Raw genomic sequence first — 82576 nt, 5'->3', positions numbered from 1 at the left:
TGTGTTGTCCTCCGGGTGTTTGGGGGGAACTTTTCGTATTGTGCATATGGACTTGTGCACAGCTCGTGAACCCGGAGCCAAAGTCCCTGAGCCAGCTTGGATGGGCAGCGATGGCCTGGAAACGTTCTTCGGCAGTCTATCGATAGACGCATGAACATCAGGTTCAAAACCAGCGGTTTCGACGCCAAGGGCTCATTGCTCGGGTTGGGGCTCTCTTAGGTTGAGCTCTGCGCGGATGCTGGAGAACAACTCATCGGGAGTGAGCGTCTCCTCCATTTTCAGGTAGTAGCGCGTCAGGATCGTCAGAGGATGGACGAGGTCCGCCTGAGTTTGATATGCGGACGCCTTGCGCAAGATCTTGTTGGCTTGGTGCTGTTCACGCACCTCACGTTCTAGAGCCTGGATCCCCCCCGGTCGCGTTCGCTGCTGGCCTGAGCGCTGTGCTGGCCACTATCTCGCTCAGACTGCCGCATCCAGCGGCGCAGTGTTTCGGTCGTGCAGCCGATCTTGGCAGTGATTGAGAGGTTTGCTGCCCACTCCGATTCGTGATCGCTCTGACACTCAAGCACCATAAGAACCGTTCTCTGGCTGCCGGGAAATACTTGGTAGCTGCCTGCATGACTCCATCCTCGCTGGGTGGAGGCTCTGTGTAGGAAAGCGGTGGCGGTTCACTTTGCGTCGGTGAAGGTGTAACGAAATCAATCGGGAGGCTTCATGACCAAACTTTTATTATTAGAGGCTGTATCAGAGAAGAACGATAGGACATGGTTTATAGCTGCGAGCAAAATCTAAGCGTGATTTTTTATAGCCATGTACAAGCTATATGAGTGACTTTGCAGCTACGTGCAAAATGCATGATTAATGTTTTGTAGCTACCTGCAAAGTTCATGCGTTCGCATTTCGCAATAGCTTGACAGCTATGCTGCGGGGTGTGTAAAAAAATCTAGGATTCGAGATCGCCAGAGATGATCATAATAACTTGTAATCCGTTGGTTGGTTATTAATCTTTCTGGTGGTAAGTTGCAAAATTAATTTTATTGGGTGCCTCCTGGGTGAATCGAGGCGTAGTGTTCTTGCGCGCATATATGTGTGCAAACAATAATTGGCTACGTATCGTCAGGTGCAGATGAAACTGGTAATTGTTCCTCCATGCAAAAAGTATGGCATTAGATGTTTGCTTTTGGACGATCAGGAGATGGTTGTCGAGTTGGTAAGCCATTATTTAAATACGCTGGCTTTAAGCGGGCAAGGCTACTCGCCAAAGACAATAGTTTTGTACGGGAATAATTTGCGATATCTGTGCGAGTGGCTGGCCAGTGATTCTTTATATGGCAAGCTGCCGATGGATCATGTTTTGTCAATTATACCTCGCGGAGTTATAAGTCAATATTTGTCTAGATTGCGGCAAGCTGGTAAGGAGGAGACAACGCTTAAGAATCGTGATTTGACGTATAAAGGTTTTTTCGAATGGCTGACGACTAGTGAGGCAGAGGCGGTACGAAGCTCAAGCGGCTATGAAAATGGCTTGATCATTAAAAAAGCAAGCTCAAGGAATGTTCCGAGATTCGTAACAAAAGAGCAGATGATTATATTGCTCGGCGCTGTATATCATGAATCCCAGCGCTGTGCTCTGCACTTCATCTATGATGCTGGACTACGTGTTTCAGAGATCGGACGAGTTCTTAAGGAAGATATAGATGCATTGGATCAATGGCCGACAGAGTTGGCATATTTGCCACTTTTGATCAGAGGAAGCAAAGGGCGCGGCGGGAGGAATATAAAAGAAAGATATGTTCTGGTGACGAGGGCGATTTATGATCGAATAAAGAGATATCACAGCAGTGCCGCCTATCGATTTGCGCACTTTAGCGGACCAAAGCCGGCATTTCTGAATACAAATAGATCGCGCATCTCTGCCAAGTCAATACAAAAAACTGTTGAGGCCGCGGCAAAGCGCGCTGGATTCTTGCCTGGTACTGTCAGCCCTCACAAATTGCGTCATGGCACTGCGCTAACTATTTTGCAAGGGGCTGATGGGCATGACTATCTCGAAAAGCTCGTGCTGATTCAAGTCCAATTTGGTCACGCTAGCGTTAAAAGCACAGAGGCATATTCAAGAATTCCTCCTTCATTATTCATAAGGTTGGACGGGAATAAAGAGGTTAGAGAACGATTTCAAGAGGCGCAAGATATATACGACCGGACATTCTTGGCAAACAAGTTTCACTGTGAGAGAAGGGGGCGCAAGAGAAAGTCATGAGGATTATTCATAAAAATGAGATGCCTGAGCCAACGCTGGATTCCCCTTTGGTTCAAGTTGCGTGGATTTTTGATATGCGCGCCTCACTTGCCAAGAGTAATAGTGCCGCCAATAACTTCACTAATGCAAAGAAGTATTTTTTAGAATTTATCAAGGCGTATTTTTCTGAGGGTAAGGCTCTAGATCCTTACTACGTTGATTGCGAATTTGATGAATATACATTGCTTCGCTTTAAGCATTATTTTGATGATTTGGGGATGTCATCATATCACTCTGCGGGTGTTTTATCTGCTGTGCGCCAGACCTTCCAAACGGCAATAGAAAATCAATGGATAAAATTGAAAAGCTTCATTGATTACGTACTGCCAGCAGGTAGCCGAGAAACGGATGCTCGGAGGCCATATTCAGAAAAAGATATGGCCGCAATCGTTAAAGCGCTGAACGATGATATTCGCTTTGCGCGAAAAATATTAAGTCCGTATGTCAGAACTGGTAGAGGGCATGCCCCTGACCTCAGTGCTCATCAGACTCTTGGGATGAAACGTGAGAATGGGTGGTGGGATGATGAAGATAATATGTGTTGGTATTTTGAGAATGAGCTTAACTGCCAGGCTATTACACATCTGCACCCTGACGCCCAAAAAAAGCATAAATATTTTTTGATTGTTGCGACAACGAGGCACGGTGGGATACATAATCTTTATCGTCGCTTGGGGGTGACTGCATGGATTGGGCATGAATTAATAATGCCATATATATATAAGCTTTTGGCTGAGACTGGGCTTAATCCTTCTGTAGCGTTGGCTCTGAAGATTGATGATTATCAGGACGGCCATCCGCTTACAAATCGTCCATATTTGAGATATTGGAAGGAACGCGGTAGTGGCGAAGGCGAGCTGCATCTAGAGTTGTTTGAAAGCGGGGTGTTGACTCTTGATGATCAGCAGGCAAAAAACATTAAGCGCATATGGGCTGACGTAGTGGCGTTGACTGCCAGCTTTCGCCATGAACTCCCACCTGAGAGCCGCGATAGATTGTTTGTATATCAATCTAGAGCTAGTTCATGCGCTGGGCAGGCTCGAGATTTTCTGAAGTGGACTGGTTTGCATACGTCGTGGACAAAAGATTTTGTCAGGCGACATCAGTTATTTGATGCTCAAGGTGAGTATTTAAGTGTCACCATGTCTCGCTTTCGTCCATCCCTTGTTTCAAGAATGCTGAAACGTGGTGTGGATATCTATATCGTGAAATCAATTCTGGGACATCGCAGTATCTTGACCACGCTGCGATATATTGATAGTCATGATTTTAATCCGTTGGCGCGCAAGGAAGTAAAGAATACATTAGAAATTATTAGGGATAACCGGCGCGAATACGAGTGCGCACCAAAGCCCTTGGCCGTTGAGTCATACACAGAAAATGACGTTATTTTTTCCACTGGGCTGGCCTTCTGTAAAAACGTTTTTAGTCCGCCTGAAAGCATTCGTAAAGCTGGAGGGATAAACTTGGGAAGTCCTTGCACATATTTTAATATGTGCTTGAAATGTCCCAATGTTCTTATTGTTCAGGAAAACTTGCCGCAATTGTTTGCCTTGCGCCGTCAGTACATGGTCGCAATGGATCAAGGTCTATCTGCCACTACGCACAGGTCAGCTATCATGCAAAATATTCATGTGTTGAATGGTTTGCTTGATGCTAAAACCAGTGACTGGCCGGATCACGTGCTTGCGGAGGCTGAGCGGAGATCAGAGTTTATTGATGTTCTGGTCGATCCAGTGGCCATCAGGGGTATGTGCTCATGAGTTTTTCAGAGTCTGACAAAATAAGATTTGTTGAACTGCTATCTACCCCGGCTGCGAACATTGATGATGTTAAGGTTTCTAAGGTCTCAAGCGTATACTCCCCTGTTTGGGACTTTACGAAAGACTTAAAGCACCGGCCGCGCTCGATAGATAATGCTGCTCTAGTTGTTAATTGGTGTAGGTGGCCATTCTCGGTTGCTCTTCGCAAAGAGTTACAGCATGTTTTTTGCTTATATCGTTTGGCGCCTAAGTACTTTTCCGCCAGAGAGTCAAAGCCGAATTCCTTCTGCTCTTTGGTCAGCCGATCCATGGATTTTCTGGCAAATGTTGTTAGGACGTTTCCTTCGGCTGAATTGGCTGAAAGCCTAGATCAATTTACTTGGCTTGATATTGACAAGGCTGCGCGTTGTTATAGTTATTCATCTGATACTCGCGTAAAGCAGGGGCTCAAGATAATATTTAACCCTGGTTCTGCTAAGGTATTGGAGAAAACTTTTTGCTTTGGGCCTCAGCAGATCCGAAGGCTGATCATTAATTCCGCTAATTCGCTGAGTCCAGAGGAGGCTTTAAATAAGAGCTTGAAGGGCCCAGAGTGGATGTCTGATGAGTTTTTTTCATTCCTCAGTGATGAGTCATCTGCTCGGGTTAAAGATTTTCTTTTGCGTATGGGGGCTAAAATCGAGGATGCATGTTCATGTAAGTACACTGCTCCTGAAGGTGTTCAAGGGATTAAATGTTTCCCACAGGTATTTTGGCTTTACGAACAGCTGCGTAGGGCAAATAAAAAATGTCCTATTTCAAATGAAACCCCAGCTCAAGTCCAGTATCAGTTAGATCGTCTTGAGGTCAGGGTTGGCACGCTTGCCGCGTATCTTGCCGAGGTCAACATGGCTGCGCAAAGTGTCTTGGCTATGTATATGGGGGCAAGATTTTCAGAGCTGGCCGAGGTGGAGGTCGGGTGTCTTAAAGAGATTGATGGCATGCCGTGTGTCGTTAGTCGTAATTTCAAGGGGCGTCCGGACTCAAGTAATGAGAGCGATAGTTGGGTTGCAATTCCTGTTATGCGCGATTCGGTTCGGGTCTTGGAACTTCTCGCGCGCTTGAAAAATAATGGGAAATTGTTTTCTTCACTTTCAACCGCTGGTGGAACGTCGATCAGGGGGAGGTCTGTGAAGAATGAAGGTGTCGGGTATTCTTCCGGCGGTTTTTCTAGCGCAATGAGAAAGTATATTGAGTCAGTAGATAAGTATGGTAGGTTCAAGGGTTTGCACTTCAGTAGTCATCAGTTTAAGCACTCGCTTGCTCGGCAAATGATCAAGGCTAAGTTGGGGCTCCCTTATGTAAGCTTTCATTTGAAACACCTTCATTCGCGTGTTTCTACTTTGCCTAGCGATGTAACTTTGGGTTATGGGAATGCAGGAAAGGTTCTTCAGAGTGAGTCTGCTGGTTTGCGGATGCATGAGGCTAGGCGCGAGCTTGCAAAAAAAATATTCGATCCGGACAGTGTAGTGTGCGGCGGTGCAGCTGCAGAGTTTGATGAGCGCAGGAAATCATTTTTCAAAGGCATGACTGACGCGGGAATGACTAAAGAGCAGATTATTAATGAGTTGGCTGCGGTCGCCAGTTCAAGTTTTGTAAATGTTGGTCTTGGCTATTGCACTGGGCGAGTGGGTGACTCTGAAGTTAAGGTTCGCCCTCCGTGCATCGGTAGTTTGCGTTGTAATCCTAGTCAGTGTGCCAATGCAATTATATCAAAGGATGCCCATGGGGCGGCCTGGAGGAAAATGTACGAAGAAAATAAGAGGATGGCCGAAGATGCAAGGTTTTCATACGGCCGAACTCAGTTCGAAGCTGCCGCAGATGAGGCGCGTAAGGTTCTTTATCTGCTAGGGGAAGATGAAGGTTTGAATGTTGAGTGACTGTGGTGGAATGTAAATGGGGGAGAATCTCACGTTTGACGAAAAGAATGAAAAAGATTATATTGAATACACTGAAAGGATCAATTTTGCGCTAAGCATTATAGCTAAAGAGCATAAGCAGCCGGCAACAAAGTCTAATTTGGCGAGGTTGTCGGGAGTTCACCGAAATACACTTAGAAATCGAGCTATTATGGATTGCCCTGCTGAACTTAGAGGTAGGCAGGATGCAGCCAATTTCGGTTGGCCATACTCGGTTCTGGCGGAAATTATCGCTGCACGTAAATCAGCTGTGTTGGATAAGGGTGAGACAATCTCTGAGATATCTATCTTGGAGCTCAAAGTGAAAAAATTAGAGCAACAGTTGGGGATGAGTCGTCATCAAGTCGCTGCATGGTTCACTCGAGCGATCCAACTCAAGCGAGAGCGGGACGAGGCAAGGCGTAGTGTTGAATTGCTGGCCAGTAACCAAAGGATGCTCAAGGATGAGGTCAGTGATCTGCGTAAGAAACTTGTGCAAAGCATAAAGGTGTTGAAATGAGACAGTATTTAGATTTGATGCAAGAAATTTTGCATGGTGGTGAGCCAAAAGGTGATCGAACCGGTACGGGGACTCTCAGCGTTTTCGGGAGACAAATGCGTTTTGACTTGAGCAAAGGGTTTCCTCTGCTGACAACTAAAAAGTTGCATGTTAAATCAATAATTCATGAGTTGCTGTGGTTTCTTAACGGGGATACGAATGTTCGATATCTCAATGAGAATGGAGTAACCATATGGGACGAGTGGGCGACTGAGAGCGGAGATTTGGGGCCACTTTATGGCAAGCAGTGGAGAAGTTGGCCGACGAAAGATGGTGGGGCGATCGACCAGATTAGTTGGGTGATAGATTCGATCAAGAAAAACCCGAATTCTAGGCGGCATATTGTTAGTGCTTGGAATGTTGAGTATCTTCCGGATGAGTCAATGAGTCCGCAGGAAAACGTCAAGCAAGGTCGTATGGCTCTTGCTGCGTGCCACACTCTATTCCAGTTTTATGTAGCTAACAATAAATTATCTTGCATGCTTATGGCGCGCAGCCAGGATTATTTGTTGGGCACTCCATTCAATATTGCTAGCTATGCTCTGCTGACTCATATGATTGCACAACAGTGTGACTTGGAAGTGGGTGATTTCGTATGGACTGGTGGAGATGTACATCTTTATCTGAATCACATAGATCAGGCTAAGCTGCAATTGTCTCGTGAGCCGCGCGATCTGCCAAAGCTCATCATAAAGAATAAGCCTGGGTCGATTTTTGATTATAAGTTTGATGATTTCGAGATTTGCAATTATGATCCTCATCCAGCTATTAAGGCGCCTATTGCGATATAGAAAATTTTACTAGAAGGATGAGTTTTTCTGATTTTTTGTATGCATCGATAAAAGCTGGGCGGCGCAATCGATCTTTACGGTGTAATTTTGCTTGATCTAGGTATGCAGTCCCGGGGTGAGGTGGTGGGGGTCAAGCTTGAAACGGTCCGGCGTTCGAGTCCAGGCATCACAGATCGTTTTGAGCGGAGTACGTCACCGTAGAGCCTTCAGGTGCTTGGCAAAGTTGTATGCCGTGACGAAGGCCCGCACATGGGCTTTCAGGGCATCGAAGTCCGGGTAGTGGAACGACTTGATGGTGGCCTCCTTCACGGTGCGGTTCATGCGCTCGGCCTGTCCGTTGGTCCACGGGTGATACGGCTTGGTGAGCTTGTGCTTGATGCCATGCTCTTGGCAGACACGGTCGAAAATGTGCCCACCAAACCGATTGGTCAGGCCGTTTCGATACCGTGGCTGCTCGGTGAACGCCACGCCGTTGTTCGTGAGGACGGTGTGGATGGTGTACGGGTATGCCGTCACCACCTCTTCGAGCAACGCCGCGCCGTTCTGCTTTGTCGCAGCACCGAAGAACGCCACGTGGGTGAACTTGGTGACGCGATCGATCGCTAGGAACATGTGCTGTTTTCCCTGCTCCAGACGGAGCTCACAGCTGTCGATGTGCAGGTGGCCGATTTCGGTTGGAGCAAACTTTCCATGCTTGGCTCCGCCAGGCTCGCTGCTGGGCAATCTGCTGATGCCATGGCGTACCAGACAGCGATGCAATGCACTGCGAGTCAGTTGGGGGAGGGTTTCACGCAGATGCCCCTGCAGGTCGTCCAAGGGAAGCAGAGTGCGGCGCCTGAGCTCGACCACCATCGCCCTTCAGCATCCGAGAGCCGGACGCTACATGGCTTGGTAGGGCCCATAGGTTTGTCAGTTGTCGTCGAGCGCGAACGCCACTTGGCTACGGTCTTGACGTTCAGTCCGTAGAGGGCGGCAAGGGCGCGCGTCGACTCTTGCGACGCTTGGAGCTCGGCTCGAACTCGCGGCGTTGTGCGGGCTGAACCATGAAGACCTGTTGCCATAGCGCATCCTCCTGATGAGAGCTCAAGAATGCACCATGACTTCCTGGGACTGCACACCTAGGAAATCCGTGGTGCCATCATTAGGAGCCACCACCCAGCAATGACTAGCCCCAGTCAGCGTGTTGCCCGTTTCCTCTCCCCAGAAGTCTCCCTGCTGCAGTCGCAGCCCACGCGCAGGTGGGTCAAAAAATCGAATGCTTTTCCGCCATAGGTCGCGGCTTCCTGAGCCGTCCCATCGTCAATCTGCTGTCGATTCGGCATCACAAACCGCTATCCTTCGTCTTTTCGGCTCTATGGGAAGCGGAAGGTTGAATCCCAAGCACGTGCCGAAGACGGTTGGAATGCATCGTGTAACAAGCACGTCGCTCAACCGAACGACAAGACCAAGGAGCGCAGGTTTCTATTTATGTCGAACCCGTTTTTCGATCACCCGATCCTGAATTCCCCATACCAGCGGCCCGCCCGCCACTGGGAGCTAGACGAAACCGGCCAACCGACTCAGAAGGTCGTTGAAGAACGGCGCAAGGCCCAGTTCATTACCCCCATTCCCAAGCCCAAGAAGCAGAAATCGGCCCCTAAGCAGGAAGGCTTTCTCTTTGACGAAGGAAAGGGGCTTTCCACCGGCAAGCAGCAATACGACCCCACCTCGATCATTAACAAGGTTCGTGGTCATGTAGACACATGGCGTGCGTTGCCAGCCAGCCAATGGCAGGTCACCCCCGAAACGGCGCGCTTGCTCCAGCATTGGCGGCATCACGACTTTCATGGCGTGCGCCCGTTCTTTTGCCAGGTCGAAGCGGTTGAAACGGCGATTTGGCTTACCGAGGTCGCTCCCTTATCCAAACCTGGCAAAGAACTGCTGGAGCACCTCGCGGCTGCCAACAAGGACGCCAATCCCGAACTGATGCGTTTGGCGCTCAAGCTTGCTACGGGTGCCGGCAAGACGACAGTCATGGCGATGATCATTGCCTGGCAGACCGTCAACGCGGTGCGTAGCCCTGCCAGCAAGAGCTTCACGCGCGGTTTCCTACTCTGTGCGCCGGGCCTCACCATCAAGGATCGTCTGCGCGTGCTGCAGCCCAACGATCCGAACAGCTATTACAAGGACCGTGAGCTGGTGCCGAGCGACATGCTGGATGACATCTCGCGAGCCAAGATCGTCATCACCAACTACCACGGCTTCAAGCTCCGTGAACGCATCGAGATCTCCAAGGGTGGCAAGCAACTGCTCAAGGGGCGAACCGGCAATGATCCTCAAACGCTTGAAACCGAAGGACAGATGATTCAGCGCGTGATGTCGGATCTGATGGGCATGAAAAACATCATGGTCATCAACGACGAAGCGCACCACTGCTACCGCGAAAAGCCTGCATCGGATGATGACTTCATCGATGACAAGGGCAATATGCTTACGGGGGAAGCCCTGAAAGAGGCGAAGGCTCACGCCAAGAATGAGAACGAAGCAGCCCGCCTCTGGATTTCCGGGCTGGAAGCGGTCAATCGCAAGCTGGGAGTCAATCGCGTCATCGACCTCTCGGCCACGCCGTTTTTCCTGGCTGGTTCTGGCTATGTCGAAGGCACCCTGTTCCCTTGGACGATGAGCGACTTCTCTCTGATGGACGCCATCGAGTGCGGCATCGTCAAGCTGCCGCGCGTCCCTGTTGCAGAAAACATTACTGGCAACGAGATGCCGATGTTCCGCAACCTGTGGGAAAACATTCGCAAGGACATGCCCAAAAAAGGGCGCGGCTCTAACCAGGATCTCGATCCGCTCAAGCTTCCGACAAGGCTGCAGACAGCCCTGCAAGCCCTCTATGGGCACTACGAGAAAACCTTCGCAAAATGGCAGGAGGCTGGGATCAGCGTTCCCCCCTGCTTCATCGTGGTTTGCCAGAACACCGCCATCTCCAAGCTGGTTTACGACTACATCTCCGGTTTCCAACGCAAGAATGATGACGGCACGACCACCCTCGAAAACGGCCGTCTCGCCCTGTTCCGCAACTTCGACGAAACCACCGGCAATCCGCTGCCACGCCCGAACACCCTGCTCATCGACAGCGAACAGCTCGAAGCCGGTGATGCGTTGGACGACAACTTCCGCAGCATGGCGGCGGACGAAATCGAGCGTTTCCGCCGTGAGATCGTCGAACGCAGTGGGGATGTACGCGCAGCTGATAATGTCACGGATCAGGAGCTCCTACGCGAGGTCATGAACACTGTCGGCAAGGCAGGACAGCTCGGTGGCTCGATCCGCTGCGTGGTGTCGGTATCGATGCTCACCGAAGGTTGGGATGCCAATACTGTCACCCACGTGCTCGGCATCCGCGCCTTCGGCACCCAGCTCCTGTGCGAGCAGGTCATCGGCCGCGCACTACGCCGCCAATCTTATGACTTGAACGAGGAGGGCCTGTTCAACGTCGAGTACGCTGACGTGTTCGGCATCCCGTTCGATTTCACAGCCAAACCCGTCATCGCACCGCCCTCCACACCGCGCGAAACCGTACAGGTGAAAGCGATGCGCCCAGAGCGCGATACGCTGGAGATCGTCTTTCCACGTGTCGAAGGCTATCGGGTCGAGTTGCCCGAAGAACGTCTGGCCGCCACCTTCAACGACGAGTCCAAGCTCGTGCTCACGCCCGACTTGGTGGGCCCGTCGCAAACGCAGAATGCCGGCATCATCGGCGAGTCGGCAGACATGACGCTCCAGCATCTTGGAGACATGCGCCCCTCCAGCCTGGTTTTCAACCTCACGCAACACCTGCTCTACACCAAGTGGCGAGACCCCGGCGAAGAACCCAAACTGCACCTCTTCGGCCAGCTCAAACGCATAACCAAGGAGTGGCTGGACACTTGCCTCATCTGCAAGGGTGACACTTACCCGGCCCTTCTGATGTATCAGGAACTGGCTGACATGGCCTGCAACAAGATCACCGCGGCCATTACCCGGCACTTTCTTGGTGAGCGCCCAATCAAGGCGCTGCTTGATCCTTACAACCCCAATGGATCAACCCGAAATGTGCGCTTCAACACCTCCAAGGTCAGCCGCTGGGAAACCAGCTCGCAGCACAGCCACATCAACTGGGTTGTCCTCGATAGCGACTGGGAGGCCGAGTTCTGCCGCGTCGCCGAGCGTCACCCGCTGGTGCGAGCCTACGTGAAGAACCACGGTCTCGGCTTCGAAGTGCCTTACCGCTTCGGCTCGGAAATGCGCAAATATCTGCCGGACTTTATCGTACGTGTCGACGACGGCCACGGCCCGGACGACCTGCTCAATCTCATTGTCGAGATCAAGGGCTATCGCGGCGAAGACGCGGTGGAAAAGAAGTCCACCATGGATACCTACTGGGTACCCGGTGTTAATCACCTCGGCAGCTACGGCCGCTGGGCCTTTGCTGAATTTACTGACGTATTCCAGATGCAGCACGACTTTGCTGAAAAAATCGAAAAAGAATTCAACGAGATGATCGAGTCCGCCACCGCGCAGGCCGACAGCGAGAAAGCATGACCATGGCCAAGCAACCCGACCTCAAGACCGTAGAAACCCTCAAGCACGACGACGCAAAGCGCAAGAATATCCCATCGGCCGAGCAGCAATCCTTTGTGCAGGAACCGGCAAAGCCAAAGCAGATCCGCTACCCGCGTAACACGGATCTAGATCCGCAGCTCGTTTGGCGCGGCAAAGACGAGCAGGACTGGAGTGATCTCGTCGTCAACGCCCCGCCGCTCTACATCCAAGAAAAGGTTCATCCCAAGGCTCTAATCGACGAACTGCTGCGCGAGACACGGGAGCGCGAGCACAATGCCGGGCAGATGACGCCCGACCTGTTTGCCGACTTCAACGGCATCCCCAAGGGAGCGGACAAGACCGAGTTCTACCAGCACGACCAGAACTGGACCAACCGCATGATCCTCGGTGACAGCCTGCAGGTCATGGCTAGCCTCGCCGAGCGCGAGGGCCTGCGCGGCAAGGTTCAGTGCATCTACTTCGATCCGCCCTACGGCATCAAATTCAACAGCAACTTCCAGTGGTCTACGACTAGTCGCGACGTCAAGGACGGCAAGGCCGACCACATCACCCGCGAGCCGGAACAAGTCAAGGCCTTCCGCGACACTTGGCGCGACGGGATTCATTCTTATCTGACCTATCTGCGCGACCGGCTGACTGTGGCTCGCGATCTGCTGACGGACTCGGGGTCGATCTTTGTGCAGATCGGCGATGAGAATGTGCATCGGGTGCGGACCTTGATGGATGAGGTGTTCGGCACAGAAAATTTCGTGAGCTGCATCGTCTTTGCAAAGACATCTAGCTCAACTGGTGATTTCCTCGGGCCTACATTTGACTACTTGCTCTGGTACGCCAAGCGTAAGGAAATGATTAAGTACCGTAAGGTTCTCTTGAAGAAAGCCCCTGGACAACGTGGCGGCACAGGCTACAAAAGCGTGCAAATGCATGACCTTAGTCGCAGGCGGCTTACAAAAGCCGAGATTGACGCTCCAGAAACTCTACCAAGCGATGCTCGAATTTACTTTCGCGACAACCTTACCAGCCAAAGTGTTGGCCGCGACAAAGGTGAAGGTGCGGCGTCTTGGTTTGGAGTGAACTATGAGGGCCGAGTAATCAAACCGTCGCTGAGTGTCCGCTGGAAAACAAACGAACAAGGATTTGACAGGCTTTTAAAGTCATATCGTGTAGAGGCTAGTTCGGGCAACAATCTCGGATATATCCGCTTCCTCGATGATTACCCAGTTTTTGAGTTGACTGACATATGGACCGATACGCTTGGTCAAAATCAGTTCGGTGGCGCAAAGACGTATGTCGTGCAAACTGCACTGTCAGCTATTGAACGCTGTGTTCTCATGACTACCGATCCTGGCGATTTGATTCTCGACCCCACCTGCGGGTCTGGATCAACAGCCACCGTCGCCGAACAATGGGGGCGCCGCTGGATCACCATTGACACCTCGCGCGTCGCACTGGCCTTGGCCCGCGCCCGCATCATGGGCACACGCTATCCTTACTACCTGCTTGCCGATTCACGTGAAGGGCAGGTGAAGGAAGCCGAGGTCACGCGCACAGCACCTAGTTCTCAGCCGACCCATGGCAACATCCGGTACGGCTTCGTCTATGAGCGTGTACCGCACATCACGCTGAAATCCATCGCCAACAACTCCGAAATTGATGTGATCTGGGAGCTGTGGCAGGCAAAGCTGGAGCCGCTGCGCGAGCAACTGAATGTGGCCTTGAAGAAATGCTGGCAGGAGTGGGAGATTCCGCGCGAAGCGGGCAAGGAATGGCCGGAGGCGACAAAGAAGCTCCACACCGAGTGGTGGCAAGCACGTATCGCGCGGCAGCAGGATATCGATGCGTCCATCGCGGCCAAGGCCGAGTTCGAGTTCCTCTACGACAAGCCTTACGAGAACAAGAAGGCCGTGCGCGTAGCCGGCCCCTTCACGGTGGAAAGTCTCAGCCCGCATCGCACGCTGGGCGTGGATGAGAATGACGAGCTGATAGACCCGCTGCCAGTGTCCGAACCGGGTGCCGACTATGCAGCGAAGCAATCCTTCCCGCAGCTGATTCTGACGAATCTGAAAACGGCTGGCGTGCAGCAGGCGCACAAGGAGGACCGCATCAGCTTCACCATGCTCACGCCCTGGCCGGGCGATCTGGTCTGTGCAGAGGGGCGCTACCTCGAAGGCGAGTCAGAGAAACGCGCCGCCATCTTCATCGGCCCCGAATTCGGCACCGTGCAGCGTGCAGATCTGGTGGCTGCTGCGCGTGAGGCTGCAGACGCAGGCTTCGATGTGCTGATTGCCTGCGCCTTCAACTTCGAGGCGCACACCACCGAATTCGCCAAGCTCGGCAAGCTGCCCGTGCTCAAGGCACGCATGAACGCTGACCTGCACATGGCCGAAGACCTCAAGAACACCGGCAAGGGTAACCTTTTCGTGATATTCGGCGAGCCGGACATCGAGCTTATCCCCCAGGGCGACGGCCAAATACGCGTGAAGGTGCTCGGCGTGGATGTGTTTAAGCCGCAGACTGGCGAAGTCATTAGCGACGGTGCCGACGGCATCGCCTGCTGGTTCATCGACACCGATTACAACGAAGAAAGCTTCTTCGTGCGTCATGCCTACTTCCTCGGCGCGAATGACCCCTACAACTCGCTGAAGACCACGCTGAAAGCCGAGATCGACGCCGAAGCCTGGGCCTCGCTCAACAGCGACACCTCCCGATCTTTCCCCAAGCCGAAGTCCGGTCGAATTGCCGTGAAGGTAATCAACCACTTGGGGGATGAGGTGATGAAGGTGTTCAAGGTTTGATGAGTATCTCATGGTCCCGGGTTGACCTGTAGGAGACTAGCAAAATGGGTATGGATTTCCGGATCGCGGACACTTTCACCGATAGCCTGACTCGCTTGACGGGTGAAGAGCAGAAGGCCGTAAAAACGACGGCCTTTGATCTGCAACTCAATCCAGCCAACCCGAGCATGAGCTTCCACAAGCTCGACAAGGCGAAGGACAAGAGTTTCTGGTCGGTGCGAGTCAGTAGTGACATCCGCATCATTGTTCATCGCAGCGATTCGAGTTTGCTGCTGTGCTACGTCGATCATCACGACAAGGCTTACGCCTGGGCCGAACGGAGAAAACTTGAAACGCACCCGAAAACAGGCGCTGCGCAACTGGTCGAAATCCGTGAGACGGTTCAGGAAATTTTGGTGCCGGTGTATGTGCAGCAGAAGTCGGCTGCAGCGCTTCTGTTCTCAGGGGTAACTGACGATGAGCTCCTGAGCTACGGTGTGCCACCAGAGTGGTTGGCGGACGTCAAACTGGCGACCGAAAGCTCTCTGCTGGCCTTGGCGGATCACCTGCCCGCCGAGGCAGCTGAGGCATTGTTGGAACTGGCGACCGGCGGCAAGCCGCGTATCCCGGAAGTCCTCGTAGAACAAAGGAGCCCCTTCGACCACCCGGACGCGCAGCGCCGCTTCCGCGTGATGACAAACGTCGAGGAACTGCAGCGTGCGCTCGACTGCCCTTGGGAAAAATGGGCGGTGTTCCTTCACCCGGAGCAGCGGCAATGGGTCGAGCGCGACTATTCCGGCCCGGCACGTGTTTCCGGTTCTGCCGGTACAGGCAAGACAGTGGTGGCCTTACACCGGGCAGCGGTTTTGGTGCGTGCGCATCCTGAAGCACGCGTATTACTTACAACCTTCTCCAACACCCTGGCGAACGCGCTGCACGCGAAACTGAAATGGTTGCTAAGCAATGAGCCACGTTTGGCCGAGCGCATCGACGTTTACTCGCTTGAGGCGATAGGCCTGCGGCTTTACAGGTCTCGCATCGGACCGGTTTCCGTTGCGAGTCGTGAACAGATCCGTGCTTTGATCGATGTGAGCAGCCAGGCTGTTGGTGGCCATAAATTCAGCGTGCATTTCTTGCTGACCGAATGGGAGCAGGTGGTCGATGCTTGGCAGCTGAAGGGGTGGGAGGCGTATCGCGATGTAGCACGCCTTGGCCGAAAGACCCGCCTCCCGGAGGCGCAACGCAAGGTACTGTGGGGCATCTTTGAGCGCGTGCAGATCGAGTTGAAGGCACTCAACCTGGTCACAATGGCGGAGGTATTTACGACTTTGGCCGCGAAGGTTGCCGAGAGCGACAAGGTGATCTTCGATCACGCCATTGTTGATGAAGCACAGGATATTGGCGTGGCACACCTCAGGTTTCTCGCAGCAATTGGTGGCGGCCGCCCGAATGCGTTGTTCTTCGCTGGCGACCTGGGGCAACGCATCTTCCAGCAGCCATTCTCGTGGAAGTCGTTGGGCGTCGATGTGAGGGGGCGCTCGCGAACCCTGCGTATCAATTACCGTACCTCGCACCAGATTCGATTACAGGCTGACCGTTTGCTTGGTCCGACGGTGACCGATGTGGACGGAATCACTGAAGACCGGAGTGACACGGTTTCGGTTTTCAATGGCCCGCAGCCAACCGTTCAGGTGCTGAAAACCGTCCGCGATGAGATCGAGAGCGTTGCCAACTGGATGAGAGCACGGACTCAGGCTGGTTTTTTGCCCCATGAGTTCGGCGTCTTCGTTCGTTCGACTGCACAGGTGGACCGAGCATCGCAGGCCGTAGCAGCAGCTGGCTTGCCATTCAAGGTATTGGATGAGCATGTTGATATGGAGAGCGGGTACGTATCAATCGGCACTATGCACTTGGCAAAAGGCCTGGAGTTCCGCGCTGTGGTCGTCATGGGCTGTGATGACGAGGTGATCCCGCTACAGGAGCGGATAGAAACAGTGGGCGATGATGCTGACCTGCAAGAGGTGTACGACACTGAGCGCCATCTCTTGTATGTCGCTTGTACGCGCGCACGAGATGAGCTCGTGGTGACAAGCGTGAATCCGGCTTCGGAGTTCCTGGATGATCTACTGATGCCCCGGCAATCATGACCAGACCTAAAGGCAAACTCATCCTCAGCGGCACCTCCAGGACACCTCTAAAAACTACCTGCGTTGTCATCGCTGCGTTGAAAACAGGCTCAAAATGCTCATTTACAACACGTAAACTGCGCTTTTTCGCCTGTTTTCGCCTTGCGCTGACTGCCTCGCCTACGTTTCTAGAGGTCCCCTCCAAGGGCTTGAGCTTCAGAAGCCAACCGGCGAGCAGAGCATTGAGGCGTGTCTTGAGGATGAAAACTGGCAGCGAAGACCTAAATGGATCGGTAACAGCCTCTCGTGGCTGGTAGGAGTCGACCCGAAGCTGCCGTTCGGGGCCGGTAGGAACCGACCTAGAGCGGCCACTTACATCGTTCAACTGATGGGCTGCTTCAGGACCAAAAGCCAAATTCGATCAACCTTGATCGAACCGTCGGAAAACGGCTGATCAGTTGATCGTGATAAGTCGCAGGACGAGATCGGCGGGTTGGTACTCCAAGGCCACAACCACCCGCTCAGGATGACCGCCGGCTCGGGGGAACTCTAGCAGGATGTTGAATTTGCTGATCCGGTGAGTCGACTTTTCCACCCACTCCAAGTTGTACAGATAGTTCATCCGCAGCTTGCTGCGGATTGCCGCCTCAAGCTCAGCCTTAGTCAGCTCGGACAAACCGGCCTTCTGTAATTTCCCCAGCTTGATTGCCTGCAAGTATTGGTGGAACTTGGCGTCCTCGATGACGACGGCGAACTCCGCCAGTGGTGCGACGACGGATGACATCGCCCTCACCGCTATCTCTAGGTCATCGTCGGACTCATTGAGCAGCATATGCTCGGGTTTGTAAGCGAGAAAAGTGTTGAAGTACATCGACTGGATGCTTTTGAGCCGGAATCCCTGCGCAACGTAGTCGTGCAGGTGCAGGTTATGATCCTCCGTGTTCGGCCGATCGTCTTCGTGCCCCATGATGACAGTGTTACCTTGCTTGATCACAAAGTTCATCAAGTACATCGAGGCGAAGGTCTTGGCCAAACTCGCGTAAGTGCACGGCAGGTAGCCTATGTAGGCCTTGTGGCTTCGCAACTTGGCGTCGATGTTCGCAATAGCCCCTTCGGAAAGGTTGTTCACATAGAGGACGAAGCAGAAGCTGGGGTGGCTGAAGTTAAGGCCTTTCGCGCTCACCACGGCGGGGCCTAGCAGCTTGCGCGCGATCTCGTCACACGAGTCGATGAGTTCCCCGCCCAGGATGCTGTGGGTCGTCTTGGCATCCAGCACGTCAAAGAGCACCTCGGTGCATTCCAATCCCGGTATGCCCCCGCTGACGCAGCGCTCCTCGTCAAAGAGAAAAGCCGCCTCGTGTTTCGTTGGCTGCGGGGTCAGCGCGGTCCTGAGCGACGCGTAGTCGATGCCCTTGGCTCGAAGGATGTCTAAGAAATCTCGATGAAATCGCTGGATTTCGACAAAGGTGCGTCTATCGCTGAAGGCAAAGTGCTTGCGCAATACGGGAAGCAGCAGGTTGCCGCGTGCGTTCAAGGTGTGGATGGCGGGCATGGGGTAAGCACACACGATTCACTGCGCACCGTCAAGGCTTACGGCAGAAGGCGTCAACGCCATGATGGCAACAGCGTCAGTCTTCGTCAGATTCGCGCGCCTCACAGCTCTCACCTCAGTGATCAGTGCTTTCAGGCAGCCACTTCACCGGTACCTCTCATTGCTGCTGCAGGTTGAGAAGCAGTGTGTCAGGCGTTCTTGGGGAGGGACTGTATCCGCTCACAGCTGTCATTCGTACAACAAAGCGGAACGGCCGCTTCGGGTCGACAGCTGCCTCTGGAATCGAGCGGCTAGAGATCGCCTATATCGAAGGCATCGGCCGAGCTGTAGCTCGCTGCGCAGAGCAGCATGACTGCACAAGAACATCGTCCGAAAAAACGATTTGCGTCAGGGCCGTTTGGGAAGGAATTTCAAAGCCTTTCGCCAGGCCCAAGGCTGAGTGCTTTAGGCGAACATTCAGGGGGATCAGCTGATAAGCCCTCCGCACCGCGCTTGCAGAGGGCTCTAGAAGGGTCAGCGGCTATGGTAGATGATTTTCGAGTCACCTATGAGATCGTCCACGCTCACCAGCGGAACGGACGAGCGAATACGACCAGAGCTGGTCTGGCTGCGTCCTGTGGAGATCTGGGATCTGGTCAGATACCCATCACCACCCTTTTTGTCTGTCGGCTTACCAGTCTGATGACATGAGGATTTCATGGATCCGCTCCGGGGTCAGGTTGGCGCCGCAGAGATTGGCTTTCCTGCGAAACGCTCCGCCAGCCGTCTTCTTCTGGGCCGTGCACTGGCCATTATGGACCACCTCCACCAAAAGAGTCGTTCCGTCCGACGAAATACTTTCCCAGCGCTGTACATTACCGGCTATAGAAAAGCGCCAATCCAGGCCTACATCTTCGATTGACGACAGATCATTCAATAGATCAATTACTGATTGATAGCGTCTGTTGGGATCGAATTTCAAGCATTTCTTGATGATGGTCTTGAGCTTTTTCGGAACATGCAGAGGCAACTGCGACAAATCTGGGTAGGTTTCTTTGCGCTGAGCAACGGCCAATTCAGCCCCATTTTCGAATCCATGCCATTGATTCTCAAGGGAATCCAAGCCAGCCAGCAAGCGGTACAGAGTCAAGCCGACCTGGTAGATGTCTGCACTGTTGTTGAAGTCACGGGTGTGAGCACTCTCAGGCGGTAGATGGTAGCGGTAGGTCGCCTCAGGCGTAGCGAACCCATCCTCATCCATGTTTTTGGCGAAGCCGAAGTCTGACAGAAGGGCCTCATCACTGTCGGAGATCAGGATGTTGTCAGGCTTGATGTCGAAGTGGAGCAGCCCTTTGGAGTGGATGTTGTTCAGCCCGCTCAGGAAATGGATCGAGTAGCGAATGAGCTGCCTGCAGGTCAGCTCCTGTGCTTCAGCGACCTGGTGCAGCGATCCGTTTCGGTAGTAGGGCATGGCCATGTAGATATGCTGCGCGTCCTTGCAGGCGTACAAGACCTGCACCACATTCGGATGCGTGCTTCTGTAGAGCAACTGAGCCTCAAGCAGGTACTCCTCTTCATTGAAGCCATCAGTCTTGACCTGCTTCACCACGAGCTCGGCATCCAAGTGCTCGTCATGGACGACATACACCTCAGAGTTCTCACCATTCTCGCCTACACGCTCTTTCCTCTGGAACGAAACCTGGGCCGTCTGGTATGGAATGATCATTTGACGGCTCCTACGGCTCCTACGGCTACGAGGATGGCTTCTCGAACAGCCTGTGCCTTCCCTTCCGGCCAGCCTCTCACGTCCTCAAGCTCAGACTCGCACTTCACGATCGAAGTGAACTGGGCAGAGGTGATGCCTAGCCGTGCACTGATGCTTGTCTTTCGTCCCACGAAATAGTTTTTGATGCTGCTGCTTGCGAACGATTCCATGAAGACGGCCTCTAGGTATAACCGGTCGGCGTCTTGGTTCTGCGAGTTGCCCTCTGCGACTCGAATTCCCGCCGCGTCGACTTGGTACTCCCGGATGATGTCGAGAATGCTGTGTCGAGCGAACTTGAGCTGCTCTGGCTTGTTCAAGATCTGAGGAATGATCAAGGACTCAACATTCAAAATTTTCTTGGTTTCATCGTCGTAGATGACGAATGTCGCCTTTTTTGGCTCAGCGCGGATACCAAGTGATCGCATTGCGTTCCCTGCGAGTAGTGTCGGTTTCTGAAAAAATCTCTGGGCGCACACTAGCATTAGATTGCCAGCTATCACCATACCCCAAGGTAGCCCTCCGGCTCAGCAATGCCGGGCTCTGTGAGCCGACCTCAACGTATGGTCACGCTTCACGGATATCCTGTTGCTTAGGGCGCCTCGACACAGATCGGCTGCTGCACTAACCCGTACGGCCAGTTGTTGCGTGAAGGTGCGATGAATGGGTGACGGTCACGCCCGGCCCATGGGCACCAGCTGATGACGTTCGACGCTGGATTGTGTCCCGGGAAGTGGTGTAACTGAGAGCCGCCAGAAATGCCGTCAGGCGTGAGAGGGGACGGCCACCGTGGTTTCCGGCTAGGTTGAGTTTGCCGACCTAACCATCACCACGATGACCAAGCACACTATCGCACTGGATGAGCTCGCCGAGAAAGGCCCGGATGCCGACCTGCTCAGGCACATGATCCAGTTCGTCGCCCAACGCTTGATGGAGCTAGATGTCGAGCCGCGCTGCGGTGCCGGCTACGCCGTCAAGAGCGAGGATCGCAGCAACAGCCGCAATGGCTACCGGGATCGCCTGTGGCAGACCCGTGCCGGCGACGTCGAACGCGCATTCCCAAGCTGCGTCAGGGCAGCTATTTCCCGCCCTTCCTGGAGCCCCGGCGTACCGCCGAGAAGGCACTGGCTGCGGTGATCCAGGAGGCCTACGCGCAGGGCGTCTCGACCCGCTCGGTCGATGAGCTGGTGCAGGCCATGGGCATGAGCGGCATCTCCAAGAGTCAGGCCGACGGTTCGGTGGAGTGGGTGCCTTGGGGCCGGCGCAAGGAGCGGGAGGGGCATCTGCCGGCGACCGGCTGGGCGCGGGTGGACTCGATCAGCGCGGGAAAATGGGCGCGCTTCCACCCTCGGGAGGTGTGGATCGTGGTGGAGCGCTTCATGGTCTGGAGCGTTGTAATCGTTACATTCCCGCTATGTTCGAAGCACGCCCTTACGAACTCATAGTCCTGAGGATGTGCTGAGGGGCAGTTAATGGCCCTAACTCTGTGAGAGCAGACAAAGGGATTGGGTGTCTGGTCAGTGCAGGGGAATTGCAGATGGAGCTTGTTTGGGCTACTGAGGATTTTGTGATCGCAGGGCAACCCTATCCGGGGTTCCCGATTCTGCTTTGGGACTCGATGGAAAGCTGCGGCCCGGCCAACCTGTTCCTTCGTCACTACCTATTGCGTGGCCACATTGGCTCAAAGCGATCCTGGCCCAGCACAGGTCGAGCGCTGTACGACTTTTTCAGCTTCCTCCAGGCCCATGAGCTGGACTGGCGCGACGTTGATCGTGGTGAGGCCAAGAGCCTTGTGGCGGCCTATCGGGACTACTGCCTGGTGGCGTGCGAACTGGCACCGAACACCACTCGCCAGCGCCTGCATTACATCTGCAAGTTCTACGAGTTCGCGCTGAGCCAGGGGTGGGTGCAGCGCCCGCCCTTCGCCTATGAAGAACGCAGCGTGAAGTGCGAAACAGGCGTCCTTGCCCATGTCGATGCCAGTGGTGGCAAGGCCATGGCAAACGATGTGATGCCGCGTAGCCACAAGGCCCTGCCCAAGTTCCTGAGTATGGCCGAGATCAAGGCGCTCCTCGCCGCAGCGGAGAACCCCCATCACCGGATTATGATGCGCCTGGCACTGCATACGGGTCTGCGCCGCGAGGAAATCGCCGCCTTCCCGCTGGCCTATGTCTTCGACCCGGATAGGGCGAGAAGAACCGAACGGAACCTCCGCATTCAGCTCGATCCGTTCGACGGCAGCGGCATGGTGACCAAGGGCAGCAAACCGCGAGATATTTATGTCAGCCGCCAGCTCATGGCCGAACTCTACCGCTATGTGTCGAAGGTGCGCGGCGAGCGTGCTTCGCTGAGCAAGACGCCACAAAGGGCGCTGTGCCTCAACCGGTTCGGGGAGCCCTATGGCGAGGACGGCAAGAGCCTCAACCGGATCATCCGCGACGCCGGCAAGCGGGCCGGAATCAAGGCCCATGCGCACAAGCTCCGGCATACCTATGCCACCCATACCTTGGTCAGCCTTCAGCGCAACCCTTCGAGCGGGCTGGAGCCCCTGGTGTTCGTTCAGCGGCAACTCGGCCACAGCTCGATTCAGACGACCATGGCTTACCTGCATCTGGTCAACGAAATGGCCGACGAGGCGGTGCTGGCCTATGACGACGAGTTGAACGCACTGGCGGGCGCGGCCTGATGGGCAAGCGCAAGGTATTTGCCAAGACCGACCTCGATGTCCCGCAAGTCGAGCACAGCCGCGACGCGACAGGCAATGTCGTCATTCTGCCCGAGGCCATCCCTCCGACGAACACCACGGTCAAATTCGGGCGGAACGCTTCTAGCGCACGGAGCTTTGACTTTGCCCGCTGGTACGGTGCCGGCATCGCCCCCATCACCTACGCCTGCCAGCGCCAGATCGAGCGCTTCCTCGCCGGCCAGGAGGGCGCCGTCGCGGCCAGCACCGTGGCTAACTACTGCAACAATGGGCTGCGCAATTTCCTCGACTTTTGCGTGCTGCGGGCGCCGGCTTTTGGCCGTGATCTGGCCCTGGCCGATGTGAACCGGGACCTGATCGACGGCTATCTCTGCCATATGGCAAGGCAGGGCGTGGCGACTACCTCTCAGAAGACCCAGTACACGCAGACCAAGTCCGTGCTGCACGCCTTGGGGCGGCGTGGGCTGATCCCGCTGGTTGCCTCCGGCGATGAGGCCACCTTCCCGCGCAGCCCCTTCCCGAACAGCAACCGGAAGTACAAGGGCGAAACGGCGCTGTCCAACCGCGAGCGGCAAGCGCTCACGGTGGCGCTGCGCCAGGCAATCAAGCCGATTTGGGCCGACGACGCGCCTGTGACCGGCAAATTGCTGGCCTTCGCCCTGCTGGTCGTGGCGCTGCACACCGGACGCAATACCACGGCGCTGCTGGAAATGGGCCGCGACTGCCTGCGCCGACACCCCAAGGACAACACCGTGTTCCTGGTGCTGTGGAAGCGGCGCGGTTACAACACCAGCAAGGTGGCGCTGCGCGCCGAGTCGGACGCCGAGCGCCTGCTGGAGTCCACGCCGAGCGTGAGAACCAACGTGGAGCGCCTGATCCGCCGCGTGATGGCCCTGACCGAGCCCCTGGGGGCAGAAGCCCCGGAAGACCTCAAGGGCCGCGTGTGGCTGTATCGCACTCGCCAAGGTAAGGGGGTCGGTCAAGTCACGGCGTTGAGCGAGAAAATGTTGGCTAGGGCGACAGATCGCCTCGTGGCCGAGCATCGTCTGACCGGCAGCGACGGACAGTCGCTGCGCATCAACGTCTCGCGTCTGCGCAAGACCTTCGCCAACCGCATCTTCGAGCTGAGCGATGGCGACCTGGCGGTCACCGCCGTGGCCCTCGGCAATAGCCCGCAGGTGGCCGACCGCAACTACCTGGCGCCCAACGCGAATGTCCGCCGCAACTGGCAGTTCATGGGCGAGGTACTGGTGCAGGAGTTGCTGACTCGAACCATCGGTGCGACCTACAGGGACACTCCCATGGGCCGCTGCGCCGACCCGGTGAACGGCCAGTACGCCCCGAAGCGCGAGGGCGCGATTTGCATGAACTTCATGAACTGCCTGCGCTGCAAGCACTACGCGGTGACCGCCGAGGATCTGCACAAGTTGTTCAGCTTCTACTTCCGCGTGCTGGCCGAGCGCTCGCTCATGGACAAGCGGCGCTGGGTGCAGGAGTACGCCCACATCCCCCGCTTGATCGACCACTACATCGTTGCCGAGGGGCTGCGGCGCGGCACCTTCAAGGCGACTGCCGTGAATGCAGCCCGCGAGCGCGCCCGCACCCAGTCGCACCCGTTCTGGTCGGTTGATCTGATCGTCAGCCTGGAGGTCTTTGCATGAGAGGCAACACTCTGGCAGCGCTTCCCTGGGCAACCCTTACCGCCCAGCCGGTCGATGTGCGAGGGCTTCCCGGATACGAACGCGACGCGCTGATCATCAACGCCATTCAGGTCGATGTGCAGTGGGTAATACGTAGCCGATACGGCGACGACACCTGGCAGCTCGACGGCTTCACCAGCAACATGGCCGCAAGCCAGAAGCGGCTGAACTTCAGCTCCGTCCCTCCGGCGTTTCGGGCGGTGATGAGGGCGATGTTGTACCGCTACCTGCGGCGTGGGCGTCAAGGGGCAGGTCAGCCTAAAGGCATGGTGGTGCGCCAATGTTTCTCTGCTGCAAAACCATTCCTACGTCACCTGGAGGCGCTCAAGCTCGACCACCTGGGCACGGTGACGCCTATGGTCTGCGCAACCTATGTGGCCGCCTGCAAGGCGCACCGGCAGACTAGCCGATCCGTGGGCAAGCCGCTGTCGCAGAATGCGCTGGAGAAACGTTTCAGCGCCGTCGAAGCGCTGTATGAACTCAGCCAGTACACCGACGACCCGATGCCACAGCATCCCTGGCCCGAGACTTCCGCGAAGGCGATGGCGGGACTTACCGGCGACGTCCGGGGCGGCAAGACACCGCTGATCCCCGATGATGTGTTCTGCACCCTGTTCGAGCGGGCCGACCAGCAGGTCGAGCGCGGCAAGCCACTGCTTGATCTGCGCGACGCGCTGGATGCCCTCGCGGCGCAGCGTAAGGGGCATAGTGAAGGTGTCATTAGGGCCAAGAACCGTCACTTGGATGCCCATGGTTGGGAGGGCGGTCTGAGGGCATTCAACATGGCGCTGAACGACCTGCGCACGGCCTGCTACATCGTTCTGGCCAGCACCTCCGGCTGCCGCAATCATGAGCTGGCCAACGTGCAGTCCGGCGCGCACCATCGCACCCAGGACGATGACGGCAACGTCTTCCACTGGATGCGCTCACGGTCGGACAAGACCGATGCAGGCGTGCATGACTGGATGATCCCTAAGGCGGCAGTGCGTGCCCTGCGCTTGATGGAGCGCTGGGCCGCACCCTATCAGGCCATAATCGCCGCCGAGATCGTGCAGCGGCGCTGGACCAACCCGCATGATCCGCAGATCGCCGAGGCGCAGAAGCACCGCCATGCGCTCTTTCTCGGCGTGAGTTCGGGAGAGGTGCGTACGCTCTCGAATGGCACTTGGGGCTCCAACCTCAGGGCATTCGCCAAGGATTGCGGGCTGAGCTGGAATCTTGCCAGCCATCAGTTCCGTCGCAAGTTCGCCAACTACGCTGCGCACAGCCGCTTCGGCGACCTGCGCTACCTGAAGGAGCACTACGCCCACTGGTCGATGGACATGACCTTAGGCTATGCGATGGACGAGGGCTGGGGTCAGCACTTCGATATCGAGCTATACGCCGACATCCAGGCCGAACTGGAGGACATTAAGCTCGGCGTCGTCGAGACGTGGCAGGGCGACGAGCTCCTTTCCGGTGGCTATGGTCGTGCCCTCAAGCGCTGGCAGCGCGAACCGGAGAACTTGCTGATCTTCAAGGATCGCGCCTCGATGCTGACATCTATTGCCGAGAGTAGCGCGATCCGCAGCAACGGCCATGCTTGGTGCACTGCTGACAGCGATGGCTGTGTGGGCAACACGCTTGAGCGCACCCGCTGCGGCGATTGCGACAATGCCGTAATCGGGCGCGGCCATGCGGCCATCTACCAGCGGCTCTACACCGACCTCAAAGAGTTGCTGGACTGCCTGGACATTGGCGAGGGTGGTCGCCAGCGCGTCCTGCGCGATCTTCAGCGCAGCCGTGAGGTACTCATGCAGCTTGGCATCGATCCGGAGACACGAATCGCATGAAGAGCAAGGACAAGACAGCCAAGTACAAGCCCGCCGAGGATCGTGAGAAGGATTTGAAGCTGGCTCTATACCGCATCCAGCGGGGGCGTTCACATAGCGGGGAAACCAAGGTCAGTATCGCCGCTGTAGCCCGCGAGGCGGGCGTTTCGACGGCGCTGATACACAACCACTACCAGAGCATCGCCGAAGTAATCCGCGAGGTTCAGGGGCGCTCTAGCCGCGCCATGCGCGATGTGAAGCATCAGGACTTGATTGCCGAGCGCAAGAAATCGCAAGCGTACCGACAGGAGATCAAGGAACTGAGCGCCAAGGTCGCCCGTCTGGCCTCGATTAACGAGGTTCTGCTGGACGAGAACGGGGTGCTGAAGGCCAAATTGAACAACCGTAGCGTGGTCGATCTAGCCTCCAAGAAGCCCCAGTAATAGGTATGCCCTCGCCAAGCCAAGCCAAGCCAAGCCAAGCTTCGCTCGACTCATAGCCACTGCAACCCACCCAGGGTGAGTCCTGTCAGAACCAAATAGCGCCCAGCCTTGGCCACGGTAACGATGGCGAGAAAGCTCCAGAAAGGCTCTTTCATCACGCCCGCCATCACAGTCAGTGGATCACCGATGACTGGAACCCAGCTAAGCAACAGAGACCAGCGCCCGTATCGGTGGTACCCGGCTTGGGCCTTAGCCAGCTTTTCCGGACTCACGGGAAACCAGCGTCGATAACGCCAGTGCTCAATGCAGGTGCCCAGCCACCAGTTGACGGCTGAGCCGAGCACATTCCCGAGGGTCGCGATGACCAGCAACTCTGCAACGGAATACTCGGCCTGAAGCAGCAGGCCAACCAGTACGGCTTCGGATTGCAGAGGCAACAACGTCGCTGCGCCGAAAGCCGAGAGGAACAGCCCGGCAAATGCCATCAATTCCATTCAACAGTCGGCCAGATCACAGTAGCTCAATGCCGAAGCGCCGCACCGCAAGCGCGAACAGCCCGAAGCAAACGACCGTGATGACCACGCAGGCCAGCAGCGTCAGCCAGAAACCCAGGCGCGGCAGCAGCGCCGGGAAGGCCAGGAACATCGGCAGAGTCGGCAGCACGTACCAGAAGGTGTACCAGGCATGGTTGGCGATCTTTTCCGGCGATTGCTTTTCCACATAGAGCCAGATCAGCGTCAGTACCGTGATCATCGGCAGGGCAGCGATCAGTCCGCCAAGCCTGTCGCTGCGCTTGGCGATTTCCGATACCAGCACCACCACGGCGGCGGTCAGTGCGTATTTGGTGATGATCCAGGTCATGGATGCCCCCCAGGGGTCAGGCCTCAATGGCGGTAGCGCGATTGCGCTGGAGTTTTCCCGCTCTCCTTCGGACGGGCCAGCCCTTGCGAGCTGGCCGTCGCCGGATAGCTGACCAGAGACCCTTGGCACTTTCAGGTATCTCGTTGTCCGCTATCCGGTGGTTTTCAGTTAGTCGTGCGAATGACCATGGCTGTGGCCATGACCGTAGTCGGTGCCGTTGCCTTGGTTCTGGCTGCTCGATTGGACTTCCTTGGCGTCCTTGATCTCTGTTGCTTCCTTGGTTTCGACGGCTACGTTGGACGCTTTGCCTTCAATGGCTTGTTCGCTTTCAGCCGCGTAGGCCGAAAGAGGGCCCAGCAGGCAGGTCATCAGCAGGGCGCGGCCCAGGGTAGTGGTGGTTTTCATTGGGTAGTCCTCAATCATTGAATTCATGGTGGGGGTGAAGCAGATGCCCTCCCACCGCGTGGAGGGAGGGGCGGAGCTCTTACATCATTCGTTTGAAGCTCAGGTATTCACCGGTGGTCTTCAGGGTGATGGTCACGTCCTGATTGCTGCGGTTGCGCCAGAACCAGCCGTGAGTACCGTCAAAGATGGCGCTGAACTCGCCCTTGTCGCCTTTCACCTGCTTGCCTTTGCTGTAGCTGTGGAAATAGCCGTTGGGGCCGTTGTAGGGCTCGCCGTGGGTGTCGTGATTGACCGGCACGCCGTTGGTTGACCACTCATAGCTGACCGTTGCCTTGTCGAGCATTTCCAGCTTGACCTCGCTGGCCTCACCCGGCTTCAGGGTCAGCGTCAGCTCGTCGGATTTCAGCGTTGGTTTGGCTTCTGCAACCGGCTGTGCAACTGGCTCTGCCACGGCTACCGCCACGACCGGCTGTTGAGGGGCTGGCTGCACCGGGGGCTGAGTCTGTGCCGGGGCGGTCGCGACCGGTTGTGCGGCCTCCGCCGCCGCCGCTTCCTGCGCCAGGGTTGCCTTCAGCTCACCCATTTGCGTCAGGCCGAGGGCACGACCGACGCCAGTGGGGTCGAGAGCGTATTCCGAAGGCATGACCACGGTGACCAGCAGGACGCCGGCGGTGATCAGGGCGATGACGGTGGAGCGCAGCAGCTGGGCGGTGCTGGGCAGGTCGTTGGTATCAGGACGTTGATTATTGAACATGAAGAAAATTCCTTACTGGGACACGATCAGGCCGGTGAGCTGGTAACCCATCAACAGGAAACCGGCGCTCATCATGGCGACGTTGGCGGTGTAGGCGTGGCGCCAGAAGCCGGCGGTGCGCCGCCAGTAGCCCATGGCGATCAGGATGGCGCTCAGGGCCAGCAGCTGGCCGATCTCGACGCCGACGTTGAAGGCGATCAGGTTGGGGATCAGGCCGTCAGCGGCGATCTGGTAATCGAGGATCTTGGTGGCCAGGCCGAAACCGTGGATCAGGCCGAACACCAGGGTGGCCGTCCGCGTATCCGGCTGGTAGCCGAACCAGCGCTGGAAGGCCCCCAGGTTGTCGAGCGCCTTGTACACCACCGAGAAGCCGATGATGGCGTCGATCACATAGGCGCTGACGCTGATCTCCATCAGCACGCCGAGCAGCAAGGTGACCGAGTGGCCGACCGCGAACAGGGTGACGTACAGGCCGACGTCCTTGAGACGGTAGAGGAAGAAGATCACCCCGAACAAGAACAGCAGGTGATCGTAGCCGGTGATCATGTGCTTGGCGCCCATGTAGATGAACGGCAGCAGCATCACCCCCGAGCTTTCCTGGATGAAGCCCTTGTCACCTTCGGCCACGCCATGGGCGAGGGCTTCGGGGGCGGCCATGAACAGCAGGGCGCTGAGCAGCGGCAGCAGTAACGAACGGCGCAGGCGCGCGACAAGCGCACCTACCCCGCACAGGGATTGCGAATGCATGGATAAGTCCTAAGTTGCAGTGGTCTTGGGCCGCCGTGGAGGCGACCGACGTCAGAGCACGAAACTCGGACGGGGCGGGCGCTCGATCAGAAAGACCGGGCTAGCGGGCAGGAAATGGCGAGGTGCGACCAGCGTTTGGCTGCGCTCAGCCAATGTGTGCACCTTGATCAGCGAGGTAGGGTATGGCGTTTCGTGCAGATGGTCGGCACTCAGCGGGGAGTGTTCATGCTGCAACTGGCACAGGACGCAAGCACCGACTTGCTCATCGCCAGCGTATTCATGCTGGTGGTGGTGATGGTCGGTTGGCTCGAACGCAGGATGAGACGAGTTGGTCAGCCAGGCAGCCGCGTGCCCGCCCCATGCCACGACCATGGCCAGGAGCAGCGCAAACACCAGCTTGATCTTGAGGGTTTGGCTGAACATATCAATCTCGGAACGCCTGGGGGCTAGCATGCGGGCCATTAAGCGGCTTTGAAGCATCCTCCCCCAGGGGATAGGATGCAAGCCTAGATCATACGGACAGCGGGCTCAAGTCATGCATGAAGATCATCACCACCATGAGAGTCACGGCGACATCATCAAACGGCTCAAGCGCGCCGAGGGCCACCTGCGCAGTGTCATCGCCATGATCGAGGAAGGGCGCTCCTGCGTGGATGTCGCCCAGCAACTGCATGCGGTGGAAAAAGCCGTGTGCCAGGCCAAGCGCACCCTGATCCAGGATCACATCGACCACTGCCTGGAGCACGCCTTGAATGGCATCGCGAACGTTGGACATGTTTCGCTGGACGAGTTCAAACAGATCACCCGGTATTTGTAGACCGGGTCATCCTGAGTCTCGGCAAGCGAGCTGAAAATAGTACAAGAGCGGGGGAAGCCTACTGCCATGGTACGAGCTACAGGCAAAAGGATGAGCTTCCCCCGCCAGGGCTTCTTGCTGAGTATCCGAGTGGTGTTGGACGTACTGTACTCGGAAGGTCCTGTACCGGGGGTAGAGGGGCCATGGGGGCCCTGTGCAAGGGCTGTCAAGGATGCGCCGTGGAGAGCGCTGTGCCAAATGGCCCCTGATGCCTAGCAGAACGCTAGCGATCCAGATCACCGATGGCCGCATCGAAGGCGAAAAACGCGAAAAAGTTAAAATCAGTAAGTCATTGATTTTTAAAGGACAAACTAAATTTAACAGTTAGCAAGGCTCCAGAATTCATGGAGAAGGACCCTGCCGGCGTCTCGCACTGGTTCGACCTGGAAGAGGGCCAGGCCATCGAGGGGTTGTTGGTGGCCGCCGGGGAGGAGCGGCGGGTCTACGTGGTGACCTCGTTGCCGCCGCCGGGATACGAGTCCATCCTTGGCCGCTGGCCACTTGTTCGACTCGCTGAATGACTTCTTGCCTGGCTGAGTCACCTTCCGTTGGTCCATGCGGAATTTAGTTAATGATCTCGATGGGATCTGCCAGGTGGCATCGGGTAGTGCTTGGCTTCGTACATCTCGATCAGCGACGCCAGAGCATCCAGCTCATTGCCCTCGGGTGTACCGATCTCGGCTCCCCACAGCTGCTCCATACGGGCAAGGGCTGCCGCTAGGTCTTCCTCAGAACGAATCGACTTGATGTTCATTGCCCTGTCTCAGCATCGATCTGGTCGTACTGGCCATATTGGCGATGGCGTCCGTGTATGGCCGCTCACCAAAAGTGGGGTCCAGCTTGGATCGCCAGAGCATCAACGAAAGCGGGCCCGCATGGTCTCTAGGGATAGCAGCTCGGAAGCGTGGACGGTGGCTATACGATCACACGCAACACGCTCGATACGGAGATCCTCCAGCTCGTCGAGGAGCGCCTGGTAGGCCTCGGCGCTAAGGGTGACGGCTTTTTGCTTGAACTGGTCAGGCATGGCTGCACTCCCTGTTGGCTCCCGCGAGGCGACCTGCAGGCTCCATCGTTTTGCCATGGGCAAGAGCTGCTTTTATGACGTGGCGTTGGTTGGCTGAAACACCGCAGCCCAACCGTAGGGCCTCTTCCGTGAATTTCGCGATCATGGCGTGCTTGTCAGAGACTTTCTTGTGCTTCATGCCTGCCTCATCCGGGTTGTGTCCCGAGATGTTAAGTGCCACTGAGTGATTACAGCCCCTCAAACTCAATGTGGTGTCATTGCCGGCTCAATTTCCCAGGTGCTGGCGATGGTAACTTGGAGGCCTCGCCGTCCTCCGCTTCGGGCGGATGCCGGCTGAAGTACACGCACGACAGCTTTCCCATTGTGGGGAGCACGGGGCGCTCAGGGCGTCAGGGGATCGAAAGCCGCTGCCGCCAAGGGCGTGCAGCCAGGCGTTGACTGGCTGCCAGATTGCCACCGAAACAGCTGCGGCACAGTGGTTTGTTCAGGTTGTCGTAACGAATCGGATGGCCGTCTTGGTCAAGCAAGTCGCCGCCAGCAGCCTTGAGGAGGGCATGGCCAGCGACCACGTCGTGCGGAGATACAGGGTAGAGCGAAACCCCCGCGATGCCATCGCCGGCGGCCACGCGTGCGAGCCGGTAGGCGATGCTGGGCATCGGGCTGAAGCGCGCCGGAGCACAGAGCGCGGTGTTCAGCTCTGGTTGCTGGTCGGCGGCCGTGCTGACGAATACCACCGAGTTAGCGTCGAACTGCCGGGCGTCCAGGTTGGGGCAAATGTGTCGGCCATTGCGCATCAGGCCAATCATGCTGTGCTCCCAGGCAATGCAGTCAGGCCCGCGCGTGGTAACTGGCGCATAGACGACGCCCAGCACCGGTATGGCATCTTTCAGTAGGCCAACGGAAATGGCCGAGCCAGGCCTACCCGCCAGGAAATCCGTGGTGCCATCGTTCGGGTCCACCACCCAGCAATGGCTCGCCCCAGTCAGCGCGCTTCCCGTTTCCTCTCCCCAGAAGTCTCCCAGCTGCAGTCGCAGCAGCCCCTCGCGCAGCAGGATCTCCACCTCGACGTCGATATCCGCCTTGTCTCCCGCCCCGCGAGGACCACCTGGTCGTGCAGCTTCGGCGGCGATGAGCACTCCGGCGCGCAGAACCAAAGAGATGACTTCATTCAGCATGAGCTTGTCTCGAGATTGATGTTCGGCGCTGGGACTGTACTGCCCGGCGTACTCGGCAGCGGGAACGGATGGCAGCGTCACTCCGGGGAGCAGGTTGAAGGCCCTATTTCAATAGATCGTCAGGTCATTTTCAGACGAAATCGAGGGGGAGCGTTTTTGACCCTGCATTCGGTGGTGGCACGCATCGAGACGCCATACGATCGGTGGCAACCACTATCTCCCCCTCTTTGCAGGTGACCATGTAGTCGTCCACCGCCTCGCGGAAGGCGGCTTACACCTCGGCTATCGTCTCACTTTCGTAGTTGACCAGTGCGCGAATGAAGAGCAGCTTGCCGAACAGGCAGTTGTCCTCGGCGCTGGCTTCGATGGAGCCGTAATACCCCTGGTGTTGCAGCAGATTGCTCACGAAATCAGTCCTCCTGCCCTGAATCAGGATCGTCGTCGAACATATGGTTAACCCAGTGCTCGTGCTTGAGCGTGGCCATTGCATAGCCGAAGCAGGACCTACACAGCTGCATCCTTTCGCGCTCGCCATCGCGCCGCCGAAGCGGGACCGCCGCGTACTCGGCTTAACCATCGAACCACTGCGCCTACAGTACGCCGTTGCCGGTCCATGCCTTACTGGCATTGTCCCTATTGCAGGGTACTGTCTGTGTCAGCCAGATCGCCGTGCTGTTGTGTGAGTAGTACTCCCGCTTCAGCGGATCGCCCACCGCCGGACCGACAGCGTATCCAGCTCACCGTCGACCTCCAGTCATGACCGATCCAAACGATATTCATGCAATTGCTCATGCTCGAGTCGCCAGAGCCTCAGGAACGTCCGCCAATCATCGACGTAGTAGCCTGGGAAAGCACTGCACATCGTCGAGCCGATGCTCGCTGCAGCCATACGGCTGCGCCATGGCTCGGGTATGTCGGCCGGTCGCACAACCTCGAGCGGTGGATTGTCACGCCGGGAGACCGGCACGAGACGAGCCACATCCCCCAGCGTCCAGGTTGCCGCTTCGCCAATCGGCGCCACATGGTCCAGTCGTTCGATGAGATCGAGGCAAGCCAGCGCATGGGCCCGCCGCTCTAGATGGGTCATCGCCCAAAGGGCTTGGCGGCGCAGTTTTTCGCGCGAGTAACTATCGGCTTTGATGGCTGTCAGCTCTGCCTTGGTGATCAGCTCTGTCACTTGAAACCCCGCTCTTCCTGTCTGGTCGCATTCGACTTCAGCTCACGCTACCGAGGATTCCTCGGTTGTTGGAATCAGCTCATTCATCTTTGGCGTCTGAATCGGCTGCCGCCTTTCCGAAGGATTCCCAGTGGTCAACCAGCTCATCGACGCGATCGGGAATGCGCGGGGTTTTGCTGAGCACAAGGCAGCGTGTCGTGCCCACGTACTCCTCGATCAGGTACAGCGAGTCCCCGACGTCGACCCCCATTTCCTGCAGGGCTTCATCGGGAATGCGAATAGCGCCATCGCCTTCCCAGTCTTCGATCACGACCTGCCGGGTTTCCATGGGGGCTCCTGGGTGAGTTAGATCAGGCGTCCGCGGGGGGAGGCGACGGCGAGCCGACGCCAACAGGTCCCACGGCACAGGCGCTCAGGGTAGCGAAGCGGCCGCTGACCGGAAAGTGACGATAACGGATTTTATCGTCACTTTCCGGCCATGGGAGGGAACCTTGGGCTATGCACTAAAAGTGCCTGTGCTCGGTGAGGTCGCGTTTAAAAGTGGCTCGGAATGCCCCATTAGGGCCAGTACACTCCGCGCCATCGTCACTTTTCGTCTTGCGTGACCTTCGTTCAGCTGACTTTTCGGACAGAACCCAGAGTCATGCTTACGGAGCGGGTTTAGCTGGGGGCATCCCCATGTAGTGTTGGTGCCACATCATGTGATCCATCATCATCTGCTGCATCCCCATGTACCTGTCCATCATGTACTGACGCTGTGCTTTCTGCTCCTGGGGCAAGTTCGAGTAGTCCTGCCAGCCCATCATGTGGCCGCCCCCCATCATGCCGCCACCCATCATGTGCCCGCCCATCATGCCGCCTCCCCACATTCCCATGCCCATGCCGTGCATCATTCCCATATTTCCTTGCATCGTATTCCAATGCTCCTGAAGGAGTTTTTGCCGTTCCTTCGGGTCTTGGGTCTGACGGATTTTCTCCATCTGGGCCTGCATCTTCTGGAGGTTTTCCTGCGCTTGAGCCATCTGTTTGTCGAACTCAGCAATATTCGGAGCTTGCTGCTGCGCCTGGGGCGTAGAACTTTTGGCTGGGGTTGGGTCTGCCGCCAGCGCCCATGCGGGTGACAGTGATGCGGCTACGAGGAGTACTGCCAGCTTGGTTTTTTTCATGTCGAGCTGCCTTTGTGGTGGTGAGCTGAACCAACATACCTACGAGCCGTAGTGATTACGTTGACAACATGGCTTTCGTCTAGAACTTTAGCGTCCCTTGGCTGGGTTTCCCCATCGTGAGTCAAGGGGAATAGGCTCAATCAGCTTTCTGAATGGAAATGATCCGGGCCGCCATGCCTTGGCTCAGGAATTCGAAGCTCACTTCGTCACCGACCTTCAGCCCCTTCAACTGCTCGGGCGTTGCGGTAAAGCCCATGGTCATTGGTGGCCATTTCAAGCTGGGAACGGGGCCGTGCGAAAGCGTGATGGTCCCTTTGGCAGCGTCGATCCCCTTGATCGTGCCGGTGGCCTTGGCGGTCGGGGCCGCGCTGTCCGGCTGTTCCACCTGCATGGGCTGTTCCATTGGCATCCTGTCCATGGGCTTGTCGTGCATGTCAGCCGCTGTGGCGGTCTGGACGAGCGTGGCGGTCAGGATGGTTACGAGGACTTGTTTCATGACTGGGTTGCTCCTGTGGAATTGGATGGTTTCACAGCCGATGCTGTGAGGAGATGCGAGCGGCGCATCAGCCGATAGGCCGCCGGGATGACGAACAGGGACAGCAAGGGCGCGCTGAGCATGCCGCCAACCATGGGAGCGGCGATGCGGCTCATGATCTCGCTGCCGGTGCCGCTGCCCCAGAAGATCGGCAGCAGGCCGGCGACGATCACCGCCACGGTCATCGCCTTGGGCTGCACGGCGCCCTGGCGAATCGCCGCCAGCAGTGCCTGCTCGCTGCGCTCGCCGGCCGCCTCGCGCTCGGCCCAGGCCTGCTTCAGGTAGAGCAGCATGATCACGCCGAACTCGGCGGCCACCCCAGCCAGGGCGATGAAGCCGACGCCGGTGGCCACCGACAGGTCGTAGTCCAGCAGGTAGAGGAACCACACGCCGCCGGTGAGGGCGAATGGCAGCGTCGCCATGATCAGCAGGGCCTCGTCGACGCGGGCAAAGGTCAGGTAGAGCAGCACGAAGATGATCGCCAGGGTCGCCGGCACCACCAGCTTGAGCCGGGCGTTGGCTCGCTCGAGGTACTCGAACTGCCCAGAATAGCTGATGCTCATGCCTGGCTGCAGGCTCACCTTTTCGCTGACGGTCCGGCGCAGGTCACCCACCACGGCAGCGATGTCCCGCTCGCGCACGTCGATGTAGACCCAGCCCGATGGCCGGGCGTTCTCGCTTTTCAGCATGGGCGGTCCGTCGCTGACCGCGATCCTCGCCACCGTGCCCAGAGTGATCTGGTTGCCTTGCGGGGTATAGATCGGCAGCTGCTCGAGAGCGCCGAGCGAGTCGCGCCACTCGCGTGGGTAGCGCACATTGATCGGGAAGCGGGCCAGGCCCTCGACGGTCTCGCCGACGTTTTCGCCGCCGATGGCGCTGGCCACTATCGACTGCACGTCGGCGATGTTCAGCCCGTAGCGGGCAGCCGCGCGACGGTCGATGTCCACATCGACATAGCGCCCTCCGGTCAGGCGCTCGGCCAGCGCCGAGCTCACTCCGGGCACGCTCTTGGCCACGCGCTCGATCGCCTGGGTGGCTGCGTCGATATCCACCAGGCTTGTGCCGGCGACCTTGATCCCGATGGGGCTCTTGATCCCGGTGGCGAGCATGTCGATGCGATTGCGGATCGGCGGAATCCAGATGTTGGTGAGCCCTGGGATCCGCACCACCCGATCCAGCTCTTCCACCAGTTTTTCCGGCGTCATGCCTGGTCGCCACTGCTCGCGCGGCTTGAACTGGATGGTGGTTTCGAACATCTCCAGCGGTGCCGGGTCGGTGGCGGTTTCGGCACGTCCGGCCTTGCCGAACACGTGCTCGACTTCCGGTACCGTCTTGATCAGGCGATCTGTCTGCTGCAACAGCTGCGCGGCCTTTTGCGCCGACAGTCCGGGCAGCGCCGAAGGCATGTAGAGCAAGTCGCCTTCGTCCATCGGCGGCAGGAACTCGCCGCCGAGGCGGGAAATCGGCCACAGTGCGCTGAGAAACACCAGCAGCGCAGCCAACAGGGTGACTTTGGGCCGGCGCAGCACTGCATCCAGAGCCGGCCGGTAGAGGCGGATCAGCCAGCGATTCAGCGGGTTGTGCTCCTCCCGGGGGATCCGCCCGCGAATCCAGTAGCCCATCAGTACCGGCACCAGGGTTACCGACAACCCGGCGGCGGCCGCCATGGCGTAGGTCTTGGTGAAGGCCAGCGGGCCGAACAGGCGGCCTTCCTGGGCCTCCAGGGTGAATACCGGGATGAACGATAGGGTGATGATCAGCAGACAGAAGAACAGCGCCGGGCCGACCTCGGCGGCGGCGTCGGTCATCACCTGCCAGTGGCGCTCGCCCGCCAGCGTCTCCCCGGGGTGAGCCGAGTGCCAGGCTTCGACCTTCTTGTGAGCGTTCTCGATCATCACCACCGCCGCATCCACCATGGCTCCGATGGCAATGGCGATGCCGCCGAGTGACATGAGGTTGGCGTTGATGCCTTGGTGGCGCATCACGATGAACGCGATCAGCACGCCAATCGGCAGCGAGATGATCGCTACCAGGGATGAGCGCAGGTGCCAGAGGAACAGCGCGCAGACCAAGGCGACGACGATGAACTCCTCAAGGAGCTTGTGGCCGAGGTTGGCCACCGCGCGGTCGATCAGCTTGCTGCGGTCGTAAGTGGTGACGATTTCCACCCCGGCGGGCAGGCTGCCCTTCAGCTCGTCGAGTTTGGCCTTGACCGCAGCGATCGTGTCGCGGGCGTTCTTGCCGCTGCGCAGGATCACCACGCCGCCGACCGTTTCGCCTTCGCCGTCGAGTTCGCCGATGCCGCGGCGCATCTCCGGGCCCAGCTGGATGCTCGCCACGTCGCCGAGGGTCACCGGTACACCGCCGGCACTGAGCCTGAGCGGGATGGCGCGGAAATCGTCGAGCGTCTTCAGGTAGCCGGAGGCGCGCACCATGAACTCGGTCTCGGCCATTTCCAGCACCGCGCCGCCGGTTTCCCGGTTGGCCTGGCCGATGGCCGCGATCACCTCGGCCTGGGTGATGCCCAGGCTGGCCAGCCTGGTCGGGTCGAGCAGGACCTGGTACTGCCTGACCATGCCGCCGATGGTGGCCACCTCTGCGACGTTGGCGACGGTCTTCAGCTCGAACTTGAGGAACCAGTCCTGCAGGGCGCGCAGCTGCGCCAGGTCGTGGCGGCCACTGCGATCGACCAGGGCGTACTGGTAGATCCAGCCGACCCCGCTGGCATCCGGTCCCAGCGCCGGCCGGGCGCCTGCCGGTAGGCGGCTCTGCACCTGGCTCAAGTACTCCAGCACCCGCGAGCGCGCCCAGTAGAGGTCGGTGCCGTCCTCGAACAGCACGTAGACGTAGCTGTCGCCGAAGAAGGAGTAGCCGCGTACCGTTTTCGCTCCCGGCACCGAGAGCATGGTGGTGGTCAGTGGATAGGTTACCTGGTTCTCGACGATCTGCGGCGCCTGCCCCGGATAGGGGGTGCGCACGATCACCTGTACATCGGAGAGGTCCGGCAGTGCGTCGAGCGGGATGCTGCGCACCGACCAGACGCCCCAGGCGGTGACGAACAGGGTTGCCAGCAGGACCAGGAAGCGGTTGGCTACCGACCAGCGGATCAGCGCGGCGATCATGGCTGGTCTCCCTGTTTCTCCAAGCGCTCGACCACCAGCCCGGCGTCGCTCTCGCGCACCGCGAAGCGCACCCGGTCGCCGACCTCGAGTCCGTGCAACAGGGCCGGATTGCCCAGTGGGAAGCTCATGGTCATGCCGGGCATCCCCAGTGTCCGTAAAGGACCATGGGCGAGGGTCACGCTCCCGTCGCCGATCTCGACGACCCTGCCCTCGGCCTCATGCAGGACGGGGGTGTTGGTGGCAGGCTCCGGTCTTGCCGCGGTTCCCACAACCAGCCCTCGGAGACTGGCTTCGGAATCGAGTAGGAACTGTCCGGAGGCGACCACCTGTTGGCCTTCCTCCAGGCCGCTCAGTACCACCGTTCGGCCATCGTTTTCCGCACCGGGGCGCACCTCGACTGGCCGGTAGCGCCCCGCGTCTTCGGCGAGCATGACCAGAGCCCGTCGGCCGGTGCGGATGACAGCCTCGCTCGGCACCCACAGCACGCCTTGCTCGCTCGCCCGGTTCAGCCGTACCTGCGCCGTCAGCCCCGGCCGCAGGCGACCGTCGGGGTTGGGCAATTCGACCCTCACGCGAAGGGTACGACTGTCGGTGTTCGCCGCTGGCAGGATGGTGGCGACCCGGCCCGTTAGCACCTCGCCAGCGAGCGCCGGCAGGCGCGCCTCGACCGTCTGGTCGGCGAGCAGTGCCCCGGCTTCGGCCTCCGGCACGGCCAGCTCCAGCCAGACGCTGTCCAGACCGTTGATGCGCGCCAGGCTATCGCCGGCCGCCATTCTCATGCCCGTCCGCACAGCCAGCTCCTGCAACACGCCACCGAGGGGGCTGGTGATGGTCAGGGTCGGCTGGGCCTTGCCGCTGTGCTCCACCCGGGCGATCAACGTCGCTGGCATGCCGATCAGGAGCAGGCGCTGGCGGGCCGCCGCCAGCAGCTCGGCATCGCCGCTGCGCCGGAGGGCGAGAAACTCTTCCTGGGCAGCGGCCCACTCGGGCACCAGCAGGTCGGCCAGCGGCGCACCAGCCGCCAGTACGTCGTCTGGTGCGCGGGCGTAGACCCGCTCGACGAAGCCGGCAGTACGCGCCTGAACCACTGCGACATCCCGTTCATTGAAAGCCAGCACGCCGGTTACCACCAGACTGGAGGCGATGGCCCCACGGGTGACGGTCGCCAGGCGCAGGCCGAGATTCTGGGTCAATCGCGGATCGATGCTGACGGCGGCGCTGTCCGCGGCGGCATCGGCATAGCGAGGCACCAGTTGCATGTCCATGAAGGGCGACTTGCCCGGCTTGTCGAACCGCTGCTGCGGGTACATCGGATCGTACCAGTACAGCACCGGACGTTCGTCCTGCGCCGCGGGCACGGGTATCGGATCAGGGCGCTGCTGGGCGAACCAGTACCCCCCGCCAGCGCCGAGAACGAGCGCCAAGCCGCACAACGCGGCTGCCGGGCCAATTTGCATGCTCATGGGTGCTCCTCCCCGTAGGCAAAATGCAGCCGTGCAGCAGTCTTGGCGCCCTGTGCCTCCAGCTCGATCTGGCGCAGGCGAGCCTCGATCAGCTCCTGACGGGCGGTGATGACGCTGAGCAGATCGCCCTTGCCGGCGCGGTAGCTGGCCAGGCTGAGCTCCACCTTCTCCCGGGCCAGCGGCACGAAGTTGTCGCGGTTGCGATGCTGTGCCCGCTGTAGTCGCTGGTATTCGGCGAGATCCTCTTCCAGTTGTTGGGCATGCTCGCGCAGCAGGGCTTCGCGCTCGGCTTCCAGCTGGTTGAGTTCGGCGTGTCGGGCGGCGATTTTCGGATCCTGCCGAGAGCCGGGGAACAGCGGCAGGTCGAAACTGACCTGCACACTGACCATGTCGCCAAACTCGCGGCCACGACGTTGGTAGTCGAGCTCCCAACTCCAGTCGGACTTCTTCTCCGCCTGCGCCTCGCGCACCTTGGCTTGCGCTTCGCGCGTCATCGGCTCGAAGGAGGCCAGCGCCGGGTGGCGTGGCAACTGGTGGCCGTAGCGAGCGTGATCGATGGGCCATTCTGGCCAGTCGCCAGCAAGCGGCTGGTCGGCGGCCACGCCTATCCAGCGACGTAGGGCCGCGCGCGCCCGAACGTGTTGCTGGGCTAGTTGGTCCTGCTGTTCGTCCAGGCGGGCCGCCTCCTGTTTCGGCCGCACTGCGTCGGCAGCCTGCCCGCGTCCGCCGGCGATCTGCGCCTGCACGGCGGCAGCGAGCAGACGGTTCTCGCCGAAGAACTCGGTGAACAGCGCCTGCTGGCGTTCCACCGCGAGGCGGTCGATCCACGCCAGCGCGGTGGCCTGGCGGACGTTCAGTCGTTCAACAGCGCTTTCGGCGGCGGCGCGCTCTACCGCCGCATCGGCTACCTCGACCCGAGCCCGGCGCTTGGCGCTGTTGGGCATATCCTGCATGACTCCGACCATCTGCATGGTCATGAAATCGCGGTCGATGCTCCAGCGGTCGGGGCCGCCGACGGGATAGTTCTGCACCCCCAGCCGCAGCTGGGGATCGGGCAGTTCGCCGGCGGGAATGGCGGCACTACTGGCGGCTTGCAGTTTGGCCTGCTCGGCGGCCAGCGAAGGGGCGTTATCTTCAGCCAGGCGCAAGGCCTCGGCGAGGGTCAGCGAGGCTGCCTGGCTCGGCAATGCCAGCACGGACGCCGCCAGCGCGGCGGCGAGGGGCCAGCCCGGACAGTGACGTGGGATGTTCATGCTCTCGATTCCTGTGATGTTCCGTGTCGCGCGAACGCGCGCAGCCCTGCTGTCCTGATCAGGCGGGATAGCGTTCAGTGTGGGGCAGGAATCAGGCGCAGGGTGGTCGCCAGAGCCCGGATGGGGGGCGCTCGGGCAGGAGATCGCTGGTGTAGGATGCCGCTATTGGGGCGGACAAGGGGACGGGGGGCTTGATGACTGCAACTTGCAGCAGGCTGGCGGTCTTGCATTCCTGCCCCGGTTTGCAGGGTTTACCAGGCTCGGCGGGGTCGCCCATGTCCTGGCAGCAGTCCGGAGGCACGACCGCCATGTCGGTCATCGCCGCCATGGCGGTCGCCTGCATCGGACAGGGTTCTGCCGGCGGCTGGACTCCCGCCATTCCCGTGAGGGGAAGCGTCAGACTGAGCAGGAAAACCAGGCAGAGCCGCAGGTGGCGTTTCATGGACGGGAGTCTAGTCCTGCACGGTGGGGTACACAATTGCAGGCGCACCACTCGGCACAGCAGTTAAGGAGCTTCGAGCAGAGCTCGTTATTGCGTGGTCCCGGTTTGCCGCTGATGGGAGGGGCCGCCCGGATGTGCGCAGCGCAGGTGATTGCCCTCGCTCGTTGCGCCTTCGCACAACGGCTGCGACAACTCGTGGAGGATGCCGCAATGGGCGGCGGTACTCGGCTCGTTGCAGCATTCACGCAAGCTCTTGAGCTGTTGTTCCAGCTGGCGGAGCTCCTCGATGCGCGCGGTGACATGGCCAATGTGCGCGTCCAGCAGGGCGTTCACATCGCCACAGTGTTCGCTGGGGGCATCCTTGAAATGGAGCAGTCCTCGAATCTCGGCGTGCGTCATATCCAGCATGCGGCAACGGCGGATGAATGACAGCCTTTCGACATGCGCTTCGGTGTAGATGCGAAAGTTGCCTTCGGTGCGGGAGGGTGAGGCAAGTAGAGCCTCGCGCTCGTAGTAGCGGATGGTTTCGACCTGAGTGCCAGTGATTCTGGCCAGTTCGCCGATTTTCACGTTGTTATCCCAATAGCCGGATCTGATGACCCTTGCTGGCAGCATAGGCTCTTGACTCTGTAGTCGCTACAGGTTGTTTACTTGTCTGCAACGTCAGGCTCAGGGGGCCAACATGAGTGAGTGCAACACTGTTGGGTGCGGGTGTTCCACTGCGTCGTCAGCGGAACCGAAGACTCTCGCCACCGGAGCGGGAAAGATTGCGCAGTACCGTATCGACAACATGGACTGCCCCACCGAGGAACGGCTGATTCGCGGCAAGCTGGAGCCGCTCGCAGGAGTGACCGGGTTAGAGTTCAACCTGATGCAGCGCACGCTGACGGTGAACCACCAGCTCGATTCGCTGGAGCCGGTCGAAGCCGCGTTGCGCGCCATCGGCATGCAGGCCCAGCGTCTTGCCCTTCCAGCCGAGCAGGTGTGCACGGTGTTGCTCATCGCGAAGATGGACTGCCCTACCGAGGAACGGCTGATTCGCGACAAGCTGAACGGAATGCCCGGGGTCGAGTCCCTGGACTTCAATCTGCTGCAACGCCGTCTGACGGTCACGCACAGTCTCGAGAGCCTGCATGCCATCTTGGACGCGCTGACCTCCATCGGGCTCGAAGCCAGCGTCGAACCGAGCGTTGCCAGCGCCACCGCCGTGCCCTCTACCGGCATCCACCAATGGTGGCCACTGGCCGTGGCGGGGGTGAGTGCGACCTTGGCCGAGGTCGTGGACTGGCTGAACGGTGGCAATCACTGGTTGGTCGTGGCCCTCGCCATGCTGGCGATTGGCGTAGGCGGTCTCTCGACCTACAAGAAAGGCTGGATTGCCCTCAAGAACCGCAACCTGAACATCAACGCGCTGATGTCGATTGCCGTCACCGGCGCGATGCTCATTGGCGAGTGGCCGGAGGCGGCCATGGTGATGTTCCTGTTCGCCCTGGCAGAGGTGATCGAGGCCAGATCGCTCGACCGTGCGCGCAATGCGATTCGCGGCCTGATGGATCTCGCCCCGGAAACGGCCACCGTCCAGCAGCCTGATGGAAGCTGGCAGAGCACACCTGCCAAGCAGGTCGCGGTGGGGGCCACGGTGCGTCTGCGTCCAGGTGAGCGCATCGCGCTGGATGGTGTGGTGACCCAGGGGCACTCGACCGTGAACCAGGCGCCGATCACCGGCGAAAGCCTGCCGGTGGACAAGGCGGAAGGCGACAGCGTGTTTGCCGGTACGATCAACCAGACGGGCTCTTTTGAATATCGGGTGACGGCAGAGGCCAGTCACTCGACGTTGTCGCGGATCATTCATGCCGTCGAGTCCGCCCAGGGCAGTCGTGCGCCGACGCAACGCTTCGTCGACCAGTTCGCGCGCATCTACACCCCGGTGGTGTTCCTGATCGCCTTGCTGACGGCCGTCATACCGCCGCTGCTGTTTGCCGGGGCCTGGATGGACTGGATCTACAAGGCCTTGGTGCTACTGGTGATTGCCTGTCCGTGCGCGCTGGTGATCTCCACCCCGGTATCCATCGTCAGCGGTCTGGCTGCGGCTGCCCGCAAAGGCATCCTCGTCAAGGGCGGTGTGTACCTGGAGGAGGGGCGCAAACTGGCCACTCTGGCACTCGACAAGACCGGCACCATCACCCATGGCAAGCCGGTGCAAACCGACTTCATCGCCTTGAATGGCGAGGAAGTCCAGGTTCGCACTCTGGCGGCAAGCCTTGCGGCGCGCTCGGATCACCCGGTGTCCCAGGCCGTCGCCCATGCGGCCAGCGAAGCCGGTTTGGCTTTGCGCCCGGTGAGCGATCTGGCCGCCATTCTTGGCCGGGGCGTCCGGGGGCGCATCGACGACCATCTGTATCAACTGGGCAATCACCGGCTGATCGAAGAGCTAGGTCTGTGTTCGAAGGACATTGAGGCCAAGCTGTTTGCCCTTGAACGCCAGGGCAAGTCGGTGGTGCTGCTGGTCAATCAGCATGAAGCTCTGGGTATTTTTGCGGTGGCCGACACCGTGCGGGAAACCAGTCGCGCAGCGATCAGCGAACTGCACGCCCTCGGGGTGAAAACCCTGATGCTCAGCGGTGACAACATCCATACCGCCGAAACCATTGCCCGTTCGGTCGGTATCGACGAGGCCCGCGGTGGGCTGCTGCCGGAAGACAAGCTCAAGATCATCGAAGGACTGATGACGAGCGACCAGGCGGGTGCGGTCGGCATGGTGGGGGACGGAATCAACGATGCGCCTGCGCTGGCCAGAGCGAGCATTGGCTTCGCCATGGGGGCGGCTGGTACGGATACCGCCATCGAGACGGCAGACGTGGCGCTGATGGACGACGACCTGCGCAAGATTCCCGCATTCGTCCGGCTTTCGCGGGCGACCGCGACGGTGCTGCGGCAGAACATCGCCTTCGCGCTCGGGATCAAGGTGGTATTCTTGCTGCTGACGTTCAGCGGGCAGGCAACTCTGTGGATGGCGGTATTCGCCGATGCCGGCGCCAGTCTGCTGGTGGTGGCCAACGGGTTGCGCTTGCTGCGCAAGTAGGGCGCGTGGGGGCTGACAAAACGGTAATGCGGCCTTCAGCTTCCCGTCAGGCGTCGTAATCTAACCTGACTGTGCAGGCTGCTGGTCGCAGTATGGTTTGCGAGTAAGGCCATTGTTGATAAGATTTATTCCACTTTGATTTGGGCTTTCAAATTCTTATGCGCCGTTGGTTGACGATTCTCTTGCTGGTGATGATGCCGCTGCAGCTCGGTTGGGCTGCACTGGGCAGCTATTGCCAGCACGAATCTGGAAGCCAGACGAAGCATTTCGGCCATCACGCTCACCAGCACAAAAGCCAGGCGGGGAACGAGGACGACGACGGTCCCGATCCCCAAAGCGGCAAGAACCTGCATGGCGATTGCAACGCCTGCGTTTCCGCTGGCGTCACGCCGATCTTTTCCGCTGTAGCCTTGTTTGATGTGAACAGCTCGTCAGCTGGCGAAACAGGGCACCAGGCTCATCCGCTGGCCCGACCATCCTCTCCGCCTGACCGCCCTGCGTGGGCCCGCCTCGCCTGATCGGCGAGGCGACTCCTCTCTCCCTGACCCGCTCAAACGACCATCGTCACCGACGATGAGCGTTGGCGTGCTGCGAGCCAGCTGATTGCGTCTCGCCGATTCCCTGTGAGCTTTTTCATCACTGGAGAATCGGGATGTTCCCAAGCAAAACCAGAAAATGGCTGCCCTGTGCCTTGCTCGTGCTGGCCACCGGCAGTTCCTTGGCGCAGACAGCGCCAAGCGCTTCCAGCCTGCAGTCGGTCACTGCCGGTCCTTTATCGCTGAAGCAAGCCTTCGATACCGCTTGGGCGCGTCAGCCCGAAGCGGAGTCCTCGTCTGCGCGTCGTGAGGCGGCCTCCGCCCGTCGCGCCTCCGCCGACAGCTGGACCGCCGAGCCCATGGCCCTGGAGCTGTCGAGCAAAGGCGACCAGCTCAATGGCAACGATGGTAGCCGCGAGCACAATGTCGGCCTCGCCATCCCCCTGTGGCTGCCCGGTGAGCGCTCGCGTACGGGCGCCGTGGCCGAGGCCGAGGCCCAGTCCACCGCCAGTCGCGCCTCGGCTGCGCAGCTGCGCACTGCTGCTGAAGTGCGCGAGGCGTACTGGCAGTGGCAACGCAGCCGGGTCGAAGCGAGCCTGGCCAGCGAGCGCGAGGGCAATGCCCGGCAGCTCGCTGCCGATGTCGCCAAACGGGTCAAGTCGGGCGAGCTGGCCCTGGCCGATCAGCACCAGGCCGAGGGTGCTGCGGCGTTGGCCGAGATCGAGGCGGCGCGAGCCAGGAGTGCGCTGGCGACGGCTGCACAGCAGTTGCGCAGCCTGATCGGCACCCTGCCGGGTGGTAGCGAAGAGACTGCGCCTGGCGTAGTTGCCGGTGAGCCGGTGCCCGCTTTGCCCGCCGACTTCGCTGGTCTGGATACTCAGCATCCGGCGGTGGCCGCCCTGCTCGATCAGGCCGAGGTCGCGCGCCGCTCGGCCGAACTGGCCCGCGTGCAGACCCGGGCCAATCCCGAGTTGACCTTGTCTACCACTCGCGAACGCGAGCCTGGGGAGTCCTATGACGAAAGCCTCACCCTGGGCATTCGCATCCCCTTCGGCTCGGGCAGTCGCAATCGCGCCAAGCAAGCCACGGCCGAGGCCGAGGCCATCGAAGCCGAGGTGCAGGCGCGTCTGGCGCGTGAGCGCCTGCTCGGCGAGCTGGAAGCCGCCCGGCTGGAGTTCGAATCCGCCCGCGCTCAAGTGACGGCTGCCGAGAAGCGTGCCCGGCTCGCCCAGGAGTCTCGCGGTTTCTTCGAAAAATCCTTCCGCCTCGGCGAAACCGATCTGCCGACGCGCCTGCGTATCGAGCTCGAGGCGACCGACGCCAAGCGTCAGGCTGCCCTGGCCCGACTCGATCAGGCGGCGGCGACCTCCTCACTGCGCCAGGCGCTGGGTCTGCTGCCCGAATAGGGCCAGAACGAACCTAAAGGACTGCAAAGATGACACTGTTTCCAAGGCTGACAGCCTTCACTGTGGCGACCTTGATCGCTGCCGCCCCCTTGGCCACTCAAGCCGGCGAGGGGCATGACCATGGCGAAGCGCCGGCCACTCCGACTGGACAGGCCCTGCCGCGCTTCGCGGCGACTTCCGACTCCTTCGAGTTGGTCGGCGTGCTCGATGGCCACGACCTCACTCTGTGGCTCGACCATGCAGCCGACAACAGTCCGGTCGAGGGCGCGAGCCTCGAACTGGAGATTGGCGGCGTCAAGGTCGAGGCCGAGCAGCACGAAGCCGGCGAGTTCGAGGCCGAGCTGGCGGAAGAGCCCGAGGAAGGCGAGATCGCCATCAAGGCCAAGGTCGTCGTCGGCCAGCGCACGGAGCTGCTGAGCGGTGATCTGGATATCCATCACGACGAGCACGGCGAAGAGTCTGCATCTGGCGCGTCCTGGGGCACCTACGGTGCCTGGGGTGCCGGCGGGCTGGTTCTGCTCGCCCTGCTGGGTTGGGCCATGCGCCGCGCCCGCGTCGCTCCTCGTCATTCGTGAAGGTGTTCCATGAAAACTAATTTTCTGATTTCCGCGGTGTGCCTGGCTCTGCTGTCGCTGACCTCGCCCGCCTGGGCTGGCGAAGGGCATGACCATGGCGAAGAAGCGCCTGCAACCAACAGCAACGGCCCCCAGCGCCTGCCCGACGGCAGCGTATTCCTGCCCAAGCCGGCGCAACGCCAGATCGGGGTGCGCACCTTGCCGCTCGAGACGGCCGAATTGCCGCGCTCGCTGGAGCTGGCCGGCAAGGTGGTGATGGACCCCAATGCCGGCGGCATGGTGCAGGCCGTGCTGGCTGGGCGCCTCGAAGCCGGGCCGCGCGGCTTTCCCAGCGTCGGCCAGGCGGTGAAAAAGGGTGAGGTGCTGGCCTACGTCGTGGCAACCGGCGATGTCCTCGAACGGGCCAATCAGGCTGCGCAACTGGCCCAGCTGCGGGCGGCCAAGGGCCTTGCCGACCAGCGTCTGGTGCGCTTGCGCGAGCTGGCCGATACGGTGCCGCGCAAAGACATCGAGGCGGCGGCCAGCGAGGTCGCGAGCTTGGCGGCGCAAATCGCTGCGTTGAGCTCCGGTATCAATGCTCGGGAAGCACTGCTTGCGCCGGTCTCCGGGGTGATTGCCTCGAGCAACGCGGTCGCCGGCCAGGTGGTCGATGCTCGCGAACTGGTGTTCGAAGTGGTCGATCCCTCCCGCCTGCGCATCGAGGCGCTGGCCTACGACCTGAGCCAGGCCGCCGATGTGGCGGGAGCCACTCTGGCGGTGGGCAGCGAGCGTGTGCCGCTGACCTTCATCGGCGCGGCGCGCAGCCTGCGCGAACAGGCCCTGCCGATGCTGTTCCAGGGCGAGGGAAGCGCCTTGTCCCGGCTGGCCGTGGGGCAGCCGGTGAGGGTCTTCGTGCAGACCGCCAGTCGTACCCAGGGCATCCGGGTTCCGGCAGCGTCGCTGATGAAGAATGCCGCCAACCAGAGTGTCGTCTGGGTGAAGACCGCGCCGGAGCACTTCGCGCCGCGCCCGGTCACCTTTGTCGCGCTGGACGGGGTATCCGTGGCGGTGACCAGCGGGCTTGCCGCTGGGGATCGCGTGGTGACCCAGGCCGCCACTCTGATCAACCAGATCCGCTAAGGGGAGCCTGACCCATGTTCAAGTGGCTCCTCGATAACAGTCTCGGCAACCGCCTGCTGGTGATCATCGCCAGCCTGGTGCTGATGGCCTATGGCGCCTTCACCCTGTCACGCATGCCGGTGGATGTCTTTCCCGATCTGAACAAGCCCACGGTCACCATCATGACCGAGGCCGGCGGCATGGCCGCCGAAGAGGTCGAGCAACTGATCACCTTCCCGCTGGAGACCACCATGAACGGTCTGCCCGGGGTGGAGAGTGTGCGCTCGGTCTCCAGCAGCGGGCTGTCCTTCATCTACGTCACCTTCGACTGGAGCACGGAGATTTTCCGCGCCCGGCAGATGGTTTCGGAACGCCTGTCGGCGATGGAGGAGGGCTTGCCACCGGGCGTGATCCCGCGCATGGGGCCGATCAGCTCCATCATGGGCGAGATCATGCAGATCGCGATTCCCATCGATGCGGACAAGATCACGCCGATGCAGGTTCGCGAGTTCGCCGACTGGGTGCTGCGCCCGCGCCTGATGGCGATCCCCGGTGTTGCCCAGGTGATCCCGATTGGCGGCGAGGTCCGCCAGTTCCAGGTCCAGCCCGACACGGCGCGGATGGCCGAGCTGGGTATCAGCCATACGCAACTGGAGGAGGCGCTCAAGGGCTATTCGTCGAATACCTCCGGGGGCTTCCTCGAGCTTAATGGCCGCGAGTACCTGATTCGCAACCTGGGGCGGACGTCGAGTCTGGCGGATCTGTCGAACCTGGCCATCACTGCCCGTAACGGCCAGCCGATCCTGCTGCGGCAGATCGCCGAAGTGACCTTTGCCGCAGCCTTGAAGCGCGGCGACGCCGGCTTCGAAGGCAAGGCCGCGGTGATCCTCGGCATCCAGAAACAACCGACGGCCGATACCATCCAGCTGACCCGCTCCATCGAGGCGGCGCTGGGGGAAATGCGCAAGTCGCTGCCGACCGGCATGGAGGCTCCCCAGGTCACCTTCCGCCAGGCCAGCTTCATCGAGGCTTCGATCAGCACCCTACAGGGCAAGCTGATCGGCGCCTCGGTGTTCGTCGCGGCGATCCTGTTCTTCTTCCTCGGCACGCTGCGCCCCACCATCATTGCGCTGACCGCCATTCCGGTGTCGATCTTCATCACCGGCCTGGTGTTCAAGTACTTCGGCCTGTCGATCAACACTATGACCCTCGGAGGCCTGGCCATCGCTATCGGTGGATTGGTCGACGATGCCGTGGTGGGCGTGGAAAACGTGCTGCGCCGGCTGAAGGTGGAGCGGGCCAAGCACCCCGAGCACCGCCTGCACCCACTGGAACTGGTGGGACACGCGACCATGGAGGTGCGTTCGGCCATCCTCTACGCCACCATCATCATCGTGCTGGTGTTCCTGCCGCTGTTCGCCCTGCCGGGCATGGAAGGGCGGCTGTTCGTACCGCTGGGGATCGCCTTCATCGTCTCGACCCTGGCCTCGCTGGTGGTCTCAGTGACCGTCACCCCGGTGCTGTCCTTCTATCTGTTGCCGCAGATGAAGTCGCTGGAGCATGGCGACACCAAGTTGCTGGCCTGGCTCAAGAGCCGCTATCGCAGCAGCTTGCAGGCCGTCCTGCAGCGTCCGAAGGCGGCTGTAGTCGCAGGTGGCATCGCCGTGTTGGTCGCGGCGGCGAGCGTGCCGTTCTTCCCGAAGACCTTCCTGCCGCCGTTCAACGAGGGCACCTTGCTGATCGGCCTGCGTCTGAACCCCGGTGTGACCCTGGCGGAGTCCTCGGCGCTGGCCCAGCAGGCCGAGCAGTTGGTCATGCAGGTGCCGGAAGTGACCCACGTCGGCCGCCGCAGCGGCCGTGCGGAGCTGGATGAGCACGCCGAGGGTGTGCACGTCAGCGAGCTGGATGTCGGCCTCAAGCCGGCCTCGGAGCTGACCCGCTCGATGGATGAGATCACCGGCGACATCCGCTCGCGGCTGGTCAATCTGCCGGCGGCCATCGGCATCGGTCAGCCGATCTCGCACCGGATCGACCACATGCTGTCCGGCGTGCGCTCGCAGATCGCCATCAAGATCTTCGGCGAGGATCTGGACACACTGCGCGGCCAGGCAGATGCCCTGCGCGGCAGGCTGGCGGCGATTCCCGGCATCGCCGACCTGGAGATCGAGAAGCAGGTGCTGGCTCCGCAGATCAAGGTGCGCATCGACTACGCCGCCGCCGCCCAGTACGGCGTGCCCGCGCCGCAGATCCTGGCGACGCTGGAGAGTCTGGTCGAGGGCGAAAAGGTCACCCAGATCGTCGAGGGTGGCCGGCGTTTCGCCCTGGTGGTGCGCCTGCCCGAGACGGCACGTTCGGCGGAGGGCCTGGGCAACATCCTGTTCGAGACCCCGACCGGCCGGGTGCCGCTGTCGCGGATCGCCAGCATCGAGGACGGCGACGGACCGAACCAGATCAGTCGCGACGACGGCAAGCGCCGCATCGTGTTGTCGGCCAACGCTCAGGGGAGGCCGCTGTCGGAGGTCGTTGAGGATATCCGCAAGGTGGTCGACGAGAGCAAGCTGCCGGAAGGCTACTTCATCACCCTCGGCGGCCAGTTCCAGGCCCAGGAGGAGGCTTCGCGGCTGGTCGGTCTGCTGTCCCTCGTCTCGCTGGTGCTGATGTTCGTGGTGCTCTACAGCCGCTACAAGTCGGCAATCCTGGCCTCGCTGATCATGGTCAACATCCCGCTCGCTCTGGTCGGCGCGGTGCTGGGCCTGTGGCTGTCGGGGCAGCCGCTGTCGATCGCCGCGCTGATCGGCTTCATCACCCTGGCCGGCATCTCGGTGCGCAACGGCATCCTCAAGGTCAGCCACTACATCAACCTGATGCGCATCGAGGGCGAAAACTTCGACCACGCGATGATCGTACGCGGCTCGCTGGAACGCCTCAGTCCGGTGCTGATGACCGCCCTGGTCACCGCCTTCGCTCTGGCGCCCCTGCTGTTCGAGGCCGAGCGTCCCGGCACGGAGGTGCTGCATCCGGTGGCTGTGGTGATCTTCTCCGGTCTGATCAGCTCGACCCTGCTCGATACCTACCTGACTCCGGCGATGTTCTGGCTGTTCGGCCGCAAGGACACCGAGCGATTGATGGCTGACCGCGAAGCGGGGGCTTTTTGATGGTTTGCCGCATTTCTCAGCGCAACTCCGCCCCTCAGGGCGGGATTGCGCACCACAAAACAACCGTGCTGGCCGGCAAATGATCCGGAAGTTGAAGTCACTGAAGCAGCACTCAGCGAATTACCGAAGTGATAGAGGAATTCAAATGAAAGCTCTGAAAGCAATCTTGGCCATCTCGATGTTTGCCGTCTCTTCCATCGCAATGTCGGCTGGTTTCGACAAGGATCCGGTCAGGATCCTCCAGGAGAACCAGCGCGCCATGGACGCTTACGCCGCAGAGCTCGGGAAACCCGCTCCGAAAGTCGAAATGTATCGCTATGGCATGGAGCTCGATGTAGCCAGGGTGATCAGCGTGACACGCAAGGCCAAGGTCTGTGGCGTGGTGCCGGCGCGGATGACCTTCCTCGACTCGAAGAGTGAGCTCCGGACGGTCGAGTACCAAGCAGTCGGTGGGGGATGCCGGCGCGGCTGAGTGGCGACCGGCTGACCAGCCGCTAAAAATGCCTCCACCTAATGTAAGGAGCGGCTGACTGCTGCCGTGTGGTTGAAAGTGATTTCGCCTGGGCCTAGCCCCTTTCCAGGCTATCGGCGTCCCAGTGGCGCCGATTTTTTTAGGGAATCTCCTATGGAATTTATGGTCCCGACAATTCCTCCTGAAAACTGCCAATCTGGGAGGAGTCGTCATGTTTCAAGTCAATGGGATGGTTGTCCGCTGCTGTCTCGTTACATAACGAGGAGTGGCCAATGAGTACGTCATCATCTTCCGGATTGTGGTCACTGCTTCTAGTCGCCTGGCTGGTGGCGCTGCTGTCGAGCCTCTCCGCGCTGTTCATCGGCGAGGTGATGGGGCAGGCTCCCTGCGTACTGTGCTGGTTCCAGCGCGCCTTCATGTTCCCGCTGACGGTGATCCTGGCCATCGCCTGCTACCGCTCGGACTTCGCCATCTGGCGTTACGCACTACCGCTGGCCGGCATCGGCGCAGGACTAGCTCTCGCCCACACGCTGCTCTATGCCGGGCTGATTCCCCTGCCAATCCAGCCCTGCACGGCTACTGGACCGTCCTGCTCGGGCGCCGGCATGACCATCTTCGGTGGTGTGCCGCTACCGATGCTGGCCCTATTTGCTTTCGCCCTGATTGCCATCCTGCTCCTCGTTATTCGCCGGAGAACTGCCCCATGAATCGCCGTACCCTGGTCCTGATCATCTGCGTTGTGATCCTTGCCGTGTTCGCCGCAGCCGCCTTCCTCTACCCGCGGGTGATACCGACGCAACCGTCGCAGCAGGCCCAAGCACCCGCGCAGGTGCCGGCGGAAGCGCCCAGCGGCAGCAACCTGGTTCGCTTCCACTCGCCGGTATTCGGCCCGGCGCAGGCGCCGGTGACCATCGTCGAGTTCTTCGACCCCTCCTGCGAGGCGTGCCGAGCCTTCTACCCGTATGTGAAGAAGATCCTCGCCGAGAACCCCAACGACGTGCGGCTGGTGTTGCGCTACGTACTGTTCCACCAGGCCTCAGAGGAGGTGGCTCGCATGCTGGAGGCCGCGCGCAAGCAGAACCTTTACTCGCAGGTGTTGGAGGCTGTTCTCGATGCCCAGCCGGACTGGCACGACGACCCCAGGGCGGCCGCAGCCTGGGCCGCCGCCGAGGGCGCCGGTCTGGACGTGGGGAGGGCCCGTGCGGACATGCACACGCCCAGCGTCGACGCCGTGCTGGAAACCGACATGCAGGACGTCAAAGCGCTGGGCATCCGGGGCACCCCGACCTTCTTCGTCAATGGCCGCGCGCTGGACAAATTCGGCCCCGAGCCACTGAGCGATCTGGTGCGCAGCGAAGTCGCCAAGGCCAGGAACTGACACCAAGGGTGCGCTGATAGAGCTTACAGTCCACTATCTGCCGGGAGTCGCATCGGTGCGAGTGGTGTTGCCGGAATGACACCGGCGCTCGCAGGAGTGCTGTTTACGTACGCTACCAAACACTGACAGGTACAGGCTCTAGTTCCCCCTTACCAGCGCCGGGATGGTGCGCAGGTAGATCAGCTCACCGACCAACTCCACCAGGGTCTGGGTTATCACCGCGGCGGCCGCCAGCCCCCTGATCGGCTCGGGCAGGGCCAGCGCCAGTGGCAGTACCACCAGTGAGTTGCGAGTGGAGCTGCTGAAGGCCACCGCCCGCGCCGCCGGCGCCGCCAGACGGAACAGCCTGGCGCTGAACGCTCCGAGTGCAGGGGCGAGCAACATGAACATGGCATAGACCGGCAGCAGCGGAGCGAGCACTTCCAGTTGCCGGGCCACCGCGGCGATCTGCGAACCGATCACGGCCACCAGCACCATTGCCATCGCCGGCACGGGCAGCCAGGCCCAGCCGGCGCTCCAGATGCGCACCGCTGCGGAGCGGCTTGCGCCCAGCTCGGTGGCGACGGCCAGTACAAGGGGCGCGACGATGAGTAACAGGAAGGCCTCGGCAAAGGGCCGGATGGCGATCACCGTGTCCACCTGCGTGCCGAGCATGAGCTGCAGATAGACAGGCAGCATCAGCAGCTGGAGCAGCAGCAGGAGGGGCGTGGCGGCCAGCACCAGTCTCGAGTCGCCCTTGCCCAGGTGGGTGAATACCACCACGTAGTCGATGCAGGGCGTTAGCAGGACCAGCAGGGCACCGGCCAGCAGGGCCTCGTTGGCCGACAGCGGCAGGGTCAGAAGCCAGACCAGCAGCGGCACCAGCACGAAGTTGGCCAGCAGAAGGGCGCCGACGAAGCGTCGGTTGGCAAACGCTTGCCGAAGCTCAAGGAAAGGAATCTGCAGGAACATGGCGTACATCAGCACGACAATTGCCGGTGTGATGGCCATTGCCGCCAGATCAGCCATGCCTTCGGAGGTCAAACCTACGACAGCTGCGATGGCTACAGCGACGAAATACAAGCCTATCTGATGATGCTCCAGCCAGTCTCGCGACATCCTGAGTCTCCCTTGTTTGTGGTGCAGGCATTCTCGCACCTTGAAAGGCGTTATTTCTGGGCTGAGGTGTTTTCAAGCGCCAGGAGACAATTCAGATAAAACAGAAAATAGGTGTGACAGGGGTTCTGAACGATAACTGACGCCACTCATGTGTGCGGATGAGCTATACACTATCCAGACACCCAGAAGGCCCGCTCCCGAGCGTCTGGATAGGGTCTATTTCTGTGTTTTTTGACAGGTGTCCGGCAGCTCTATAGGGTTCATCCATACACATTAACCCTTGGAGGCGGCATGCACGGACAGCGGATCGGCTACATCCGTGTCAGTACCCTCGACCAGAACCCGGATCGACAGCTGGAGGGCACCCAGGTGAGCAAGGTGTTCACCGACAAGGCCTCCGGCAAGGACACCCAACGTCCCCAGCTTGATGCCCTGCTCGGTTACATGCGCGAGGGTGACACCCTGGTGGTGCACAGCATGGATCGTCTCGCCCGCAACCTGGACGACCTGCGCCGCCTGGTGCAGCAGCTCACCGGCCGCGGTGTTCGGATCGAGTTCATCAAGGAAGGGCTGACTTTCACCGGCGAGGATTCACCGATGGCCAACCTGCTGCTGTCGGTGATGGGGGCCTTCGCCGAGTTCGAGCGCGAGCTGATCCGTGAGCGGCAGCGAGAGGGGATCGCGCTGGCCAAACAGCGTGGCGCCTACCGTGGTCGGAAGAAGGCTCTGAGCGACGCCAGGATTGCTGAGCTGCGTCGGCGCGCCGAGGCTCGAGAGCCGAAGGCTGCCCTGGCCCGCGAGTTTGGGATCAGTCGGGCCACCCTCTATGAATACCTGCGTGCTGGCGACTCGACGCTCGCATCGTGATTTGATTTCGCTACAAAATCAAAGGAGATGACATGTCCAAACTTGCCGAATTTCGCCGCGCCGAGCAGGCCCTCAAAGAACAGCTGGCCCTGCTGGAGAAGCTCCAGGGCGACAGTGGCCTCAAGCGTGAAATGGAGTTCGAAGACAAGCTGAAGGCGCTGATGGAGGATTACGGCATGGATCTGGCGACGGTGGTAGCCATCCTCAATCCGCAGCCGGTAGAGCTTGAGCCGGTTGGCCCGGCTGCCGTGATGCGGCGCCGCCCCCGCCAGGTGAAGGTGTATGTGCAGCCGGTTACCGGCAAGCGCATCGAGACCAAGGGTGCCAACCATGCCCAGCTCAAGGACTGGAAGGCTGAGTTCGGTGCTGAAGTGGTGGAGGGCTGGCGGCTGGCCTGAGTCGCTCGGCCAGACTTCGGGCAGCCTCACCCTAGTTGAGGCTGCCAGCTGCTCGACTGTCAGAAGCAAGCCAACAACAGCTGCCGGTAGTGCTGCGAAAAGCTGACCTGATAGCTCGGCTCAGCAGCAAAATCCCCCAGCGAGTAGGCGCCCGCCGAACCTACCCCAAGATCCTGCCCGGCCTCGCCACCTCCGCTGCCATCGGCATCGCTGCCGGCCCCCATTCCGCCAGCCATCGAGCCAGAAGGGGCGGCGGGTATCTGCACCTGACTGAGCACCGCCAGGTCATCCGGCAGATCATCCGCAATGCGCTCCGCAAAGTGCCGCAGCGTGGGCTCAGCCAGCATGAACAGCCAGGCCTGATCATCGGGCTCGCCAATGCGCCGCAGTACCCGTCCCAGCACCTGCCGGTAGTGCAGCTCGGTACGGATGCGACTGAGGTAGCAGCACACCTGCAGGCGGGGGATATCGGTGCCCTCGCTGATCATCCCCACGGCGACGATCCAGCGGCAATCGCCGTGCCTGAAGGCATTGATCACCTGCTGGGCATCCGGAGTCCGGTTAGTCACGACCCGGCAGCCTTCCCCTCTGGCCTCCAGTGACTGAGCAATCTGCTGGGCATGCTCGATATCGGTAGCGACCACCAGGCCGGCCGCATCCGGCTTGACCCGGCGAAGCTCATCCAGCTTGCCGCATCCCAGGCTGAGTAGTTGGTCGATTAGACCGTCATGACGCAGCAGTTCTTCGAAGGTGACGGGGGATTCCCCCAGCAGCTTGGCGATGCTGGGAAACAGCCTGACGGTGCTCTCGGTCTCCAGCTCCTCCGTGAGCTTCACCCTCTGGTTGTCGAGGAGGACGATGCGGGGCGAGCGGCACGCCCGGTCCACAATGGCCTCCCTCAGGCCATAGCGGAAGTCACAGATCAGGTGCCCCTCGGGCGACGAGTAGCGGGCCAGGGCAATGGCACGGTCGTCCGAACGCCATGGCGTGCCGGAGAGGGCCAAGGTGAAAGTGGCGCGGTCCTGTATCCGTTGCAGGATCTGCTGCCCCCAGGCGTTGCTCAGCAGCGGATCATGGCCGGCGCAGTGGTGGATCTCATCGAAGACGACGAATACGCGGTAGTCGTCGAGGAGCTGCCAGAACCCCTCGTCCCGATAATCCATGGCCTGATAGGTGTACGCGGCCCCCACAGCGCCGAGCAGACCGTCCAGACGCTTGCCGAGTACCGCCGCAAAGGTCGAGCGGAAACCGTCGACGACCTGGCACGACGGCGCGAAGCAGAGCACCAAATCGATCTTCCCTTGCTCCAGCAGGCACCGGGCCAGCTCTGCCGCCATGCGTGTCTTGCCGGCGCCGGGCGTTGCCTGGCAGAAGAAGTGCGGCGTGGAAATGAAGTGCTCCAGCGCCGAGTCGATACAGCGGCGCTGCCAGTCTCGAAGGGATGACGTCATCGCGCAGAGGCAAGCGTCTTGAGCGTCTTCTCGACAGCGCGGAGGTGCCCGAGCAGGCGCGAGCTGCGATCTCTGGCCTCCAGGTACTCGCCCTCGACCTTGTCGCGGAGATGCGGCATGTCATCGAGGAGCTGCTTGTATCGCTCCGCCTCGCCCATCGCCGACAGGAAGTCCAGCCGGATCTCCTTGAGGAGCGTTTCCAGATGCTGCTCCACATCGGATGAAGGGTTGAGAGGCATCGCGTTTTGTTTGGGCACTGATTCCCGCTCTGGCTCACGTGCAGTCTTGAGATTGTTCTCGAACCCGTTGTCAATCAGCTCCAGCTGCAGATGTGCCGGAATTGGTCGCAGGTGGTAGACCTGGCCCCGCGTGCGGTGCTCTTCGTCAGGTACAAGCCAGCCTGCACGAAGCATGCGACGGATCTGCTCGTACACATACCGGCGCACATCGCCGAGACGAAAGGTCGTTCCCTTCAGGCGCTTGGCGTAGGCATCCCGCAGATCACGGGTCGTGAACTGCGTGCGCCCTTCCTCCTGAAGCAGCTCATACAGCCGCCTGTCGAAGATGAACGGGGCAGATTTCATGCGGATACCCGAGGGGTCGTAGCGGAAAAATGCGGATTATAATCCGTGGTTTGTGAGTCCGCAAACGCAGGATAGTGCCGCCTCAAGTGGAGTTGAGGCGGTCATGGATCAGTTGGCGAAAGCGTTGGGGGCACGCATCCGGACGCAGAGAAAGGCCTGTCGACTTTCTCAGGATGCACTGGCGCTGGCCTGCAGCCTTGACCGCAGCTACATGGGGCGCATCGAGCGCGGTGAAGTGAACATCACCATCGAGAAGCTGTACCGCATTGCCAGCGTGCTGGCCTGCGACCCAATTTCTCTCCTGCCTCAAGTGACGGAGCTATAGGTCGACTAGTCGATCCTGGAGCTCAGGAAAACCCACGGCAGGCCGTCCCCGCGCTGTTCCTCTACCTTCCCGGCAAGCAGCACCTCATCGGCGGTCGGGTAATGACGCAACAGGCGATGAGCCTCAGTGCGCACAGCCTCAGGTAGCGCCTGGTCACGGGACAAGTCGACCAGAAACTCTCGGGTTTGAATGATTGCGCGGGTGCGCTCACTCGGCATCGTCATTCCGTTCTCCTTGTATCAATCTCATCTGGCTAAATGCTCTGCCTGGCCATTGGTTCATGGCGTCAGACCGGCGGAGGGCCAGCCAGGGCCTTGCTCATCCAGGCAGGCATTTTGCAGGCTGCCAACTGCTTGAGTTCGGCCTGCGTCAGCTCGCTTTTGATCTTCGCGACTGAAGTCGGATTCACGCCTTTCCTGCCTAGGTAGAAGAGCGCTACAAGGGCCAGGCCCACTTTGTTTCCGGCGTGCTGCAGCTTTTCTTGGGAAACATGTCGGAGCCGTATCGTCAGGGCACCGATTCGAATCTCTCGACTGGAGCCGCTCGTATACAGCACAGGCTGTGTTTGCATCTGAGTGCTCAGATGAAATGCCCTTGCAGCCTCGGCACCATGCACCTGGATCGTTTCGTGATTCTGCTTGGCGATGACTCGGATCACGGCCAAGGCACTGGGGCGGACACTGCCGACATACGGACTGATCTTCGGGCGCATGTAGATCCCGCGAGTGATCCGCTCCAGCTCGCCAGTGCTCACCAGCCGGGCTATCGCCTTGCCGACAGCAGAGCGTGACCCCAGCCCTGCAAAACGTCGAGAGCTGAACAGTCGCCCCTTGGGCAGGTATTTCACCTGTTGCCAGAGGGTGGAGGCTATGGACATGGCGCATCCATGCGATCAGAAAGCGTGCCGCTCATGGGCGCCAACCGAAGCTACATGCCGTACTTGCCAGTGTTGTCACCGCAGCCCAACCCTCCCGCCGTCGTCAGCAGCTTGTAGATTACCCTGGCAAATGCTCGGCTCTTGGCCACATTGTCGAGCACTTCCATTGACAGCTTTTCATGGTCGGTCATCGCATCGAGCACGATGCCTTCCATGCACTTGGGGACCAAGCCGTCCATCACCTGTTCGGCGGGCATCGTACAAGGTCTTGTGCAACAGGCAGAGGGGCCATGGCTACTGCTTCAAGGATGCGTCGCGGGGAGCTCTGTGCCAAAGTGGCGCCTGACACAGGCTTAGCCGAGTGCTATCGAGCCAGGACACAGAGAGCTCTTGGTCGAGCTGAGTCGGGATTGCAGGTTGCCGAATGAGATTCGGTGTGAAGCGCGTCGTTTGCTCAGGCACTATCCATCGAAAAGTGATTTACATATCGCTAGTCGACTTGAGGAGAAGAACCCCCTGAGAGTTGAGCCAGTCTTTGAGTCGCCCGACGATGCATCGGTGAATTGACGCCCCTTGGGGGCGTTGGTGCAACTCTAGGTCGGTAGGCGACACCGCTTCGTAACGCTGCAATGCGCTGGGCTTGGTGGGCGATGCTCTTGAGATGGGCAGAACAGACCGAGACCTGGCCTGAGGCTGATGTGGTTGAGGGGGCAGTCTTGAGATTGTGACGGATTGTCGAGTACCGCCAACCGAAATGTCTGACGGTGGCCCGCCGATGTTTGGCTTTGGGGGGGGCATCATAAGATGTGTTTGACCCCTGATGAGCCGCACCTCATGCAGGACGGACGCGTTTAGGCAGCTAATACAGCTTCTCTGGGGGCGTACTGTGCGGGTTGAAATAGGTGGTCTAAAAGGAAGATGTCGGCCGAGCGCTGGTACAGCTGGCAGGAGAGCTTGCCGTCGGCGACGTAGAACTGGAACAGCGCATGGCACTTTTGCGGACACTACCACGATGTCATTTTAAAAGTCCTTATAGAACATGCACTTACATCGATTGCAAGGAAAAATGACACTGATAATTTGACACCACACAGCTGGCGGCTACGGTTTGGAGTAGCGGCTATCGGGGTGATCAACATGAAATACGAAATCCACACTCAAGGGAAGTTGGTTTTTACCCAAGAAAACCACGCGTTGAGAAAAGGATTTAGTGAATATGAGTGCCTAATCCCAAATAGTGTGAATCTAGATAAGCTTGACGCTCTCTGTCGGAATCTACAGATCTTGGCTTATGGGGCAAGGGTTTCCTCAATTCCACAGTTTGTGAAAATAATTAAGGATATTCTTAATTACTTGAGGGAGAACTGCCTGGATATCCCGGATGGGCAAGGCTGGGATGGTTTTATATACGACTTTTTTTGCTTTTACTTGACTGATGATAAGTATAGTAAGGCTGCAATCAATACTCGGCAGTCAGCGTGGTGCATGTACTCTCTTTATTTTGATCAGTTGAAGATTTCCGGGATAGTACCATCCGAGACCAATATTCCTGCTGCAAAAATAAGAGAGATTAAGTCTGATGCTGAAAGATCCAAGGGATATACTCTTGGCGAGTTTGTAGAGGCAGTTGGTAGTGATCAGTTTCACTCCAGTATCGGGAAAAATAATTATCTGATCGACTTGTCATTTGCACTAAATAAAGATGAGCAATTGGCTGAAATAGAAAGACGGCTTAAGAAATACTCTGATGTGGTAAGGGACGCTGTTCTTGCGTATTGGAATGATATGCGAGGAGCTCACTTGGCTGGGCGAAAGCTTATATCAAAGATCCCTAAAGGCGATATTGAGAATGTTGTTAAGACACGTTCCTATTATGTAAAGATCAATGGGGAGTGGTGTCATTTGGCATCCATGAGAAATCCTGATGGGCTTGCTTGGTTTCTTTCGGCAGTAAATTATTTTTTCACTGAAACGGATCTTCTAGATGTTGTTTCTGTCGGGAATATATCAAAAATAGATTTTTTCTCTGGAGTCTTCAAAAGGAAATCATTGATTCATGAGTTGGTTGATGGACTCAGAGGTATTTCAAATTCCCCGTTAATGAATGAGGTTGAGATTACTGAGGTTATTGCAAGGCACCTCGGTTTGCTGTCTGCCCGAGATTGCGCTGCAGCATGTGTGCTGTTGGCTGGAGAGCATCCGAATTTTACTGCGGATTCAATATCAAAGGCTGCGCTCTTGAGTTATAAGGATAAAAATTACATTTATAGTGGATTTAATAATAAGAATTTAATCTTTGGTGTTACAAAGCCGAGAGCCACCTCTAGGAAAGTAGCAATTTTGAGTCCTATTTCTGTGATGGTTCTTGAGGGGGTTGTTGAGGCTACTGCGGAGTTAAGGCGAAAGCTTAAGGCTAAAGATCATGGCGGATCCAGATCTTTGTTTATTATATCAAGCAGGGTTGGTGTTGGGCAGCCAAATAATATTCTGATAAAGATAAATGCAGGGAAGGGGCCTAGCCTATACAGTTCAATAGAGAGAAATCTGGATGGGCTAGATATTCCTCCGGCAACATTCACAATTTCAAGAGTTAGGAATACGAAAGGGATTCTGAAGTGGTTTGAGACTGGTTCCATTCGTGAGATGTCAGTTTCTCTTGGTAATACTGAAAGGATTGTTATTAAGCACTATATGCCCCCGTGGATTTTGAGAAAGGCGAACGAGCGTTTGGTAAGGCGCTTTCAGCAAAAGCTAATTATAATTGCAGCAAAAGACTCTCCATGGCTGCTTGAGGCTAGCGATTTTAGCCAGCATAGCGATCTTCTAAACTATGTCACCAAGTTGCTTGAAATAACTAATAAGGGTGATCCTGTTTCAGATGCATTTCTGAGCAGGTGGGCTGACAGGCATGAAGATGAATATGTGGGAGGGGTAGGCGGCGAGCTCATGGTTAACCTCTCGCCGAATTCTCTTTCGCTGCTCTATGCTTATTCTGAGTGGTGCAGTAAAAACTTGTCTGATGAAGATCTTGAAACGAAAAATATAACCGTGGGAATTTCGCCAAAGGCTTTGGTTGACCTATCTAGCCTAATTAAGGCTGCGGCGACTGGTGAGGATGTCTCAGGGGTGGAGCTGATTGTGAGGACTAAAGTCCAAGGTGATTCACATAGAAGTCTGAAGTCTATGCATTCAATAGCGGTGTCGTTGGCTAAAAAATATCTACAGAGACTGGATTCAATGCATATTTAGATTAGATGTTTTTGGCTGTTCGAGGTGTGTATGCGCAAAGGTGGCCAAAATGCAAGCGATGCTCGCTTGGTGGAAGAGCTTTTAAAAAGAGCCAAGATTCTGGTGCCTGCCAAAATAGAAAAAATTAAGGCTACTTGGCTTTTGTCTGGTGATATCGGTGCTCCAGTTTGGGAGACTAGAAATGGAGGAAGAGAAGAGCTAGTTGATGGCAAGTGGGAAAAAACCATAAACGTATATTTTGATGCTTTGATGAGCGATGGAACGAGGCTATGTTCGCCAGAAAATAAATTGATATTGGATACGGTGCAGGTCTGGGCGTATTCATTGCGGGCGAAATGGACTGGCTCATCCCTAGGCCCGAGGCGATGGCTAGATACTGTTCGCTGGGGAATCAATTTGGCGTCGTGGGTATTGTTGCATAAAAATAGGTTTGCCCCCAAAGAAGAAGCATTCAAGTATTTTGATAAAAATGCGGCGCAGCAACTGTTGAGTGAGCTCGCATTAGGTGGGTGGTGCGAAGCGTTGCAGTTTATACCTAGATCATTAGTTCATTTGTATACTGAGGCATTCGGGGAGTGCCCTGGCGAAGAGTTAATTAGTTCTCCATATGAACTTCCAGAGTCGGTGAAGGAGAAGATATCGGAGTATCTTGTTCGCAATGGGGCGTATGTTGATAATGGAGGAGGTATGTCAGTTTCAAGGAGATATTTTTCTGATGTTCTTGGGGCTAGTTTGACTTCTTTTAAGAGCGACTCATTTAGGGTTTTTGCTAGACAGTTTGAGCCTGGCCTGGATCACCCTCATTTGTTGCTAGAATCATGTCTGGATACTGTGTTTCCAAGTCAAAATACGCCGCTTAAAATAGATGTGATTAATCGGATGGTATCTGAAGAGACTCTTTCGGCACATGCTGGATGCTTGGAGAAGTTTCTTTTGGGTAGAAGCTTTTTGCCTGAAAGGTACGCATCAGGGAGCTTTGATGTTGAGTTGATTCATGCTGGCCTTAAAAGTATTGTCCGGCGGAGTGGTCATCATAATCTTTTGCCATTGTCTACGGGGTTGTCGGTACTGAACGCGGTGGTTACATGGGTTTTCTCGTGTGGTGACGCAATAGTAGAGGCGGCTGTTTATGTTGTTGGAAAGTATGAGAAGATAAGAAGATCTAACTGTGGTGCCGCTGAGGCTGAAGTTCAGAAAGAAAAAGCTGTGTCTTTTGCTGTGGAGAACTGGAAGATAAAGTCTGCAGATGGTTCTGACTTAGAAAGTTTAAAAGAGAAATTTGGGCTGATGCCGCTAAATAAAAGAGTTAAGAGAGAGGAGATTTATAAGTCTCCGTCATTTTATCTGATCCTCCAGGCGCTGGTCGGGGCTTGTGCTTTATCTATAGCGATAATGAAGCCGTCTCGCGATGAGGAAATACAGAGGCTGAAAAGAAACTGTTTGGCAAGGGGTAGCGGTCTGCTGGAGGGGTATTGGCTGGATTACGAACTTGGTAAAAGTGGAGAGAGTGGATTAAATCGCAGCGATAAAAAGCCAATACCTTTCCTAACGGCTAAGGCGATATCGCTTCTTCAAAAGCTAGGTGAGAAGTTGTCTGTTTTTTATGGGGATGAAACTGCTCATGCAGTTGATTTGTTTTATTTTCCATCTGGCGCGACTTTGCATAGGCCGTCAGATAGTAATTTGGGGGGGAGAATAAATTCCTGCATTGATGTTTTTTGTGATTTTTCTGAAACGCCACTGGATGAGTACGGGCGCAGATGGTATGTGCGATTTCATGAGTTGAGGAAGTTTTTCCTCATCATGTTTTTTTGGGATGGAAAATATCATGTGCTTGACGCCGTAAGATGGATGGCTGGTCATACGCAGGCAGAGCATACTTATGCATACATTGAGGCCAACATGCCAGGAGAGGAGTTATCAAGGATTGAGGCTGAGTATGTGGATGAAAGACTGATTATGCTTGAGCGAAATGAGATAAGTCGCGGGGGGAATGAGGGCCTCGTGGCGCTCTATGATTGCGTTTGCGAGCACTTTGGGGTCAGAAGTATTGAGGGTGTTCGTGGGGAAGAGTATCTCTGCTTTCTTGAAGAGTTGCGAGCTGATAATAAGTATTCAGTTAAGCCTTACTCTATCTTCTCAAGGGATGGGGGTGGCGAGGTCTCGGGGATTGAAATAGCAGTCAAGTTTTTGGGCGCGAAAGATGAAAAATACAACGATATTTGAGGTTGTTAATAGGTATTTATGGCTAAAAGAAATTTCAGGAGGAGGTGTTGTTCTAACCGGCGAGCAGAAAGATGCAATGGCAACGATGCGAGGTTTTTGTGAAATCTCAGTAGATGGTAGGTTTAGGAGTATTTCTTATAATACACTAAAGCAATATTCAGACTTTGCACTAACTAGGGATGTTACTGGTGTTTCAAGTCTTGTGGGTTGGGAGGCACTAAAGGCAGCGAGGCGGGATGTATATGAACGGGTCGAGGGAGAGGATGTTGAGGTTAGCGATGGTAGCGGCGAGGAGCAGAGTCTATTTTTTATTAAAAAGCAGAAAAAAGAAGCTGAGGTGATGGCGCATTTATGCTCCATGGCATATTTCGAGCTTTTTAGAAAAGTTTATTCTTTGGTGGATAATAAAAATGTATCTCAAGATGATCTGTGTCGTCAGATCAAAAATGTGCTTGAGCAGTCATTTGATAAGTTTGAGAATATTGTGTCTCCAGTGAGTGGTGTGTTCGATGGGGACGGATTAAAGCTTGTTTCGGGCGGGAGGGCTGAATGAAAAAGAAACAGCTCTATACTGTTTACGAAAATGTCTCAATTCCAGACCATGTCAGATATGTTGGGGGTGCGAAGTTTGTTAAGTTTCGGGTTGTGAAGAGGCTGGCATTTTTGTCTTGGCCAAACGGTAAGCCATGTGTGGCTGCGAACCATTGGTTGACGAGCGTTTCGAGTTCTACAACAGGCAGCACAACAGCTACGTATGCTGCGCATGTTTCTCATTTAATTAGGTTTTGTTTCTCAAAGAAAATTTCTTTTCATCAACTGTCTGATGGGCTTCTGCATGAGCTTGTAGAAGATCTAATTTGCGAGAGATCTAGAGAAGATCCAAGTTTGTTTGCTAGGCACAATAATCATGTTAGGCAAATAATAAGAACTTGCATTTCATTTCTTTTTTGGTACCAAGATAATTTTTTTGTTGGTCGCGATGGGCGGTTAATAGGGGTTCTCTCAGACAATCCAAAGATTGTTGTCAAGTTGAAGAGAACTTCTAGAGTGGTTTACTTTGAGCATTCATCGTTGCCTCCTAAGGAAGCTTTGCAAAGCGACAAAAACCCAATGCCTGATGAGTATATTGAGAGGATTCAAGATGAGATTTTGAGAAGAAGGGAAATTTCTGAAAAAGGTGCTGGATCCAGCGATCTTGTTAATCAAAGGGCGCGGTATATTTATGAGAGAAGGATATTTGTTGTTTGGATCATGAAGAGAACTGGGTTGCGCCCAGAGGAAATGCATGAGATTCCCGTTCATGAAAACGCTAATGTTTTGGCTGAGCTTAGAATAAAAATACCAACAAAGAAAAGGCGAAGAAATACACCTCCTGTCCGTTCTTTTCCAATAATGGCAAGAGACGCCATGCACTTCACGAGATACATGAGGGCTAGGGAGGCGTTTACAAGTTTTCTGAAAGTATTGGATCCTGGTTATATAGATTGCGGGGCTCTCCTCCTGAATGAGCATGGACGTGCAGTCAGAAAAGAGTCTCTCACAAAAGATTTTGAGCGATTGTCAAAGGGGGCTGGGCTTGAGAGTACTAAGTCGTGTTTTTCAATGTTTCGGCATAGGTTTATTACGCGAGAAATCGTTGTGCATTTGAAGGAATTTATGTCTGGCGGGTCTTCAGCAAGAGAGATGATGACTGATGCTGTTTTGAAAAGCATCGCCAAGCGGATTGCGTCGAAAACAGGGCACGGTAGTCCTGAGTCAATTTGGGCATATTTTGATATTGCCTGGGATTACATCGGTTTATGGGGGTCAGCTGATGCAGCTCTTTTAGCAATTGACTCTATGGAGAGTGTTAAAGAGGAGTTGGTTAGAACAAGGCATGATGTGGCGATGGGTGATGTTAATGATTTTCAAGAAATAAAAAAGAGGCTTATTTCTCTTGAGCGAGAGTTGGAGTCAATCAAGTCTTCCGTCGTTAAAGGAGTTCGCGTCTGATTGTATTGTTTGGTTTTTTGTGATGAATCTGGTTGAGCTGTATTCGAATATTTTGGTTGTTTTTTTGATTTTTATTGAGTGGCTCTGCGGTTGATTTAAGGCGGCGCGCCTATCACTGTCATGTATTTTCTCTCAAGTGCCATAAGCTGTAAGTTATAGTTACACCGCATCCCCAAACGCAGCTCGCTCAAGAATTTCATGCTGCCGTCGCCACCTAGGCAGATGCTGCGCCACCAATGCCCAGAAGGCTCTGGTGTGATTCTTTTCCACCGTATGACACAGCTCATGGACGATGATGTAATCCACAACGTTGGCCGGTAACTCCATCACCCGAGGATGGAACTCAAGGACATTACGGGCATCGCAGCTGGCCCAGCGGCTCTGGAAGTGACGGATGCGGGCTCCTTGGGATTGCAGTCCCGTCTGGCGCTCCCAGTGGCGGACGCGTGCGGGCAGCTTTTCCTGAGCACGCTCCCTGTAGAAGTTATCTAGCAGCGGTATCAGAGCCCCAGGCTGAATGCTGACTCCTTCGGGGCTGTCGATCACGAAGCGTGAGGCTGTAAAGGTCAACATGGGGGAGGCCAAGTCTGGTGTGTGGCGCACCTCGGTGTAGTAGGTGCGACCGGCATATCGCAGACGGCTGCCAGTGACGATAGCCTCATTCACCTGTGGCTGGTTTACCTGGGCCAGCTTCTCGCGAATCCAGCGGGCACGCTGGAGTATCAGAGCTTCCTGTTCGGCCTCGCTCACCTGTGGGCCTCGGAGCAGCACCGGCTGTCCGCGCTCGACGGTCACATAGTGCCGCTTCAGCTTTGTATCGATCTGGAAGTGCCATTCGATAGTGGTCTGGCCGTACTGCAACAGAGGCATGGTCGAAGTCGCGTCAGTTTTTCAGCAGGATATCAACGATGCGCTTGGAGTGGTCACGGGCAACTGAGCGCTCCCAACCTGCCAGCGGCATCAGCAGGCGACGCAGATGGTCTTTGATGTCAGGGAGTATGTCCGGCATCTGCTTCCACTTGTCGCTGGCCATGGTGCGCTTCAATTCGGCGTCTTCAAACAGCTTGCCAGTCATGGCCCTGGCGGACTCCTCGGCTAGCTGTGTGGCAAGGTAGTGATAGACAGCCGAATGCGCCGGATGGTTGAAGCCGGTGTTGTCTTTGTCCCGAATTTGCTGGCTGAACAGGTCGAGCTGCTCCAGGAACTGCGCCTGGCTGATCCGCCCGGCCTTTTCCTCTTCCAACAGCTTGTCCAGCTTTTCAGCCAGCTTGTCGAAGAAGGCGGGATCCTTGTCCTTCCCGGTCGTGATGGTGTGCCTGAGCTGATTTTTCATCACCAGGGCGCGGCTGCCAGAGCTGGCAACCTTCTTCAGGCGGGCCATGTCGCTGGCATCCAGAATCGACACCTCGCGGCCCAGCAGGCTCTTAGCGGGGCTGGCATCGATGTACTCATCCAGCAGCTGCTGCAACAACAGCGACTCCAGCTTGGTAATGCGCTCCTTGTAAGTGCTGCTGGGCAGCTTGTCGCGCAGCATCAGCCGGATTTCGGCAAACAGAGTGAAGTAGGGCTTGAATGGCACGCCGCGCACGTCGGGAAGGATGATGTCGATGGAGCGATTGAATTGCTTCACAAGCTCCAGATAGTCCTCCACTGCATCCAGCCGGCTGGCAGGATCAAGGAAGCGCTCGGCATCGTCCTTGAAGTCCTCACGCTGGGTTGCCGGATCGTGCTTCTTGGGCAGTAGCTTGAGGATACGGTCAAGGGTGGCTTGCAGCTTGGGCAGCTCGCTCTCCACCCCCTGCCAGACTTGTGAAGGCTTTACCTCGCCACCGTAAATCTTCAGTGCATGGTCAAGCTGCTCCACCACCCCGTGATAGTCGACGATGTAGCCGGCGTTCTTGCCTGCCATGGTGCGATTCACCCGTGCGATGGCCTGCAACAGGGTGTGCTCCTTGAGCGGCTTGTCGAGATACATGGTGCCCACGACAGGGGCGTCCCAGCCGGTCAGAAGCATGTCCGACACAATGATGAGGCCGACATTGTTGGCGTGCTGCTTGCCATCTGGCCCCTTGCTTTCATCGCCATACGGCAGCGGGAACAGCTTGCTGACAAAGTTGGCGATCTGCTCGGAGGGCATGGCGACGGGTTCCTTGCCAGCTTTCAGCTCGTCCCGCACCCGTTCCTCGATGCTTTGCACCGTGTCGATGCTGACTTGTTGCTCTGCTGCTTCCTCCTGTACCGACGCGCCAGTACGGTTTGCAGTCATGCTGCCCAGAGAGATGACTACCTTGCTCTCGAAGGTTGGCTTGCCCTGCATGGCACGCTCGGCCATGAGTGCATCGAGCAAGTCTTTGTAGCGCACGGCCATATCCCGGCCATCACAAACCAGCATCGCCTTCAGCCCCTTGGCCTGGACGTTGGCGATGAAGTGCTCCACCAGGTTGGCCGCGATCTTTTCCATGCGATCACCGGCCTGACGCCAGCGTGCGAGGAGCTCGCGTTTCAGAGCCTGCTGGCGGACTTCGCTTTCGCCGGCAAACTGCTTTTGGAATGCCTCGTCCAGTTCAGTGTTGGTCGACAACGCTACCCAGGCATCCTGGTACTTGATCGGCAGGGTTGCGCCATCTGCTACTGCTTCGTGCAGGCGGTACTCGTCGATGTACTCTCCACCCCCGAACTCGGCCAGTGTGTGCTTGTCGTCTTGCAACAGCGGCGTGCCGGTGAAGGCGATGAACTTAGCATTGGGCAGGCTGGCTCGCATGAACGCTGCCAGGAAGTCGTACTGGCTGCGGTGGGCTTCATCGACGAGGACATAGAAGTTCGGCTTGGTACTCAGCACGCGGAAGTGCACCTTCTCGCGGCTGACCTCCTCCCACTTGGCATCCAGAGCAGCGCCATTCGCATCCAGTTGGCCGAAATGCACATTGCGCTCTTCAACCATGTAGAAGTCTTTGTCTTCACGCACCCGCCGATGCCGAGTGGCTTCCAGGCTATCGTCCTCCTTGTCCGGTGTCGTATTGGGGGCGTCGCCGGGCTGCTCGTTTTCCTGGAACTTTTGCACCGTACTGGTGAACACGCTGCCGTAATCGTTGGATAGCATCTTGATCAGGCCGTCCACCGAGACAGCCTGGATAGCCTTGATGCCGACAGCGTGGAAGGTATCGAAGATCTGCTTGTCGAGGTCTTTACGGTCAGTGAGAACCAGCACGGTCGGGTTGTTCAGGCCGGTGCTATCCGCACGCAGGATCCGAGCCAGCAGAGCCATCGTCAGGGATTTCCCCGAGCCTTGCGTGTGCCAAACCACACCACCCAAGGGCTTCGGTGCGGCCAGACGTGCCACGGTTTTCCTCACGGCACGCCACTGCTGGTAGCGCGGCAGTTTCTTCACCGTGCGGCCATCGCGGGTTTCAAACAGCACGAAGTGGGTGATCAGTTGCAGGAAGCGGCCTGGCTCGAACAGCGCCCACAGCAGCTGGTCTTGCTCACTCGGAGCATCCCCCAGCAAGGCGGACACTGAAGCCAGCTCGGGCTCTTGCACACGATAACGGGCATAGAAGGCGGGTTTGGTGAGGATGGCCCCATACAGCCCTTGTCGCCTGTTCAGGCCCACGCAGACCTGATTGAAGACGAACTGGGCAGCGAAGCTGCGTTGGTAGCCATCGAGCTGCGCCAGTGCCTCATCCAGGCGGTGATGGCTGGCCTTGCACTCGATGATCGCCAGCGGTAAGCCATTCACGAACAGCAGCAGGTCAGGCCGGAAGACATCATTATCGGCGTTTCTGCCCACATACTGGTCGACCACATGGAAGTCGTTGTTGGCTGCATCGCTGGCGTCGAAGAAGCGTACGCTGCGAGGCTTACCTTCGGCGTCCTTCACCTGGATGTCTGTTCGATGAACTGCCTGCTCCCAGAACGTCTTGTTGGCTGGCAACAGCTCATCGTTGACCAGTTTGCGCAGTTCGAGCAGAGCCGAATCCACACCGCCGGGAGCCGACTCCAGCCAGGGGTTCAGAAGGAGCAGCCGGGACTTCAGAATATCGTCCAGGATTGGCGCAAGGTGGCGGTGCTCCACCTGAATCTGCTTGCCAGGCAAGTGGGTGTAGCCCAACTTGATCAGCGACTCTATCGCGGGTCTTTCAACGCCCGTCTGTTCGGCATGCTGTGCCATGAATTCCCTCTCATGCGACTCACTGGTGGCGGCGATACCACACAACGGTGCGTCCGTTTTCTGGTTGGCTCTGCTTGCGAATTTCGAACTGCTTGGACTCGTGTATCACATGCCGCCAGCTACCGCAGCCGTAGCGCTTGGGTGTCTGTTCGGGATAGGTACGAGCTACCCAGGCAATGGCTGCGTCGAGCGCTGTCCAGCCATTCTGGGCCAGCCGAGTCTCGGCCTCGCGCAAACAGGCAGTGATCCCGCTGCCAGGCCAGTCTACGGAGCCATCTACCCAGATGCCGTTGAGGAAAGCATCCTTGAAGGCCTGTGTCTCCATGAAAGATGCCATGCTGGTGCGAGCCTCATCCATGGCTTTGGCCCAGCCGTGCAGGGTCAGGTAGTGCCCATCGATGGTCTCGTAACTCTCATCGAGATAGCGGTCGGCCGCCTCGCACCCACTAGACTCCCAGAGATCGAAGCGCTGTAGGAAGTGGTGAACCAGTTCGTTGCGCAGGTCTACCAGCTCCTTCAGGGCAGCCTTGGTTTCTTCGTACTGCTCCGAGGACATTTCCATCTGAAAGCGGAAACTGATCCAGAAGCGGTCACCGCTATCCGCCGAGGTTTCTTCGCTTTCGGGGCGTGGTGGGGTCAGATAGCCCTCGGTCAGCATCCCCATCAGAGTGCCCATGGTCTTCTTGTGGGCGCAAGCTACTTTCTCATCACGCAGGGCTTGCAGCTGCTCGGGAGGGCCCGCCAGTTCGCTATGGGCGACCATCGCCTTCAGCAGCCGCTCGTATTGCTGCAAGCGCAACAGGCATCGCCCGAGCTTGCGTTGCACCGTGCGTTGCAGGTCAGCCACGCTATCCATGTGGATGTCGGATCCGTCCATGCCCCCTCAGGTCTCAGTTGTAGTGTCCAGCTGGACGCGCCATTCGCCGGTAAGCAGTTTTTGCATCAGGCCGACTTTGATGGTTTGGTATTCAGATTGCTTAATTTTCAATTTTTTCAGCTTGTCTTCAATGGTGGCAAAAATCTCAGAAATTCTGCACTGCTCTGCGAATGGTGGTACAGGGATCTGCTTCTTTAACCAATCCTTTGGTTTGAACAGGAATTTCTCAATGTCTACCCCTTGGCTGCAAATAAGGAATAGTCTTGCATATTTTATGGCTTGGACTAAATAGCTTAAATAGGTTGCACTGAATCCATCTTTAGCTTGAAGAACAAGATATTCGTTGGAGACCAATGCGCCTTCCAGATGCGCGGGGACAATTCCGCAGGCGCCATGAACAATCTGCCGTTCGGATATAAGAAAATCACCCGCCTCAAGCAAGAACTGACTTTTAACTTTTATGTCCGCGCCAAGCAACTCGTCTCTAAGTTCGATCCCTCCATATCGGCGCTTCACTGTCACTCGCCGGTAGAGATGGTCATCGGTCATCTTGAATGGACGCTCAATAATGTCTAGAACACTCCCGATGGTTTTCACTTCCCAACTAACTGGAATCTCTCCTAGTTCTGTTTCTCGAAACTCATTATGCGGCACCCAGCGGCCGTTAGGGCTCTGAGTCCCCGCGCCTCGATTGAACAGGCTTTGCATCAGTCCTCGCTTTAGGGTGATATAAGTCTCAATCTGGCGGGTAATCACGTCTAGCTTATCGTCTACAGCAGTGAGAATTGCGGATATTTTTTGTTGTTGAGGTAGTGGTGGCAAAGCCAAACCGAACTCGCGAAGTACCTCAAGACGAATACCCTTAACGGTTGATCCGGTTCCGGCTGCCTCAATTTTCTCAGCGTTATACTGAAACCAAAAAAACAAAAACTCTTTGGAGAGTGACTGCTTCGGAAATATTGCCTTCAGGTCTTGATTGATCGCGACATCGCATTCGAAGAATGCAACCTTTCCAAGAGCCATTCGCGTGGGTGTGATCAAAGTTCCAGCAGGGATTAGATTTGCTGAGCTTTCCTTGATTGCCTTTTTAGTTATGTATTCGGCAGTCTTAGAAAGTCTCGTTGCCGTAAGATCTTTGACGCTGGCCCAAGGTATTTCTCCATCCCAGTATTCAGCTACGTCCCTTGATGGAGTGCCCCCGCCAATAATCGCTTCGACTTCACTCCCGATGCATGATGATGACCAATCTTGCGGGATCCAGCCAATGCTGCTTTCTTTGTATCCCGGCTTGCTCGCTACACTCATTCCACCGCCTCCAGCAAGCCAAGCTCCATCAGATAGCCGTGTAGCAGTGTATCGATTTGGGTCTCTTCTTCGGCCAGCACCGCCAGTTGCGCCAAGCTGGCGGCAACATCGACTGTTTCCTCGGTTACACCGTTATCGATATAACGGGCAATGTTGAGGTTGCCTTCGTTGCTGCGGATTTCATCCAGTTTCACCACGCGGCAGTAGTTGCCAACCTCGGCTTGACTGTCGAAAGCGGCTTTGTGGGTGCTGACGATGCGAGTGATGTCTTCGGGGCGGAGACTGTTCTGAGCCTTTCCTTCTAAATAGTCCCGGCTGGCATCGATGATGATGACCTTACTCTTGAGAGCTGCCGGTTTATTTTTGTTCAGAATCAGGACGCAGGCTGGAATACCGGTGTTGTAGAACAGCGCCGAGGGCAGACCAATGACGGCTTCGATGAGGTCGCCTGGCTGGCTGCCACTGGATGCATTGGTGCCGAACATCAGGCCTTCGCGGATCTTGCCTTCTTCGCCACCACGGAACAGCACGCCATGGGGCAGAATGATTCCCATCCGGCCATCGGCCTTGAGACTGGCCAGCATGTGTTGAGCAAAGGCAAAGTCGCCATAGCTGCGCGGTGGAACGCCATAGACTAGGCGGCCATAGGGGTCGCTCACCTGCTTGTAGTTGGGCGCCTTGAGCTTTGTGCCTGCCTCCTTCTCTGCCTCGTTGACCAGTTCCAGCGGTGCCCACCAGGCCTTGGCCGAGAAGGGGGGGTTGGCAATCACCCGGTCGAAGGTCTTGAGGTAATCGCCATCCAAGTGTTTGGGCTCAACCAGTGTGTCACCGCGCTCGATCTCGGCGCGCATGTTGTGCAGGTAGAGGTTCAACTTGGCGATGGCCCAAGTGCCAAGATTTTTCTCCTGCCCATACAGCAGGACGTTCGGCTTGCCGCCCATCAGGGTGCCGTTGGGCAGGCTGGCGACGTGGTGGGCGCTTTCCACCAGCATGCCGCCACTGCCGCAGGTCGGGTCATACACGCTATGACCAGGCTGTGGATCGATCAGCTCGACCACCAACTGCACCACACTCTTTGGGGTGTAGAACTCACCGCCTTTCTTGCCAGCGTCGTCGGCGAACTGCTTGATCAGGTACTCGTAGGCATCACCCAGCATGTCGGCCTTGTACAGGTCGGCGTTGCCTAGCCTGTACTGGTTGAAGTGCCGCAGCAGGCGCTGCAAGGTGTGGTCGGACAGCACCCGCTTGTCGCCAAACTGGGTGGCCGTGAGCACATGTTGCAGCTCGGGATTGCTCGCTTCGATGCTGGCGAAGGCCTTGTCGAGAGCCTCGCCAATGTTCTCGCTACGCCAGGTGAGGGCAGACCAGCGGGCGCTTATGGGGAATTTGCCCCACTTGTCCTCGGCCTCCTCCTGAGCCTCCTTGAGGCTCAGCCCTTCGTCACCCACCAGTTGGGCGACGCGCTCCTCGAAGACATCGTTGAAGCGCTTGAGGAACAGTAGGCCGAAGATGTAGTTCTTGAAATCCGAGGAGTCGATGGAGCCGCGCAGGATGTTCGCGGACTCCCAGAGCCAGGATTCCAGGGTTTCAAGGGTGAGCTTTTCAGCCATGGGTGAATCAGTCCTTGTGCGGGGCGTCGTGCCAGCCTGCCATCAGCCTGCTTACTGGAGGATATGGCTGCTGAAACCAATGTGAGGGGGGAGGCTGGATCGATTCTACCAAGCCAGCAAGGTCATAAAGCCGCCAACCAATTCCCCGTGGGGTCAAAGGACGCTCATTGTCCGAACTGGCGACGCCTTCTGTGGGGCGTGGCGTCTGTCAGTGTCCTCTGCGGCTCATCCAGTCGATGAGGCTCCCGCAAGCGTAGGGGGGGGCAAAACCTGTCAATTAAGTCGTAAATGTGAGTGACCATTGCCTTGCTCTGGATCCTCTTAGCCTGCCTGGCGGGATACGGCCTCTAGCTCGCCCCGGACTTTTTCGAGGAAGTTCGCTGGGGCGAGGTTTGGGTCAGCCTTCAGGTAGCAGTGTGCAAGCAGGGTCACAGGATGCACCCCTAGTACTCTCGCCAACGCATCAAGCTTTTCGAGCGTGGGGCTGTAGATGCCGCGCTCTAGGCTGCTGAGGTAGGTTCTACTGCTGACGCCTGAAAAGTCTTCTTGCGTCAATTTTTGGCTTACACGGATGTCCCTTAGGGCCTCTCCAAAAGCGGTCTTGAGCTCCACTCGTCAGCTTCTCTGTGCCTAAAGCAGAGGATGTAGCCACAGCGAACAGTATACGGCTACAATGTATACTGTTCATTTGAGGTCTGTACGATGTTCAGAGCGCACGAGAGCGTCGCCGTTGATTTCATGGGTCTGCTTGCTGCGGACGGATACAGCTACTGGCGGGTGGTGGAAAGTGAGCTGAACACCCCCTGGTTTCATGTGCGCATCGTGTTCACCCACGAGGACTGGGAGGAGTCCAGGATACTCATGACAGCGGAGGTATACATGCTGGAACACATCTTGAGCCTGCAGGCTGGGGATATGACCGTCACTGATATCCATGTAGTACTGCCAGGTTGGATGACTGGTCGTGACGAGTGGTCGATGGAGCGATTGACGGAGCTTAGGAATATCGAAGACGACAACAGATTCATCATCACGCTCTACACTGTCGAGAGCGGAAAGACTTATCGGACGGGTGGAGATGAGCGCTCAAAGAGAGGTCAACTCAAAGAATCTCGTTTGATCTACTGCCGTTCCTGAAGTACAGATTATTCAGATGGGGAATGAGGATGCTGTCAGGGGCGCCATTGAGCTTCCGCCGAAGCCGTATGGTCTGCAAGTGGCCTGGCTGATATTTTGATTGCATGTGGTTAATATGAAAGCTGTCTTGTAAATTTGATGGTGATGGGCGATTCAGATGATCATATTGCGTTGTCTGACATCTACCCGGACGAGTGCGAGCGCCACGGCTATCGTGTCGTTGGCCTAGCTCAGCGTCGAGTCATCGATACGATACCAGCTGGGGAGCCTTTCCGCGTGATCAAGGAGCGCACCCGCGACCTGCTGCAAGACCCGCAAAACTTGGAACTGCTGCGCCAGGCTGCTGCCGAGATGTCAGACGAATGATCCGTGGATCTGGAGCATAGAGCGCAGACAAGGGCGATGATGAATGAATCGGCCACCACTGCGATTTGCGGTCAAAACGGCTTAGTGGGCCTGGAGGCTCTGGATCGGCATCATGTGCATGCTGATCGCCCTTTCTATGTAAATGATTCATATACGAGGCATTAAGTGGGCTAATGCCTCGCATATGAACCATGGTGCGGCCTGAACAGTTTCCGATCCGGCGACCTCCCAGGGCTTGACCACTACCCCCCCCCGCCTGCGGCAGCACCCCACCGGGCCACTGTTCGTAACGGGCGTTACGTTCAATCTCCTCCCCCATCCGGAGGTCTCTGATTACCAGTGGGTAGGGACTGGCCTTCAAATCCTGCTCGCTGGGCTACCATTGAGGGAATTCTGGCCTGATCCGGAGACCTCCGTGAACAATAAATACCTATCCGACCTCGCGGACGAGCTGGAAGCCGAACACGGGCCGTACCCGCAGGGCCACGTCCAGCTGCAGCTGTGGTTGATGGCCAACCTGACGATGCTTAGTGGTGCCGGGATAGCCGATTCCGGCGCCCAGCGCCGCTGGCTGCACGACCGCTATCCAGCCTGGCTTCGTGAGCTGGCCGAGCAAGACCTATGGCTGAACCTGGAAGACGTTGGGCTTGAGATCGTCGATTTCCCTGATCGGGAGCAACCGCCAGACCAGGAGCGGGAGCCGCTCGACGCGGTGGACGTGGATTTTGAACCGCCGAAAGCCCATATCGAGCTTCATGTGCCGGACGATTTCGACCAGATGGGTGCGGACGAAATCCTCCATCTCTTTGAGGGCGGGGACAATGAGAAGCGCGATTGAAATGAGAGCTGATAGGGGAAGTGGCGGCCGGCTAAACCGATGAGCACGCCCCGAATTCGGCTTCGAGCTGAGTGCCCCATGTGTCTCACTCCTATTCTAGGTGTGTAGTCCCAGGAAGTGAGTCCGGCTCGGACTCGTCGTTGAAGGGATATGGTAGTGTCGCACCGTTATCAATGACGTTCGGCTCCAAGAGCCACTCGCTGAGGATTTTTTGCTCTGGGTACGGGAGCCCATAGGAAGGTACGAGCTCATGATAAATAGCTCTGGCGAGTTGAGGGTTTTCGCGTACATGTCTAATGAAGGCAGACCCTACAGCCGCCTTTAGCTTGAGTTCCAGCACATCAATGTCCATCACCAGCCTCTTACGGGTATTGAGCAGTTCTGCCTACTGTAGCCATGGCCCACGCATATGACAAAGGTCATAGGTAGGGCAGGGGGTATTTTTTGATGACTTGAACCCTGATATTTGAGGCGAACGCAGCCCCTTTATTTCGATATTTTGGCCGCTAGCGTGCATCCTATCAATGCTCCCAAAAAGGGACATTAAGTGCAAAAAACAGGCTCAATGTCCCTTTTGGGGAGCATTCTGTGAGCGGTTTTTCGAGATAAAATTAGCATATTTGCGTGAGCCTCTGCGCGCCACTGCTTGATAGTTAGCTTTCAATTGTGCTATCGGGAGTTTTGGGCTCGATGCTTGCGGAATACATCGCTGTCGGCCTAAGGCGCTAGTGGACGGCCATGATTATTCTGAGGTTGCGGCAGATGTTCTATTTTTCTTGACACTGTCATCAGTGGAGTCGTGCTCTCCTTCTGCAGGGCGCGATGAGCAATTCCGGGAAGAGATAGCAACGAGCGAGTCAGGTTGAGGCCCTTTGCGGGAGTTTCCTGAGGTCACTAATTTATTGTTAAAACGAGACCATAAATCCTGATTTCTCACCAGTAATTTTTATTATTCATTTGAGAATCATTGTTTTTGATTTATTGCTGATTGAACATGAAGTGCCCTTCCAGCCAGTCTAGGATGAAATTATTAAGTCTTGGGGCTTCTAGATTTGCTAGTCTGTTAAGAATTTCCAATGACTCAGGCATTCGTATAACCCTATCCAGGACTAGGCTTGTTGCTTTCATGGCCTTAACGTCAGGATGACTCAAGCTAATGCTCTTCTTGAGAAGGGTGTAAGCTGCAGTGTCTCGTGTGTCGTAGATATCATTGATCCAGATTTTAATGATGAATTCTTTTAGTACATTATAATGACTGGATGGCTCTGCATTTTTACTTCCTATATATCTTATTGCTGCGCGGAAGCTTTCTAGGTCTGCGCTGTCTTTTTTGTATATTTCGACGAGAGTTGTGCTGTTGAGTGCAATGAAGTTGTGGCGATACAGCGCTAGCTCTGCTATGCATGAGGAGTAAATTTCTAAGTCAATCGCATTGTTGTCTAACCCGATCTCCAATAATGCCTGCAGCCACCCGGAGTTATTTACTCCATATGCCTCTCTTGCAAATTGCCGGGAAAACCCGTCATCGGATATCAATACACATTTTTCGCTTTCAGCAATAAGGTAGGGGTCTAGTGCTTCTTGGTCAAGGATATTAATAAGCTCTTCTGTTGTGCCATCCAGCTGCTCGGGTAAAGCGAAGGATATGATTTTGCAGCGATCCTTGAGAGTGTTTACTCTCAATGTGAAAAATTCTATCCACTTTTCGCGCTCTTCGGTTGTGGTTATAGTCCGAATGAAGTTTCCACCGTCCCACCCAATAGACATTTCAGAGCCTATGGATGCACGCTGATTCTCAGCTATAGCCTGCAATCGATGAATTGAAGAGCCTGGAATGATGATCCTAGGGCAAATTCTAGTAATGGCATCTAAGATGACTGCGGATGAAGCTACCCATGCTGTATAGGTGTCGAGCACAATTCCTGAGTCTAATCTTGTCCGAATAGCTGCCTGGGCAGACTCTCGCTCTTGATGCGTGCCGACACATGTATATATGTCGCCAAAGTTTTGCCGAATAATTTGGGCGACATCAAGCACATTTCTTTTCCAAAGCTCTGAAATAAAAGAGAGTGGTATGTTTTTAGAGTGAAGCTCCTTCAGTATTTTCTCGTCCTTTTCGGCGTTCTGCTTGATCATTTCTAGGATGGGCTCTATATCGTCCCCAACCGTTTTTATTACGCCAAACCCGCCATGTCCTGGGTATTCATATTCATAGTTGTTGATTATGTGGTGGAATGCGTAGATGTATTTGTTTTTGACTTCGACCAGTGTCCATTCCAAGCTGCCTTGGAAAGTAGGTTGAGACCACTTGTCGCCAACTTTTTTGTTAATAAAGGCATCTAGGTATGGGTCTTGATCTGAAAGTCCGAGCTCAGCTCTTTCAAAATGGTCGTCCGCTACGTAGCGCTCAATAATAGCGTCATCTTGCGATTTGAGCTTGAAGTGAGTGCCTGGGCAAACCACCTCTATCTCCTCAATCGTAAGGCGGCTTCCTCCAAAAAGGAAAATGTTGGCATAAGCTAATGCAACATCTGGGTTTTTAGGGTTTTCCTTGTATAGTTTAAGAGCTAATTCAAGTCCGGTCTGTGGGGCGCCGTATTGAACAAGCAATCTGGCTAGGTTGGCGAGTTGGTTCGGCTCTCCATTAACCCTGTTGGGTTCAATTTTTTCCATCATTTGGCTAACGGATTCATGTTCGCCATTTAAGTGGAATATGTCCGCTAGGGCTAAAATTGCATTAACGTCATTGCCGCCATTGGATAGATACTCAGTCAGTGCTTCTTTTGCTTTGATAGAGTCTTTCCGTCTGTAGCAGAAAATACCGTACAGCAGGGTAAAGTAATTTTCCTTTGCTTGGTGCTTTATGGCTGATTCGAAAAAGGCTACCGCATCAGCTTGGACTGGTGTCTTGTTGATATAGGCAAGAGCAATTGCTCGGGTCTCCTCGCAATTTACTTCAGGTGGAGAAAAGGTTTTCAGGGCCAATATCATAGATGGCCAGTCATTACAGGCCTGTGCGACTTTTGAGAATGCCAAAGCTTCTTCTTTGACAAGGTTGGTGTCTATATTTTTTAGTCCATACTCATGGGCGATTTTTATGATTTGAGGTACTTTGCACGAGTATGAAAGAATGTAAAGCACGGTTTTTGCGCGAGAATTAATCCTTTCGCTGGTTATAAAGCTCTCTAGCTCTATTTTTCCGTTTATGTTGTTCTGAACGGCTTTGGCTATGCAGTGCGAAATTTTTGCAATAGCTTTCGTGTCATCGTCAAATCTTTCAATGACGTAATCTTGGAGCTTCGAAAGTTCGCTCCAGTTTCTGTTATTAATGTTATTTGCTAATGCGTATTTTCTTGATAGTGATACGTCTGATAGGAGTTTTATTGATTGATGGAATAAGTTGTCATTCCTGTAGTCAAGAGAAACCTGTACGCACTGTTCTACGAAGCGCTGGTTGGTGGGGTAGTTGTCTAGTAGCTCTTTGCAGTATGAAATTGTTTTGCTTTTATCTCCAGACAACACATAGCAGTGAAGCAGGTTTGATGCGTCTGCTTCGTTTGTGGCGTCAAACATGCACTCGCTGCTTTTAAATTTACCCCAACTATCCTCAAGGACTTTGGTGACTTCGCGGAGAGCATCCCCATCCGAGATGGGGATCTGGATTTCATCGCCAAGGCGGTTTTCTTCTACTATTTTTTCCAGTTGAGAAAGCGCAGCATGCATTTTTAGTGAGCTGTTCTCGGGGAATTTTTCTAGAGACTCAAGAACCAGTTTATAACGGCCCGGTGCCTTCTGGCTTAGTAGATAGTCCATATAAGCAGCGACTACATATTCGCTGCCCTTTGCAGTCTCTCCAATCAAGCTATAAAAACTTTCATGGTCGCCGCCAATGATCCTTGCTGCTTGTAGGCCATTGATTGCGAGTGCCTCATTGTTCGGGTCTTCTTTTATCTTTGTGACGGCAAATTCGTAAGCTTCTTTGCTCTTTCCTTCAATCAAATAGGCAAGTACTTTGTTGGCTAAAGCCTTCGCGTCGCTAGGGCAAAGGGCAAATGCTTCATGAAACATATTTGCAGCCACATTGGCTCTGCCAAGCTTGAAGTGGCAAACTGCACAGTTAGTTTTTACTCTGAACTGCTGTGTGTGGTTTAGCTTTGCGGCATGGCGGAGATAAAAGCGATCTAGCAATTCCAGGGCAATCTTGACTTGGCCTGCATTTACTATTTCGCGTAGCTCAGTGATTTGCTCGTCAATCTCAAAGGCGGCGCTAACGTCGATTTGGGTGGTGCTTCCTGGTTGAGCTCCAATATTAATTGCGAGCTTGTCTAGGTGCTCTTTGTCGGCGACGATTATGTTTATGTTTTCAACATTTCCGCCAACTGCAAGGGAGTTGTTTTCTGCTGTGACTTTTCTTCCGCCAAAAAGCGCTCTTAAAAGGTCTAGCATTGCAACTCCCTTGTATGGTTAGTGGCGGGTAATTACTTCTTCTTCGTTATATTGATTGATCCGTGGACATCTCCTCCAACTGCCACGGAGTCATTCTTCGCCTTCACAGAGTTTCTTTTTGAAACTCGATTGAATGTAAGCTTTATGACAAAAAAGAAGCCAATGAAAAGTGCGAGGCCAAAGAGGTACTGCCAACCTTCGAATGCAGAAAGGTTAATGTCCATTTCAATTCTCCCGGATATGTCAAATTGCAACAGGTGCTTTTATGCTCGGGTGCGCATCATAGTTGACAATCTCAAAGTCTTCGAAGTTATATCCATATATGCTTTCTGGCTTTCTCTTGATGATCAGCTGCGGAAGCTTCTTTGGTTCACGCTGCAGTTGAGTCTCTATTTGCGCCATGTGGTTGGAGTAGGCGTGCGTATCTCCCAGCGAAACTATGATTTCATGAGGAATCAAGTCGCATTGCTGAGCAAGCATGTGTGTGAGCAAGGCCAGAGCAGCGGTGTTGTACGGTAGCCCCAGGAATACGTCAGAGCTTCTAATGTACAGCTGCATTGACAAGTGACCATCAGCAACAAATGCTTGGTACAGGAGATGACAAACGGCAAGCGCTTGGCGGCCATTTTTTACATTCTCCTGAGGGGACATTTTTTCGTCGGGGAGGTACTCAGTGTTCCAGCCGTGAAATAGGATTCGTCGACTATTTGGATTGTTCTTCAGGCAGTCAATCATGTAATCAATCTGGTTGATTTTTCCACCATCTTTAGTGGGCCATGCAGTCCATTGAGCGCCATATATTGGGCCAAGATCACCATCTTCTGTGGCCCACTCATCCCAAATGGTTACTCCGTGTTCATTTAGCCACTTGGTGTTGGTGCCACCATTGAGCATCCATATCAACTCATTGGCGATACTCTTGAAATGGAGCTTTTTGGTAGTGAGGAGCGGGAAGCCGTCAGCAAGGTTGTGTCGGAACTGCCTGCCGAATACAGCCTTCGTTCCAGTGCCAGTCCGGTCGCCTTTCTGAGCTCCGTTCTCAATAACGTCCTTCAGCAGTTCAAGATATTGCTTCATGCCAAAAAGCTCTCAATGTGTTGGTAGGGCTCTCTTGAGCTAGTCCTCTGGCGCAAGGATGGAGTGGAGGATCTGACACCAGACTGACGCATGTCCACAAAATGGCACGGCGGCAGGGCCATCTGCTCGACCAGCGCCGGGTTCCACGCCGAGACGATCAGCCGGCGCGAGTCGGGGTTGCTCTTGATCATCGCGATCAGCTTGGCGATCTGG

Annotated in this window: 69 protein-coding genes and 7 pseudogenes (1 of these 76 cut by a window edge); 34 read left to right on the top strand and 42 right to left on the bottom strand. The window is 57.0% G+C overall.

Going from position 1 to position 82576, the window contains the following annotated elements:
* Nucleotides 1-333: 333 nt before the first annotated feature.
* Nucleotides 334-572, bottom strand: a pseudogene (locus BM297_RS22110) (IS3 family transposase); the annotation flags it as partial.
* Between the two features lie 554 nt (nt 573-1126).
* Here BM297_RS22110 and BM297_RS07600 point away from each other — a divergent pair.
* The 5 genes from BM297_RS07600 to thyA (BM297_RS07590) all read left to right on the top strand — a co-directional run bounded on the left by BM297_RS07600 (nt 1127) and on the right by thyA (BM297_RS07590) (nt 7349).
* Nucleotides 1127-2260, top strand: coding sequence for a tyrosine-type recombinase/integrase (locus BM297_RS07600; RefSeq protein ID WP_092429853.1), 1134 nt, complete (start codon nt 1127-1129; stop codon nt 2258-2260).
* Nucleotides 2257-4062 (top strand): site-specific integrase, encoded by a 1806-nt coding sequence (locus tag BM297_RS07595; protein WP_092429851.1) that lies wholly within the window; start codon nt 2257-2259, stop codon nt 4060-4062. The genes BM297_RS07600 and BM297_RS07595 overlap by 4 nt, the downstream gene beginning before the upstream one ends.
* A gap of 308 nt (nt 4063-4370) precedes the next feature.
* Nucleotides 4371-5981, top strand: a complete 1611-nt coding sequence (locus BM297_RS21525) for a site-specific integrase (RefSeq protein WP_139231035.1) — start codon at nt 4371-4373, stop codon at nt 5979-5981.
* A gap of 16 nt (nt 5982-5997) precedes the next feature.
* Nucleotides 5998-6519, top strand: coding sequence for a hypothetical protein (locus tag BM297_RS21520; protein WP_139231034.1), 522 nt, complete (start codon nt 5998-6000; stop codon nt 6517-6519).
* Entirely contained in the window at nt 6516-7349 is an 834-nt protein-coding gene (thyA, locus tag BM297_RS07590) for a thymidylate synthase (protein ID WP_092429849.1), read from the top strand. Before BM297_RS21520 ends, thyA (BM297_RS07590) begins: the two co-directional genes overlap by 4 nt.
* 96 nt (nt 7350-7445) lie before the next feature.
* On the opposite strand, the pseudogene BM297_RS07585 reads toward thyA (BM297_RS07590), so the two are convergent.
* Nucleotides 7446-8410: pseudogene (locus BM297_RS07585) on the bottom strand (IS481 family transposase).
* A gap of 406 nt (nt 8411-8816) precedes the next feature.
* Between BM297_RS07585 and BM297_RS07580 the strand changes: the two are divergent.
* Genes BM297_RS07580 through BM297_RS07570 form a run of 3 tightly spaced genes read left to right on the top strand, consistent with a single transcriptional unit; the run spans nt 8817 to nt 16857 of the window.
* Nucleotides 8817-11915: a BPTD_3080 family restriction endonuclease gene (locus BM297_RS07580; RefSeq protein WP_092429847.1), complete on the top strand. Its 3099-nt coding sequence runs from the start codon at nt 8817-8819 to the stop codon at nt 11913-11915.
* Nucleotides 11912-14731: a site-specific DNA-methyltransferase gene (locus BM297_RS07575; protein WP_245768226.1), complete on the top strand. Its 2820-nt coding sequence runs from the start codon at nt 11912-11914 to the stop codon at nt 14729-14731. Before BM297_RS07580 ends, BM297_RS07575 begins: the two co-directional genes overlap by 4 nt.
* A 44-nt stretch (nt 14732-14775) precedes the next feature.
* Entirely contained in the window at nt 14776-16857 is a 2082-nt protein-coding gene (locus BM297_RS07570) for a 3'-5' exonuclease (protein ID WP_245768225.1), read from the top strand.
* 433 nt (nt 16858-17290) lie between these two features.
* Here BM297_RS07570 and BM297_RS07565 read toward each other — a convergent pair whose 3' ends face one another.
* From BM297_RS07565 to BM297_RS07555, 3 genes are all read right to left on the bottom strand, one after another.
* A complete protein-coding gene (locus BM297_RS07565; protein WP_092429843.1) occupies nt 17291-18388 on the bottom strand; it encodes a hypothetical protein in 1098 nt (365 codons plus the stop codon).
* A 670-nt stretch (nt 18389-19058) separates the two neighbouring features.
* Nucleotides 19059-20093, bottom strand: a complete 1035-nt coding sequence (locus BM297_RS07560) for a serine/threonine-protein kinase (RefSeq protein WP_092429841.1) — start codon at nt 20091-20093, stop codon at nt 19059-19061.
* Complete coding sequence (locus tag BM297_RS07555; RefSeq protein WP_092429839.1) at nt 20090-20557, bottom strand: hypothetical protein; 468 nt, start codon at nt 20555-20557, stop codon at nt 20090-20092. The genes BM297_RS07560 and BM297_RS07555 overlap by 4 nt, the downstream gene beginning before the upstream one ends.
* Nucleotides 20558-20963: 406 nt before the next feature.
* Between BM297_RS07555 and BM297_RS07550 the strand changes: the two are divergent.
* From BM297_RS07550 to BM297_RS07530, 5 genes and pseudogenes are all read left to right on the top strand, one after another.
* Nucleotides 20964-21355, top strand: a pseudogene (locus BM297_RS07550) (transposase); the annotation flags it as partial.
* 311 nt (nt 21356-21666) lie between these two features.
* A complete protein-coding gene (locus tag BM297_RS07545; RefSeq protein WP_092428586.1) occupies nt 21667-22815 on the top strand; it encodes a tyrosine-type recombinase/integrase in 1149 nt (382 codons plus the stop codon).
* A complete protein-coding gene (locus BM297_RS07540) occupies nt 22815-24494 on the top strand; it encodes a hypothetical protein (protein WP_092428588.1) in 1680 nt (559 codons plus the stop codon). The genes BM297_RS07545 and BM297_RS07540 overlap by 1 nt, the downstream gene beginning before the upstream one ends.
* Nucleotides 24491-26365, top strand: coding sequence for a site-specific integrase (locus BM297_RS07535; RefSeq protein ID WP_092428590.1), 1875 nt, complete (start codon nt 24491-24493; stop codon nt 26363-26365). The genes BM297_RS07540 and BM297_RS07535 overlap by 4 nt, the downstream gene beginning before the upstream one ends.
* Nucleotides 26362-26787, top strand: coding sequence for a TetR family transcriptional regulator (locus tag BM297_RS07530; RefSeq protein WP_092428592.1), 426 nt, complete (start codon nt 26362-26364; stop codon nt 26785-26787). Before BM297_RS07535 ends, BM297_RS07530 begins: the two co-directional genes overlap by 4 nt.
* A 50-nt stretch (nt 26788-26837) precedes the next feature.
* On the opposite strand, the gene BM297_RS07525 is transcribed toward BM297_RS07530, so the two are convergent.
* From BM297_RS07525 to BM297_RS07500, 6 genes are all read right to left on the bottom strand, one after another.
* Nucleotides 26838-27281 (bottom strand): YqaA family protein, encoded by a 444-nt coding sequence (locus BM297_RS07525; RefSeq protein WP_092428594.1) that lies wholly within the window; start codon nt 27279-27281, stop codon nt 26838-26840.
* 16 nt (nt 27282-27297) lie between these two features.
* On the bottom strand, nt 27298-27648 hold the full coding sequence (locus BM297_RS07520) for a DUF3147 family protein (protein ID WP_092428596.1): 351 nt from the start codon (nt 27646-27648) through the stop codon (nt 27298-27300).
* A gap of 168 nt (nt 27649-27816) precedes the next feature.
* Complete coding sequence (locus BM297_RS07515; RefSeq protein WP_092428598.1) at nt 27817-28053, bottom strand: hypothetical protein; 237 nt, start codon at nt 28051-28053, stop codon at nt 27817-27819.
* 79 nt (nt 28054-28132) lie between these two features.
* Nucleotides 28133-28807, bottom strand: coding sequence for a transmembrane anchor protein (locus BM297_RS07510; RefSeq protein WP_092428600.1), 675 nt, complete (start codon nt 28805-28807; stop codon nt 28133-28135).
* 12 nt (nt 28808-28819) lie between these two features.
* Nucleotides 28820-29554, bottom strand: a complete 735-nt coding sequence (locus BM297_RS07505) for a HupE/UreJ family protein (protein WP_092428602.1) — start codon at nt 29552-29554, stop codon at nt 28820-28822.
* Between the two features lie 51 nt (nt 29555-29605).
* Nucleotides 29606-29977: a hypothetical protein gene (locus tag BM297_RS07500; RefSeq protein WP_092428655.1), complete on the bottom strand. Its 372-nt coding sequence runs from the start codon at nt 29975-29977 to the stop codon at nt 29606-29608.
* Between the two features lie 112 nt (nt 29978-30089).
* Between BM297_RS07500 and BM297_RS07495 the strand changes: the two genes are divergently transcribed.
* Together BM297_RS07495 and BM297_RS21810 are read left to right on the top strand one after the other, a co-directional pair.
* Entirely contained in the window at nt 30090-30371 is a 282-nt protein-coding gene (locus BM297_RS07495; protein ID WP_092428604.1) for a metal-sensing transcriptional repressor, read from the top strand.
* Between the two features lie 383 nt (nt 30372-30754).
* Nucleotides 30755-30931 (top strand): hypothetical protein, encoded by a 177-nt coding sequence (locus tag BM297_RS21810; RefSeq protein WP_175526617.1) that lies wholly within the window; start codon nt 30755-30757, stop codon nt 30929-30931.
* Between the two features lie 47 nt (nt 30932-30978).
* Here BM297_RS21810 and BM297_RS07490 read toward each other — a convergent pair whose 3' ends face one another.
* From BM297_RS07490 to cadR, 14 genes and pseudogenes are all read right to left on the bottom strand, one after another.
* Entirely contained in the window at nt 30979-31164 is a 186-nt protein-coding gene (locus tag BM297_RS07490; protein WP_092429837.1) for a hypothetical protein, read from the bottom strand.
* Between the two features lie 102 nt (nt 31165-31266).
* Nucleotides 31267-31437, bottom strand: coding sequence for a hypothetical protein (locus BM297_RS21805; protein WP_175526616.1), 171 nt, complete (start codon nt 31435-31437; stop codon nt 31267-31269).
* Nucleotides 31430-31615: a hypothetical protein gene (locus BM297_RS07485; protein ID WP_092429835.1), complete on the bottom strand. Its 186-nt coding sequence runs from the start codon at nt 31613-31615 to the stop codon at nt 31430-31432. The genes BM297_RS21805 and BM297_RS07485 overlap by 8 nt, the downstream gene beginning before the upstream one ends.
* Before the next feature lie 211 nt (nt 31616-31826).
* Nucleotides 31827-32612 carry an inositol monophosphatase family protein gene (locus tag BM297_RS07480; RefSeq protein ID WP_092429833.1) on the bottom strand — a complete coding sequence of 262 codons (786 nt, stop codon included), beginning with the start codon at nt 32610-32612 and terminating at the stop codon, nt 31827-31829.
* Nucleotides 32613-32886: 274 nt separating this feature from the next.
* A pseudogene (locus tag BM297_RS07475) lies at nt 32887-33018 on the bottom strand (type II toxin-antitoxin system HicB family antitoxin); the annotation flags it as partial.
* Between the two features lie 348 nt (nt 33019-33366).
* A complete protein-coding gene (locus BM297_RS21505; protein WP_139231033.1) occupies nt 33367-33789 on the bottom strand; it encodes a hypothetical protein in 423 nt (140 codons plus the stop codon).
* 79 nt (nt 33790-33868) lie between these two features.
* Nucleotides 33869-34117: a hypothetical protein gene (locus tag BM297_RS07470; protein WP_092429831.1), complete on the bottom strand. Its 249-nt coding sequence runs from the start codon at nt 34115-34117 to the stop codon at nt 33869-33871.
* A gap of 319 nt (nt 34118-34436) precedes the next feature.
* A complete protein-coding gene (locus BM297_RS07465; protein ID WP_092429829.1) occupies nt 34437-34955 on the bottom strand; it encodes a hypothetical protein in 519 nt (172 codons plus the stop codon).
* Nucleotides 34956-35091: 136 nt separating this feature from the next.
* Nucleotides 35092-35451: a copper-binding protein gene (locus BM297_RS07460; protein ID WP_092429827.1), complete on the bottom strand. Its 360-nt coding sequence runs from the start codon at nt 35449-35451 to the stop codon at nt 35092-35094.
* Nucleotides 35448-38612 carry an efflux RND transporter permease subunit gene (locus BM297_RS07455; protein ID WP_092429825.1) on the bottom strand — a complete coding sequence of 1055 codons (3165 nt, stop codon included), beginning with the start codon at nt 38610-38612 and terminating at the stop codon, nt 35448-35450. The genes BM297_RS07460 and BM297_RS07455 overlap by 4 nt, the downstream gene beginning before the upstream one ends.
* Nucleotides 38609-40075, bottom strand: a complete 1467-nt coding sequence (locus BM297_RS07450; protein ID WP_092429823.1) for an efflux RND transporter periplasmic adaptor subunit — start codon at nt 40073-40075, stop codon at nt 38609-38611. The genes BM297_RS07455 and BM297_RS07450 overlap by 4 nt, the downstream gene beginning before the upstream one ends.
* A complete protein-coding gene (locus BM297_RS07445) occupies nt 40072-41328 on the bottom strand; it encodes a TolC family protein (RefSeq protein WP_092429821.1) in 1257 nt (418 codons plus the stop codon). The genes BM297_RS07450 and BM297_RS07445 overlap by 4 nt, the downstream gene beginning before the upstream one ends.
* A gap of 91 nt (nt 41329-41419) precedes the next feature.
* Complete coding sequence (locus BM297_RS07440) at nt 41420-41770, bottom strand: hypothetical protein (RefSeq protein WP_092429819.1); 351 nt, start codon at nt 41768-41770, stop codon at nt 41420-41422.
* 87 nt (nt 41771-41857) lie between these two features.
* Complete coding sequence (gene cadR, locus BM297_RS07435) at nt 41858-42340, bottom strand: Cd(II)/Pb(II)-responsive transcriptional regulator (protein ID WP_092429884.1); 483 nt, start codon at nt 42338-42340, stop codon at nt 41858-41860.
* A 112-nt stretch (nt 42341-42452) separates the two neighbouring features.
* Here cadR and BM297_RS07430 point away from each other — a divergent pair, with 112 nt between their 5' ends.
* Complete coding sequence (locus BM297_RS07430; protein WP_092429818.1) at nt 42453-44852, top strand: heavy metal translocating P-type ATPase; 2400 nt, start codon at nt 42453-42455, stop codon at nt 44850-44852.
* Between the two features lie 125 nt (nt 44853-44977).
* On the opposite strand, the gene BM297_RS21800 is transcribed toward BM297_RS07430, so the two are convergent.
* Entirely contained in the window at nt 44978-45205 is a 228-nt protein-coding gene (locus tag BM297_RS21800) for a hypothetical protein (protein ID WP_175526615.1), read from the bottom strand.
* 299 nt (nt 45206-45504) lie between these two features.
* Between BM297_RS21800 and BM297_RS07420 the strand changes: the two genes are divergently transcribed.
* The 7 genes from BM297_RS07420 (at nt 45505) to BM297_RS07390 (ending at nt 53472) form a co-directional block, all read left to right on the top strand.
* Nucleotides 45505-46794: a TolC family protein gene (locus tag BM297_RS07420; protein WP_092429814.1), complete on the top strand. Its 1290-nt coding sequence runs from the start codon at nt 45505-45507 to the stop codon at nt 46792-46794.
* 29 nt (nt 46795-46823) lie between these two features.
* Entirely contained in the window at nt 46824-47369 is a 546-nt protein-coding gene (locus tag BM297_RS07415) for a hypothetical protein (RefSeq protein ID WP_092429812.1), read from the top strand.
* A 9-nt stretch (nt 47370-47378) separates the two neighbouring features.
* Nucleotides 47379-48488 (top strand): efflux RND transporter periplasmic adaptor subunit, encoded by a 1110-nt coding sequence (locus BM297_RS07410; protein WP_092429810.1) that lies wholly within the window; start codon nt 47379-47381, stop codon nt 48486-48488.
* A 14-nt stretch (nt 48489-48502) separates the two neighbouring features.
* Nucleotides 48503-51622 carry an efflux RND transporter permease subunit gene (locus BM297_RS07405; protein ID WP_092429808.1) on the top strand — a complete coding sequence of 1040 codons (3120 nt, stop codon included), beginning with the start codon at nt 48503-48505 and terminating at the stop codon, nt 51620-51622.
* Nucleotides 51623-51767: 145 nt separating this feature from the next.
* A complete protein-coding gene (locus BM297_RS07400; RefSeq protein ID WP_092429807.1) occupies nt 51768-52094 on the top strand; it encodes a DUF2790 domain-containing protein in 327 nt (108 codons plus the stop codon).
* A 272-nt stretch (nt 52095-52366) separates the two neighbouring features.
* On the top strand, nt 52367-52801 hold the full coding sequence (locus BM297_RS07395) for a disulfide bond formation protein B (RefSeq protein ID WP_092429805.1): 435 nt from the start codon (nt 52367-52369) through the stop codon (nt 52799-52801).
* Nucleotides 52798-53472, top strand: a complete 675-nt coding sequence (locus tag BM297_RS07390; protein ID WP_092429803.1) for a DsbA family protein — start codon at nt 52798-52800, stop codon at nt 53470-53472. Before BM297_RS07395 ends, BM297_RS07390 begins: the two co-directional genes overlap by 4 nt.
* Before the next feature lie 138 nt (nt 53473-53610).
* Here the strand turns inward: BM297_RS07390 and BM297_RS07385 are convergent, their stop codons facing one another.
* Nucleotides 53611-54570: an arsenic resistance protein gene (locus BM297_RS07385; protein WP_092429801.1), complete on the bottom strand. Its 960-nt coding sequence runs from the start codon at nt 54568-54570 to the stop codon at nt 53611-53613.
* A 291-nt stretch (nt 54571-54861) separates the two neighbouring features.
* Here BM297_RS07385 and BM297_RS07380 point away from each other — a divergent pair, with 291 nt between their 5' ends.
* A complete protein-coding gene (locus BM297_RS07380) occupies nt 54862-55437 on the top strand; it encodes a recombinase family protein (protein ID WP_092429799.1) in 576 nt (191 codons plus the stop codon).
* Between the two features lie 32 nt (nt 55438-55469).
* On the top strand, nt 55470-55835 hold the full coding sequence (locus tag BM297_RS07375; protein ID WP_092429797.1) for a histone-like nucleoid-structuring protein, MvaT/MvaU family: 366 nt from the start codon (nt 55470-55472) through the stop codon (nt 55833-55835).
* A gap of 59 nt (nt 55836-55894) precedes the next feature.
* Here the strand turns inward: BM297_RS07375 and BM297_RS07370 are convergent, their stop codons facing one another.
* Together BM297_RS07370 and BM297_RS07365 are read right to left on the bottom strand one after the other, a co-directional pair.
* Nucleotides 55895-57286, bottom strand: coding sequence for a DEAD/DEAH box helicase (locus BM297_RS07370; RefSeq protein WP_092429795.1), 1392 nt, complete (start codon nt 57284-57286; stop codon nt 55895-55897).
* Nucleotides 57283-57870, bottom strand: coding sequence for a hypothetical protein (locus tag BM297_RS07365; RefSeq protein ID WP_092429793.1), 588 nt, complete (start codon nt 57868-57870; stop codon nt 57283-57285). The genes BM297_RS07370 and BM297_RS07365 overlap by 4 nt, the downstream gene beginning before the upstream one ends.
* 103 nt (nt 57871-57973) lie before the next feature.
* Here BM297_RS07365 and BM297_RS07360 point away from each other — a divergent pair, with 103 nt between their 5' ends.
* Nucleotides 57974-58195, top strand: coding sequence for a helix-turn-helix domain-containing protein (locus BM297_RS07360; protein ID WP_092429791.1), 222 nt, complete (start codon nt 57974-57976; stop codon nt 58193-58195).
* A gap of 5 nt (nt 58196-58200) precedes the next feature.
* On the opposite strand, the gene BM297_RS07355 is transcribed toward BM297_RS07360, so the two are convergent.
* The 3 genes and pseudogenes from BM297_RS07355 to BM297_RS07345 form a co-directional block, all read right to left on the bottom strand.
* A complete protein-coding gene (locus BM297_RS07355) occupies nt 58201-58419 on the bottom strand; it encodes a BPSL0761 family protein (RefSeq protein ID WP_092429789.1) in 219 nt (72 codons plus the stop codon).
* A 62-nt stretch (nt 58420-58481) separates the two neighbouring features.
* Nucleotides 58482-59072: a DUF6088 family protein gene (locus BM297_RS07350; protein ID WP_092429787.1), complete on the bottom strand. Its 591-nt coding sequence runs from the start codon at nt 59070-59072 to the stop codon at nt 58482-58484.
* 50 nt (nt 59073-59122) lie between these two features.
* Nucleotides 59123-59320 (bottom strand): annotated as a pseudogene (locus tag BM297_RS07345) (hypothetical protein); the annotation flags it as partial.
* 142 nt (nt 59321-59462) lie between these two features.
* On the opposite strand from BM297_RS07345, the gene BM297_RS22345 reads away from it, so the two are divergent.
* Nucleotides 59463-59639, top strand: a complete 177-nt coding sequence (locus BM297_RS22345) for a BPSL0761 family protein (RefSeq protein ID WP_342742278.1) — start codon at nt 59463-59465, stop codon at nt 59637-59639.
* Nucleotides 59640-59923: 284 nt separating this feature from the next.
* Here the strand turns inward: BM297_RS22345 and BM297_RS22275 are convergent.
* A pseudogene (locus BM297_RS22275) lies at nt 59924-60064 on the bottom strand (thymidylate synthase); the annotation flags it as partial.
* Between the two features lie 145 nt (nt 60065-60209).
* Between BM297_RS22275 and BM297_RS21500 the strand changes: the two are divergent.
* The 4 genes from BM297_RS21500 (at nt 60210) to BM297_RS21485 (ending at nt 66539) form a co-directional block, all read left to right on the top strand.
* Nucleotides 60210-62321, top strand: coding sequence for a hypothetical protein (locus tag BM297_RS21500; protein WP_139231032.1), 2112 nt, complete (start codon nt 60210-60212; stop codon nt 62319-62321).
* 69 nt (nt 62322-62390) lie between these two features.
* Nucleotides 62391-64547, top strand: a complete 2157-nt coding sequence (locus BM297_RS21495) for a hypothetical protein (RefSeq protein ID WP_175526614.1) — start codon at nt 62391-62393, stop codon at nt 64545-64547.
* Nucleotides 64525-65100, top strand: a complete 576-nt coding sequence (locus BM297_RS21490; protein ID WP_139231030.1) for a hypothetical protein — start codon at nt 64525-64527, stop codon at nt 65098-65100. Before BM297_RS21495 ends, BM297_RS21490 begins: the two co-directional genes overlap by 23 nt.
* Complete coding sequence (locus BM297_RS21485) at nt 65097-66539, top strand: hypothetical protein (protein WP_139231029.1); 1443 nt, start codon at nt 65097-65099, stop codon at nt 66537-66539. The genes BM297_RS21490 and BM297_RS21485 overlap by 4 nt, the downstream gene beginning before the upstream one ends.
* Before the next feature lie 159 nt (nt 66540-66698).
* On the opposite strand, the gene BM297_RS07330 is transcribed toward BM297_RS21485, so the two are convergent.
* The 6 genes from BM297_RS07330 to BM297_RS07305 all read right to left on the bottom strand — a co-directional run bounded on the left by BM297_RS07330 (nt 66699) and on the right by BM297_RS07305 (nt 75111).
* Nucleotides 66699-67409, bottom strand: a complete 711-nt coding sequence (locus tag BM297_RS07330; protein ID WP_092429783.1) for a YgjP family zinc-dependent metalloprotease — start codon at nt 67407-67409, stop codon at nt 66699-66701.
* 13 nt (nt 67410-67422) lie between these two features.
* Nucleotides 67423-70707: a type I restriction endonuclease subunit R gene (locus BM297_RS07325; RefSeq protein ID WP_092429781.1), complete on the bottom strand. Its 3285-nt coding sequence runs from the start codon at nt 70705-70707 to the stop codon at nt 67423-67425.
* 19 nt (nt 70708-70726) lie between these two features.
* Nucleotides 70727-71584 (bottom strand): OST-HTH/LOTUS domain-containing protein, encoded by an 858-nt coding sequence (locus tag BM297_RS07320; RefSeq protein WP_092429779.1) that lies wholly within the window; start codon nt 71582-71584, stop codon nt 70727-70729.
* Between the two features lie 6 nt (nt 71585-71590).
* Nucleotides 71591-72889, bottom strand: coding sequence for a restriction endonuclease subunit S (locus BM297_RS07315; protein WP_092429777.1), 1299 nt, complete (start codon nt 72887-72889; stop codon nt 71591-71593).
* Entirely contained in the window at nt 72886-74499 is a 1614-nt protein-coding gene (locus BM297_RS07310; protein ID WP_092429775.1) for a type I restriction-modification system subunit M, read from the bottom strand. The genes BM297_RS07315 and BM297_RS07310 overlap by 4 nt, the downstream gene beginning before the upstream one ends.
* 321 nt (nt 74500-74820) lie before the next feature.
* Complete coding sequence (locus BM297_RS07305) at nt 74821-75111, bottom strand: helix-turn-helix domain-containing protein (protein WP_092429773.1); 291 nt, start codon at nt 75109-75111, stop codon at nt 74821-74823.
* Nucleotides 75112-75201: 90 nt separating this feature from the next.
* Between BM297_RS07305 and BM297_RS07300 the strand changes: the two genes are divergently transcribed.
* From BM297_RS07300 to BM297_RS07295, 3 genes are all read left to right on the top strand, one after another.
* Nucleotides 75202-75636 carry a hypothetical protein gene (locus BM297_RS07300; protein ID WP_092429771.1) on the top strand — a complete coding sequence of 145 codons (435 nt, stop codon included), beginning with the start codon at nt 75202-75204 and terminating at the stop codon, nt 75634-75636.
* Nucleotides 75637-75774: 138 nt separating this feature from the next.
* Entirely contained in the window at nt 75775-76002 is a 228-nt protein-coding gene (locus BM297_RS21480; protein WP_139231028.1) for a hypothetical protein, read from the top strand.
* 415 nt (nt 76003-76417) lie between these two features.
* Nucleotides 76418-76840: a hypothetical protein gene (locus BM297_RS07295; RefSeq protein ID WP_092429769.1), complete on the top strand. Its 423-nt coding sequence runs from the start codon at nt 76418-76420 to the stop codon at nt 76838-76840.
* Between the two features lie 978 nt (nt 76841-77818).
* Here BM297_RS07295 and BM297_RS21475 read toward each other — a convergent pair.
* The 3 genes and pseudogenes from BM297_RS21475 to thyA (BM297_RS07285) form a co-directional block, all read right to left on the bottom strand.
* Nucleotides 77819-81286: a tetratricopeptide repeat protein gene (locus BM297_RS21475; protein ID WP_139231027.1), complete on the bottom strand. Its 3468-nt coding sequence runs from the start codon at nt 81284-81286 to the stop codon at nt 77819-77821.
* Between the two features lie 243 nt (nt 81287-81529).
* Complete coding sequence (locus BM297_RS07290; RefSeq protein WP_092429767.1) at nt 81530-82363, bottom strand: thymidylate synthase; 834 nt, start codon at nt 82361-82363, stop codon at nt 81530-81532.
* Nucleotides 82364-82464: 101 nt separating this feature from the next.
* A pseudogene (gene thyA, locus BM297_RS07285) lies at nt 82465-82576 on the bottom strand (thymidylate synthase); its annotated part runs 329 nt beyond the window's last position; the annotation flags it as partial.

Source organism: Geopseudomonas sagittaria (genome assembly GCF_900115715.1).
Classification (GTDB): domain Bacteria; phylum Pseudomonadota; class Gammaproteobacteria; order Pseudomonadales; family Pseudomonadaceae; genus Geopseudomonas; species Geopseudomonas sagittaria.
This window is presented reverse-complemented; position numbering and strand designations above follow the sequence as displayed.

Coding starts and splice junctions, on each gene's coding strand:
- BM297_RS07600 (WP_092429853.1), top strand. CDS start 1,127: ATGAAACTGGTAATTGTTCCTCCATGCAAAAAGTATGGCATTAGATGT.
- BM297_RS07595 (WP_092429851.1), top strand. CDS start 2,257: ATGAGGATTATTCATAAAAATGAGATGCCTGAGCCAACGCTGGATTCC.
- BM297_RS21525 (WP_139231035.1), top strand. CDS start 4,371: ATGGATTTTCTGGCAAATGTTGTTAGGACGTTTCCTTCGGCTGAATTG.
- BM297_RS21520 (WP_139231034.1), top strand. CDS start 5,998: ATGGGGGAGAATCTCACGTTTGACGAAAAGAATGAAAAAGATTATATT.
- thyA (WP_092429849.1), top strand. CDS start 6,516: ATGAGACAGTATTTAGATTTGATGCAAGAAATTTTGCATGGTGGTGAG.
- BM297_RS07580 (WP_092429847.1), top strand. CDS start 8,817: ATGTCGAACCCGTTTTTCGATCACCCGATCCTGAATTCCCCATACCAG.
- BM297_RS07575 (WP_245768226.1), top strand. CDS start 11,912: ATGACCATGGCCAAGCAACCCGACCTCAAGACCGTAGAAACCCTCAAG.
- BM297_RS07570 (WP_245768225.1), top strand. CDS start 14,776: ATGGGTATGGATTTCCGGATCGCGGACACTTTCACCGATAGCCTGACT.
- BM297_RS07565 (WP_092429843.1), bottom strand. CDS start 18,388: ATGCCCGCCATCCACACCTTGAACGCACGCGGCAACCTGCTGCTTCCC.
- BM297_RS07560 (WP_092429841.1), bottom strand. CDS start 20,093: ATGATCATTCCATACCAGACGGCCCAGGTTTCGTTCCAGAGGAAAGAG.
- BM297_RS07555 (WP_092429839.1), bottom strand. CDS start 20,557: ATGCGATCACTTGGTATCCGCGCTGAGCCAAAAAAGGCGACATTCGTC.
- BM297_RS07545 (WP_092428586.1), top strand. CDS start 21,667: ATGGAGCTTGTTTGGGCTACTGAGGATTTTGTGATCGCAGGGCAACCC.
- BM297_RS07540 (WP_092428588.1), top strand. CDS start 22,815: ATGGGCAAGCGCAAGGTATTTGCCAAGACCGACCTCGATGTCCCGCAA.
- BM297_RS07535 (WP_092428590.1), top strand. CDS start 24,491: ATGAGAGGCAACACTCTGGCAGCGCTTCCCTGGGCAACCCTTACCGCC.
- BM297_RS07530 (WP_092428592.1), top strand. CDS start 26,362: ATGAAGAGCAAGGACAAGACAGCCAAGTACAAGCCCGCCGAGGATCGT.
- BM297_RS07525 (WP_092428594.1), bottom strand. CDS start 27,281: ATGGAATTGATGGCATTTGCCGGGCTGTTCCTCTCGGCTTTCGGCGCA.
- BM297_RS07520 (WP_092428596.1), bottom strand. CDS start 27,648: ATGACCTGGATCATCACCAAATACGCACTGACCGCCGCCGTGGTGGTG.
- BM297_RS07515 (WP_092428598.1), bottom strand. CDS start 28,053: ATGAAAACCACCACTACCCTGGGCCGCGCCCTGCTGATGACCTGCCTG.
- BM297_RS07510 (WP_092428600.1), bottom strand. CDS start 28,807: ATGTTCAATAATCAACGTCCTGATACCAACGACCTGCCCAGCACCGCC.
- BM297_RS07505 (WP_092428602.1), bottom strand. CDS start 29,554: ATGCATTCGCAATCCCTGTGCGGGGTAGGTGCGCTTGTCGCGCGCCTG.
- BM297_RS07500 (WP_092428655.1), bottom strand. CDS start 29,977: ATGTTCAGCCAAACCCTCAAGATCAAGCTGGTGTTTGCGCTGCTCCTG.
- BM297_RS07495 (WP_092428604.1), top strand. CDS start 30,090: ATGCATGAAGATCATCACCACCATGAGAGTCACGGCGACATCATCAAA.
- BM297_RS21810 (WP_175526617.1), top strand. CDS start 30,755: ATGGAGAAGGACCCTGCCGGCGTCTCGCACTGGTTCGACCTGGAAGAG.
- BM297_RS07490 (WP_092429837.1), bottom strand. CDS start 31,164: ATGAACATCAAGTCGATTCGTTCTGAGGAAGACCTAGCGGCAGCCCTT.
- BM297_RS21805 (WP_175526616.1), bottom strand. CDS start 31,437: ATGCCTGACCAGTTCAAGCAAAAAGCCGTCACCCTTAGCGCCGAGGCC.
- BM297_RS07485 (WP_092429835.1), bottom strand. CDS start 31,615: ATGAAGCACAAGAAAGTCTCTGACAAGCACGCCATGATCGCGAAATTC.
- BM297_RS07480 (WP_092429833.1), bottom strand. CDS start 32,612: ATGCTGAATGAAGTCATCTCTTTGGTTCTGCGCGCCGGAGTGCTCATC.
- BM297_RS07470 (WP_092429831.1), bottom strand. CDS start 34,117: ATGGAAACCCGGCAGGTCGTGATCGAAGACTGGGAAGGCGATGGCGCT.
- BM297_RS07465 (WP_092429829.1), bottom strand. CDS start 34,955: ATGAAAAAAACCAAGCTGGCAGTACTCCTCGTAGCCGCATCACTGTCA.
- BM297_RS07460 (WP_092429827.1), bottom strand. CDS start 35,451: ATGAAACAAGTCCTCGTAACCATCCTGACCGCCACGCTCGTCCAGACC.
- BM297_RS07455 (WP_092429825.1), bottom strand. CDS start 38,612: ATGATCGCCGCGCTGATCCGCTGGTCGGTAGCCAACCGCTTCCTGGTC.
- BM297_RS07450 (WP_092429823.1), bottom strand. CDS start 40,075: ATGAGCATGCAAATTGGCCCGGCAGCCGCGTTGTGCGGCTTGGCGCTC.
- BM297_RS07445 (WP_092429821.1), bottom strand. CDS start 41,328: ATGAACATCCCACGTCACTGTCCGGGCTGGCCCCTCGCCGCCGCGCTG.
- BM297_RS07440 (WP_092429819.1), bottom strand. CDS start 41,770: ATGAAACGCCACCTGCGGCTCTGCCTGGTTTTCCTGCTCAGTCTGACG.
- BM297_RS07430 (WP_092429818.1), top strand. CDS start 42,453: ATGAGTGAGTGCAACACTGTTGGGTGCGGGTGTTCCACTGCGTCGTCA.
- BM297_RS21800 (WP_175526615.1), bottom strand. CDS start 45,205: ATGCAGGTTCTTGCCGCTTTGGGGATCGGGACCGTCGTCGTCCTCGTT.
- BM297_RS07420 (WP_092429814.1), top strand. CDS start 45,505: ATGTTCCCAAGCAAAACCAGAAAATGGCTGCCCTGTGCCTTGCTCGTG.
- BM297_RS07415 (WP_092429812.1), top strand. CDS start 46,824: ATGACACTGTTTCCAAGGCTGACAGCCTTCACTGTGGCGACCTTGATC.
- BM297_RS07410 (WP_092429810.1), top strand. CDS start 47,379: ATGAAAACTAATTTTCTGATTTCCGCGGTGTGCCTGGCTCTGCTGTCG.
- BM297_RS07405 (WP_092429808.1), top strand. CDS start 48,503: ATGTTCAAGTGGCTCCTCGATAACAGTCTCGGCAACCGCCTGCTGGTG.
- BM297_RS07400 (WP_092429807.1), top strand. CDS start 51,768: ATGAAAGCTCTGAAAGCAATCTTGGCCATCTCGATGTTTGCCGTCTCT.
- BM297_RS07395 (WP_092429805.1), top strand. CDS start 52,367: ATGAGTACGTCATCATCTTCCGGATTGTGGTCACTGCTTCTAGTCGCC.
- BM297_RS07390 (WP_092429803.1), top strand. CDS start 52,798: ATGAATCGCCGTACCCTGGTCCTGATCATCTGCGTTGTGATCCTTGCC.
- BM297_RS07385 (WP_092429801.1), bottom strand. CDS start 54,570: ATGTCGCGAGACTGGCTGGAGCATCATCAGATAGGCTTGTATTTCGTC.
- BM297_RS07380 (WP_092429799.1), top strand. CDS start 54,862: ATGCACGGACAGCGGATCGGCTACATCCGTGTCAGTACCCTCGACCAG.
- BM297_RS07375 (WP_092429797.1), top strand. CDS start 55,470: ATGTCCAAACTTGCCGAATTTCGCCGCGCCGAGCAGGCCCTCAAAGAA.
- BM297_RS07370 (WP_092429795.1), bottom strand. CDS start 57,286: ATGACGTCATCCCTTCGAGACTGGCAGCGCCGCTGTATCGACTCGGCG.
- BM297_RS07365 (WP_092429793.1), bottom strand. CDS start 57,870: ATGAAATCTGCCCCGTTCATCTTCGACAGGCGGCTGTATGAGCTGCTT.
- BM297_RS07360 (WP_092429791.1), top strand. CDS start 57,974: ATGGATCAGTTGGCGAAAGCGTTGGGGGCACGCATCCGGACGCAGAGA.
- BM297_RS07355 (WP_092429789.1), bottom strand. CDS start 58,419: ATGACGATGCCGAGTGAGCGCACCCGCGCAATCATTCAAACCCGAGAG.
- BM297_RS07350 (WP_092429787.1), bottom strand. CDS start 59,072: ATGTCCATAGCCTCCACCCTCTGGCAACAGGTGAAATACCTGCCCAAG.
- BM297_RS21500 (WP_139231032.1), top strand. CDS start 60,210: ATGAAATACGAAATCCACACTCAAGGGAAGTTGGTTTTTACCCAAGAA.
- BM297_RS21490 (WP_139231030.1), top strand. CDS start 64,525: ATGAAAAATACAACGATATTTGAGGTTGTTAATAGGTATTTATGGCTA.
- BM297_RS21485 (WP_139231029.1), top strand. CDS start 65,097: ATGAAAAAGAAACAGCTCTATACTGTTTACGAAAATGTCTCAATTCCA.
- BM297_RS07330 (WP_092429783.1), bottom strand. CDS start 67,409: ATGCCTCTGTTGCAGTACGGCCAGACCACTATCGAATGGCACTTCCAG.
- BM297_RS07325 (WP_092429781.1), bottom strand. CDS start 70,707: ATGGCACAGCATGCCGAACAGACGGGCGTTGAAAGACCCGCGATAGAG.
- BM297_RS07320 (WP_092429779.1), bottom strand. CDS start 71,584: ATGGACGGATCCGACATCCACATGGATAGCGTGGCTGACCTGCAACGC.
- BM297_RS07315 (WP_092429777.1), bottom strand. CDS start 72,889: ATGAGTGTAGCGAGCAAGCCGGGATACAAAGAAAGCAGCATTGGCTGG.
- BM297_RS07310 (WP_092429775.1), bottom strand. CDS start 74,499: ATGGCTGAAAAGCTCACCCTTGAAACCCTGGAATCCTGGCTCTGGGAG.
- BM297_RS07300 (WP_092429771.1), top strand. CDS start 75,202: ATGTTCAGAGCGCACGAGAGCGTCGCCGTTGATTTCATGGGTCTGCTT.
- BM297_RS21480 (WP_139231028.1), top strand. CDS start 75,775: ATGGTGATGGGCGATTCAGATGATCATATTGCGTTGTCTGACATCTAC.
- BM297_RS21475 (WP_139231027.1), bottom strand. CDS start 81,286: ATGCTAGACCTTTTAAGAGCGCTTTTTGGCGGAAGAAAAGTCACAGCA.
- BM297_RS07290 (WP_092429767.1), bottom strand. CDS start 82,363: ATGAAGCAATATCTTGAACTGCTGAAGGACGTTATTGAGAACGGAGCT.